Source organism: Marivirga aurantiaca (genome assembly GCF_016679925.1).
GTDB lineage: Bacteria > Bacteroidota > Bacteroidia > Cytophagales > Cyclobacteriaceae > Marivirga > Marivirga aurantiaca.
The window spans coordinates 1-109,777 of the sequence record NZ_JAEQBW010000014.1 but is presented as its reverse complement, the minus strand read 5'-3'; the positions used below and the strand labels follow the sequence as shown (position 1 = coordinate 109,777).

Annotated in this window: 98 protein-coding genes and 1 pseudogene; 50 read left to right on the top strand and 49 right to left on the bottom strand. The window is 37.3% G+C overall.

What is annotated here, in order from left to right; all coding sequences use genetic code 11:
* Window positions 1-196 precede the first annotated feature (196 nt).
* From JKA74_RS19135 to JKA74_RS19120, 4 genes are all read right to left on the bottom strand, one after another.
* Window positions 197-763, bottom strand: coding sequence for a Crp/Fnr family transcriptional regulator (locus JKA74_RS19135; protein WP_201432856.1), 567 nt, complete (start codon window positions 761-763; stop codon window positions 197-199).
* A 61-nt stretch (window positions 764-824) separates the two neighbouring features.
* Window positions 825-1,313 (bottom strand): OsmC family protein, encoded by a 489-nt coding sequence (locus JKA74_RS19130; protein WP_201432855.1) that lies wholly within the window; start codon window positions 1,311-1,313, stop codon window positions 825-827.
* 45 nt (window positions 1,314-1,358) lie between these two features.
* The gene (locus JKA74_RS19125; RefSeq protein WP_201432854.1) at window positions 1,359-2,330 is read right to left on the bottom strand and encodes an NAD(P)-dependent alcohol dehydrogenase; all 972 of its coding nucleotides are present in this window, start codon (window positions 2,328-2,330) and stop codon (window positions 1,359-1,361) included.
* 43 nt (window positions 2,331-2,373) lie between these two features.
* Window positions 2,374-2,721 (bottom strand): winged helix-turn-helix transcriptional regulator, encoded by a 348-nt coding sequence (locus JKA74_RS19120; protein WP_201432853.1) that lies wholly within the window; start codon window positions 2,719-2,721, stop codon window positions 2,374-2,376.
* Between the two features lie 127 nt (window positions 2,722-2,848).
* Here JKA74_RS19120 and JKA74_RS19115 point away from each other — a divergent pair, with 127 nt between their 5' ends.
* Window positions 2,849-3,850, top strand: a complete 1,002-nt coding sequence (locus JKA74_RS19115; RefSeq protein WP_201432852.1) for a zinc-dependent alcohol dehydrogenase family protein — start codon at window positions 2,849-2,851, stop codon at window positions 3,848-3,850.
* A gap of 50 nt (window positions 3,851-3,900) precedes the next feature.
* Here the strand turns inward: JKA74_RS19115 and JKA74_RS19110 are convergent, their stop codons facing one another.
* From JKA74_RS19110 to JKA74_RS19090, 5 genes are all read right to left on the bottom strand, one after another.
* The gene (locus JKA74_RS19110; RefSeq protein ID WP_201432851.1) at window positions 3,901-4,545 is read right to left on the bottom strand and encodes a hypothetical protein; all 645 of its coding nucleotides are present in this window, start codon (window positions 4,543-4,545) and stop codon (window positions 3,901-3,903) included.
* An 18-nt stretch (window positions 4,546-4,563) separates the two neighbouring features.
* Window positions 4,564-5,007, bottom strand: a complete 444-nt coding sequence (locus JKA74_RS19105) for a DUF1569 domain-containing protein (protein ID WP_201432850.1) — start codon at window positions 5,005-5,007, stop codon at window positions 4,564-4,566.
* A 116-nt stretch (window positions 5,008-5,123) separates the two neighbouring features.
* Complete coding sequence (locus JKA74_RS19100; RefSeq protein WP_201432849.1) at window positions 5,124-5,705, bottom strand: Crp/Fnr family transcriptional regulator; 582 nt, start codon at window positions 5,703-5,705, stop codon at window positions 5,124-5,126.
* Between the two features lie 49 nt (window positions 5,706-5,754).
* The gene (locus JKA74_RS19095; protein ID WP_201432848.1) at window positions 5,755-6,534 is read right to left on the bottom strand and encodes an ABC transporter permease; all 780 of its coding nucleotides are present in this window, start codon (window positions 6,532-6,534) and stop codon (window positions 5,755-5,757) included.
* Window positions 6,531-7,427, bottom strand: a complete 897-nt coding sequence (locus tag JKA74_RS19090; protein ID WP_201432847.1) for an ABC transporter ATP-binding protein — start codon at window positions 7,425-7,427, stop codon at window positions 6,531-6,533. Before JKA74_RS19090 ends, JKA74_RS19095 begins: the two co-directional genes overlap by 4 nt.
* Window positions 7,428-7,696: 269 nt before the next feature.
* Here JKA74_RS19090 and JKA74_RS19085 point away from each other — a divergent pair, with 269 nt between their 5' ends.
* Together JKA74_RS19085 and JKA74_RS19080 are read left to right on the top strand one after the other, a co-directional pair.
* Window positions 7,697-8,155, top strand: a complete 459-nt coding sequence (locus tag JKA74_RS19085; RefSeq protein WP_201432846.1) for a YciI family protein — start codon at window positions 7,697-7,699, stop codon at window positions 8,153-8,155.
* Window positions 8,156-8,205: 50 nt separating this feature from the next.
* Window positions 8,206-8,805, top strand: coding sequence for a trimeric intracellular cation channel family protein (locus JKA74_RS19080; RefSeq protein ID WP_201432845.1), 600 nt, complete (start codon window positions 8,206-8,208; stop codon window positions 8,803-8,805).
* A gap of 24 nt (window positions 8,806-8,829) precedes the next feature.
* On the opposite strand, the gene JKA74_RS19075 is transcribed toward JKA74_RS19080, so the two are convergent.
* From JKA74_RS19075 to JKA74_RS19020, 12 genes are all read right to left on the bottom strand, one after another.
* Window positions 8,830-9,942 carry a PQQ-dependent sugar dehydrogenase gene (locus JKA74_RS19075; protein ID WP_201432844.1) on the bottom strand — a complete coding sequence of 371 codons (1,113 nt, stop codon included), beginning with the start codon at window positions 9,940-9,942 and terminating at the stop codon, window positions 8,830-8,832.
* Between the two features lie 121 nt (window positions 9,943-10,063).
* Entirely contained in the window at window positions 10,064-11,827 is a 1,764-nt protein-coding gene (locus JKA74_RS19070) for an AMP-dependent synthetase/ligase (RefSeq protein WP_201432843.1), read from the bottom strand.
* Window positions 11,828-11,998: 171 nt separating this feature from the next.
* Window positions 11,999-13,819, bottom strand: a complete 1,821-nt coding sequence (locus tag JKA74_RS19065; RefSeq protein WP_201432842.1) for a tetratricopeptide repeat protein — start codon at window positions 13,817-13,819, stop codon at window positions 11,999-12,001.
* 382 nt (window positions 13,820-14,201) lie between these two features.
* Window positions 14,202-16,079, bottom strand: a complete 1,878-nt coding sequence (locus tag JKA74_RS19060) for an Ig-like domain-containing protein (RefSeq protein ID WP_201432841.1) — start codon at window positions 16,077-16,079, stop codon at window positions 14,202-14,204.
* Window positions 16,076-16,966 (bottom strand): class I SAM-dependent methyltransferase, encoded by an 891-nt coding sequence (locus tag JKA74_RS19055; protein WP_201432840.1) that lies wholly within the window; start codon window positions 16,964-16,966, stop codon window positions 16,076-16,078. Before JKA74_RS19055 ends, JKA74_RS19060 begins: the two co-directional genes overlap by 4 nt.
* 2 nt (window positions 16,967-16,968) lie before the next feature.
* Window positions 16,969-18,834 carry a tRNA uridine-5-carboxymethylaminomethyl(34) synthesis enzyme MnmG gene (mnmG, locus tag JKA74_RS19050; RefSeq protein ID WP_201432839.1) on the bottom strand — a complete coding sequence of 622 codons (1,866 nt, stop codon included), beginning with the start codon at window positions 18,832-18,834 and terminating at the stop codon, window positions 16,969-16,971.
* Between the two features lie 113 nt (window positions 18,835-18,947).
* Complete coding sequence (gene ybeY / locus JKA74_RS19045; protein ID WP_201432838.1) at window positions 18,948-19,430, bottom strand: rRNA maturation RNase YbeY; 483 nt, start codon at window positions 19,428-19,430, stop codon at window positions 18,948-18,950.
* Entirely contained in the window at window positions 19,430-19,831 is a 402-nt protein-coding gene (locus JKA74_RS19040) for an ATP-binding protein (RefSeq protein ID WP_201432837.1), read from the bottom strand. Before JKA74_RS19040 ends, ybeY begins: the two co-directional genes overlap by 1 nt.
* A complete protein-coding gene (locus JKA74_RS19035) occupies window positions 19,828-23,157 on the bottom strand; it encodes a DUF4175 family protein (protein ID WP_201432836.1) in 3,330 nt (1,109 codons plus the stop codon). Before JKA74_RS19035 ends, JKA74_RS19040 begins: the two co-directional genes overlap by 4 nt.
* Before the next feature lie 54 nt (window positions 23,158-23,211).
* Window positions 23,212-23,976 (bottom strand): exodeoxyribonuclease III, encoded by a 765-nt coding sequence (locus tag JKA74_RS19030; protein ID WP_201432835.1) that lies wholly within the window; start codon window positions 23,974-23,976, stop codon window positions 23,212-23,214.
* A 125-nt stretch (window positions 23,977-24,101) separates the two neighbouring features.
* Window positions 24,102-24,455, bottom strand: a complete 354-nt coding sequence (locus JKA74_RS19025; protein WP_201432834.1) for a hypothetical protein — start codon at window positions 24,453-24,455, stop codon at window positions 24,102-24,104.
* Window positions 24,452-24,802, bottom strand: coding sequence for a carboxymuconolactone decarboxylase family protein (locus JKA74_RS19020; protein WP_201432833.1), 351 nt, complete (start codon window positions 24,800-24,802; stop codon window positions 24,452-24,454). The genes JKA74_RS19025 and JKA74_RS19020 overlap by 4 nt, the downstream gene beginning before the upstream one ends.
* Window positions 24,803-25,022: 220 nt before the next feature.
* On the opposite strand from JKA74_RS19020, the gene JKA74_RS19015 reads away from it, so the two are divergent.
* Window positions 25,023-25,580, top strand: coding sequence for a ComF family protein (locus tag JKA74_RS19015; protein ID WP_201432832.1), 558 nt, complete (start codon window positions 25,023-25,025; stop codon window positions 25,578-25,580).
* A gap of 27 nt (window positions 25,581-25,607) precedes the next feature.
* Here JKA74_RS19015 and JKA74_RS19010 read toward each other — a convergent pair whose 3' ends face one another.
* The 3 genes from JKA74_RS19010 to JKA74_RS19000 are packed head-to-tail and all read right to left on the bottom strand — an operon-like array spanning window position 25,608 to window position 27,114.
* Entirely contained in the window at window positions 25,608-26,096 is a 489-nt protein-coding gene (locus JKA74_RS19010) for a VOC family protein (protein WP_201432831.1), read from the bottom strand.
* 20 nt (window positions 26,097-26,116) lie between these two features.
* Window positions 26,117-26,479, bottom strand: coding sequence for a hypothetical protein (locus tag JKA74_RS19005; RefSeq protein WP_201432830.1), 363 nt, complete (start codon window positions 26,477-26,479; stop codon window positions 26,117-26,119).
* Window positions 26,480-26,484: 5 nt separating this feature from the next.
* Entirely contained in the window at window positions 26,485-27,114 is a 630-nt protein-coding gene (locus JKA74_RS19000; protein ID WP_201432829.1) for a ParA family protein, read from the bottom strand.
* Window positions 27,115-27,192: 78 nt separating this feature from the next.
* On the opposite strand from JKA74_RS19000, the gene JKA74_RS18995 reads away from it, so the two are divergent.
* Both JKA74_RS18995 and JKA74_RS18990 read left to right on the top strand, forming a co-directional pair.
* A complete protein-coding gene (locus JKA74_RS18995) occupies window positions 27,193-27,792 on the top strand; it encodes a nitroreductase family protein (RefSeq protein ID WP_201432828.1) in 600 nt (199 codons plus the stop codon).
* Window positions 27,793-27,904: 112 nt separating this feature from the next.
* The gene (locus tag JKA74_RS18990; RefSeq protein ID WP_236587947.1) at window positions 27,905-28,963 is read left to right on the top strand and encodes an endonuclease/exonuclease/phosphatase family protein; all 1,059 of its coding nucleotides are present in this window, start codon (window positions 27,905-27,907) and stop codon (window positions 28,961-28,963) included.
* Window position 28,964: 1 nt separating this feature from the next.
* Here JKA74_RS18990 and JKA74_RS18985 read toward each other — a convergent pair whose 3' ends face one another.
* Both JKA74_RS18985 and JKA74_RS18980 read right to left on the bottom strand, forming a co-directional pair.
* Window positions 28,965-29,660: a methyltransferase domain-containing protein gene (locus JKA74_RS18985; protein WP_201432827.1), complete on the bottom strand. Its 696-nt coding sequence runs from the start codon at window positions 29,658-29,660 to the stop codon at window positions 28,965-28,967.
* A gap of 1 nt (window position 29,661) precedes the next feature.
* Entirely contained in the window at window positions 29,662-30,744 is a 1,083-nt protein-coding gene (locus tag JKA74_RS18980) for a type III polyketide synthase (RefSeq protein WP_201432826.1), read from the bottom strand.
* 179 nt (window positions 30,745-30,923) lie between these two features.
* Between JKA74_RS18980 and JKA74_RS18975 the strand changes: the two genes are divergently transcribed.
* The 10 genes from JKA74_RS18975 to JKA74_RS18930 all read left to right on the top strand — a co-directional run bounded on the left by JKA74_RS18975 (window position 30,924) and on the right by JKA74_RS18930 (window position 55,181).
* Window positions 30,924-31,817: a UbiA family prenyltransferase gene (locus tag JKA74_RS18975; protein ID WP_201432825.1), complete on the top strand. Its 894-nt coding sequence runs from the start codon at window positions 30,924-30,926 to the stop codon at window positions 31,815-31,817.
* Between the two features lie 56 nt (window positions 31,818-31,873).
* The gene (locus tag JKA74_RS18970; protein ID WP_201432824.1) at window positions 31,874-32,551 is read left to right on the top strand and encodes an SDR family oxidoreductase; all 678 of its coding nucleotides are present in this window, start codon (window positions 31,874-31,876) and stop codon (window positions 32,549-32,551) included.
* 216 nt (window positions 32,552-32,767) lie between these two features.
* Window positions 32,768-33,898, top strand: a complete 1,131-nt coding sequence (locus JKA74_RS18965) for a serine hydrolase domain-containing protein (RefSeq protein ID WP_201432823.1) — start codon at window positions 32,768-32,770, stop codon at window positions 33,896-33,898.
* A complete protein-coding gene (locus JKA74_RS18960) occupies window positions 33,895-34,086 on the top strand; it encodes a hypothetical protein (protein WP_201432822.1) in 192 nt (63 codons plus the stop codon). Before JKA74_RS18965 ends, JKA74_RS18960 begins: the two co-directional genes overlap by 4 nt.
* Window positions 34,087-34,298: 212 nt before the next feature.
* Window positions 34,299-37,442, top strand: a complete 3,144-nt coding sequence (locus tag JKA74_RS18955; RefSeq protein WP_201432821.1) for an MFS transporter — start codon at window positions 34,299-34,301, stop codon at window positions 37,440-37,442.
* Window positions 37,439-38,905: a DUF4062 domain-containing protein gene (locus JKA74_RS18950; protein WP_201432820.1), complete on the top strand. Its 1,467-nt coding sequence runs from the start codon at window positions 37,439-37,441 to the stop codon at window positions 38,903-38,905. Before JKA74_RS18955 ends, JKA74_RS18950 begins: the two co-directional genes overlap by 4 nt.
* A 7-nt stretch (window positions 38,906-38,912) precedes the next feature.
* A complete protein-coding gene (locus JKA74_RS18945) occupies window positions 38,913-42,047 on the top strand; it encodes an nSTAND1 domain-containing NTPase (protein WP_201432819.1) in 3,135 nt (1,044 codons plus the stop codon).
* Window positions 42,048-42,120: 73 nt separating this feature from the next.
* Window positions 42,121-43,065 (top strand): outer membrane beta-barrel protein, encoded by a 945-nt coding sequence (locus JKA74_RS18940; protein ID WP_201432818.1) that lies wholly within the window; start codon window positions 42,121-42,123, stop codon window positions 43,063-43,065.
* Window positions 43,062-44,231 (top strand): hypothetical protein, encoded by a 1,170-nt coding sequence (locus JKA74_RS18935; protein WP_201432817.1) that lies wholly within the window; start codon window positions 43,062-43,064, stop codon window positions 44,229-44,231. The genes JKA74_RS18940 and JKA74_RS18935 overlap by 4 nt, the downstream gene beginning before the upstream one ends.
* Before the next feature lie 12 nt (window positions 44,232-44,243).
* A complete protein-coding gene (locus tag JKA74_RS18930) occupies window positions 44,244-55,181 on the top strand; it encodes a fibronectin type III domain-containing protein (RefSeq protein ID WP_201432816.1) in 10,938 nt (3,645 codons plus the stop codon).
* Window positions 55,182-55,183: 2 nt separating this feature from the next.
* Here the strand turns inward: JKA74_RS18930 and JKA74_RS18925 are convergent, their stop codons facing one another.
* A complete protein-coding gene (locus tag JKA74_RS18925) occupies window positions 55,184-56,581 on the bottom strand; it encodes a hypothetical protein (protein WP_201432815.1) in 1,398 nt (465 codons plus the stop codon).
* Window positions 56,568-57,635 carry a peptide chain release factor 1 gene (gene prfA / locus JKA74_RS18920; protein ID WP_201432814.1) on the bottom strand — a complete coding sequence of 356 codons (1,068 nt, stop codon included), beginning with the start codon at window positions 57,633-57,635 and terminating at the stop codon, window positions 56,568-56,570. The genes JKA74_RS18925 and prfA overlap by 14 nt, the downstream gene beginning before the upstream one ends.
* Window positions 57,636-57,947: 312 nt before the next feature.
* On the opposite strand from prfA, the gene JKA74_RS18915 reads away from it, so the two are divergent.
* From JKA74_RS18915 to JKA74_RS18905, 3 genes are all read left to right on the top strand, one after another.
* Window positions 57,948-58,469: a YfiR family protein gene (locus JKA74_RS18915; protein ID WP_201432813.1), complete on the top strand. Its 522-nt coding sequence runs from the start codon at window positions 57,948-57,950 to the stop codon at window positions 58,467-58,469.
* 96 nt (window positions 58,470-58,565) lie between these two features.
* Window positions 58,566-60,485: a GAF domain-containing protein gene (locus JKA74_RS18910; protein ID WP_201432812.1), complete on the top strand. Its 1,920-nt coding sequence runs from the start codon at window positions 58,566-58,568 to the stop codon at window positions 60,483-60,485.
* A gap of 9 nt (window positions 60,486-60,494) precedes the next feature.
* Window positions 60,495-61,148: a Tll0287-like domain-containing protein gene (locus tag JKA74_RS18905; RefSeq protein WP_201432811.1), complete on the top strand. Its 654-nt coding sequence runs from the start codon at window positions 60,495-60,497 to the stop codon at window positions 61,146-61,148.
* A 7-nt stretch (window positions 61,149-61,155) separates the two neighbouring features.
* Here the strand turns inward: JKA74_RS18905 and JKA74_RS18900 are convergent, their stop codons facing one another.
* From JKA74_RS18900 to JKA74_RS18890, 3 genes are all read right to left on the bottom strand, one after another.
* Entirely contained in the window at window positions 61,156-61,980 is an 825-nt protein-coding gene (locus tag JKA74_RS18900; RefSeq protein WP_201432810.1) for an SDR family oxidoreductase, read from the bottom strand.
* A gap of 68 nt (window positions 61,981-62,048) precedes the next feature.
* Complete coding sequence (locus JKA74_RS18895; protein ID WP_201432809.1) at window positions 62,049-62,732, bottom strand: LytR/AlgR family response regulator transcription factor; 684 nt, start codon at window positions 62,730-62,732, stop codon at window positions 62,049-62,051.
* The gene (locus JKA74_RS18890; RefSeq protein ID WP_201432808.1) at window positions 62,719-63,738 is read right to left on the bottom strand and encodes a sensor histidine kinase; all 1,020 of its coding nucleotides are present in this window, start codon (window positions 63,736-63,738) and stop codon (window positions 62,719-62,721) included. Before JKA74_RS18890 ends, JKA74_RS18895 begins: the two co-directional genes overlap by 14 nt.
* Before the next feature lie 200 nt (window positions 63,739-63,938).
* Between JKA74_RS18890 and JKA74_RS18885 the strand changes: the two genes are divergently transcribed.
* A complete protein-coding gene (locus tag JKA74_RS18885) occupies window positions 63,939-64,295 on the top strand; it encodes a MotA/TolQ/ExbB proton channel family protein (protein WP_201432807.1) in 357 nt (118 codons plus the stop codon).
* A 5-nt stretch (window positions 64,296-64,300) separates the two neighbouring features.
* A complete protein-coding gene (locus JKA74_RS18880; protein ID WP_201432806.1) occupies window positions 64,301-64,531 on the top strand; it encodes a hypothetical protein in 231 nt (76 codons plus the stop codon).
* A 6-nt stretch (window positions 64,532-64,537) separates the two neighbouring features.
* Here JKA74_RS18880 and JKA74_RS18875 read toward each other — a convergent pair whose 3' ends face one another.
* The 3 genes from JKA74_RS18875 to JKA74_RS18865 form a co-directional block, all read right to left on the bottom strand.
* Window positions 64,538-65,164: a hypothetical protein gene (locus JKA74_RS18875; RefSeq protein ID WP_201432805.1), complete on the bottom strand. Its 627-nt coding sequence runs from the start codon at window positions 65,162-65,164 to the stop codon at window positions 64,538-64,540.
* A gap of 66 nt (window positions 65,165-65,230) precedes the next feature.
* Window positions 65,231-66,436 (bottom strand): gliding motility lipoprotein GldJ, encoded by a 1,206-nt coding sequence (gldJ, locus tag JKA74_RS18870; protein WP_201432804.1) that lies wholly within the window; start codon window positions 66,434-66,436, stop codon window positions 65,231-65,233.
* A gap of 207 nt (window positions 66,437-66,643) precedes the next feature.
* Window positions 66,644-67,666 carry a radical SAM/SPASM domain-containing protein gene (locus tag JKA74_RS18865; RefSeq protein ID WP_201432803.1) on the bottom strand — a complete coding sequence of 341 codons (1,023 nt, stop codon included), beginning with the start codon at window positions 67,664-67,666 and terminating at the stop codon, window positions 66,644-66,646.
* 80 nt (window positions 67,667-67,746) lie between these two features.
* Between JKA74_RS18865 and JKA74_RS18860 the strand changes: the two genes are divergently transcribed.
* Window positions 67,747-68,403, top strand: coding sequence for a DUF4230 domain-containing protein (locus tag JKA74_RS18860; RefSeq protein ID WP_201432802.1), 657 nt, complete (start codon window positions 67,747-67,749; stop codon window positions 68,401-68,403).
* Between the two features lie 139 nt (window positions 68,404-68,542).
* On the opposite strand, the pseudogene JKA74_RS18855 reads toward JKA74_RS18860, so the two are convergent.
* The 4 genes and pseudogenes from JKA74_RS18855 to JKA74_RS18840 form a co-directional block, all read right to left on the bottom strand.
* Window positions 68,543-68,857: pseudogene (locus JKA74_RS18855) on the bottom strand (GxxExxY protein); the annotation flags it as partial.
* A 304-nt stretch (window positions 68,858-69,161) separates the two neighbouring features.
* Window positions 69,162-69,629, bottom strand: coding sequence for a regulatory protein RecX (locus JKA74_RS18850; RefSeq protein WP_201432801.1), 468 nt, complete (start codon window positions 69,627-69,629; stop codon window positions 69,162-69,164).
* A 50-nt stretch (window positions 69,630-69,679) separates the two neighbouring features.
* Window positions 69,680-70,555, bottom strand: coding sequence for a cation diffusion facilitator family transporter (locus JKA74_RS18845; protein ID WP_201432800.1), 876 nt, complete (start codon window positions 70,553-70,555; stop codon window positions 69,680-69,682).
* A 251-nt stretch (window positions 70,556-70,806) separates the two neighbouring features.
* Window positions 70,807-71,520, bottom strand: a complete 714-nt coding sequence (locus tag JKA74_RS18840) for a pirin family protein (RefSeq protein ID WP_201432799.1) — start codon at window positions 71,518-71,520, stop codon at window positions 70,807-70,809.
* Window positions 71,521-71,747: 227 nt separating this feature from the next.
* Between JKA74_RS18840 and JKA74_RS18835 the strand changes: the two genes are divergently transcribed.
* From JKA74_RS18835 to JKA74_RS18825, 3 genes are all read left to right on the top strand, one after another.
* Window positions 71,748-72,629: a hypothetical protein gene (locus tag JKA74_RS18835; RefSeq protein ID WP_201432798.1), complete on the top strand. Its 882-nt coding sequence runs from the start codon at window positions 71,748-71,750 to the stop codon at window positions 72,627-72,629.
* 94 nt (window positions 72,630-72,723) lie between these two features.
* On the top strand, window positions 72,724-75,735 hold the full coding sequence (locus JKA74_RS18830) for an ATP-binding cassette domain-containing protein (protein ID WP_201432797.1): 3,012 nt from the start codon (window positions 72,724-72,726) through the stop codon (window positions 75,733-75,735).
* Between the two features lie 11 nt (window positions 75,736-75,746).
* Window positions 75,747-76,499: a hypothetical protein gene (locus JKA74_RS18825; RefSeq protein WP_201432796.1), complete on the top strand. Its 753-nt coding sequence runs from the start codon at window positions 75,747-75,749 to the stop codon at window positions 76,497-76,499.
* A gap of 35 nt (window positions 76,500-76,534) precedes the next feature.
* Here the strand turns inward: JKA74_RS18825 and JKA74_RS18820 are convergent, their stop codons facing one another.
* Window positions 76,535-77,548 carry a hypothetical protein gene (locus tag JKA74_RS18820; RefSeq protein WP_201432795.1) on the bottom strand — a complete coding sequence of 338 codons (1,014 nt, stop codon included), beginning with the start codon at window positions 77,546-77,548 and terminating at the stop codon, window positions 76,535-76,537.
* A 140-nt stretch (window positions 77,549-77,688) separates the two neighbouring features.
* Between JKA74_RS18820 and JKA74_RS18815 the strand changes: the two genes are divergently transcribed.
* The 3 genes from JKA74_RS18815 (at window position 77,689) to JKA74_RS18805 (ending at window position 82,252) form a co-directional block, all read left to right on the top strand.
* Entirely contained in the window at window positions 77,689-78,654 is a 966-nt protein-coding gene (locus tag JKA74_RS18815) for a M28 family peptidase (RefSeq protein ID WP_201432794.1), read from the top strand.
* A gap of 439 nt (window positions 78,655-79,093) precedes the next feature.
* On the top strand, window positions 79,094-81,262 hold the full coding sequence (locus JKA74_RS18810; protein WP_201432793.1) for a TonB-dependent receptor: 2,169 nt from the start codon (window positions 79,094-79,096) through the stop codon (window positions 81,260-81,262).
* Between the two features lie 270 nt (window positions 81,263-81,532).
* Window positions 81,533-82,252 carry a hypothetical protein gene (locus tag JKA74_RS18805; RefSeq protein WP_201432792.1) on the top strand — a complete coding sequence of 240 codons (720 nt, stop codon included), beginning with the start codon at window positions 81,533-81,535 and terminating at the stop codon, window positions 82,250-82,252.
* A 137-nt stretch (window positions 82,253-82,389) separates the two neighbouring features.
* Here JKA74_RS18805 and JKA74_RS18800 read toward each other — a convergent pair whose 3' ends face one another.
* The 5 genes from JKA74_RS18800 to JKA74_RS18780 all read right to left on the bottom strand — a co-directional run bounded on the left by JKA74_RS18800 (window position 82,390) and on the right by JKA74_RS18780 (window position 87,352).
* Window positions 82,390-84,207, bottom strand: coding sequence for a MutS-related protein (locus JKA74_RS18800; RefSeq protein WP_201432791.1), 1,818 nt, complete (start codon window positions 84,205-84,207; stop codon window positions 82,390-82,392).
* Window positions 84,208-84,269: 62 nt separating this feature from the next.
* Window positions 84,270-85,742: a potassium/proton antiporter gene (locus tag JKA74_RS18795; RefSeq protein WP_201432790.1), complete on the bottom strand. Its 1,473-nt coding sequence runs from the start codon at window positions 85,740-85,742 to the stop codon at window positions 84,270-84,272.
* 47 nt (window positions 85,743-85,789) lie between these two features.
* Window positions 85,790-86,386, bottom strand: coding sequence for a DNA-3-methyladenine glycosylase I (locus JKA74_RS18790; RefSeq protein WP_201432789.1), 597 nt, complete (start codon window positions 86,384-86,386; stop codon window positions 85,790-85,792).
* A complete protein-coding gene (locus tag JKA74_RS18785; protein ID WP_201432788.1) occupies window positions 86,376-87,140 on the bottom strand; it encodes an SDR family NAD(P)-dependent oxidoreductase in 765 nt (254 codons plus the stop codon). Before JKA74_RS18785 ends, JKA74_RS18790 begins: the two co-directional genes overlap by 11 nt.
* A 32-nt stretch (window positions 87,141-87,172) precedes the next feature.
* Window positions 87,173-87,352 (bottom strand): CPXCG motif-containing cysteine-rich protein, encoded by a 180-nt coding sequence (locus JKA74_RS18780; RefSeq protein WP_201432787.1) that lies wholly within the window; start codon window positions 87,350-87,352, stop codon window positions 87,173-87,175.
* Window positions 87,353-87,502: 150 nt separating this feature from the next.
* Between JKA74_RS18780 and JKA74_RS18775 the strand changes: the two genes are divergently transcribed.
* The 7 genes from JKA74_RS18775 to JKA74_RS18745 all read left to right on the top strand — a co-directional run bounded on the left by JKA74_RS18775 (window position 87,503) and on the right by JKA74_RS18745 (window position 94,594).
* Entirely contained in the window at window positions 87,503-88,054 is a 552-nt protein-coding gene (locus JKA74_RS18775) for a TlpA family protein disulfide reductase (protein WP_201432786.1), read from the top strand.
* A gap of 220 nt (window positions 88,055-88,274) precedes the next feature.
* Window positions 88,275-88,640: a hypothetical protein gene (locus JKA74_RS18770; RefSeq protein ID WP_201432785.1), complete on the top strand. Its 366-nt coding sequence runs from the start codon at window positions 88,275-88,277 to the stop codon at window positions 88,638-88,640.
* Between the two features lie 279 nt (window positions 88,641-88,919).
* Complete coding sequence (locus tag JKA74_RS18765) at window positions 88,920-89,549, top strand: DedA family protein (RefSeq protein ID WP_201432784.1); 630 nt, start codon at window positions 88,920-88,922, stop codon at window positions 89,547-89,549.
* Window positions 89,550-89,607: 58 nt separating this feature from the next.
* Complete coding sequence (locus JKA74_RS18760) at window positions 89,608-90,534, top strand: TerC family protein (RefSeq protein ID WP_201432783.1); 927 nt, start codon at window positions 89,608-89,610, stop codon at window positions 90,532-90,534.
* A complete protein-coding gene (locus JKA74_RS18755) occupies window positions 90,531-91,880 on the top strand; it encodes a dicarboxylate/amino acid:cation symporter (RefSeq protein WP_201432782.1) in 1,350 nt (449 codons plus the stop codon). Before JKA74_RS18760 ends, JKA74_RS18755 begins: the two co-directional genes overlap by 4 nt.
* Window positions 91,881-92,102: 222 nt before the next feature.
* Window positions 92,103-92,663 (top strand): helix-turn-helix domain-containing protein, encoded by a 561-nt coding sequence (locus tag JKA74_RS18750; protein WP_201432781.1) that lies wholly within the window; start codon window positions 92,103-92,105, stop codon window positions 92,661-92,663.
* Window positions 92,664-93,199: 536 nt separating this feature from the next.
* On the top strand, window positions 93,200-94,594 hold the full coding sequence (locus tag JKA74_RS18745; protein ID WP_201432780.1) for an ice-binding family protein: 1,395 nt from the start codon (window positions 93,200-93,202) through the stop codon (window positions 94,592-94,594).
* 81 nt (window positions 94,595-94,675) lie between these two features.
* Here JKA74_RS18745 and JKA74_RS18740 read toward each other — a convergent pair whose 3' ends face one another.
* Entirely contained in the window at window positions 94,676-94,885 is a 210-nt protein-coding gene (locus tag JKA74_RS18740; protein ID WP_201432779.1) for a hypothetical protein, read from the bottom strand.
* A 299-nt stretch (window positions 94,886-95,184) separates the two neighbouring features.
* Between JKA74_RS18740 and JKA74_RS18735 the strand changes: the two genes are divergently transcribed.
* Together JKA74_RS18735 and JKA74_RS18730 are read left to right on the top strand one after the other, a co-directional pair.
* The gene (locus JKA74_RS18735; RefSeq protein ID WP_201432778.1) at window positions 95,185-95,985 is read left to right on the top strand and encodes a DUF2971 domain-containing protein; all 801 of its coding nucleotides are present in this window, start codon (window positions 95,185-95,187) and stop codon (window positions 95,983-95,985) included.
* Window positions 95,986-96,247: 262 nt separating this feature from the next.
* A complete protein-coding gene (locus JKA74_RS18730) occupies window positions 96,248-96,916 on the top strand; it encodes a YcxB family protein (RefSeq protein WP_201432777.1) in 669 nt (222 codons plus the stop codon).
* A gap of 185 nt (window positions 96,917-97,101) precedes the next feature.
* Here JKA74_RS18730 and JKA74_RS18725 read toward each other — a convergent pair whose 3' ends face one another.
* Window positions 97,102-97,299: a YwbE family protein gene (locus JKA74_RS18725; protein ID WP_201432776.1), complete on the bottom strand. Its 198-nt coding sequence runs from the start codon at window positions 97,297-97,299 to the stop codon at window positions 97,102-97,104.
* A 217-nt stretch (window positions 97,300-97,516) separates the two neighbouring features.
* Between JKA74_RS18725 and JKA74_RS18720 the strand changes: the two genes are divergently transcribed.
* The 13 genes from JKA74_RS18720 to panB all read left to right on the top strand — a co-directional run bounded on the left by JKA74_RS18720 (window position 97,517) and on the right by panB (window position 107,143).
* On the top strand, window positions 97,517-98,314 hold the full coding sequence (locus JKA74_RS18720; protein WP_201432775.1) for a HipA family kinase: 798 nt from the start codon (window positions 97,517-97,519) through the stop codon (window positions 98,312-98,314).
* On the top strand, window positions 98,292-98,675 hold the full coding sequence (locus tag JKA74_RS18715; RefSeq protein ID WP_201432774.1) for a DUF3037 domain-containing protein: 384 nt from the start codon (window positions 98,292-98,294) through the stop codon (window positions 98,673-98,675). Before JKA74_RS18720 ends, JKA74_RS18715 begins: the two co-directional genes overlap by 23 nt.
* Before the next feature lie 152 nt (window positions 98,676-98,827).
* Window positions 98,828-99,448: a VOC family protein gene (locus JKA74_RS18710; RefSeq protein WP_201432773.1), complete on the top strand. Its 621-nt coding sequence runs from the start codon at window positions 98,828-98,830 to the stop codon at window positions 99,446-99,448.
* 238 nt (window positions 99,449-99,686) lie between these two features.
* On the top strand, window positions 99,687-100,115 hold the full coding sequence (locus tag JKA74_RS18705; RefSeq protein ID WP_201432772.1) for a helix-turn-helix domain-containing protein: 429 nt from the start codon (window positions 99,687-99,689) through the stop codon (window positions 100,113-100,115).
* A 72-nt stretch (window positions 100,116-100,187) separates the two neighbouring features.
* Window positions 100,188-100,622, top strand: a complete 435-nt coding sequence (locus tag JKA74_RS18700; protein ID WP_201432771.1) for a VOC family protein — start codon at window positions 100,188-100,190, stop codon at window positions 100,620-100,622.
* Complete coding sequence (locus JKA74_RS18695; protein ID WP_201432770.1) at window positions 100,606-101,058, top strand: DUF1569 domain-containing protein; 453 nt, start codon at window positions 100,606-100,608, stop codon at window positions 101,056-101,058. The genes JKA74_RS18700 and JKA74_RS18695 overlap by 17 nt, the downstream gene beginning before the upstream one ends.
* 252 nt (window positions 101,059-101,310) lie before the next feature.
* Window positions 101,311-102,396 carry a right-handed parallel beta-helix repeat-containing protein gene (locus JKA74_RS18690; protein WP_201432769.1) on the top strand — a complete coding sequence of 362 codons (1,086 nt, stop codon included), beginning with the start codon at window positions 101,311-101,313 and terminating at the stop codon, window positions 102,394-102,396.
* 351 nt (window positions 102,397-102,747) lie between these two features.
* A complete protein-coding gene (locus JKA74_RS18685) occupies window positions 102,748-103,722 on the top strand; it encodes a zinc-binding alcohol dehydrogenase family protein (RefSeq protein WP_201432768.1) in 975 nt (324 codons plus the stop codon).
* Between the two features lie 201 nt (window positions 103,723-103,923).
* Window positions 103,924-104,532, top strand: a complete 609-nt coding sequence (locus JKA74_RS18680; protein WP_201432767.1) for a Crp/Fnr family transcriptional regulator — start codon at window positions 103,924-103,926, stop codon at window positions 104,530-104,532.
* 101 nt (window positions 104,533-104,633) lie between these two features.
* Window positions 104,634-105,284 (top strand): NADPH-dependent F420 reductase, encoded by a 651-nt coding sequence (locus JKA74_RS18675; RefSeq protein WP_201432766.1) that lies wholly within the window; start codon window positions 104,634-104,636, stop codon window positions 105,282-105,284.
* Window positions 105,285-105,426: 142 nt separating this feature from the next.
* Window positions 105,427-105,879 carry a YybH family protein gene (locus JKA74_RS18670; RefSeq protein WP_201432764.1) on the top strand — a complete coding sequence of 151 codons (453 nt, stop codon included), beginning with the start codon at window positions 105,427-105,429 and terminating at the stop codon, window positions 105,877-105,879.
* Window positions 105,880-105,953: 74 nt separating this feature from the next.
* Window positions 105,954-106,310: a nuclear transport factor 2 family protein gene (locus tag JKA74_RS18665; protein ID WP_201432760.1), complete on the top strand. Its 357-nt coding sequence runs from the start codon at window positions 105,954-105,956 to the stop codon at window positions 106,308-106,310.
* Window positions 106,311-106,321: 11 nt separating this feature from the next.
* Window positions 106,322-107,143 (top strand): 3-methyl-2-oxobutanoate hydroxymethyltransferase, encoded by an 822-nt coding sequence (gene panB / locus JKA74_RS18660; RefSeq protein WP_201432759.1) that lies wholly within the window; start codon window positions 106,322-106,324, stop codon window positions 107,141-107,143.
* 232 nt (window positions 107,144-107,375) lie between these two features.
* On the opposite strand, the gene JKA74_RS18655 is transcribed toward panB, so the two are convergent.
* The 3 genes from JKA74_RS18655 to JKA74_RS18645 all read right to left on the bottom strand — a co-directional run bounded on the left by JKA74_RS18655 (window position 107,376) and on the right by JKA74_RS18645 (window position 109,603).
* On the bottom strand, window positions 107,376-108,272 hold the full coding sequence (locus tag JKA74_RS18655; RefSeq protein ID WP_201432758.1) for a PQQ-dependent sugar dehydrogenase: 897 nt from the start codon (window positions 108,270-108,272) through the stop codon (window positions 107,376-107,378).
* On the bottom strand, window positions 108,259-108,957 hold the full coding sequence (locus tag JKA74_RS18650) for a nuclear transport factor 2 family protein (RefSeq protein ID WP_201432757.1): 699 nt from the start codon (window positions 108,955-108,957) through the stop codon (window positions 108,259-108,261). The genes JKA74_RS18655 and JKA74_RS18650 overlap by 14 nt, the downstream gene beginning before the upstream one ends.
* Window positions 108,958-109,057: 100 nt before the next feature.
* Window positions 109,058-109,603 carry a helix-turn-helix domain-containing protein gene (locus JKA74_RS18645; RefSeq protein ID WP_201432756.1) on the bottom strand — a complete coding sequence of 182 codons (546 nt, stop codon included), beginning with the start codon at window positions 109,601-109,603 and terminating at the stop codon, window positions 109,058-109,060.
* Between the last annotated feature and the right edge of the window lie 174 nt (window positions 109,604-109,777).

The window sequence follows — 109,777 nt, the reverse complement described above, 5'->3', positions numbered from 1 at the left end:
TTCCAGTTGGTAAACCTTATTGCTGATAGGTTGCTCCTCAGCAGAGCCTACTTCCTCTTCAGATTTACAATCCTAAGATAATACAATTACTAGATAAAAATCACCAACTATTTTTGACATCATTACCAAAGAAAAAGCTTTGATTTAATTCAAAGGTCGGGAGATTCTGTAATAACAGTCTTGGTCTAAACCAATGTCAGAATTTTACATTGTTGTATAGCTTACTGAAATTGGTGGGGTCAATTCCTAAATAGGAAGCAATATATTTGTGGGGGACAAGCTGAAGTAAATGAGGGCTTCTTTGACAGAATTTTTTATACCTTTCTTCCATTTTTAATGAATGGAGCTCCACATGCCGGGTTAATACTCCTGCTAAAACCGCTTCTGTCATTTTTCTAAATAAACGTTCTATTTGATGTGACTGGTCAAATAATGTCTGTAAATCATCATATGATAAATATTCCATTTCACTGTCTGTTAAACAGCTGAGGTAATAGCTTGAGGGTCTTTGAAAGGAAAATGAATCAGGAATAGCGCACAAATTAGGAGAATAAGTAAAAGCTATGACATGTGTGTTTCTTTGGGTTTCAAAACAGGACATCTGAACCCCGCTTTTAACAAAAAAAAGCTCCTTCTGAATTTGTCCCGGAGCTGTTATTAGATCTCCTTTTTTGAAATTCCTGCTTTTTAGATTTTTGGTCAGCAAGCTGTAATCTTCTATACTGAGATCGTGAAAAAGTTTGAAAAACTCATATTGTTCCATAAAACATAGTTTCTGAAGTTTTCATCTAAGGCTACTTTATTTTTCGATATTTCGCATCCTCTTAAGAATTATTCATTCCGTTTTTCACCTTACATTCAGGCATGTGCCTCACAGGAAAGTTGCAGGAGTTAGCGATGAAACACATTTTGTTTGCTTCTTTATGTAGTTCATTTGCCTTATCTATTTGTGCCGGATCTGTAATAATTACAGTGGGTCGTAAAACAACTTCTGTAAAGTGCCCTCCACTTTCTTTTGTTTCTTCCATTGTCCCGCTTGCCTTGTCTGTATAATCCACCACTATTATTCCATTTACTGCGCATAAATGCAGGTACCATAGCATATGGCAGGCTGATAATGATGACACTAAAAGATCTTCAGGATTATGTCTGGAACTATCACCCAAAAATGCCGGGTCTGATGAAGCCAAAATATCTGGTTTATTGTCAATAGAAATGGTGTGGTTACGATCGAATGATCGATAGTCTTTTGTTCCGAGTCCTTTATTGCCGATCCAGACAATCGTGGCATTATAATGATGTGTTTTTGCCATACTTTTTTGGTCTTTAGGGTGGGTGTTTGTTCGTAAATGTGTTTTTTAATCGTTCAATACATTGATAACTAATTTTCCCCTGGCTTTTCCATTTCCGAGACAGGCCAGCGCATCAGGAACCTCTTCTAATGAATAACTTTTATCAATAATAGGTTTTACTTTTCCTTCTTCAAAAAGCTCCTTAATAAATGCTATGTCCTTGTTGGCTTCATGTATTAAAACACTTACTTTTTTATTTTGGCTCCCTGAAATTAATGAACCGAATATTGCTGTTTGAAGAAGTGTAGAAATACTGCCTCCAACAATCACACAAATGCCATTGGCCATTAATGATTTTTTATATTCAAAAACTGAACGAGATGCTACCACATCAATAATCAGATCATAACATTGCCCGTTTTTAGTAAAGTCTTCTTGTTTATAATCAATCACATGATTCGCTCCTAATGAGCTGAGCATTTCTAATTTTTCAGCACTGTCTACAGCGGTCACTTCTGCCCCAAATAATTTCGCCATTTGAACTGCAAAAGTACCAACGCCTCCACCAGCACCAATAATTAAAACCTTCTCCCCTTTTTTAAGCTGTTTTTTATCCCGAAGGCTTTGGAGGGCGAGTACAGCCGCATGCGGAGTGGCAGCAGCTTCCTCAAATTTCATACTTGCTGGTTTTAATGCTAATGTGTTTTCAGGAACACAAACATATTCAGCAAAGCCTCCCCAATATGTGGAGATATCACCAAATACCTCATCTCCCAATTTAAGTTGCTCCACTTTTTTGCCAACGTCCTCTACCCGTCCGGCAATATCACAGCCTAATATATTGTGTTTTGGTTTAAAAATCCCAAACAATAAGCGATACAAATAGGGTTTTCCGGTAAGAAGATCCCAGTCCCAGGAATTTACAGATGCAGTATGAATTTTTACCAAAACCTCGTTCTCTTTGGGAATCGGTTTATCTAGCTCTTTCAGATGAAGAACTCCTGGCGTGCCATATTTGGTGTAGACAATTGCTTTCATTTTCGATAAAGGATACTGAAGTTAAGAATAATCACATGCTAAATTAGCATTTTATTGACTCCATTTTCTCCTTTTCGATTTGCTTGTCACCCCAGATGCGTAAATAATTTATAAAAGGAATAAGTTCTGCTCCCGTTTCCGTTAGTGAATATTCCACTTTAGGTGGCACCTCGTGATATACTCTTCTATTAATGAGATTGTCGCTTTCCAATTCTCTTAGTGTTTGTGTCAGCATTTTAGGAGTAATATCTGTCAATGCTTTCCGAAGTTTACCATACCGCATTATCGTTTGATCATTTAAGTACCATAAAATTCTGCCTTTATATTTTCCTCCAATCCTTCTGAAAGCATAATCCACTGAACAAACAGCTTCGTTAACATATTTTTTCATTTTTTTTTACGGTTTTAGTATTGATAATCAGCAATAGTATGCTTTTAGATACTAGTATACAAAAAAGTGCATACTTGTTTGAAAGATAGTGATAAAATACTTTTGTCTTTCACTTAAAAATAAATGAATGAAATCAATAGTAATCAAAAATAGCTATGGTCTGGACAATGTGAGTACAGAAGAACAACCTATACCCACTATACAATCAAATGAGGTCCTGGTAAAAATTAAATCCATATCACTTAACCAATTGGATTTAATGATTGCCAAAGGTGCATTGGGTACAAAGCTTCCCCATGTGCTGGGATCAGATGCTGTAGGAGTTGTGGAAAAAACAGTTAACAGTATATCCAAATTTAAAGTTGGAGATGTCGTTTCAACCCATTTTATTCAATCGTGGCAGTCGGGAAATTTACAAGCCTCCAACCTCCTAAATAGGTTGGGTACGGATGTACCAGGTGTTTTTTCAGAATATATAGCTTTATCCGAAGATTCTCTGGTTAAAATTCCTGCGAATCTTACTACTGAAGAAGCTTCCACTTTACCTATTGCAGGACTTACTGCCTGGGAAGCCCTTTTTAATGTCGGTGGCTTAAAGGAAAAACAAACTGTTTTGTTACAAGGAACAGGTGGGGTGTCAATTTTTGCCTTGCAATTTGCCAAATCAATTGGGGCAAAAGTGATTATTATTTCAAGCTCCGATGAAAAGATTGAGAAAGCCAAATTATTAGGGGCTGATGAAGCTATTAATTATAAAACAAACCCTGATTGGCCTAAAAAGGTGTTGGAATTAACCAAAGGAGCCGGTGTGGATTTAGCTTTGGAAATGTCATGGGCGGAAATTGGCAAAACGACTACAGTAATGAGGTTTGGAGGAAAAATTGCTGTCGTTGGTTTGTTAGGCGGTGCCAATGTAAATTTATCAGTATTTGATATTAATCAAAAAAATCTCTCTATAATAGGCGTACAGGTTGGTTCAAAAGCTTCTTTTGAAGAAATGAACAAAAGAATCGAAACTCATGATATTAAGCCGGTAGTGGATAAATTTTTTCCGCTTTCCGAGCTTTCTGAGGCTTTAGATTATTTTGACAAAGGAAAACATTTTGGAAAAGTTGTCCTCACGTTTTAAAGTTTATACGCTATCCAGATAAAGGATAGCGTATTTTTACTGCTCTGAACTTACCTGTTCTCTTTCAAAATTAAAAGATGAGACAATAAAACAATGGGTACTACCACTGCAGGCAGCAAGGTAAAAGGAAACTCCAAAATGGCCACATTCGGCTGCTCATGTGCTAATTGTTGAATTGGTGATGGAAGTGACAGAATAGCTATCATGACAATTACAGTTAAAAACCCAATACCAAGAATATTCCAGATTCTCAACAATCGCTTATTGATATTTCTTTTGACAAAAGCCAAATAAAAAACCAACATGATAGCAGAAAGACCTATGACTATATCAAAGTTCCAGCCTTCATAGGTCATAATAACAGGAACCTTTCCATGGAGAAAAAGCTGGTAAAGGGTAATTTCCACAGGAAGTCTTACAATATGGATTGCCACCAACACATTCCGCTTTACTTTCGCGATTTCTATTTTTTTATAGAAATAAATGGTATAAAATATGGCCGGTACAATTACTAACAGCATTCTTGGCGGCAAAGTCTCTGTATTTAGAAAAAATCCGGAATATGAGAGTACTGCTATAAAAACTGCCCACAAACTAAAGAAAATCAAAACTTTTTTGTCTTTGCCTGTACCCAGAAAAAATAGTACAAGCGATAAAAGAGTAATTCCAATAAAAGCGAATTGTAGTGTTTTCATAACGATCCGGAGAGAGAATTAATGGTTAAACTGTCTCAAGTGGTGATCTGCATGTTTGTAAATATATTGTCCAATTTGATCATTGCTCATTTTACCAAAGAAAGGATGTACAAAATGAGGGTTTGAAAACCTGATGTATTCATTGAGCAATTCAATCCACTTGTTTTTTTCTGCTTCAAAATTACCTGAGCCTGTAATTTTTAGTTCCGGATGGGTTGGTCCATTCGGTTTCAACCTGCTTTCATCTTTAAGAATGCTTTTTAAGGCCATTTTACCAAAAAGTCTTCCAATGAAGAGTCTTTCATATTTCTTTCTTCCTAAAAACATTTCTTCACTTAAAGTACAATGTTTCAGCATTTGGTAAGCATCCATTTTACCCCATTGCGCTTTGCTCTGAGGAGTAAGTGAATTGATTCTATCAATCATTTCCACAACTGTGTTTTTGTCGAGTATAGATTTCATCTTTTTGTTTTGGATCAAATCTATCGCTTTAAGAATAAACTCCTCTTGCCATATGACAAGAAAGTCCGTTGAGGATTAATATTCCAAAAAAACTTAACTAGGGATAAATCTGAAATTTATTCACTAGCGATTTCTTTACGGATTCGACTAAGGGATGTATCAGTAACACCTAAATAAGTTGCCAATTGTTTTAAAGGTACATTTTGGACTATTTGAGGTTTTTCCTTTACCAGTTTTTTATACCTTTCTTTTGCCTGATCTGTAATCATGGAGATACTATTCTGCTTTAGGGCAAAATAACTTCCTACAAGCCGTGCCCGGCCATGCTCCCTAAAGGTTTCTATGCTGTGAAACAAGTGCTGAAAAGTTTCAAAATCCAGTTGCCAACAAATACAGTCCGTTAAAGCCTGAATGTTTTCTCTTGTTGAATTTCTTAAAAAGAAAGAGGGCCAGTCAATGACCACATCTCCCACAGAATAAAAATTAGTGCTAATGTCTTTCCCTTCAGGATCTGTTGCAAAAGAACGAACAAAGCCTTTTTCAATAAACCAGTATTGATTGGCTACTTTACCTTCATTGAGGAGAAAGTCATTTTTCAGAAAATCTACTTTTTTATATTTTGGGAGAATGATTTCCAATTCTTCTTTTTTGAATTGTTGGTCGTTGAAGATGTTTGTCAGAAAGTGCTTTTCGTTCATGATATTTCTTTGAAGGGTTGGGGGTTGCGAATAACTTGGATCTCTATTTTCACTTCTCCTGATCAGCATATCTCCAATAGGAAACAGTAGCGATATAGCCCAGTACACTTGTCAGGATTAAGATTAAGTAACTATATGTATCAAGTTGTTCTTTATATTCTCCTCCGGCACCACTAAAAAGTCCCGGAACCGACCAGGGAAAATAATAGCCAAAGCCTGTGGCGGCTATTATCTGAGAAAATACTAGGGCCAAAGCAACAAAACCTAAAGGCCCCAGATATCCTTTGCTCCAAATGGCCATAAATGCCACCGGGGTGCCTATTATAACAGTTAAAACTGTGGTAAGAAAATAATTTGTGGCATGTGCAGTGATCAGGTCAGTTGTAGGTGCGGGTAATTGTAAAAGTAAGCCAATAAGCGCCCCCACAACTAAGTTAGAAACCGTAAGGACAAAGCACCAAATTACATAAAGGCTATATTTCGCATTTAAAATTTTTATCCGTGAAGTGGGCAATGCTAATAAATCCTTGGCTGTATCATCAGAATATTCTCTTCCGAAAATCCAGCTGGCTACAAATCCGAATATTAAAACACCACCTACAGCTACTGCCTGTGTCAAAATTTCCAAATAGGAGTTCCAGTTAGCTGAAAAATTCATCATTTGTGCTTTAGCACTTAAAGCCCCGGCATTTTCTATGGCAACAGGATCATTGAGAATTAACATGAATACTCCTCCCATAATGGGTGCTAATGAAAAAGCAATAAAAGTGACCCACACAATTTTGGCGTGCCTGATCTTCAATAGCTCTGCTATAAATGCTTGTTTCATCTTATATTTCTCAAAAAATACATTTCTAAATCTTCGGTGAATAGATAGAGCTGCTTCGGAGGAAACCCCGCCTCTGTCAGTATCCTCGATAAATTTTCAGGTTGGAGAATGGCTTTCTTTTCATTCAACTCGATTTCATTTTCATCATTTATAACTGCCGCATAATTATTGCTTGATAAGTACTTAATGGCCGCTGTATTATCTGTAGTTTGTACCACTACTTTTTTGATAAGCTGTTCTGAAAGCTCCTGATTAGTAAGCTCTTTAATTAACTTTCCATTACGGATAATACCAATTCTGTTAGCAATTTTGGAGACCTCTCCTAAAATGTGACTTGAAAGAAAAATAGTAGATCCGTTCCTGGCTAGTTTCTTTAGCAATTCTCTTACTTCTACTATTCCTTCCGGATCCAATCCATTAATGGGCTCATCTAAAATTAATAATTGAGGTCTGTGCATAAGGGCTTTTGCCAGACCTAAACGTTGTTTATTTCCCAAAGACAAATGTTTGGCTTTTACATTTTTATATTTAACTAGCTTCAAATCCTGTATAATACTTTCTAGCAAGGAAAGATCATTCAGCTGACGCAGATGATAATAGACTTTCAGGTTTTCAACCACAGACAGATTGGGATAGGAGTTTGGTGTTTCTACCAGGTAGCCGACATTATTCCATAAGTTAAATCTCGGGTTCATCTTTTTTCCGAAAAGGCTAAGCTCTCCTTCATCAGGCTTAATCATTCCCAGCAACATCCTTATTAATGTGGTTTTTCCTGCACCATTGAGACCAATAAATCCATAGATTTCTCCCTCATTCACATGAATACTAATGTTATCCGAGGCGGGAGTAACTCCATAGAATTTTGAAAGGCTTTCGGTTTTAATTATTTCCAAAGGTTCAGTGATTTTTGCCTATAAAGCGCTACGATTATTAAATAAGAAGTTCGTTTACACTCTTCCATTTAAATATAATCATTTTATAAACAAAGATGCTTTTTTAAAACAGAAGGATCGGAAGTAGCATAAACAGAATAAATAAACAAGGGACAGCAAATATTCTTTTATTTGTTTAAATTAAGCATAAATTTAAACACTTAGTATTTTCAAAACTATGAAATAGCCTGCCCCAACTATCCTGGGGTAACCATTAAAAATCAAATAACATGAAAACGCTTATTCTCCTTCTCGCTTCCCTTTGCATGGCCAACATTGTTTGGGCACAAAATGAATCATCTTCCTATGATCAGGAATTGGCCGACTCCTTAGGCGCTGATGATTATGGCATGAAATTATATACATTGGTAATGCTAAAAACCGGAAAAGTAGTAATTGAGGACAAAAAAGTAGTAGATAGTTTATTTCGGGGCCACATGAATAATATTGGACGACTGGCTGAAACGGGTCAGCTAATTGTAGCAGGGCCATTAATGAAAAATGAAAAAACTTACCGCGGTATATTCATTCTTACAGTAAAAGAGGTTGAAGAAGCTAAAAAATTACTCGCCACAGATCCTGCGATCAGTGAGGGTTTGTTAGATTATGAATTGTATGGCTGGTACGGAGCTGCTGCTTTGCCCGTATATTTGGAAACCCAATCTAAAATCACAAAAATCAATCCTTAAGTTTTTAAGCTTTATCGGTTTCAGCCATTATCTTTAGGCAAATTGATGAGATGAACATCCAATACATACTTGAACTTATAGGAACTTTTACTTTTGCCATTTCCGGGGCATTGGCTGTGCAAGGAAAATCCGAGGATTGGTTTGGAGCAGGCTTTACCGGTTTTGTAACCGCTATAGGTGGCGGTACTTTACGTGATGTTTTACTAGGCAGTTATCCCCTTACCTGGATTACGGATATTTATATCATTTACACCATTTTGGTAGCCATTTTAATAGCTGGTTTTTTTAATAAAGTACTCCAAAAACTAAGAAGGACGCTGAGTATTTTTGATACTTTAGGAATTGCACTTTTTACCGTAGCGGGTGTAGAAAAAGCCTTATCATTGGGTGTTCGCTGGGAAATAGCTGCTATAATGGGTATGTTTTCTGCTGTTTTTGGCGGGGTAATCCGCGACACCTTAATTAATGAAACACCTGTTTTATTCAGAAAGGAGATTTACGCCAGTGCCTGCCTGGCAGGTGGATTGTTTTACGTTATGCTTAATTCTTTTGATATACCAAGAGACTGGAACTTTATCTGCTCCGCTTCATTTATTGTAACACTTCGGGTATTCGCTGTGAAATATCATATTAACTTTCCCCAGATTTAATCACTCAACAAACTATTTTAAAATTTAATCTTCAGGAACCAACTTCACTATTTTTCCACCATCCACTGCTACATAAATATAGCCATCCGGACTTTGAGCCACATCACGAACCCTACCAATTCCCTCCAAAAGCTTTGCCTCTTTTACATATTTGCCATTTTCAATTACTACTCTGCATAAATATTGAAATTTTAGTGCCCCCAGTAAAATGTTGTTTTTCCATTTGGGATAGCGATCACTATTTACAAATGTCATCCCACTGGGTGCAATGGATGGATCCCAATAATGGATAGGATCTTTTATGCCCGGTTTTGTTGTTTCATCAGAAATTACACCCCCGCCATAGTCTACTCCATAAGTGACTTCCGGCCATCCGTAATTTTCTCCTTTTTTCATAATGTTCAGTTCGTCCCCTCCTTGCGGCCCATGCTCATGGCTATAGAGCTCTCCGCTAGCGGGATGAAAAGCCATGCCTTGTATGTTTCTGTTTCCGTAAGTCCAAATGCTGTGAGATGCCTCCGGATCAGAAACAAAGGGATTGTCTTCCGGTACACGTCCATCATCATGTAATCTGTGAACTTTACCATAAGGGTTTTCTAATTTTTGAGCATTTTCTTTTTCTCCGCGTTCTCCTATTGAGAAAAAGATGAAACCTTTGTCATCAAAAACTATTCTGGAGCCAAAATGCACTCCGGACCTGGTTTTAGGAAAAGATTCGTATATTACTTCCTGGGAGACAAGTGCATTACCTTCTAATTTAGCACGCATTATAGCTGTACTTGCTCCTCCATCTCCAGGCTTGGAATAGCTAAAATAAATCCAGCCGTTATTTTCATAATCAGGATGTACCTGAACATCCAGCAATCCTCCCTGATTTTTATCATAAACTTCCGGCAAACCCGATAGCTCGCCAGTCTTTACATCATTTTCAATGACTAAAACTTTGCCACTTCTTTCTGTTACCAACATTCTTCCATCCGGTAACCAATCCATTCCCCACGGTACATCAAGACCATCAACAATGGTGACTACTTTAAATTCTGTTGTTGGATCTTCTTCTGTGGTTTGATTAGTTGAACATGCGATATGGGTTTGTAGAAAAACCAATAAGACGCATAAATATACAGGCTTCTTCATTATTGTTATTTTGGTCAATTAAGTTTCCTCACAAATACTTATACCCAAAAGGCAGCAGAATGTTCTATTCAATGAAATATTTAAAAATACTGAATTTTTAACTTTAAGAGAACCTTACCGGTTATTCCTGATAAAGAGCATCAATCTCTTTTTTATAGTTTTTCTCGATGATCTTTCTTTTCAAACTCAGTTTAGCGGTAAGCTCACCGGCTTCTACAGTCCATTGAATTGGTATAAGTTGTGTTCTTTTAATTTTTTCCCATTGTGCAAATTGATCATTTGCTTTTTGTATCTCCTTATCAAGCTTTTGTAGTACCTGGCTGTCCTTTACCATTTCTGCATCAGTAGAATATTTGATTCCTTTATGCTTACACCAATCTTTTAATGTTTCAAAGTTGGGAACCAATAAAGCTCCGGGAAATTTTTGTCCATCGCCCACTACCATTGCTTGCTCAATAAAGGTTGATTCCTTTAATTTATTTTCAATCAGTTGTGGAGCTATATATTTTCCACCGGAAGTTTTGAACATTTCTTTTTTGCGATCAGTAATTTTAAGAAACCTTCCTTCGACCATTTCTCCTATATCCCCCGTATGGAACCAACCCTCTGCATCAATTACCTCAGCTGTTTTTTCCGGCTGATTGTAGTAACCCTTCATAATGTTGGGTCCCTTTGCCAGAATCTCTCCATCCTCAGCAATTTTTATTTGAACTCCCGGCATAGCTGGCCCAACCGTGCCAATTCTTAAATCTTCATTATTGTATCGATTGAAAGAAATACCGGGAGAAGTTTCTGTTAAGCCGTAGGCTTCCAATATCGGTATTTGCGCTGCCCAAAAAATGGTGGCGAGGCGCGGTTGCAAAGCAGCTCCACCCGAAGCGATGAGCACAATATTTCCGCCAACGGCTTCTCTCCATTTGCTAAAAATTATTTTGTTGGCCATTTTCAATTGAAAATTATACCAAAAGCCCTGATCTTTTTGCTTATCCAACTTATGCCCCAAATTCAAAGCCCAAAAGAACAATTGTTTTTTTATACCTGACAATTCAGTTCCTTTAGCTACTATTTTATCATAAATTTTTTCCAGCAAACGTGGAACAGTCGTAAACATTTCTGGTTTAACTTCTTTTAAATTGTCCCCTATTTTATCAATGTTTTCCGCATAGTAAATAGAAATTCCCCGATAGAAATAAAAATAAGTAGTTGTTCTTTCAAAAATATGGCAGAGTGGCAAAAAACTTAAACCTGTTTTAATTCCTTTATCTTTCGGAAGGTTCTCCCCTACTGAAATGGCATTGCTCAAAATATTATGGTGTGTAAGCATTACACCCTTTGGGTTTCCTGTAGTGCCAGAGGTATAAATAAGGGTAACCAGGTCTTCCGGAAGAACAGCCGATTTATAAGATGCCAAATCAGTTGAGCTGCTTTCTCCTAATTTTTTTACTTCCGTCCAATGAGCCACATTAGGCAAATCATCGAATGAATAAATTCCCTTAACTGTTTCCAATCCTTCAGCAGCATTTTTTACTTTTTGGTATAATGCCGCATCAGAAACAAAAACATACTTCAGCTCTGAGTCCTCAAAAATATATCTATAGTCTTTTTCTGTAATTGTGGGATACATTGGTACACTAACGGCACCTATTTGCTGAAGTGCCAAATCAACAAAATTCCATTCGGGACGATTATTGGAAACTATTCCAACTTTACTATCTTTTTTTAAGCCTAATTCTATGAAGCCTTTTGAGAGTTCATTGACTATGTCAATTAATTCTTCTGTACTGTATTTCTTCCAGCTACCATCTACTTTACTTGCTAAGGCATCGTTAATGGGATAATTTTTGTGTTGATATTCAAGTAAGTCAAATAATCTGCTCGGCTCCATCTATAATTTTTTTCTAAAATTTACATAAAAAATACTTAATCCACATGCTATTGGCTTAAAAATCCATTGATTTTGATTCAATGCTAATTTTTTGAGGAAGGAAGTAACGATAAAGTAAATTTTATTAAACAGGGAGGAATTGCAAACTGCGAGACGAGAGGGTTTGTTTTTTTAATTAACAAAATCTCCCCTCATACTTCTGAATCTTTTCCTGGCTTCTGCAACATAAATACTACCGGGAAAATCGGTCAGTAATTTCTGATAAAGCTCTTTGGCTTTTTGTGTATCATTAATTAGCGTTTCATAAATAGTAGCCATTTCAAATAAGGCATCATCTGTGAGTATATCATAGGGTAAATCTTCAACAATTTGATTTAATTTCTGAATGGCTTCCTCATAGTTTCCACTCTCCTTGTCTATTCTGGCCAGCAGCCAAAGCACATCGTCTTTAATGGGATGTTCTTCATGTTCCACCAACATCCTATTTAGCCTTTCTACTGCTTCTCTTTGTTGATTTTGATAAAGTAAAAGATCAATAGCAGCATATTCCCTTAAAGCTTTTTGAGTAGAATCAAGTATCGTATTGTTTTTGATAAGGATACTCAAATCCATTGCGTCATTTGCAATTTCCCTTCTTGTAGCTTTTTTCAAAATATCCAAATGTTCCTGAGCAAGAGTAAAATCACCTTTAAAATATGATAGCTTAGCATTCTTTAATTTAGCAGCTTCACCTAATTGCGTATTCTTATGTGATTTTTCCACCTGATAATAGAGCAATACAGACTCCCATGGTTGTTCCAAAATGATAAAAATATCTCCAAGATCCAGTTTAGCCTGAGCTACTATTTCCTGATCTGTATTGTTGAAGCTGATTATCTCCTGTAGAATTTTTGATGCTTTTTCCGGTTCCTGAAGATAAAAAGCATGCAATAAAGCCTTTTGACGATATGCTTCTAGTGTAAATTGCGATAATCCGGTTTCTTCTATCAACTGATCATACGATTTGACCAAAGACCTGATAGCAACAGTATCAATAGGAAAATGATGTTTGATAATATTTTCCTTACTTCTGATAAGCATTTGCTTGGCATAAATGTAATTTCTTGATTCCGGGTAAGTATTCACAATATATTGAAAAATGGTCTCGGCTACCTCAAATGCTTCATTTTCAAAAGCTATTTGCCCAATTTCTATAGAGTTATCACCTTTTAATCCAGCTCTTCGGTCTATTGCTTTAGCTTGAACAAATGCCCCAAAAAAATTATTTATCTGCAAGTTCGCCCAGATGAGCAAATCACTATAAATTTCATTATCTGCATCGGTTTGAATATTAACCATTAAATATTCAATAAATGACTCCAGGTCTTCCTCTTCTGTTAGAGATAACTGAAGCATATTTTTCACATACCGTAAATTATTGGGCCGTTCTTCCGCATAGGTCATATACTCGCGGACCATTTTATCTTTTTCATTAGTGTAACGGTATAATGTAGCAAGCTGAACACTAAAAGCTGTGGGATCTTTTAACCTTTGTCTCGCAGCTAAATATAATTTTTCCGCAAACTGGTTATGTTGTTTATTCACCAGGTATTGTGCTGCAGATTGCATAAGACTTGGCTGATTAATAATTTTCTTTTCCAGTTCCTGATAATATTTTTCAGCTTTTGAGCTATCATTGGAGTAAACAAAAAAATCAATGATATCCACATCGAAGCGTATGTTAGAAGGGAACTGAGATCTTACTTTCTTTAAATATTTCTCTGTCTCCTTGTTGCGTTGCTTAATTTCCAGCAGTTCCAGGTAATTATTGTGGATATAGGCAATATTCTGGGGTTTTTCGGCCAATTTATTATATAGATCAATCGCTTTATCCACATCCCCTTGCCTATAATACTCATTAGCTAATTCTACTTCACTACTTATTTGACCAAAAGCATTTGTGCAAAAAGTAAGTAGGATCATTGCCAGAATAAAAAAAGTATGCCTCATCATATTTTTATGTTTACAAAAAGTAAAAATCAAGAATTCTCTTTATCCACAGAATCCACACCCTTATATTTTATATGTTATATATTTATTAAATTATTATTCACTATTAAAGCTGTGGATATGTTGAAAAGTTATTTGAAAATATCTAGTTATTTAAGAATGTTAATTAAGTAATAGTTCATCCTAATTTTACCCACATATAATTTACAGATTTTGAGTTAATTAACATTTCGTTTAAGAAATGTTAATAAGATTTTAGTCATTATCTTTAGATTTTGTTCTGTGGGTAACCTAAAAATTAACTTCTTTTTTCCACCGGTTATTTCCCTTTTAGTTTAAAATTATCAATTAGTTGGTTTGGGTTGTTAATGACTGTGTATAACTCTTAGTTTCCTTGGTTGTTATCCACATTGTTTTGCGGTGTTAATACAAGGATTTTGTCTATCACTTCCCAATTGGCTTTCACTGTAATCTTTTCATCAAGGTAAACAATTTCTTCTTCCGGAATTAACAATAAAGGATTTCCTGCATCCCATTTGTTATTATTGTTACGATCAATTATGGCTCTTAGATAATAATCACCTGGTTTTACATAATTAAAGGTAAACTCCTCTTTGTTGCTCACACTATCTACTTTTTCATGTTTACTATCGACCAGTTCAACAATAAAGTTTTGAGAAGCATTTTGTACACTGCCTTTAATAGTGCCGTAGTTTTCGCTTTCCATAAACTGAAAGGTTGAATTATTAGAAGCTGTCGAGTCATTTTCAATACCGATAAATGCTCCTTTTCCTAAGTATAGATGCAGGCCTTTGATTTGTGGTGTTGTATTTTTAGATGATGTAGTGGCTGGTATACCCTGTTGTTTTGCCCCTTTGGATCCTAAATTTATTTTGTTTGGCTTTTCAGTTTTATTTGATGTTTGGTTGTCATCAACTTCCACTTCTTCACCCTGATCATTTAAAACACTATCGCTCTGTTGTTGTCTGACTGACTGAATACTGTCATTTATCTTTTTGTAATAAGCATCTATACTATCTATTTTACTTTTTAACAGGGGGATAGTTATATTAACTTTTTTTCTATTCTTAGAGAAAGCCAGCTGATTGTCGGCTACCTCGTACAACAGGAGGGAATCATATTTGATAAAGATGGAATCCGTATTGTATTTATTGATGGGTTTATTAAAAGCTATTTCTAATTTCTGCAGACCTGACAATATTTCTTTGGTTGGCATTTGGGTAATTTTTAGTTCTTCTGATTGTATTCTGCTTTCTCTAAACTTTGCATAAACAGTATCTTTCAATGACATTTGAATGGAATCTGTTACAGTTATGTATAGGGCTATAGAATCTTCCTCATAAGCTAAGTCTGGGAAATTTTCTTTGTATATCCTTAAATTCTTAGCAGATTCTTCATCGTTTACATAAATGAATTGAGATGTATCTTTGGAATTTTCTACCTGGTAATTTTTGATGCCTTTATTAAAGTTGATCACAAAATCTTTTCCTGAAGGAGAGGCTTTTTTTATGGTGAGTGTATCTTCATTATTTTGATAGGCTTCAAGATTAATGGGTGGTATTGAATCCTGAAGTTCAATTATCTCCCCATGAAATGCGTAGGCTTCGCTGGAGGATTCATTTTTTAAATTATCATTTGAATCATTAAAAGCATATAGACGATATTTCCCGGGTCTTATATTTTGTAATAAGTATTTACCCTCTTTATCTGTGGTTGTAAAATAAACGGGCTCCCCTTGCCTTAAATTAGCTGTATCGTATATGGCGTCATAGAGACCTACGGTAAATTCTTCTGCTGGTGAATTAGTCATTAAGTGTATTACTTCTCCGTGTACTTCCAGAGAGTCTAAGTAGCTCCCGGTACTAAATGCTATTACCGGATCTTCCCATAAATTGCCTTCCGTTATATCTTTCAAGGCTTTTCTGAAATTGAAGGTATAGGTGGTCGAATCTTTTAATGGTTTTTTGAAAGTAAGAGTAAACTCTTGTTTTTTTAGTGTATGTTCATACTCCACGTTTGTTCGGGGAGTGATAATCAATTCCTTGTTCAGATTGTCAACCTCCATCCACTCATTAAAATATAACGTGATCTTGTTCCCTTTAAAATTAGTGCTTTGATCGCCTGGATTCGATTCATACAATTCCGGTGGCTTGGTATCCTTTTCGCCTCCAACTGGGGATTGTACCGTTGCGCAAGCATATATAATTAAGATTATTAATAGGGATGGAATTAATTTGTTCATTTTTTAATTTCGTAAATGAGACTTGAGTAATTATTGTTATTATTTACAGCATAACTATTTGATTTATAGCCATTTATGAAAGATTTAAGATAGTTGGAGTTGCCGGTTCTGTACCTTTCGCTAAGTAAGCTTATATAATAGGCATCTAATTTCATCGGATAGATGTTTTTAACCTTAAGACCATGCTTCAGCATTAAAGTTTTCATTGAATCCGGATTAAAGTGGTACAAATGTCTTGGGACATCATATGCTGCCCATTGTTCTTTGTAAACAGCATTGTCCAGGCTATTAATATTGGGGACAGCAATTATAATTTTTCCTTTCTCTTTTAACAATGTTTTTAATAGAGCAATTGTATCATTGATATGATGAATATGTTCCAGTACATGCCATAATGTGATTACATTAAACTTTTTATTTTTTATATCAAGGGATTTTATATCGGCACATATTTCTTCTTTTGTTTCTTCAATGGCAATTGCTCTTGCCTGCTCATTAGGTTCTATTCCGGCTATTTGCCAGCCTTTGTTTTTCATGGTAGTAAGGAAATACCCTGTTCCACAACCGAAATCAAGAATTCTCCCTTTTTTTTCCTTGCTGATATTATTGATCAGCTGGTATTTGCTTTTAATGGCAAATTGTCTTGCCAACTTATAAAGCATATTTATTGGGGAGTTTCCTTTGTTCGTATGTGAGATATAATCGTCAGATTGGTAATACTTTCCAATTTCTTCTTCTGTCGGACGAGGATTAGTAAATTGAAATTGACATCCTTTACATATACAGATAACAAAGCTTTCTTTGCTGACAGAATGGTCAATTACCACTTTATGATTTTCTATGTTATTACCGCCACACACCGGGCATTCGGTTAATTTCTCGTACATAATTATCTTCCTAGATAAACCATTAATATGGATACATCAGCTGGACTTACTCCACTTATTCTTGAAGCTTGTCCCAGGGTTTTAGGTTTAATTTTCCTAAACTTTTCTTTTGCTTCAGCAGACAAAGCTGGAATGAGGCTAAAATCAATAGAATCTTTTATTTTCAAATCCTCCAGACTATTCATCTTTATTGCTAATTGATGTTCCTTCTCTATATAACTTTCGTATTTGATACTTATTTCTGACGCTTCCAGAATAGATTGATCATACTGCGATATGTAGTTTCCTAAGCCTTTTTCTAGTTCTCTTAATTCTTTGAAGGATATTTCAGGCCTTTTAAGAATATTATAAGCAGAAGTAGTTTCCTTAATTTGAGCTGACTTAAATCTTGATAATTCTTCATTTATATCTTTAGGTTTAACCTTTAAAACCTTAAGATCGCTCACAATCTGATCTATGTTTTTTTGTTTGTTTTCAGCTTTAATCACACGCTCTTCTTTTGCTAAACCAATGGCAAAACCTAAAGGGCTCAAACGAATATCCGCATTGTCCTGTCTTAGAAGTATTCTATGTTCAGCCCTTGAAGTAAACATCCTGTAAGGTTCTTCTGTTCCTTTGTTAATTAGGTCATCAATAAGCACGCCAATATATGCTTGAGATCTACTTAAAATAAACGGATCTTTTTCATTGATTTTCAAATGAGCATTAATCCCCGCCATTAACCCTTGGCAAGCAGCTTCTTCATAACCCGTTGTCCCGTTTATTTGTCCGGCAAAATACAAGTTTTCAATCAACTTAGTCTCTAAAGTAACATTAAGTTGAGTGGGTGGGAAAAAGTCATATTCAATGGCATATCCAGGACGGAACATTTTGACATTTTCAAAACCTTTAATTTCTTTAAGAGCTTTATATTGAATTTCTTCAGGGAGAGAAGTTGAGAAGCCATTTACATAGATCTCTACTGTGTTCCAACCTTCCGGTTCAACAAATATCTGATGTCTATCACGCTCAGCAAATCTATTGATTTTATCTTCAATAGATGGACAATATCTTGGGCCTAATCCTTTGATCCTTCCATTGAACATAGGAGATTGACTAAAGCCAGTTTCCAACACTTCATGAACTGTAGGATTTGTATAGGTGATATAACAGCTTCTTTGTTCTTTAAGTACAGTAGTCTGATCTGAGAAGGAAAACTTTTCCGGCAGATCATCCCCTTTTTGTTCCTCCATTTTGGTATAGTCAAGGGACCTTCCATCTACCCTTGGAGGCGTTCCGGTTTTCATTCTACCTGCTTCGAAACCTAGCGAAACGAGTTGTTCAGTAATTCCTTTTGAGGCTTTTTCTGCGGATCGCCCACCCCCAAATTGTTTTTCTCCTATATGAATAAGGCCATTCAGAAAGGTGCCATTTGTTAAAACTACAGCTTTTGATTTAATTTTAATCCCCATGCCCGTTTCAATCCCTACCACCTTATTGTTTTCCACTAATAGCCCATTGACCATTTCCTGCCAAAAATCCAGGTTTGGAATGCTTTCCAGTTGTAATCTCCACTCTTCCGCAAAACGCATTCGGTCATTTTGGCTTCTTGGGCTCCACATAGCAGGACCTTTCGATTTATTAAGCATCCTGAACTGGATCATGGATTTATCGGATATTATCCCTGAATAACCCCCTAGCGCATCTATTTCTCTAACTATTTGTCCTTTGGCCACTCCCCCCATGGCTGGGTTGCATGACATTTGCGCAATAGTATTCATGTTCATTGTTGCCAATAAAACTTTTGATCCCATATTAGCTGCTGCGGCTGCAGCTTCACAACCGGCATGACCTCCGCCCACTACTATTACATCGTATTCTTGAAACATTGTTAATTCTTTAAAGTGTTCCACGTGGAACACCAATATTTATAATTTAGTTTTATTATTATTAATCCACCTTTTGTATAGGATTGATTCCTATTAAAAGAAAATGTTTTATATCAAACTTTACCAAAAGCTGAAGATTTTTGTACTGTTCCACGTGGAACAGTAGCTCCAGGTAAAAACTCTAAAGCCTCCGATTCCATCTCACGCATTCTCTCTTTTTCTTGCATGGTCTTATCCTTAAATCCAATAAGATGTAAAAGACCATGAATCATAACACGTGCCAATTCCTGCTTAAAAGAAGTAGAAAGTTGTTTAGAGTTTTCTTTCACTCTCTCAATGCTTATGAAAATGTCAGCTTCAATAGGTGTTTGTTGGTTTTCTTCCCTTAAATCGAAAGTAATAATGTCTGTATAAGTGTCATGATTCAAGTAATCGACATTCATTGTGTGGAGTAATTTGTCACTACAGAAAATATAATTAATGGTTTCAATAGACTCATTATGATGCGCTGCTGTATTAGTGATCCAGTTTCGGAATCCTTTAAGCATTCTTAAATCAATTTCTATATCTTCTTTGAAAAAATTGATTTCCGGCATTAGTCCACGTAGAAGCTTAGTTTTACTTTCCTTCCCTCTTCCTGAAACTGAAGTTCATCACAAAGTGCCTTCATTAAAAATATCCCTCTGCCGCCAGGCTTATCTATGTTTTCCGGAGCTGTAGGGTCGGGAAGAGAGTTGTAATCAAATCCAGAGCCTTCATCTGTTACATAGAAAACAACAACATTGTCTTCTATTGCACAACTTAATTTTACGTTTTTGCTCTTGTCGGCCGCATTCCCGTGGATAATGGCATTATTGACAGACTCTGTTATAGCTATCATAATGTTGCCATAGATGTCATCATTGATCTGTAATTTTTCCTTAGCATTATCAATAAAGCTTTCTACTATTCTGATATTCTCAGTTAGCGAAGGAATACTTATGGTAATCTCATTCATAATGATTTGTTTTCTGTGGATTTAAGGCGTTTATAATATTTATTAATTTCGTTTCTGTAATAAGGTGTAAAGCTTGGAGAGACACTTTGTAACAGTTCAATTTCTTTTTCCTTCTGTTTCAAGTACTCTTCAAAGGCATTAGGTAAACGTTCTTTTTCATAGTCAGTTGCTGTTTCTCCTTTTCTTTCGTCATCTTCTTCCTGCTCTTGTTTAGCTTTTTCCGCCTCTAGTAATCTAGTCACTATTTTTTCTTGTCGCTCAATCAATTGATTGTTGATTCTTTTGTTGACGATTTCTTCTTCTATTTTTTCCATTTCTTCTATCGTCTCACCAAGGCCACCCCCACCTTCTTTTCCATCCTTGTCATTGGATTGTTCTTGCATCTCCTTCAGCATTTTCCGTAACCTGGCTTGTTCAGCAGCTAATTCTCCTAATTTTTCTGATAACTCTCTCCCACTCTTTTGGCCTTCCGATAACTCCTTCGTTTCCTGGTTAAGGGCTTTCTGCATTTCACTAATGCCTGGCTGCTGCTGATTACCTTGTTGAGGTTTACTGTCCATGCCCATAGAGGCTTGCATTTGCATCTGCATTTGTTGCAATACATCATCCAGCATTAAAGCTAAATTGTTCATTGATGTCATGGCAAACTGTTGTTCTCCAACAGCCTTGTTTTTATCTCTTTCTTTTAAGGCATCCAGACTACTTTGCATAGAAGTATTCATGGTTGACATTTCCTTAGTAATAAAGGTTTTTAACTGGAATACTCGCTCAGCCAAAGCATTTAGACTGTCTTCAACAATTATTGCGTCTTCTTTCATGTTAAGCTGCTTTTCAGAAAGAGTGATGAATCTGGGGTCACTAGCATTGACATCCCGGAAATCTTTCATCAACGCTTCCTGGCGAAAGGAAAGTTTAAGCAGGTTATCCACGATATCCCTTAAATCGTCTATATTCTCTTGCAGTGCTTCCATTTCCATACTGGATTGCATCTGTGCCATCATTTTGGCCATTTTTTTCATTTCCTCAGCGGCTTTCTTCTGACTTTTAGAGGCTCCTTTTTGGTTGTTCTGCTCAAGTTGCTCAGAACTCTCCTGCTGTGATTGATCTATTTGATTTTCGTGCTCTTTGGTATCATCTATCGGACTTGGTTGTTTTAAAGACTGATTCCTTTCTTTAATATCCTCTAATGATTCTTTAATTTCCTCAAACTCTTCGTTAAGCTTCTCTTGTTGTTCGAGTGCTTTTTCCTTGTTGGATTCGTCAGCTTGTTCTGTTTTCTCGCCTAGTTCTTTTTGTTCCTCAGCTATTTTTTCCAAATCTTCCCCCACTTTATTCATGTCATACTGGATTTCAAGGCGTTTGAAAAGTTCCATAAGCCTTTCCATTTCTTTCAACTTGTTGCTTTCTTTCTTTTTTAGCTCTTGTACGGACTCCCTGAATTCATCTGATTGGTTTTCTTTTTCAAGCAATTCCTTGATTTTTTCCAGAAGCTCGTCATTTTTGTCCTTTAGCATTTCTTCCATCAAGCTTTCTAGTTGCTCAGACTTTTCCTTGAGATCAGGGTTTTGTTGCTCATATTTTTCCCTTTTCTCGCGGTTTTGTTCCATTTCCTGCTTTATCTTTTCCAGTTCTTTTTCCAACAACTCTTTTTCCTCCACTATTTCTTCCAGTAACTTTTTGTCTTCCCAATTTAAGTTTCTTTTTGTCTTGAGAATTTTTTCCAAATCCTCCAGATTTTGATTGAGCTTCCTTGATTTTTGAATGTTCTTATCTAGTTGGTTTTCAGACACTTGAGCACTATTTTTGATGGATTTCTCTATTTCTTCTTTATCAGGTCTTTTAAAGGTATGCACAGTGCTTCTTGTGCTTTTTGCTCCGTTAATGGCGTCATTGTCGTATATTTCAAGATAATACTGAACGATATCACCTTCTTCCTGAACAAGAGAATCAATGCTCCATAATTGAAAGTATTTCTGGTTCAAAATATCTTTCTTGAAAGGAAGCGGTTTTGTTCCCTTCTTTTTTTGTGAGCCATTGTTAGTTATTGAGTAGACTAAATGGAACTTTGTAAAACCATAATCATCACTAATTTCCCCGGCCAGGGCCACTTGACTAAATAAACTACTATCGTTAACAGACTCCAGGGTGATTTCCGGTGACTTATCCTTTATTACTTCTATTGAATAACTAGCTTTATTTTCTCCCACCGCATTTTGGTTGAAAAGCTCTAGCTGATAAGATTGAGAGTTTAGCAAGGTTTTTTCCAGGTGGAAAGTTTTATCCCCTGTTTTTTCAAATAGAGTTTCTGAGCTATCTGACTTTGAGGAAAAGACTACTTCATCAGTTGCTTTACTTTGGAGCCACCACTCGGCCATTGTACCTTCCGGAACAATTAAATTGCCTGAATTTTCTATTCTTTCTCTTCGAGTACCAGTATATGCTGGGTAAACTAATTCGATAGCCATATTTTGAACGGCTGGTCTTTCATAAACCTTAAGAATATAATTCTTAGAGGAAAAGCCAGCTCCTTCGAAATGAAAATTGATATCTTCCTGAGGACTGTTAATTATATATTCAAAAGTTTTATGATCTTGCTTTTGAAGTTTTTGCTTTATTCCATCTTTATTTATGAAAACCTCAGCCGGAAGTTCTGTTCCTGATAGTTTCAGATGGATTTGGAACGGCTCTCCCTTATAAGCTTTCAGCGTTTCTGTTTCCACGTGGAACATGAAGGGAGCTTTTGGAATGAACTCCTCATTAAACTTGATTATTCTGTAGCTTCCTTCAGTAACCATATAAGGAGCGAACATCAATATAATAGCTAGCAGAATGACAGGTACGATTACGTAGGGAAAATATTTTTTATTACTTTTCTGAATCTTTATACTTTCACTGAAATTAAAAGGACTCAAACCTTGAGATTTTTGCTCTATACTTGCTTGGACCAAGGAATTTTCACGACTTGTTAAATCATTTAACTGTATGAAATTCAGCAACTTATCGTTTATTTCCGGGAAATATTTACCTATTTGGATAGCAGCTTCTTTGTTGCTTAAATGTTTGCCATTTCCTAATAAGTAAAAGGATGGAATGGCTATATATCTGATAAGAAAGTAAAGTCCACTTGCACTAAATAATATGGCTATCAGACTTCTAAAGGAAGAATTTAAATGAAGTTGGTATTCCAGAAAGCTAACTCCTATGAAAGCCATTAACAGATAGGCAAGCGAAATCAACACTCCCTTAAACAACTTGTTCAGATAGTACTTTCTTTTGTACTTCTGTAGTTTTTTAAGAATGTCTGCGATATGTCCTGAATTATTCACTCCCTTAGTAACGATAAATTTATCACAATGATTTCCAAAGCTTTAATGATTCTACTATTGTTCCAAAATAATTTTCACAGGGCAATGGTCAGAATGATGTACATCCGGCAATATTGCTGCATGACTTAACTTTTCCAGCAGGGATTCTGTTATCATATGATAATCAATCCTCCAGCCTTTATTCCTTGCTCTGGCTCCTGCACGGTAACTCCACCAGCTGTAATTGTCTTTTCCTTTATTCAAGTGACGAAATGAATCCACAAATCCATCACTCAGGAAATTACTCATCCACTCCCGCTCTTCGGGCAGAAACCCTGAACTGTTTTTATTTCTTACAGGATCATGAATATCTATAGCTTCATGGCAAATATTATAATCACCACAAATGAGTAAACTAGGATACCTTTCCTTTAATTCTTCTGCGTATTTTCTGAAATCAGACAACCATTGCATTTTGAATGCTTGTCTTAGTTCACCACTTGAGCCACTTGGCATATAAGTGTTCAATACAGAGAAATCTTCAAAATCTGCTCTGATTACCCTGCCTTCACAATCGTAAAGGGGCATATTACAACCAATTTCAACACAATTAGGTTTTATTTTGGAAAAAATTGCTACCCCGCTATAACCTTTTTTCTCTGCGGAGTGCCAGTAAATGTGGTAGCCGAGTTCTTTATAAATATTCAGATCGACCTGATCTTCGTTAGCTTTTAGTTCTTGCAAACATAAAATATCCGGGTTTTCATTGTGCAACCAATCACTTAAGCCTTTCTTTTCTGCTGCCCGAATTCCGTTTACATTATAAGAGATGATATTCATTAACAACTATTATGTTAAAACTTATTTTTGATTCTATATCAACTTACTACTAATAGAATCTATAAATCCACTTCTTTTTAAGGAAATGGATGTAAACAAAGCTACTGATCTGATAGTTTTTTGCACTATAGATCAATTTCCTGTTCAAAATATTCAATCACATGCATTTTAAGCAATTTTTCTTGTTCTAAAATATCAAAATGCGGTAATTGTTTTACTAATTTCCAATGAGGCCAGCCTTGTTCATCCAATCCCTCCAGTTCATAAAACCCCGATAGACTTAAAACCTTGCAAATGGCAATGTGCAATAAATCTTGTTTTTCTTCCTTGCTAAAACTATGCGGACCCTTTCCCAACTCTTGCACCCCTATCATAAAAAGCACGGCATTCATGTCTTTCGGTTTTCTGCCGATAGCTTCTTTCAACTTTAATCTTAAAGCCTGCCATTTTCTTTCGAGCTCAAGGTCTTTTTGTATCATTTACCTTCTTGTTCTTTTAATTCTTCCCAAAACTCAACAGCTCTTCGTAAATGCGGAATTACTATTGTACCACCAATCAGATTGGCAATGGAGAAGATTTCAAATATCTGTTCATCATTAACTCCTAATTCATAGCACTTTCCTAAATGATACCGTACACAATCATCGCAACGTAACACCATTGAGCTGGAAAGGCCAATCATTTCTTTGGTTTTTTTATCAATACTTCCCTCAGCGAATGCATTAGTGTCCAAATTAAAAATCCTTTTTAGGATTTTATTATTGGAACCAACAATTTTATCATTCATTTTAGAACGATATTCATTGAATTCTTCTACTTTATTCATATATTAATTGAGAAAATTTTAAAGCTTGCGCCAATAAGCGCTTGCTAATTAACCTGTAAAGTTAGCCCTTGTCATGCTATCTACCCAATCCTTTTCGTTAATTGTATCAGATTTTCTTTCTTTATTTTTCCCTGACTATTGTTGTGCTTGCTATTTGACACTTACAAAGTCGGAAGAGTTCATTTGTACCCATTGCCATTCGGCCTTAAACATGACACAAATGCACAAAAGCCAACCTAATATTTTGCATACAAAGTTTTTTGAAATCCCCAACCTTCAATATGCAATGGCGTTTTGCTGGTTTCAAAAAGGAAGCGTAATACAAAAACTCCTACATGAATTGAAATATGGAGGAAATGAGGAGTTGGGCGTTTATTTGGGGGAAATGTATGGTAAGGAATTGAGAGAATATGGTTTTCATGAAAAATTTGATATTATTACTTCGGTTCCGTTGCATTTTATTAAATACAGGAAACGTGGATTTAACCAGAGTGATAAAATTGCTGAAGGGTTGAGTTTGGCTTTAGAGGTACCCTTTAAAAAACTGCTTAAAAAGGAAGTTCATGGAAAAAGCCAAACCAAAAAGCACCGTTTAGAGCGGTTTGCTAATGTGGAATCTACTTTTTCATTATTGGCTACTAAAAGCAATATCAAAGAAAAAAATATTTTGGTAATAGATGATGTATTAACTACCGGGGCAACTATTCAAGCTGCTTGTCAACCATTGATTGAAAAGGGAGCAAAAATTTCGATTTTAACAATTGCGGTAACCAAGTAGGCAACCAATAAACCTATTGAATAGAAATTAATCTAATTCCCTCAACAAGTCTTCCATATCCAGGGATTTGGTGTACATTTCTATAGAGCCATCTGCTTTTTGAGGCCATTGCTCTTTTGGCCTGTCCCAGTAAAGCTCTACTCCATTTTTATCCGGGTCATCCAGATACAAAGCTTCAGACACGCCATGATCTGCTGCTCCCGTAAAGGGATAACCAGCCTTTTGTATTCTAACAAATATTTCCGCCAGATTCTTTCTTGTGGGATATAAAATGGCTGTGTGAAAGAGTCCCGGACTATTTTTAGGTGAAGGAGGGCCATTTTTACTTTGCCAGGTATTCAATCCAATATGGTGGTGGTAACCTCCTGCTGAAATGAAGGCAGCATCTTCTCCTAAGGTAGTGGTAATTTCAAAGCCCAATAAACCACAATAAAAGTCCAATGAGCGTTGCAGGTCGGATACTTTCAGGTGGACATGGCCTATACGGGTTTGGGCAGGGATTTGATAATTCTCCATCTTTTAAAGCCTAATAGAACTTACTTTAATTTTTCCACTAATAGATCATTCTGTTTGATATAAAGAATTGTGTTTAACAACATAATATCAGAACTATCACTTTCCTCTTGCATATCTAAAGTCCTTTCACATAGTCGGAATAAAACCTGCCTGGGACTTAATTGTTGAGCAGAAGCTATTTTATGAATGAAACCTGCCAATAAATCTTCGTTTAAAGCACCGTCAGGTAACTCATCTAATTTTTTAAGATCGGATTTAAGTCGCTCTACCTCCGCCAGACTTGTAGGCTTTTTCTCTAAATAAGATTCATCCCCATCCTTCTGTGATGGCTGGTTTTTCATGAACTCATTCAAATCCTTGAGGGTGTCTTTTTTCTTGGCCATTGTGATTAGTTTTTATGAATGTGTGATAAAATTGCTTTGGCAACGGGTAAAAATTCTTTTTCCGGCAAAATGGTACTGAAGTTGGCGAAAACATTTTTGGCAGGAATTTTAACTTCTAGTATAGTAGCGTCCAGCTCCGATAGGGACTCTTTTACCGTATCTATTTTGGTGGCACTATGTACCCGGTTAGGTAAAACCAATATTTTCAAATTTTTATTAATATCCTTTGCAGGCTTAATATCTTCCACTGTTTGATAGGTGACCAAAAGATCATTGGGCGTTAAACTGGTAGGCACTATCACCAAATCGCTGGCGATACTAAGTTTTTTAATATGTTCGTCTGTGGTTTTTCCGGCACTATCTACTAAAATGAAATCAAAGCCATCTTTCTTAAGCTGTTCAATGTCTTTTATCACCTCCTGATCAACCGAAGCAATAATATTAAAAACAGCATTTTCTTTGGCCCCTGTTTTATACATTTCCATTTTTCTCAATGTATTCAATGTGTAGTTGTTGTCGGTTTCCAACATTACAACAGAATGACCTAAACTTTGCAACATCGTAGCTAAATGAATGGCACTTGTGGTTTTGCCTGTTCCGCCTTTACGGGAAATAAACGAGATAATTTTTGTCATAATGGAAAATGCTTATCAATAAAAATAGGTATAGCGAAGACTATTTCCAAATGAGTGTTAATTTTACAAAAAAAGAACATGATTAAACCATTTGATATATCGGAAATCAACCGCTTGATAAAAAGCAGAAGATCTATTTTCCCTGCTCAATATTCAGGAGAAAAAGTGCCTGACGAAATAGTGGAACAAATGCTGGAAAATGCAAAATGGGCCCCTACTCACAAACATACTGAGCCATGGCAATTCACCGTTTTTACGGGTGAAGGATTAAGAAAATTAGGTGAGTTCCAGTCACAGATTTATAAAGAACATGCTGAAAAGCAGGACAATTTCTCGGAAGAAAAATTTTTAACCTTACAAAACAAACCTTTACAGGCATCACATATCATAGCAATAGCCATGAAAAGGGATGAAAAAGGAACTGTGCCTGAAATAGAAGAAATTGAATCAGTGGCCTGTGCCGTTCAGAACATGTACCTTACTGCTACTGCCTACGGAATAGGTTGTTATTGGGGCTCCGGAGGAATTACCTATCTGGAATCAGCAAAAGAAAGTTTTGGTTTATCTTCAAAAGACAAACTTTTAGGCTTTTTATATTTAGGGATGCCAAAAGATGGGTTTTGGCCTGAAGGAAAACGAACTTCCATGGAGGATAAAGTCCATTGGGTAAAGGATTAAGAGAATATTCGTTTGTCGGTATCAATAAGGAATAGCTCGAAATATTTTTTTGAAAATCATTCCAGTTATTTTTTTAACTTGGATACTTAAGCACAATTAAACAGTCAATTCATTGCAAGAGATCATCGAAGTCACTTTTTATATATTATCAGGAGTAATTATCCTTTTCACCCTTATTCCATTAATTCGGCATGATCACTGGACTTTCAGGGTTTTCGAATTTCCCCGTGCCCAAAAATGGGTGCTTAACCTGTTAATTATGTTGGGGTATATTCTCCTGATAGGAATATCCTATCCCATTGATTTTATATTTGTAGGCTTGCTTGCAGTGAATTTAATTTATTTATCGTACCAAATTTATCCTTTTTTACCATTTTCCCCCAAGCAAATACAGTCGACAGGGAAGAATCAGAAAGCAGATATTAAATTATTAATATCAAATGTATATCAATATAACAGGAAATTCGAAAAGCTGGATCAGTTGATACATGAAAATGATGCTGATTTGGTTTTAATGGTAGAAACTGACAAGTGGTGGAAAGAAAAAAGCGTGGAGAGTTTTGGTGAAAAATATCCGTATCAGGTGCTAATAGACCAGGAAAACACCTACGGGATGCTGATTTTTTCAAAGTTTGAGTTGCAGAATACTGAAGTTCGTCATTTAGTCAAAAAAGAAGTTCCTTCCGTAGTGACAGAAATTGTCATTAAAAACAAGAATAAAATTAAGCTCTTTGCTCTTCATCCTGAGCCTCCTGTTCCTGGGGAAAATCTATATTCCACCGCCCGTGATGCTGAAATTTTAATGGTAGGCAAAGAAGTAGCCAATGAAATTCTACCGGTAATTGTGGCGGGTGATCTGAATGATGTTGCCTGGAGCTACACCACCACTTTGTTTCAAAGAATCAGCAGGTTATTAGACCCCAGGAGGGGAAGAGGCTTTTTTAGTACTTTCCATGCCAAATATCCATTATTTAGGTGGCCTCTGGATCACGTATTTTGTTCCGGGCATTTTAGAGTAGATAAAATGAAGAGGTTGAAAGGCATTGGTTCAGATCATTTTCCAATTTTACTTGATTTATATTTGTCACATATTGAAGACAATAGTGAGCAACTGGAAGTAGATAAGGATGATAGGGAAACAGCAGAAGAGAAAATCCAGGCTAAGGAATAAATCAATAAACCAACTTCCACCTAAAGGCCCATCGCCAATTAAGGGTGTAATCTTTAATATTTGCTTCTTTTAAAATGTTTTTCCAATCCTTCTTTTTGAAAGCACGCCAAACGGAAAGGCAGGCATCATTTTGTACCATTGGAGATTTACTGAAAGCTTTTGTAATCCATAAAATGGAGTAGTAGGCAAGCCAATGTCTGTGCAAATCATTGATAATGGTTACTTTGGCTTGTTCTTTAAATTGAGCCAGTAAATTGATAAGCTGATTTTCTTTGAAGTGATGTAAAAATAGAGTGCAGAGCAACAGGTCAAATTTCCGTGACTGAAATTCCTTTTCCAGAATGTTTTCTGCGTAAAAGCTGATTTCCGGAAAATTTGCACAATGTTTTTTGGCATATTCAACCACATGGGGGTTGGCATCAAAACCTATTAAGGTCACTTTAATATTGTTGTTTCTGCACCAGAGGGCAATTCTTCGTAGCATTTCTCCACTTCCACAACCTAAGTCGGCTATAGTAAATTGGTGAGTGGGGTTTTTTATTAGCTCTTTTTTCACCGCATTTAATGTTACGGCATTCCCTCCCAGCCATTTATTGATGATATCCAGCTCCTTGAGTGCGCGGTGCAAACTGGCACTATTATCAGATAAATCATCCATGATTTCCTTTTCCTCAGAACGATAGCTAAGATTTACCATTTTAAACACTTTTTAGCAACATACTTTCCATTGTAAGACCGGGACCAAAGGCAAAACTCAACACTTTTTTACCCGGGTTAATCCTCTCCCCTAATTTATCCAACACAAAAAGAACAGTAGGTGATGACATATTACCAAAATTTTCCAACACCTCATTGGCTATGTCATTTACACTTTTTGGTAAACCCAATCCTTTTTCCACGGCAGCCAATATCCGCTTTCCTCCCGGATGAATAGCATAATAGTCGATATCCTCCAATAATAGCTGAAACTTCTTCATCAAACGCTCACTCAACCAGGCAATATTTTTCTCAATTACATCAGGAACATAAGAGCTTAGTTTCATCTCAAACCCTAAATTACCAATATGCCAAGCCATTTCTTGTTCAGAATCACCATCTACCACACTTTGGAAACCCTCAATAGAATATGGAGCTCCAGCTGCATCATTGGAAACCACAACGGCTGCTGCACCATCACCAAAAAGCGTGTTGGCCAACAAATTATCTTCATTAAAAGTGGATTGGAAATGAAGAGTGCATAATTCTACGCATAATATTAAAACTTTGGAATGTGGCTCAGATCTGCAAATATGATAAGCAGATTTTAAAGCATTGAAGGCAGCAAAACAGCCCATAAACTGGATGCTGGTTCTTTCTATATCTTTATTTAAACCTAGTTTTTTAATAAGTTGAATGTCTAGTCCGGGAGCAAACATTCCCGTACAACTTACGGTAATCAGGTGGGTGAATGAATCCGATGTATGGGAGTTAAGTATAGGATTAATGGCTTTTTCCGCCAAAGGCATGGCAAATTTTTCAAATAAGTGCATTCTTTGCTCTGTACCTGGCTGTATGGCTGTTTCAGAAAGTTTAGGATAAAAAGTCCACTCCTGGTCATTATTGTGTAGGTAATCCTGAATAACAGTATGTCTTTTTTTTATTCCGGACATTCTAAAAACAGCCTTTAATTTGCGACTTTCTTCCGTATTTAGCCGCATGGCTTTTTCCATAAAACCAGCAATTTGGCTCTGAGGAATGGCTGTTGCCGGGTTAGAAGTAGAAATCAGGTTGATGTAAGGCATAAATTCAGGTTCAAATGCCTATATTAAGCAAAAATGTGGACAAGTTGTTCAGGGGACAAGTGCTTATTTTCAATATCATAGAGTGTTTTTTAAGTTATAGAAATTATCCTTAGATTTTTAATACGGATATTTTTACATTGAGTAGCAACTTCAACACACAAAAACTATAATTTTAACCAATGAAATCAGTCATTAATATCATAAAACATCTTCGGATTCCTTTCTCATTTTTTCTGTTGCCCGTTTTTCTATTTGCTTTGGGGATAAGTCCGAATTTAGTGGAAGACAGGATTATACTGGTGTTTGTCATATTGCATTTCCTTATTTATCCGGCCAGTAATGCATATAACAGTTATTTCGATAAGGATGAGGGAAGTATAGGTTTACTGAAGACACCTCCGCCAGTTACCATTGGTCTTTATTATACCAGTTTAGCACTTGATTTTATAGGCATAGCCCTGGCGTGGTTGATCAGCATGGAATTTGCCGTTTTGGTGTTTGTCTACGGCCTGGCTTCAAAAGCATATAGCCATCCCGGAATACGTTTGAAAAAATACCCGTGGTTAGGATGGTTAGTTGCCGGCTTTTTTCAAGGGGTCTTTACTTTTTATATGGCTTATGTAGGTATTAATGATTTTTCATATCAAATAGCATTTTCATGGAAAGTGATATTTCCCGGCTTGCTTACGTCTTTGTTTTTATGGGGCTCCTATCCAATGACTCAAGTGTATCAACATAAAGAAGACTCTAAAAGAGGAGATCGTACATTATCGCTGGTGTTGGGAATTAAAGGGACTTTCCTTTTCACTTTAGTAGCTTTTCTTTTGGCTACGTTAGGGTTTGAATACTATTTTATCACTTTTTACTCGCAAAAAATAGCGATAGCATTTTTGTTGTTTATGCTACCTACTATAGTGTTCTTCTTTGTTTGGTTTTACCTGGTAAACAGAAATAAAACTAAAGCTAACTATGGCTGGACAATGGGGCTCAATTTTTTGTCAGCCATATGCCTAAATGCTTTTTTCATCTATTTCTTTATCCAATCTTCCCATTTGTATCAGCTGGACTTATAGGTAAAACATCCTCTGTAAATTACGTTTATAACCAAAGAACCAAAAAAATCTTTGATATGAATATTTTAGTAATAGGAGCCAATGGACAGATTGGCCAAAAGATAGTCCATAAGATTCATAATAATACTCCCCATGATGCCATTGCCATGGTAAGAAAGGAGTCGCAGCGTGAACAATTTGAAAAAAAAGGAATTAAAACAGTGCTTGCTGATTTGGAAGGTGATTTTAGCCATGCCTACGAGGGAAATAATGCAGTTATATTTACAGCAGGTAGTGGCGGACATACAGGTGCTGATAAAACCGAGGCTGTTGATAAGTTGGCTGCCATTAAGGCCATTGATTTGGCATTAAAGCACAGGTATATTCGTTTTATTGAAATAAGTGCTTTCGGAGCTGATTTTGACCCAAAGCAATGGCCGGAAAAAATGAGCCATTATTACAGTGCTAAATCAGCTGCAGATGATTATCTGCAACAAACAAGGTTGAACTATACTATTATTAAGCCAGGTATGTTAACAAATGATGAGCCAACAGGAAAGGTAGATTATGGTGAGAGAACAGAAGAGAGAAAAGGCTCTGTTCCGCGAGCAGATGTGGCTGAAGTGGTGGTAAAAAGTTTGGAAGCCAGAAATACTTATCGTAAGTCCCTGGAACTTTTATCCGGCCCAAATACTATTGAAAAGGCAATTGAAAAAATTGGCGAGCCCGTGCCTGAGACGAGTTTTATTAACTGATTTAGAAATTGTAAAAGAAGCTTTACCATTCAACGAGGTAAAGCTTCTTTTACTGTTTTTGTATCCTAACTATAAATATAGAGGGTACAAAAACCACCTCATTATTAGGAGATATCCTCATAAGAACAAAAAAGATGTTTCAAAAGCGGAACTAACTTAATCATTTGATCAATATTTCTGCCGATTTTCTAACTTTGGAGTTAAAAATTGGCTCACATGATCAAAAAGACACTTCGAATATGCCTGTTCCTGATTATTTTCTTAGGAATCATTTACATTTTATTGCCCAAGCATGCCCAAAGAGCATTTCTTTATTTAACCGCTAATATTGATGATTACGAAATTTTTGAAAACAGAACCGTAGCCGCAAGCAATCCGGAACCTTGGAAAAAAGCCAGGGAATATAATAAATATGAGTTGGGAGATATTTATCAGGAAACGCTTGATAGGTATGAAACCACCGCGTTTTTGATTATAAAGGACACGGCCATTTTATTTGAAAAGTATTATTTGGGCTATTCTGAGGAAGACATTTCCAATTCCTTTTCTGCTGCCAAAAGTATCATTGGCTTATTGGTAGGTGTTGCCATACAGGAAGGAAAAATTGAAAGTGTATTTCAGCCGGTAGCTGATTTTTTACCTTCCTTTGAAAAAGAGGGAAAAGAAAAAATAGTCATTCGTGATTTGCTTACTATGAGTTCCGGCTTAGAATGGAAAGAAGCCTACATGAACCCATTTTCTGTTACCACTGAGGCCTACTATGGTTCTGATCTAAAATCCATGGTCGAAAATTTGAGAATGGATGGAAAACCGGCAGAGGAATTTTCTTACCAAAGCATTAACACGCAAGTGCTGGCAGAAGTATTGGAAATAGCTACTGGCCAGTCGGTGAGTGATTATGCCACCAATAGGTTATGGAGGAAAATCGGTGCAGAAACAGATGCATTGTGGAGTCTTGACAAAAGTGGCGGAATGGAAAAAGCGTTCTGTTGCTTTAATGCCACAGCCCGGGATTTTGCACGGATTGGACAATTGGTTTTGAACAAAGGACAATGGAACGGCAAACATGTGGTGCCGGCTGATTATATTGAAGTAGCTACAAGTCCGGCCACCTTTATTGGCTCTGATAAGAAAGTAGACCACTATGGCTATCAATGGTGGATTTTGGATTGGAATGGAAAGCAAATTCCGTATGCAAGAGGAATTTTGGGGCAATATATTTTTGTCCTTCGTGATAAAAATGCTGTGGTTGTAAGATTGGGCAAGCAACGCGATAAAATTTACCAGGGACAACATCCTCAGGACGTTCTGAATTATGTGGAAGCCGCTTATGCCTTATTGAAATGAGAAATACTAAAATTTTACGAATAGTTTATTGGGTACTATGGACAATAGTTGTACTGGTATTTTACTATAGTTTACGTTATGCAGGAGAGCAAGCCATGGAATATACTTTGGCGGCCCTCTTTTTTTGGGCTTTAACGTTTGGGCTGAACAAATACATTAAGAAAATTGAGGAAGAAAAAAAAGAGTAACTCAACTTGGTGGGGAATGGTGGTGGCTATTTACAGTTCTCTTATAGCAGGACCAACAATAAAGAGGACACATTCTATTTACTTTAGCGTTCAAAAAATCTATCGTTTATTATTGGCGAATCATCGAAAAAACCCATGTTATTACACAAGAAAATATTACTATTCAATTATTTTTCATAAATTACCGCCTAATTTTATAAAGTTTTTTGTTTTTGAAAAAGCTGGTGCTCAATATTTTAAATGCTGAGGCAGTTGAGTCGAAAAGAGTGTTTCTACTTCTACTCATGGGATTCTTCATGGGGTTTTTTATTTCCGGACTTTCAGTAGGTGCAGAATCCCTGTTTCTTAACAACTTCCGAGAGGAGTCCGACTTGCCCCTGGCGATATTAATAGCCGGTTTATTTGGGGTGATTGCCACAGCTATATTTAATTATTTCCAGTCTAAAGTTTCTTTCCAAAGGTTGGCAACCGGAACTTTTTTAATAATATTCGGCATACTTGCCAGTGTAGAAGTGGCCTACATTTACTTACCGGATGTAAAACCTCTTTACTTCTTAACTTTTACTATTGTATTACCCTTCACTTACCTAATCCTTCTTATTTTTTGGGGAGCCTTTAGTCGTTTATTCGATTTAAGGCAATCAAAAAGAATTATTGGAGGGATAGATACGGGACAACTTTCCGCTTCCATCATAGCCTTGTTATTGGTAATCCCTTTTATGCTCAATTCTGCAGGCTTTACTGAAAAGGATTTGATAACGCTTAGCATGGTAAGTATTGGAGGTATGTTTTTGGCTTTTACCTGGTTAATGAACAGTTGCAGGCAGCATCTGAGAAGAGCCACAGGAAATAGTTTTGTGCCCTATAAAAAAGTGTTTTCGGATAAATATATGCGCTTAATGATTTCATTTGTAGTGATTTCTATGATAGCTGTAAATTTTATAGATTACTCTTTCCTAAGTGTAACCAGTGCTCAATTTACTGAGTCTAACCTTGCCCTGTTCCTTACCTATTTCAATGGAACGGTTATTATTTTTAGTTTCCTTTTTCAAACCTTTGCTACAGATAAAATTATAGCGCTTTATGGTTTAAGGGTATCCCTGCTCATTAATCCCATTCTTATTCTACTAATAACAGCAGCAGCATGCTTTATAGGAGCAGGCTTCGGCTATACACCAGCAAATCCAACTTTTATATTTTTCTTTGTAATTATTGCAGTAAGCAAGCTTTTCGTTACTTCTTTGAAAGACGCCCTTGATGAACCAGCTTTCAAATTATACTTTTTGCCATTGGAGGAAGAGAGTAGGTTTGATATACAAACAAAAATTCAGGGAGTAATAACAGCTTTTGCAGGGTTAATTGCCGGTGCTGTCATTTTGCTCTTGAACAATATTGAAATATTTAATTTACTGACTATCTCTGTTGCTGTAATTCCATTGCTTTTGATTTGGTATTACGTGACCCGGCAAATGCATTCAGGATATAAATCCACACTGAAAAACACATTGGCTAAAAATAAAGAAAAGTCCATAAGTAAAGCCTCCAATGAATATTCTGTCAGCCGCCTGCTTTTAAAACAGTTGGAAAGTGAGGATGAAACCAAGAAGCTCTATAGCTTAAAGCTGATGGAAAAATTAGAGCCACAACATTTTGAAGCCTATAAGAAAAACTTCAAAGGAAAAGCAAGCCTTGCTATGGCAGATTATCTGGGAAATGACAAATCAGGAAATCCTGAGCTATCAAACCATATCCTTAAAAAATTAGCAGACAAAGCAATGAATGAAAGCAGGTCAAAAGATGTAGCCCCACTTTCTTTTGATGAATTAAGCCTTCTTTGCAGGGCTTTGGAGCCTCAAAAGAGGCAATATGCGGCAAAGCTTTTTAACCAATATGCGGATGCAAAAAATATTTTCCTCTTAATTGATTTGTTAAAGGATGCCAATTTATCAGTGAGAATGGAAGCCATTCATACGGCTCGTTTACTAAAAAGGCGAGAAACATGGAATGTTTTAATTGACATGCTTGACTCGGTAAAGTTTGGGCATGCTGCATCGGCAGCACTAATAGCCGCAGGAGAGCCGGTTTTACAAAGTTTGGAGTCTGCTTTTCACAAATCAGGACAGTCAGACAAAATAATGATTGCTGTAATAAGAATAATGTCCAAAATTGGTGGAGAAGAGGCGAAAACATTGCTTTTGAAAAAGATAGATTATCCGGATAAAAGAATTGTACACCAAATGTTGACCGGATTTGGCTATACGGATTTTAATGCGGAGGGCAACCAGGCTCAAATCATTTTGCAATTAATAGATGAAGAGATTGGTAAGGCGGCCTGGAATTTAGCAGCGCGCATAGAACTTCCCAAAGAGGAAAAATATGCTTTATTGAAACAGGCTTTTAAGGAAGAGATCAATAAAAACTATGAGCAGATTTTTATGTTGCTTTCATTAGTCTATGATACTCAGTCGGTAAGCCTTGTAAAAGAAAACATACTTTCTGAAACATCAGACGGTATTGCTTATGGTTTGGAGTTGTTGGATATGTTCGTAAGTCCGGATTTGAAGCCTAAGCTATTTCCATTGGCCGATGATATCAGTATTACTGAAAAATTGAATTTACTGGAAAACTACTATCCAAGGGAACGGTTTGAACCCCTTGAATTATTAAACAACATCCTCAACAGGGACTATAACCAGTTATCACGCTGGGTGAAAGCATGTGCTCTTTATAACCTGGCCTCTCAGGAAGATTATCAAACCCAATTTGCTGTAATAGGCCACCTTTTTAATAAAGATAAATTATTGCAGGAAGTAGCGGCATGGCTTGTTTATCACAGAAACCCGGAACAATTTGCCCAAATATTTAAGCGGTTACCTGAAGCGGAAAGAGAAGAATTAGTAGAAAACATCTCCAGAAATAAATTGGATGATGGCCTTAGTGATGGCCATTTCCTATTAGTGGAAATAGTGATGTTCCTTAAACAACTGAATGTCTTTAGCCAAATCAACGGTTCTGAACTTTGTGATTTAGCTGACAACACCAAGTTAGTTATGCTTGCCGAAGGAGAAACCATTAATTTGACACTTCCTGAAAACAATGCCATTTATGTAGTAGCAAAAGGAAAAGTATTGATTAAAAGTGCAGAAGATGAAGACTATATCCTGGAAAAAGGAAGTGTATTTGGAGAGTTGTTTGTACCGGAAAAAAAATTGGCAGCAGAAGAGTTATTGACAATTGAACAGGCCGTTCTTTTCCAATTAAACATCAACAACTTTTATACATTGATGGCCCAAAGTGGTGAATTTACCAAACAAATATTTACAGCTATTACCGAAACACAAACAGTAGAAATATGAGCAAAAAATTATCCATACATATTTTGTTTGCAGAGTTGGACAATCAACCTATTTTGAAAAATCGTGGCTGGGTCAGTTTTTTCGAGAAGTTTTTGTACATGATGCTTAGGCAAACCACAGATCAGCCATTCCAAATCCATTTGATTTCTGATCAGGAGGAAGCCAGCTCAGTGGCCCCTGATATTCTCATTCCGCTATTATCACCTGACTTTGTGTTGTCAGGAATTTGTTTGGACAGGCTGGAACAATATTTCCTCGACAATTCAACTTTAAAAGAAGACGTATTGGATAGTAGAATTTTTACAGTTTTTAAAGCCCCTCTGGATTATGTGGATATTCCTCCAAGGTTGAAGCCTTATACTACCTATAACCTCTTTCTTAATGAAGATGATGATAAAAGAGAGTTTTCAGAGTTTTTTAGTGAAGAGGCAGAGAAAAACTACTGGATGAAAATGGTAGATTTAAGTTTTGATATTTATGAGGCAATGATTCAAATTACCTCAGAGGAAATGCCGAAGAAGAAAAGCTCCTATAAGAGGAAAGCGGTTTATTTATCAGATACAGGACAAGATTTATCAGGCGCCAGGAACATCATTAAAAGGGAGTTGCTACGTCATGGCTATGAAGTATATCCCAAGGCTAATCTTCCTCATAAAATTACGGCTTTAAAAGAATCGATTGGACAAGACCTTACTAAGTGTCAATATTCCCTTCACTTGATTGGAGGTTCATATGGCCCTATTCCCAACGGATCAGAAATGTCTGTTATGGATTTGCAAAATGAAATGGCAGCAGAAAGGTCAAGAAATTTCCCCGCTAAACTTAGTAGGTTGATTTGGATTTCCCCTTCACTAAAATATGCAAGCGAAAAGCAAAAGGCTTTTATACATAACCTGAAAAGAGACTCCCATGCTTCCATAGGAGCAGAAGTTTTACAAACATCTTTGGAAGATTTTAAAAACACCCTTTGGGAGGAATTAATTGATGGAGGACTCAATAAGAAACTCCGGTTAACTGTATCAGATCTGGAAGAAAAGCAGCCGGTTTTGTACCTGCTTTATGATCCAGTAGATGAAGAGAAATTAAAGCCAGTTATAAAAAAATTAGAAAAAAGCACTATCAAAGTCATTACCCCACCTAGAAAAGGGGAACTAATGGAGTTAAGAAACCAACATATTGATGCCCTAAAGCAAATGGATGCTGCTATTGTTTTTCAAAATGCAGTAAACGATCAGTGGGTACATATGAAGTTATTGGACCTGCTAAAAGCACCAGGCTTTGGAAGGTCAAAGCCGATTATCGACAAATTATTTCTCACCAATAAATCCAAAGATATTGAGAAGGAGTATGCTAGCAGGTATGAAGTAAAAGTGGATAATTCAGCAGACTATAAGAAATTGGATAATTTTATAAAGCTGATTGAAAGCAACTTTCAAAAGAATTATGAATCAATAAAGCAATGATGATCGAATGAAGGATCAAACAAAACATACTGCCACAGAAGTTTCACTTGCAAAACCGGGAAAGCAACTTAATCCATTTCCAGGCCTTCGCCCCTTTAAAATAGAAGAAAGCCATTTATTTTTTGGCAGGGAGGGTCAAAGCGATGAAGTTTTATTAAAGCTTTCCAAACATCGGTTTGTAGGAGTAATTGGGCCCTCAGGGAGTGGTAAATCTTCTTTTATTTATTGCGGAGTTTTACCCATTTTGTATGGTGGGTTTCTTACCGGCAAAAGTACCGATTGGGAAGTGGTGGTGACCAGACCAGGTGCGGCTCCTATTGATAACCTTGCCCAGGCACTTATTAACACGCAGCATTCGGCTCAGGAAGTTACAGAGGAGGATAAAAAGATTAAAAAAACTATTGTGTCTTCCATGTTGCGCAGCTCTTCTTTAGGCTTGGTGGAAACCATCATGCAAATGAAGAGAAGTTCAGATATCAATTATTTGATATTAGTGGACCAGTTTGAAGAACTTTTCAGGTTCAAAGACCCCTCCAATTTACAATCCATAAATGAAACGCTGGCATTTATCAATTTGCTTATGGAGGCCATCAATTATGCCGATGCCCCAATTTATGTAGCCATTACCATGCGTTCTGATTTTATAGGTGAGTGTTCACAATTCCCTGAACTTACACGTCAGATCAATGATAGCCAATATCTTATTCCCCAGATGACGCGCGAGCAGAAACGCAGGGCAATTACAGGTCCGGTAGCGGTAGGAAATGCGGAAATAGCTCCTCGTTTGGTGCAGCAATTATTAAATGATTTGGGTGACAACCCCGATCAGTTGCCGATTTTGCAACATGCTTTGATGAGGACCTGGGATTATTGGGGACACTTTAAAGATTACAAGGAAGAGCCACTGGACATCAAGCATTATGAGGCCATTGGTACCATGTCGGAAGCACTTTCCATGCATGCCAATGAGGCTTTTGATGAATTAAATGATGAACAGCAACGTATTTGCGAATATTTATTTAAAGCCATTACGGAAAAACGTGGGGGTAGCTATGGTATTAGAAGGCCTACCCAACTATCGGAAATTGCGGCCATAGCCGATGCTTCGGAAGAAAACATTATAGAGGTAATTGAGAAATTCAGAGACCCGAGCAGATCCTTATTAACGCCCCAATTTGGGGTGCCGCTCTCCAGCGATTCAATTATAGATATTTCGCATGAAAGTATTATGCGGATCTGGAGCCGATTGAAAAACTGGGTGAATGATGAAGCGGATGCCGTTAACATGTATAAGCGTTTGGCCGATGCCGCGGAAATGTATCAACAAGGTAAAACCAGCTTATGGAGACCGCCAGATCTACAATTAGCTGTAAACTGGAGGGAAAAGCATAATCCGACTCTCATTTGGGGACAGCGGTATCATCCTGCTTATGAAAGAACAGTGTCTTTTTTGGAACATTCCGAAGAAGAGTTTGCTATTGAACAACGTGCCAAAGAACTACAACAAAAGCGAAGGCTAAGAACAGCCAGGGTTACGGCACTTATTATGGGAGCGGCTACTGTAATTTGCTTTTTGTTTTTGATTTATGCCTTTTATCAGCAAACGGAAGCCAAAAGGGCGGAACTTTTAGCCCGACAGCAAGAACAAATAGCTATTGAAAATGCTGAGTTGGCTGAGAAGGAAAAGGAAAGGGCCAATGTACAAAGAAGCCTGGCAGATGAACGCAAAGAGGAAGCGGAAAAGGCCTATATGGAAGCACAAAGGGAAAGGGACAATGCAGAAAAAGCAGCATTACTTGCCGAAGAACGAAGGATTTTTGCCGAAGAGCAAGAAGGAAAGGCCAGTCAGTCTGCAATAGATGCCCGTAAAGCGGAAGAAAAAGCTAAGCTTCAGCAAAAATATGCTGAAGACGAAAAAGCGAGGGCCGATCAGCTAAGGTATTTGGCCATAGCAAACGCCATTGCTGTAAAGTCAGTGCAACTAAATGATAAGGAATTAAAAGGGCTTTTGGCTCAGCAAGCGTATATTTTTGATAAGAGATACAACAATTACAGGTTTGATGCAGAGATTTATGATGGATTGTACTATGCTTTAAAAAGCTTTGAGCATCCTTTAACCGCAAAGCTTCAAGGGCATGAAAAATCAGCTAAAGTAGTGATAGCAGGACCTACCGATGAAGCATTTTTCTCTGCGGGATCTAAGGGCAGTATATTGAAATGGAGTAAACAAGCAGAGGTTTGGGTTGCAGATACCATTGCCGGAAAAAGAACTCGCAGGGTAGTGAAATCACTTATTTATGATGAACAAAACAATATTCTGTATGCGGCTGGCCAATTTGTTAAAGAAAACGGGACATCAATAATTGAAAAATACAATTTAAATAATAAAAATCCGAAACCGGAAGAAATTGCCGGGGTAAGTGGCTCTTTTGTCAAAATGAGAATGGGAAACAATAGTTTGCTGGTCTTGGATGAAGCAGGTCTTTCGATCAAGAAAATCACAAAAAACCAGCCTCAGGAAATTTATAAGTCCCCAATCAAAATAAATGACTTTGATTATGATGCATCTAAAAATGTCATTTGGATGGGCACAGAAACCGGCCAACTGGTACAGGTTAATTTAGTAAATGGAACAGACTCTGTATTCTTTAAAAATCCAGTAGCCATAAGTGCTGTTGAATTGAAATATAGTTTTATTGGTGTTGGTGATATCCGTGGTTCTTTAAAACTGTTTTCGGATAATGAATTTAGAGATTATAATGAATTGACCGGGCATGAGGGAGGTATTGATAAAATTAAAATCAGCGAGGATGCTGCTTTTATGCTTTCCTCAGGAAAGGATAAAACCACAAGGGTCTGGAATTTATCGGAAATTACCAGACAGCCGATTGTTTTAGCTGACCACAAGGATTGGGTATGGTCCACAGACTTTAGCAAAAACATGGAATATATCTTCTCTGCATCAGAAGATGGGGAAATCCATATCTGGCCTTTTTCCATAGATCAAATGGGCGCTCAACTTTGTAATGAGTTAGAGAGAAATATGACTAACATAGAATGGGCGACTTTTGTGGCCTCCGATTTAGTGTATGAAAAAACCTGTAGCGATTCACACATATCACAAAGAACAGATGATAAATAAGAGGCTAATCATATTATTAATCCTGGGGTTATTTCCGGCACTCCTCAGCGCTCAGGAAAGCTGCACCCAAAAATTGCGTAATGCAAGAAACTACTATGAAGAAGGCAGGTTACAACTTTTGCCCCAATTGCTAAATGAATGTATTGATAATGGCTTTAGCAAAGAGGAAAAAATTGAAGCATTGAGATTAGTGACTCTTTCTCATCTTTTTAGTGAAGAAGAAAGCAGGGCTGAAAAATCATTCCTAAAATTACTTAGGTTAGACCCTGAATACAAAGTCAATAAAGAGGCAGACCCGACAGAGTTAATCCTGCTTTCGGAGAGATTTGATACTGCACCTAAGTTCTTTTGGGGGATAAATGGGGGAGCCGCTTACAACCTTGTGCAGGTAATGGATTATCAAACAATAAACATTGATCTGAAACCTGGAACTTATGAGTTTACCACTTCATTAGGTGGAGGGCTTTTCTTTCAATATCCTATCAACGATAAATTTTCAGCCAATATAGAGGCTCACTACGTTTTTAGACAAACGATATTAGATAGGGAAGGTACTGAAGGCGCAGCCCAGTCTGAGCAGCAATCTGTTACAGAGAGACATACGTGGGTAGAATTTCCCTTACTAATTAATTATAAATTACCTGTTAACAACTTCTTGCTGGAAGCTACTGCAGGCCCCTCCTTTCATTACCTACAGGATGCTACATTTTCCCTTGAAGGAAGAGGTGAGAATATCAACAATAAAGACATTTTGGATAACAGGAATGTGTTTAATATGAGTGCACTTGCAGGAGCGAGGGCAAACTTTAAGGTTTTCGGGCCTAATTATTTTACTGTGGCCTTGCTTTTTCAATATAGGTTGTTTGATGAAGTCAGTCAATCAACAGGTCCGGCCTTCACTAATGATGAACAGAACACCTTACTTCTAAGTGGGTATAAAGACGGAAACTATAAAGGACATGCCCTATGGCTGAAAGTAGGTTTTCGATTTCCTTACTTTAATCCTAAGCTAAAATGATAAAGCATTTCAAATATATCGCATTTTTGCTTTTGCTAAACATGAGTGCCTGCAATACTGAAGAGGGCGTTACCCCGTCAAGCACCGAAGCCTTCTTAAAAATAATTCCGGGGGCAGGCTTTGACGAGCCGGTTTCAATTGATGTGCTCTCCAATGGGGATTTACTAATTGTGAGTAACAACACTTCCTTTAATCAGGGGGAAACAGGTACCACTACAAAAATAAGAGTGGTTCGATTGACGCAATCAGGAAACAAGGTTTTTGATAAATACTATCCTGAAAGTTTAAGTGAAAGCTGGGAAGCAAAACAAACCGTATTTTACACAGATGATAAAATAATCATTGGTGCAAATATTGATGAAGGAAATGGGTTAGTCCTTTTTCAAACCAATGCAAGTGGGGACTCAGTAACTTCGAGCCAAATTACCTACGAAGGTGAGAACCTCAATTTGATTGGTGCCGAAAAAGAATCTGAAGAAGATTTGCTTTTATTGTCCTCACTATCCGGAAATCCGGCTTATGATGTGAGAGTAAATAAATTGAATACCATAAGCATGTCCTCCACAGAAGAGCGAAGTGAGTTACTAAATAGTGTGCCCTCTTCCAATGCTGTTCAAACAGGAAATAATACTTTTGCTTTGGGGTTAGGACCTGTTATTTTTTATATAAATGATGATAATGATGCCGCCCTTACTTCAGTTCCCTCCCAGAATTTTACGATTAAGCATTTAACCAATTATCAGGAAACATCTAAAACAATTGCTTTTGGAGAGGTGCAGCAGAACAATCAAACACACCTGTTTTCCTACTGGACAAGCCCGGGTCAGGCTAGTACAAATGCCCAACCGCTTGTGTTTAATAGGGGCTCCGATTCAGATTTTCTGAAGGGAGTGAAAGCAACTTCAGAAGGAGTGTTATTGTCTGGATCTACAGAAAGAGGAGTGAATAATACTGCCTCAAAGCAAGCCGATTTTTTATTGCTCAAAACAGACATAAATGGTAATCTTCTGTTTACCAGTACATTCGGAAGCGAAGGAAATGATGACACCTTATTTGATGCTGTAGAATTAAACAATGGAATTTACGCAGTAGGTACTACTAATTTTGCCGGATCGCTTACTATGGTGTTTGTAAAATTAAATAACAAAGGGCTGTTAATAAATTAGAGAATAAACAAAATGAGGTTCTATTTAAAATATATTATTCTTTTTGCAGTAGGCCTTTTGGCCAATGAAAAAGTGTTGGCACAATTGGCTGTTACCACAGGGAGTGCCACAGATATTTCCACATCAACGGCCACCCTGAATGGGGATGTTACTGTGGATGGCACGAATTCCACCAATTATTACTTTGAGTATGGAACTAGTCCGACACTCACTGTGCCATTGCCAAGCACAACTACTCCAGTCAACACCCTTTCCAACACAACAGCTTCAAGCCCTGTTTCATCATTAAGTCCGGCAACTAATTATTTCTTTCGTCTTAGGGCAGAGGAAGAGTTTCCTGAAGATGGTATAGCTGATGGTGATATCGTTGATTTTTGGACCTATTCCAATGTTACCTCAACAGCAGTGGCTAGCTTTCAAAGGCAGGCTGCTACTACTACCAGTATCACTTTGGAATGGACAGCTCAAGCCACTGATATAGCTGGGTACTTAATAGTATATACTACGGGAGGTACAGCCCCCGATGAAACGGATTTGGAGCAAGGAATTGCTCCGTCTGCTCTTTCATATACTAATAAGGTAATAATAGCGGATGCTTCTGCTACATCAACTACTATCACGGGCTTATCTGCTAATTCACAATATTCTTTCAGGATTATACCCTATAATGTTGGCTCGGATCCGGCCACCACCAACTATAAATTAACAGGCAATAGTACTTTAAGTGCCTATACTTTAGCAGTGGTTACTTCAGATGCCATTGCCAATTTTGATGTGGCAACTAAGGGAACTACCAATATTGAACTGGAATGGACTGCCGAAACCACCGATAACGATGGTTATTTAATATTGTGGGCAACGGGATCAACGGCTCCGGATCCTGCAACGGAAGTCGAGTTGGGAATTCCCCCGGCTTCACAGGCATTTAGTAATAAAATAGTAAAAACAGGCTCCTCAAGTACCAGTCAGGATATTACCACCGGCCTGGTGGCGGGAACAGAATATTCTTTTGTCATTATTCCTTATAATGAAGGAGCAGATCCGTCTACCACTAATTATAATGTAACGGCTAATAGTGAAGTATCAACTTTTACTTTGGCAGAAGTGCCAAGTGATAATGCAAGCTCTCCGGTTTTTATCAGTAGTACCTCTACAAGCATTACTATAGAGTTTGCAAAATCTGACGGAGCCATAAAAGCGGATGGTTATTTCATTACCTATCGTTCAGGTACCAGTGCACCTGGCAATCCGGGTGCTATAGATGGTACCGATGGCTCTTCAGAATTGGCAGAAGCAGATGTTGATGGAACTTTCACGCTATTTAGCACATTTGCTACCATTTCGGCCACTATCACGGGTCTTACACCAAAAACGGAATACAGTTTTCGAATAATTGCTTTTAGCAGTGATGCCACCAACAATCCCTCTTCTTTTAATTTCAAAACTAATGGGATCACTTTTCAAAACAACAATAATTTCACATTGGCAACAGAACCGGCTTCTGCAGTTTCCAATTTTGCCAAGACCTCTGCCACTGAAACGGCTATTAATTTTTCATTTGATGGTTATACGTTTGCCGATAATGGAGGCTTTGTTTTATATTACCAGTCAGGAAGTACTGTTCCGGATCTCAATGCACTTGAAGATGGGTTTGAACCACCAAACCAGGCAGGGTTAACGCTTGACTATGGTCTTCAAGTTACGGATGATGCTACCACAATTAGTACAGATGGAAATATAAACCCAGGTTCTGAATATAGTGTGATAATAGTGCCTTATAATTATGATGGTTCTAATGTAGAAACATTTAACTATAGAAAATCGGATGCTGTCAGCCTTTCAAGTGTATGGTCATTATCAGTAGCGGCTAGTGGAGGCGCGGTGGCCAATGCAGGATATACAGTTGATAACGCCACTTCAAATTCACTGGATGTAACTTACACAGCAGTCACTAATGCAGATGGATATTTGATTCTTTATAGTGCCGGAAATTCAACTTTCGATATTTCAGATGTGATAGATGGCCAGTCACCGGCTCAAATTGAGTCCGCATTACCAGGTGGAGTCGACTTGGTGGATAATGGAGCGGCCTTAACTGAAACAATAGGAGGCTTAGATGGCGATACAGAATATGCATTTTATGTAATCCCTTATACTTATACAGATGATGGTGGCCCTGTTTCTGAAACATATAACTACAATACTGCAAGCCCGGTACTAAAAAGTGGAACTACTCTTTGTAGTACCGGTCCATCAGTAGGCTCTGCTTCTATAGGTAATGATGCAGGTTCTCTTACTTCAACCTCTATTAAAACAGATCTTTCCAATGTTCCTGTTGATGCAGAAAACCTGATAGTTGCGAGGCTTGCTGCTGATGCTCTTGTAGCCCCTAATGATGGTGATACTTATACTGCAAATGCTGTTTTTGGCTCAGGTACACAAACAGGAACTGGAAATGACGTGGTGTTAGCAGGTACGGGCACTTCTGTAACCACCACTAGTTTATCTCCATTTACCGAATATGCTTTTGATTATTATGTTTATAATCCCAACGGACATTGTTATAGTTTTGTAGAAACGATTGTAGTTACTACCAACTGTGAGCCAGCAACAGATATAGTAACGGCCGCATCTGTAACGAATGTTAACACAAATGATGTTTCTCTCTCGTGGTCAATAACAGGAGCGGGCAATAATGTTTTGGTGGTTGCTCGATTAACAGAAACAACATCAGCCGTTGCTCCAGCAACAGGAACAGATTATATAGAAGATGCTGTATATGGTGATGGTGAAACAACGGGAACAGGGAATTTCACAGTTTATGATGGTTCGGGTACCTCCGTCAATGTAACAAACCTTGATGCCTTAACGGATTATTCTTTTGACATATACGAATACAATCCTGATGGTTTCTGTTATAATACAGCTCCGGTTACGGTTGAAGCCACTACAATATGTGTTTCCCCGAGTACTCAGGCTGATTTTGACACCTTTACACCCGGTACTGACCAAACAGCTACAACAGCCACGATTAGCTGGCCGACTGTAGCTAGTGCCGATAGATATTTAATATTGGCCAAAGAAGCTGGGACAGTTGCTTTTACTCCGTCCAATGGTAGTAATTATGAGGCTGAGGACGATCTGGATTTCTTATTAGCAACAGATAAAGGAGGTGGTGATAAAGTAATTTATGCAGGGTCTCATCCTGCTTCTGCTGTAACAATTACAAATTTATTGCCTTCTACTGAATATAACTTTGTTATTTATGCTTATAATAGCTTGAACGACTGCTATAGTTTTGATACTCCCGGCAGTTTGGTTCTTACCACGAATACTCCTTCAGCCAATAATACCTTGAGTATTGTTAGTGAGGCAGCTACTATTAACTCTGTTAGCAATGACGTATCCAACAGCTTTGTAACAGCTTTGAGTTTTGATATGACAGATGGAGGGGTGGATAATGCCAATACTAAAATGACTGGCTTTACAATTAATGCCGGAACCGGGGATTATTTTGCCGGTAACACTATTCATTGGTCAGATGTCATTGCTTCAGCACAATTTGTTAATACTACATCAAATAAAACAATAGCGGGGAGTATATCCGGCACAGGTAATACTATTTCTGTAAGTATAGGGCCAAGTGAAAACAATAATTCCACTCACTTCGGTTTTATTGGTGATGGGGAAACCATCAATATGGAACTTCAAATAAAGCTCAGGGATGATATTTCAGGAATTTCGGTGGATAACAAGAATTTTTCCTTTGAGCTTGATCCGTCAGATATAACCTATGCTAGTAACTCAAGTACCTTTAGTGTAGCCCCTGGCTCCATAATCACTTCGGATCCCGCTAATAATGAAGTAGTGGTTGAAGCCTCTAAGTTTACTTTCACTACCCAACCGCCAGCCAGCATTAATGCAGGAACAGATATGATACCTGTGCCTGTTTTTGAGGCAAGGGATGCCAATGACAATATAGATTTGGATTTTTCATCAGCTTTTGTGGTGAGTAATGCAGGCGGTATTTCCATGAGCAATGCTCCTACTACCGGATTCACAAATGGTGTCCATACTTTTCCTGTAAATTTTAACTATCAGGGAAGTGGTAACGGAACGATTACTATTACTTCAGGAGCCATAAGCGGATCTTCAAATACAGTAACAGTGGTACCTACGGCTACTTTTGCAGAATTAACCACTGGTTTAAATGCCGGCACATTACAAAGTGGAACGACTAATCAGGCGGTTCTTGGTTTTAGCATTGCTGTGCTTGGAAGTAGTTCGGTTGATCAGCTTGTTGTAGGTATTGATGAACCACTTACTAGCAAAATAAGTAATGTACGTCTAGTTAGATCGGTCAACAACCAATATGACGGTATTGCTTCAGAAACCTTAATAACAAGTACAATAACAGTTGATAACGGTGGTGGAACTATCACTATTAGCGATATTTCGGAAGCTTTCAGCTCAGAAACAAAAAATTATTTTTTAATAGCAGATGTGGATAATGCCGTGAATGAGTTTACAACAAACCCATTGACTTTCAGCCTTGGGCAGACTGGAATTTCATTTACTTCTACAGTAAATAAAGGCACATTAAATGCCTCAAAAACATATGACTTTGAGGATATTATTAAACCGAGTATTACAACTATTTCAGCAACTCCGGATATAATTTCTGATAGTGAAGTTGGAAGCATGGCTATTGCCTTCACACTTAATTTTAATGAAGAAATGGATCCTGCAACAAACCCGGCCATTACTTTTCCAACCATAGGGGAAGTTCCGGGAAGCTCTTTGGTTTATGATGCGGGCAATAGTGGATGGTCAAGTGGTAACACTGTTTTTACAGCCGTTTATTCGCTTGTTGATAATGGAATTGATATGGAAGATATTGATGTGAGGGTAAGTGGAGCTGTTGATAAATCCGGCAATGTACAGAATATATATGATGAAAGTGATGTGTTTAGCATTGATACGGAAAACCCTACAGTGGGTATAGTATTAAATTCCTCCTTGCTTACCATAGCGGATGAAACTTTGACTTTAACCGCTACTTTTAGCGAAGCCATGTCCACAGGTGTTACGCCATCTTTTACAGTAAACGGTTCATCCAATATCAATACTAACGGAGCTGGGGTTTGGTCTGCAGGCAATACCGTGTATACCCAAAGCTTTATTCATGATCTCAGTGAAGAAGAATTAACAAACGTAAATATCACCGTATCTGCGGCACAGGATGTCAATGGCAACATCTCGGTTTCGGAAAATTCAGCCAATTTTGCAGTGGATACTCAAAAGCCTCGAATTACTGAAATTACCTCTTCCAGTTCTAATGGGCTTTATAAGCCGGGAGATGTCATTAATATTTCGGTTGCATTTGATGAAGACATTGCAGTTACTGGAACACCTTTCCTTTCTTTAAATACCGGGGGTAGTGGAACCGCTACTTTTCAAAGCGTAGCAGGTAATATTGCAATATTTTCCTACGCTGTCGGGTCAGTTGGGTCAGGACAAAACACTTTGGATTTGGATGTTGCAGGCATATCATTAGATGGGGGCACTATTAAGGATTTAAATGAAAACGATGCAGAACTAACATTACCCCTCTCCCCTGATCGTTTACAGGATAATGCGGCAATTGTGATAGATACCGATCCGGCAACCATTACCAATGTAACAGCCACTACTGCCAATGGATTCTACAATGCCAGTGAAACAATCAATATTACGGTAACATTTGATGAGCCCGTAACTGTAACAGGTATTCCTGTGTTGGCACTAAACTCAGGAGGGTCGGCTACCTATCTGAGTGGTTCAACCACTTCTACACTCACTTTTGAGTATACGGTACAGGCGGGACATAATGCAGCAGATTTAAATTATACTGCTACCACCAGCCTGACCATTTCAGGGGCAAGTATAAAAGACAATGCAGAGATTAACGCAACACTAACCTTGCCTGCAACAGGAGCGGCCAATTCTCTGGGGGGCAATAAGAACATTACAATTGATACGGTTGATCCCATCCTTTCAGGGGCGCCTTTTAGTCCTGAAACCGAAAGCTTAAATGTTTCTCAGACTTTCGCTTTTACGATCAGCTTAAATGAAGCGGTGTCTGGGGCGGGAACAAATAATATTAGGATTAAAGAGTTGGAAACAGGAGACTTGGTTACGACTCTGGATGGCTCTTCTGCTTTTCTTAATAATACTAACTCAACGCTTAACTTTATTAACCTGGATGGTCATATTGAGGATTCAACAGCTTATTTTTTCGAATTTGATGCGGGCGCTATAGTAGACAGGGCAGGAAACCCATATGCTGGATTTTCCGGAAGTTCTGATTGGAACTTTACAAGTGCAGGGCCGGCAAGAATATCCACTTTTTCTACAGGGGCATGTGTAGGGGAAGAATTTACCATTGGAGGGAAATATTTTACCGGGGTTACCCAAATTGTGACAGGCAATAATGGTGATTCAACCTATTACAATATTGCAGGCAGTGATTTTGACATACTTGATGATGAGAATATCAGTTTTAACGTTAAAATTGAAACCTATTCCGGTAAAATTGTACTTAAGAAAAATGTTGGCCAAAGTGGAAACACAAGAGAGTTTATCAGTATTTCATCCGATGATATAATAGTCGGGCCAAGTTCTGCCCAATTTGAAATTGTTAATAATGAGTTTGTTTGCGATGTAAGCACAGGTGGATCACAAGATAAAGCGGAATTGAGAATCAATGTAGTGGGAGGTTCCGGAGTATTCAAAATAGTCTATAACAATGGAGTGGAAGATGTTGAAATTGCTGAATATACAAATGGCAGTGATTTTTTGGTAAATCCTCCTCAAGTAGGGATCAACGAATATACACTGGTTTCCGTAACTGATACCGACCCGAATTTATTAACCTGCTCAGCTCCTAATCTGGGCACATCAGTGAATGTAGAGGAGTTTGAGAGAGCAGTTGTAGAAGCAGGAGGAGGAAGTACTGATCCTGAATTGAATATAGGCCTGATCCAGATTTGTGCGGCTGATACAGAGATTGTAGATTTTTCTAATCCTACAATTGTGGGAACAGTTGCCAGTATTACGGGTAGTGAAACATCCGGTACATGGACTATTGTCGGAGGAAATGCAAGTTCCGGGGGTTTTAATGCCAGCAAAACGCTTAAAACTACCACCAATATTCAACCTACTTATTATATTAGTTTGGATGATGCCATTAGAGGATATGTTATTCTTCAACTAACATCTGATGATCCCGGAGGAAACAACCCCTGTACTGCGGCATCAGACAGGGTAGTGATTAGATTTGTTAATTCTTTACAGGCCAATCCTGCAGAATCAAGTGTTTCAATATGTAAAACATTTGAAAACACTGAAGAATTGGCAATTACACAATTGGATGCGGTTTTAGCAGATGGAACAACGGACATTGAATGGAGTAGAGATGATTTGTATAGTGAAGAAGATGGAAGCTATGACAATACATGGGGTTTTGCTGATACAGAGGATGCAGGCACTTTTACTTTAACCACTACTAACCCGGAGGCTTTTTATAAAGCCAGCCCAATGGAGCTCGCTAATAATTTTGCAAGGCTTCAGTTATTGGCTACAGATGGATTTTGTGGAGTGGCGGGTGATCCGGTTAATATGGAAATTACTATAAACGATGTGCCTGCACCAGTTAAATCAACCTTGGCAAATGTTAATCCACAAGATGTATGTTCAGGTGCTGAAAATATCATTTTCAAAATGAACTCCTCTTCAAGTAATGCTAAATTCATTTGGGAACTTTCAAATTCAGGAGTTGGGTCAGTTACTGAAAGTGATATAAGTAGTATTAGCTCCCCAACTGTAGAGGATGGTATTTACCTCTCTACTATTGAAATTGATTTTAGGGAAGTAAGTGAATTTACAAGTGATACATTGGTAGTAAGGGAAATCAGGAATGGTTGTATTAGCGAACCGGACACTTTCTTTATCTCCATTTCACCAACACCACAAGCCGAGATTTTAACAGGCCCTTCTGCAAGCATCAACAACACAACTACAAAATTGCTGCTTACCGGACAAGGCGGTTTCGTATCCTCTTTGGAAGTAGGAGGTGTTTTTGAAGGGAAAGGAGTTTTTCAGGGAAGTAATGGAGATTTCTTCCTTAATACAACGGAATTATTGCCTACTGACATTACCAACCCTGAAGACAACTATACTTTAACTTATACTTATACTACAGAATTGGGTTGTTCAGCTTCTACAAGTATAGAATATGATGTTTTTAATGCCGACAATATTTTTCCTGAACTACTTGCCCAATATTGTGAATTAGACACATTGATAGAGATAACTGTAAACAACATCATACTTCCTGATGACTTTATAGTTACAGATATATTCGGCCCGGGCATTACAAATTTTGAAGTAGAAGAAATAAGAACAGATACTTCCTATAATATCTATAAAGCATTATTTAACCCTAAAGCAGCATTGGATCTAGGAGAAAATCTTACTTTAACAAATGTTTCTATAGGCTACGCAACGCGGGATACAATTAACGATATAACAAATGAAGAAGCAGGTCTTCAAGGTGTAACCGTTTATGCATTACCGGAAACCAGTCCAACGGGTCTGTCATCATCCTATTGTGCTACCGATGGCGATGCTCAATTATCCAAGGGGATTTCCAATCCTAATTCTGAATTTAGTTATTCAATTATTACTGAAGGGCTTCCTCACAATTTGCTTCAATTAAACCCTGGCAATGGTAATTATGTGTTTTCCCCTTCGGTACTCTACGATAGTTTGTTTGATAACAATATCAATTCAGTAGAGATAGAACTTTTATATACCTATAAAGATTTAAATGGCTGTACTAACTACCAAACTTTATCCACAGTAGTAAATAGACAGCCTGCCCAGCCAACGTTTGATAACACTAATTTTTGTATTCTTAATGGAGTAATTGCAGAAGCAGTTGTAAATAATCCAACGGCCTCTTCAGGGGAGGTTTTATGGTTTGCAAATGAAAATTTAGTAGGCGAACCATTGGCAAGTGGTAATAGCTATATCCCATCAGCAACAGTTGTTCAGAATAATACTACGGAACTTTTTGTAGTAAGAAGTGCTGAAAACTGTATTAGCGAAGTAACCACTATTACTTTCAGAAGACAAACAGACCCTTCGTTTAGTTGGGATAAATCTGTCAATAATGAAGAGGGAATTACATTTACAGGGGTTAATACACAAGCAGATATAAGTTTTGTAAACTGGACAATAAAGAGAAAAGATAATGCAACGATACTAGTAGACAGCACGATAGAATCTTCTAATTTGACCTTCAATCAGGATTTTAATATTTATGGCGCAGGTGTTTATGAAGTAACTTTTGAAATTGAAAGCCAATTTGGTTGTGTAACTTCTAAAACCAATGATGTTACTGTTTTATTGGAAGCCCCAAAAGCCACCACCTATATTTATGACTTCAATGAAACTAATAATAATTGGATTACCAGTGGAGAAAATAGTTCATGGGAGTTGGCTGAGCCTGAGATTGGCTTTGATAATGAATCAGCATTTTGGGTTACCAATGCCACAGGAAATTATAATCCAAATGAAGACTCTTATGTCTACTCGCCTGAAATTGATTTGACTGATGTAGATAAGCCCGTAGTTAGTTTTGACTTATGGCTAAATACAGTTAGTTCAGATGGTTTGGTGATAGAGTATTCAACTGATGAATTTAAAGTGGAAGATGCTGAAAAAACCTGGACAAAGTTAGGTAAAGAGGGCTCCGGTTTAAACTGGTATAACACTAATAATTTAAGTAGTATTGCCTTTTTTGAAGGCTGGTCGGGTATTTTTAACCTCGACAATAGTAGTATAAAATTAAATTCCAAGCATATACTAGACCCAGTTCTAAAAGATAATGAAAGCAATAAAGTAATTTTTAGATTTCACTTCAAGTCAATTAACTCTAGTCCTACAGATGGCGTTGCCTTTGATAACTTCCACATTGAAAGCTTAAATAGAACGCTATTGGTTGAGTATTTTGGAGATTTTGCTACACCCGATGTTGACAATGCAGAAATGGAAAGCCTCAACAAGCAGTTTGAAGAATCACAAAACATGGCATGGATAAACTACAGGGTAAATGAGACAGATCCACTTTATGGAGAGGTGGCTTCAGCTATATCCACCAGAGCATTTTATTATAGCGCTTTTGAGGCAGAAAACAACTTTGCTTTAGATGGTGTATATTCAAGTCAGGCCCGCTTTTCCGATAGTAGAAGTGATTTTGACAGGAGGGCATTGATACCTTCTATCTTCGGGCTGGCGCTTAATGTGGCTGAAGAAAATGGAAGTTTAAAGATAACGGCTGATGTTTCTTTAATAGATGATAATACCATACCAGATAATATGCGACTCATGGTAGCCGTACTTAATAGGGAAGTTGATAATAAATACTTTAATGTATTACAGGCATTTTTACCTAATGCCCAGGGTGTTCCAATAATTAATACAGGCAGTTACGAATTCACTTACAATCCTACTACAGAGTTGGGGGCGTCTAAGCTGATGGTTGTTGCCTTCTTGCAAAAAATTGACGATGATGGAGACAAAATGATTTATCAATCTGCTTTCAATAACGATGTTCCGGATTTAAACTTTTCAATTACTGCTATTAATGAAAGTGTTTTAAATCGTGTAAGATTGTTTCCTAATCCTGCGGATGATAAAGTAACCATAAATGTGGGTTTTCACACAAATGATTTACGTATTCGGCTAATCGATATAGCCGGAAAGCTAGTAGAAGAATTCAGTTTAAAGTCTACTGAAGTTTCGAAGGAAATAGAAACCAGTTATCTAAGAGCAGGAATGTACACCCTTATGATTTCAGATCAACAAGGAAATAACAAAGCAATGAAGGTGGCAATCCGGCACTAAGTTTAATTGCCGTCTTCATTTTCAACTGTAAATTCATAAGCTCCTATGTCGGGATTTTGATCACGGGGAGTATTAATGACATCAATAATCACACCTGAAGTTAGAGCCTTCCCAATTGCTGGGGAATCTTCTGTGAGCCTGAAATCATCATTGTTGGGCTCTTCGAACAAAGGATTTTCATTCCTGATGGAATTATTCTGACTCAGCAGATTTTGGCTGCTACGGAACAAGCTGTTGGTAAAGGAAAGAGTAAGGTTGTTTTCCACTTCTTCATAAAAAAGAATTTCCTCCTCATTTCTTCCATAAACAATTGTATTCTGGAGATCCACCACTATCGGATGAATAATTTCATTTTCATTATTATCAATGGCAAAGTCAGAGAAGAATGCCGCTGGTTGATCTCGTGAGATATTAAAGTAATTAGCAATGGTGCAATGCCGGTAAAGAGCAGAACCACCACCCAAATGTGAGACTGTACCTGATGCTGTATTATAAAAAACAGAATTTATAGCTTCAAAATCACTATTTAAAGATAGTACGGCACTAAAAGCCATATTGCCCACAAATGAATTTTCCATTCTGACATCAGGTTTGCCATCCTGGTCAAATACGTTAAGGTTTAAGCCTACTATAGCGTTTTTGATGGTTACATACTTAAAAGAATTATTGTTGCTCCCCTCTAAAAACACGATTCCACCCCATTGGCCGGGAGCACTTGCAAAAGGCTCATCAAGCCTGTCATTCATAAAAAGGATGGGGTTATCAATATTTCCTTCAGCCTGTAAGGTGCCGGCCACAAGTATAAAGGAGTCATTGGCACTATAGATTCTGGTGCCAGGATCTATAATTAGGCTGCATGCTGAGTCAATTAGAATGTTGTTTGATAATACATAGGGCTTATCAGCTGTCCATCGTGCATTACATACGAGTACCGAATCCTTTAAGTAATTGGCATTTTGTCCCCAGGCTTCTAAAATTACAGATTGCTCATTCCCCTGATTCACGAAATCAAGGTTATTTCTTATCACAAAAGGATTGTTTTCGTCTGTCTGGTCAATTTTAGCTTCAATTAGGATTAATAAGCTGTCATTTCCCAAAAGTAACTGATTATTAAATTGCCTACCTGCTATTCCATTTAATATCAGGTTGAAGTCATCGGATTGTTCCTTTAAACGTATTTGGTCTAATGAAACAGCCTTGCCCGAAGTGTTCTTTACTAACAATCTCTTTGTAATACTCTTTCTTTCTGCAAAAAGAGTATCAAATTGTACGGTATCAGTGGAAAAGGACAACTCAATGGCTTGTTCATTAATTTCCGGCTCGTAAGAGCAGGCAGAAAGGCTAACCCAAACAATCCATAAGATTAGGATAAAATCAATCCCGATTTTAAGTGGCTTCATTAAGTTTGTTCGCGTTTTCTGCAATTTGTAAATGCTCAATAATGTCTTCAATTTCACCACTCATGATGGCAGGTAAATTGTGAACTGTATAGCCAATTCTGTGATCGGTCACCCTGCCTTGCGGATAGTTATAGGTCCTTATTTTTTCTGATCGGTCTCCACTGCGCACCATTGTTTTTCTCTGTGCACCAATTTCATCCATTTGTTTGGCTAATTCTATTTCATACAAACGTGAGCGGAGTACTTTTAGTGCTTTATCAAAGTTCTTCAGTTGCGATTTTTCATCCTGACAAGTTACCACCATACCTGTTGGCAAGTGAGTTAAACGTACCGCAGAATAAGTGGTGTTTACCGACTGACCGCCTGGTCCGGAAGAACAATAGGTGTCTTTACGGATTTCATTCATATCAATTTCCACTTCCACCTCATCCACTTCCGGCAAAACGGCTACAGTGGCAGCAGAAGTGTGCACCCGTCCTTGTGTTTCAGTGGCAGGAACCCTTTGTACCCTGTGCACCCCTGACTCATATTTTAAGGTGCCGTACGGATCCTTTCCTGTCACCGTACCAATAATTTCTTTGTAACCGCCTGATGTGCCTTCTGTTAAATCGAGTACGTTGATTTTAAGTCCGTTTTTCTCAGAGAACCTTTGATACATTCTGAACAAATTCCCGGCAAAAATGGCCGCTTCATCCCCACCTGTTCCTGCTCTAATCTCCAAAACCGCATTTTTCTCATCTTTAGGGTCTTTCGGAACCAACATTCTTTTAAGAATTTCTTCCAGCTCTTCTTTTCGTGGGTTTAGTTCTTCCAGCTCAAGTTTCGCCATTTCCCTGAAGCCAGGATCTTTCTCTGTTTCTAATATGACTTTGGCTTGCTTTAATCCATCCAGAATTTTTAAATACCGTTCATATTCTTTCACCACCTTTTCCAGGTCAGAATATTCCTTGCTCAGCTGAGTAAATTTTTTCATGTCAGCCATGGCGTCTGGTTGTACCATCAATTGACCCACTTCCTCAAATCTATCTTTAATATGTTTTAGTCTGTCAAGCATATTTGTTTTCTAATCAATATGCAAAGCTAATAAATAATTAGGTCATTGGGAGGATAGGCTTTTATCGGAATGGCCAAATTGTGTATTAATTATTCATAAATATAGCAGAGTGGAAATAACAGGCCTTATGATACTATTTATAATATTTTGTCGCAATTAAAATAGTGTATCAAGAGCCCACAAAAGCAGTGTTATGTTTGCTATATGACAAGAAAATATCTTTTAGTTGGCAATAAGTATGTGTTGGTAGATTAATGCTTCTTTTTTTAGATAAAAATGGCTACTTTTTGCCTCTAAACTGAGAGTACCATAATGAGAAACATTAAAATTTCTGCCATATTCATTTTTTTCTTCCTGTGTATAACTTATTCCGGGGTTTCACAAGGAAAGGATTATCGATTTCATAAAGTTTTTTTCTATAGCTTCACTAAATATATACAATGGCCTGAAAACTATCAGGGGGGTGACTTTATTATTGCTGTATTGGGGGACTCTGAAATAACCCCACTGCTTAAGGAAATGGCAGAAATTAAAAAAGCAGGAAATAATGCTATTAAAATAATTACAATTAATGAGAATGGACTTAACCAGAAAATTAACATGCTGTTTATACCTGACAGTGAATCCGGTAATTTTAACAACGTAAAAAGTAAGCTGGTTAATAAGCCAACTTTACTGATTACAGAATCAGCCGGGTTAGCCAGTCGCGGGGCTATGATTAACTTTAAAGATGTTGAAGGCAAATTAAAGTTTGAGGTAAACACCACAAATCTGGAACGATCCGGATTAAAAGTAGCACAAGAGTTAATTCGTTTTGGTGAAGAAGTTAAATAAACAGTACACTTATAAATTGGTATGCTCCACAGAAGGTGCCCAATTATCAAATTATTTTATTAAGTTTAACAATACATTTTTAGCAATTATCATAAAATGAAGAACTTTAGATTTACCATCGGTAATAAAATATTGGGGGGTTTCATCACCCTTATTTTGATTTTTGTAATATATGCCGGCATCACAATTTTCACGGTTAGCAAAAACAGCAATCTTACTGAGAAAAACTCCAATGTTATAAAACCCTCGGTTACTGCAATCAAAGATTTTAATTTGTTGGTTATTCGTTCCAAGATGCTCGTTACCAACTGGGTTTATCTTCAAAGCAATGAGGCGGATAAGGAGAGTCTTAAAATCCTTCATGAAGAAGAGTATCCGGCTATGGAAGAGAAAATAGTGGGACTTATGGAGAAGTGGGAAGAAGAGGAGCAGGTTCATGTAATGGATAGTGTTTTTATGGAGTTTGAGACATTGCTGGGTTTCCAAAAGGAGATAATGGAAAGCCTTATTACTTTTGAAGACTATGAAGATGCCATTGTAAAGTTCATGGCATCAGAGTCTATCGAAAGAGAGATTTTGCCCCGTACGGATAGCATTATGTCGAAATTGAATGTGGTGCTTGACCAGAAACAGGAGGAATCTGATTTATATGAAGCGGAGGTCTTAGAAACTTCAAATACTTTAAGAAACACTTCCATTATTCTGGCTATTATATTTGTTGTTCTAGGATTAATTGGTGCTTTCTGGCTTGCCTCATCTATTACCAAACCAGTAAATTATATTAAAGATTTGGTAGTAAAACTAGGGAAGGGGATTTTACCTGATAGTAGTACCAAACGTTTTGGCAATGATGAAATTGGAGAAATGGCGGAAGCGGTGGACAAACTGGTATACGGCCTAAAAGACACCTCTTATTTCGCTGAAAATATAGGAAATGGCAAATATGATTCAGATTATGAACCGCTTAGTGAAAATGATGTATTGGGAAATGCTTTGATCAATATGAGAGGAAACCTCAAGCGTGTAGCCGAAGAGGACAAAAAGCGGAACTGGACAACAGAAGGGCTGGCCATGTTTGGAGATATCCTTAGAAGAAACAACGATAATATTTCCAGGCTTTCTGACGAAATAATCTCTAGCCTTGTCAAGTACACAAAATCCAATCAGGGAGGTTTGTTTATTATTAACAGGGAAAATGAGGAAGACGCTTTCCTTGAGCTGACAGCTTGTTACGCCTGGGATAAAAAGAAATACCTGGAGCAAAAAATCTATGAAGGGGAAGGCTTAACAGGGCAAGCCTGGCTGGAATCAGAAACTATTTACATGACGGAGGTTCCTCAGGATTATGTAATGATTACTTCAGGACTTGGAGAAGCCAATCCGAATAGTTTATTGATAGTACCTTTGAAAGTAAATGAAGAAACTTATGGAGTAATAGAGCTTGCCTCTTTCAATGAATATGAAGAACACGAAAGAGAATTTGTAGAGAAAATTGCTGAAAACATTGCTTCTACTATTTCTTCGGTAAAAATTAACGAAAGAACGTCCAAACTCCTTAATGAATCCCGCGAAATGACTGAACAAATGCGATCTCAGGAAGAAGAGATGAGGCAGAATATGGAAGAACTTCAGGCAACGCAGGAAGAGATGGAAAGGTCTCAGCGTGACAGGGATGATAAAGAAAAGATCATCAATTATACCAATATGATGATAGAGCTAGACGATAAATTCCAGGTCACCAGCCTCAATAATATTACCTCTGAAAAACTCAAATATAATTTTAATGATTTAAACGGCACATCCTTTGAAAAAATCGTTGCCTCTAAAGAAGGGTTTCAGTCAATGAAAAAGGCTCTTTCAGATGGGAGAACCTGGTCAGGAGCCATTACATTAAAAAACAAATCCAATGAACCTGTGAATGTTCTTTTCTCATCAGGAGTATTGAACAACCAGGATTCAGGTTCGAGCAGTTATATGTTAATCGGTGCGGTAGTAGAAAGTGAGCAACTAACTTAAGTATGTGGTATGTTTAGAAAACTTTTTGTCCTACTTCTAACACTCTTAATGATTGGGTGTGGTTTTTCCACGGAGAAGCGAAGGCCAAAAGCTATTGAAGAAACCCAGTCTGAGCGGAGTGTCAGAAAGATTTCAGAGGCAGACATATTGAATAAAGTAAAAAAACTGGGAGATTCAATTTCCATGCAAGCCCAACAGCTTTTTATGAAGAGAATTTCTGAGCAGTATGCTAAGGGAGGATTTGTTGAAGCAGCAGCATATTGTAATATGGAGGCATATTCCATTACCGATAGTTTGGCAAAAAGCTACAGCATTTATTTAAAAAGAGTGAGCACTCAAAATCGAAGCCCGCAAAATGCTCCCTCCGAAATGGAAAAGGAATTGCTGGAGGCTTATGAATATTCCCATCAGGAGGGGATTGACCTAAATCCGAATGTGCAATTTATACAGCCCGGGGATACAATTTTATATAATAAGCCCATTTTTATAGCTTCAGAACTTTGTCTTAATTGCCATGGTACTAAGGATGATATTTCAGAGGAGGTTCAGGCCCTTCTAAAAGAACGATATCCAAATGATCAGGCGACAGGCTATGAGTTGGGTGATTTTAGAGGAATGTGGAGTCTAAAGTTCCTTAAAAAGGATATTGTTAAAAATTTATAGATTACTCCTAACTATTTGAGCCAAGCTTTTCTGTGACCAATTTCTCACTTATCTCCCACAGCTTGTCTTGTATTGCTGTGTTTCTGGAATCCACCGATGACCGAAACGGTTTCCGGTTCTTGAAGTAGACTCCATTCTGTTCCTTTGGCAGCTCATTGAGAGCAAGGTAAATACTGGTAGAGGCTCCCTGCCGAGGGCTTTTCATAAAGGGTTTGCCGAGTTTCCACATTAATCTGAATAGACCAGATAAATTATTCCCAAAACCCGAATCAATTACTCCTGGATGCAAAGAATAACTGGTAAAACCTTTTCTTGCCAATGACTTGGTGAAAAGTACATTGCACAGTTTTGCATTTCCGTAGGCCTTTAAAGTTGAGTATTTATTTTTTAAATGAATGTCATTAAAATCCAACTTTCCTGCTTTATGAGCTTCTGAACTCAGGTTAATGATTTTAGTATGACTTTTTTTTAATAAAGGTATTAGTTCCTTCACTAGGAGAAAATGGCCTAAATGATTAATGGCAAAGTGAAGTTCCAGGCCATCTTTGCTCTCAAGGCGCTTTTCAAAAGTGCCCCCTGCATTATTAATGAGCACATCTAAATGATCATTGGTTTTCAAAAGTTCTTCCGCAGCTTTTTTAACAGAACTTAATTCAGCAAGGTCACAGGAAATTATTTGCACATTTTCAGCATTAGGCATGCTGGCCAGCATTTGTTTGCCCTTCTTGATATCCCGTATTAAAAATATCAGATGGTTTCCTTTTTCCAGAAGCGCTTTTGCAGTTTCTAAACCAATGCCTGAGGTAGCTCCGGTAATAGCTATTTTTTTCATATCTTTTTTCTCTAGTGAGAGAACGAACTAACAGGGTTTTTGTTAACGGGATTTAATTCAGCCAACTTTTATAACTCGAGCTGATCCTTATAAGAGCGGGAAATTTTTAGCCACTCTTTTCCAACCCTTACTTTTTCTTGAGTATAGGCTTTTATGTGGGCTTTATTAATGATAAAAGATCGGTGAATTTGTACAAATGAGCCAGATGGAATTTGCTCAATACAATCTTTCAATTTCATTTTGGAGATTAACGGCCTGTCCTGAGCAGTATAAAATTTCACATAATCGCCCATAGCCTCAATGTAAAATATTTGATCAAAAGGAACCTTTACCATCTGTCTGTCTATTGAAATAAACAAGTGATCAGTTTTCACTGGGGTTTCCGATATATTGATTGACCTTGGAGGGAAGTTATTAACAGCCTTAAGGAAGCGTTCAAAAGATACAGGCTTTAGTAAGTAATCCAATGCTTTCACCTCAAAAGCTTCCACGGCATAATCCCGATGTGCTGTTATAAATATTACTTCAGGAGGGGCGGGAAGTGTTTTGATAAATGTCAGCCCATCCAATCCGGGCATTTCAATATCCAATAAAAGTAAATCTGGTTTTTCCACTGACAAGTATTCCTGAACTTCCCATGCATTTTTGAAAACCCCTTCTAACTTTAAATAAGGTGTTTTTTCTACATAAGACACCATCAACTGTCTTGCTAAAGGCTCATCGTCTGCTATGATACAATTAATCTGTTGCATGAATGGGAATGCTTAAATGGAGATTGAATAAGTTTCCTGATTTCTCTACCTGCAATATATAGTTCTTGCCATAAAGATAGTTCAGTTGTTTTTGAATATTGTTTAGCCCTATTCCTGTAGGTAAAGAGGTAGACTTAGTAAAAAATCTATTACTGCTTTTAATTAGAAGCATTTTATCCTTTACACTCATATTAAATTCTATTACTACTTTGCCCCAATTATTCATGGCGCCATGCTTAAAACAGTTTTCCATAATAGTAACCAATATAAGTGGAGGTATTTTAATGCTCAACTCTACCGGGACATCTATTTTTTTGTTTAAAGTCAATCGGTCTTCGTACCGGAGGGTTTCCAAATATATAAAATCATTCATTACTTCAATTTCCTCAGATAAATCCACCAGCTTATTTTTTCCGGAAGCAAGAATGTAGTCCAACAAACTGCTTAGCTTCAAAACTAATTCCGGGGCTTTGTCAGATTTTTCCAGAGCAAGTACATATAGATTATTGAGCGTATTGAAAAGAAAATGTGGGTGCAATTGTGTTTTAAGAAATCGTAATTCAGATTCAGAAGCATTTCTTAATGCCAGTTCTTTTTCCTGATAGACTATACTCCATTGTCGGATACTTTGAGTAGCTACAAATAATATCACAAGTAAAAATAGTGTGACAAAAAGAGTAAGTAAATCCTGAGTGGCAGGAGGCATTAAGTTGAATTGATATTCCGCAATAAATATAAAGATTGCAGTGTTGAAAAGTAGCAATAAAAAGAATGAAACAATGAGGATATAGGCTATATAAAGAAAGAACCTTAAATACCTGCGTTTTATTAAATATTCGTGCAAAAGAAAATGGGTGATTAAATAGGCACTTCCAATGGGAATAGGGCTGAAAACTAGTGTGAGAAAGATGGCTTCTTGCCAGTTGCTCCTGTAGGCTATTAGGAAGGCGCCTAGTAAAAGAGCAAATGCCCAGTAGGTAATATGGAATAATATCTTTTTTAACATTGCAAGGCTAAATATACTCATTCAAAAAATCTAATTATCTTAAAGTCGATAGTTTGAAGGTTTAGAGTGTTGAAATACATTTTTGCGCTTTAACCACTACATTCGGTGATCCATCTTTAACTATAAGTAAAATAACGAGTATTAATTCTGTGATCGATGAATAGTACTAGAATTGTAGCATCACCAAACAAATAGCACTTATGAAACTTATTGAAATTCATATTGAAGGTGGAATAGAGTTTATGTCTGTTTTGCTTATTTTATTGATTGTTACTATATGGATGGGAGTAATGGCCATTCTTAAAAGAAAAGAGCCTGTAGAAAAAGAGAGGTGGATAAGAAGATGTATAGACATTTCACTTTTCGCATTAGTTTGGGGGATATTGGGACAGGCTATTGGCTTGTTTAGTGCTTTCCAGGCTATTGAAGAAATGGGAAGTGTCCCACAGGATATTTTGGCAGGGGGATTGGCGGTTTCTTCCTATACAACCATGTATGGGTTGATCATTTTCTTAATTGGACGTTTGTTCAAAATATTTGTCAATTTTTCTGAATAGATTTAGTGAAAATTAGTAAGGGTTTGGGCTTTGTTCAAACCCTTTTTTTGGTAATTCTCGTTACAAGTAACATGAGTGAAGAGGAAAGTAAAAAATTATCCAAAAAACAAAAGGAGATCGAAAGGAAAAGGAAAGAGCAGCAAAAGAAGGAGGAAGAAGCCGGAGATGATGAAGAAAGACGTGGCATTTTTCCTGATGGCCGGGATTTCAAAAAATCTATGGGCTGCGGAGGATAAGCTAAACTATTTCTTAGCAGACAGAAGTTTTCGAATTTTATCTTTGTCAAACTCTGATCCTGATATTTCTATTAATTCAATATCAGAGAGTTTTCGGCCATCATTGCTGACAGCCGTTACTTTATAAACTATGTGGTAGTTGTCAGGCCGGAAAATTGAATTTTTCCCCCTATAAATCTCTGCAATATCCTGAAAGTTTAGAGGTATCATAATATTTTTGAGATAATAAAGCTCAGTAGTACTTGAGAAGGGTCTCCTACTTTCGAATACCGTAAAATGTATCAGTTCATTATTCTGTATGACGGTATCATTTCTTTGTATTACTTCCCGCGCAAACCCTAAAATTTCAGGATAAATAATCTCTAACTTTTCAGAGGTTACATAGTAATTATAGAGAGTTTTCTCACTGATGTCTCCAATTTGAATTACTTCTTCACCAAATAGGCGTTCTGTAAGCTCTCCTACAGTTTGCCTAATGAAGTAATCTTCAAAAAAATCGTATGTATGTTGATCTACATCTTTAGTAAGGCCATCATTATAGATTAGACTAAATTGAGTAGTGTCGGACAACTTCAGTTGAGCATGCCCCTTGTAGGAGAGCATCAGAGAGAACACAATCAAGAGAAACTTCATAGGAAATGGAAATAAAAAAAGCCCTGAAAACTCAGGGCTTTAGTGTTTAATATAAACGTTAATTTTTTATTTATTTCCACCAGCTCGGATCATAGCGCAACGGAACCCGATTGTTGATGTGGATGAATCTTGCTCAATAAATCTTCTGGTACCTGGAGATAACCAATAAGCTACATCTGCCCATGAACCACCTTTGTAAACACGAATCTCATCAGAAATAAGTGAGTTAACAACATTCGGATCATTTGCACCATTGTCATAATTTCCTGCCGGATCTAAAGTTCCATCTCTACGAACAGGGTTTAGGTCTTCAAAATCCTGGAATGAAAGTGGACGGTATAAATCCCAAACCCACTCGTTCACGTTTCCGGCCATATTATACAAGCCGTAATCATTAGGAGGATAGTTATAAATATAATCTGTCACGAAAGCGCCATCATTTAACTTACCGGCAATACCACCGTAATCCCCACGACCTCTTTTAAAGTTAGCTAAGAAATAACCCATTTCTTTTCCATATGGGTTTCTTAAAGAGTGTCCATCCCATGGATAAATTCTTTTGTAAAGTTGTACTTCATCTACCCACTGAGTACCAATCAAGGCCGTAGCGGCATATTCCCATTCTGCTTCAGTTGGTAATCTGTAATCAGGTAAAACCACACCGGTTTCCAAAGGAATTCGGCCACCAGTTTCTGCAGGGACTTCAATTCCTGATTCTTCTGCTAATTTAAGGTTTACAGTAATAGTTCTCCATTTGGCATATTCGTTGGCCTGTAGCCATGAAACACCTACAACCGGGTGGTATCTAAAGCCAGGGTATCTTAAATAATGATCAACATAAGGATCATTATAAGCCAGGTTTTTCGCCCATACAGTGGTGTCAGGCAATGCTGCTTGATAATAATCTCTTGAAGAGTCTAATTTAATATAATGAAGAAACTCTAGCCAGTGAATGTTGGCCACTTCAGTTTCATCCATATAAAAAGAAGAAACAGTAACTGTTCTTTCAATATTATCTCTGGTGTGTAAAATATCTTCTTCGAATGAACCTAATACTGTTCTACCACCTTCGATGTAAACCAAATTTGGTCCGTCCGGTTGTCCTCTGAATTCTGCTACCTGGAAACCTTCATCACTATTGTACTCAAGCCCTGTTGCGGTACTCAGTACTCCCGGACTGTTTGCTGTAGGCTTACCTCCCCCACATGCAAATAGGAAAGATACCATGGCAACCAGACAGGCATTTTGAAATCTAAACACAAACTTTTTCATATCCTGTTATTGTATTCGTTTAATAAACACTGTTTAATCACTTATATATCAACGCAATATATAAAATTCCTGGTAAAGATAACTTTACCAAGCACTAAAATCAACTATTAAAATCAAATTTTAAAGTATTTTAATACAAATTCGATTAAGATGTAAGAATTTTAATTTAGTTGCAGAAAAACGACTATGGGTTTGGGTTTATTGTAATCATTCTTCCGTCCATATTTTGGTGCCTTCCGTACAGTTAGTGCAAATATCAATTTCTTCTCTTGATTTTAATAATTTAGAGCGAAATTTATTATAGGCTTTCCCCTGCCAAATATCAGCAAACTTACTTTCTTTTAATTTTCCCAACTGATGCTGTGCATCTTTGTCGAAACAACAGGGCACTACCCTCCCATCCCAGGTAATTACGCAGCTATGCCACATTTTCCAACATTGGTTGAGCATTTTGTTTTTGATTCTGTACAAGCCGTTTGCCAGCCTTCTATATCGGCTGTATTTGGGGTTGTCAGGTATTAATGGTGAACCATTCTCATAGTCGTAGATTTGGGCTGTTTTTAGTTTTACTTCATCTACGCCTAGCCTTTTTGCCAATTGGTAGATTTCCGGGATATCACCTTCATTAGGTTTAACTACCAAAAATTGAAATATTACGTGTGGAGTGGAAGAGTTAAGTTTTTTCTTCCAACGAATTATATTTTCTGTGCCTTCAATTACCTTTTCCAGTTTGCCGCCTATCCGGTATTGTTCATAAGTGGATTGCGAAGTGCCATCAATAGAAATGATCAATCGGTCAAGCCCGCTTTCCACTGTTTTTTTGGCGGTTGCATCATCTAAATAATGTGCATTGGTTGAAGTGGCAGTATATATATTATGCTCGTGAGCAATTTTCACCAAATCCAGAAACTGTCTGTTCAAATAGGGCTCCCCCTGAAAGTAGAATAACATATAAATCAAACTTTCCTGTAATTGAACCAACATCTCTGTAAAAGTCTCCGGAACAAGCATTCCTATCGGACGGCTAAAGGAGCGCAATCCACTGGGGCATTCCGGGCAACGCAGGTTACAGGAAGTAGTCGGCTCAATTGATACAGACATAGGCATGCCTTTCATCCAGGCTTTCTGGCTGTTTTTGGAAACATGATAACTGTACCATAGCCAAAAGGCATTACGGAGCTTAAAAGCATTTAGCTTGCTTAAAATGTTTAGGTTATCCTTCCAATTCATATAAACCTCCTTTCAAAAAGGAATTTTGTATCTTTAATTTTATTATTTGCTTCTTCAGAATACGAACTTAATTAATACCCATGAACTTTAAGCTGATTTTTAAATTTATTCCCTGGGCAATAGCCTTGCTTTTGTTGGTTTTTTTATGGTTCAGGCGTATGTCTGATTTTACTACTCCTGAACGACTCACAGTTGAAAACACTACTATTTTACAGGAAATAGAAGCGCTGGGTAAACTTGAGTTGGTAAAATATCGATTTAAGGAGGTGGTTGAAGAGAAGAAAGTGGCTAAAAAATGGATTAAATATATTCCTTCTGGCCCTGATATGACAGCTATATTAATAGCAAGTGGGGAGGCGGTTGCTTGTATTGATTTGGGCAAAATAGAAAAACAAGACATTCGTTTTGAAAATGATACTATTTATATAGAGTTACCGAATCCAGAATTGTGCTATTTTAAAATTGATTTGCAAAACAGCAAAATATATGATTTAAAGGCTACAAACAGCATCTATAAGTATTTTGATGATGAGAATAAAGCTGCGGAATTTATACAAGAAATGTATGCCAAAGCTGAAATTCAAATTAAAGAAGCAGCCTTAAAGTCAGGTATTATGGAAGATGCTGAAAAATTAGGAAGTACTATTTTGAGACCCTTTTTATCAAATATAACAAACAAGGTAATTGTGTTAAAATTTAAACAGAGGCCGGATGCTACAATGATATTTCCTGATTGAGCATATGAATTTTCCCACAAAGCCTCAAAGAACATGAAGAAAAACCTTGGTGGGCTTCGTGTCTTAGTGGGATATAGGAAGGCAGCTATTGCTTCAACATATCAGGTTTCCCACAAAACCCTCTTACACCAGAATGAAATCAGTATAATTGTCCCTGTATTTTTCGATGAATTCCGTCCTTTATTAAGTTTACATTAAAATTTATCAACAGTGCAAGCTTAATTCCAGTGAGTCTCAAATAGGTTAAAACTATTTTGTGATGGACTTTCTCAATTCTTTCCACTGATTTGAGTTCAACAATTAACTTATTATCGAGAATTATGTCAGTTCTAAATCCTACACCCAAATCGTATCCTTCGTAAATAGCAGGAATTCCTTGCTGCTGTTTAAATGGGATGTTTAATTTCCGAAGTTCTAGAACAAAAGCGGCTTCATATACGGTTTCTAATAATCCAGGTCCTAAAGTTTAGTGTATTTTAAAAGCAATATTAACAGCTATCTTAGCTAATTCATTTTCAGCCATGTGGTTGATATTTGCTAATGACCAAATAAATTTAAATAAAGATTAAAAACTTGGTGATCTTCGGGTCTTCCGTATCTGGGACAAGTATTAGGAGATAAGAGGCATTTATAGCTCCAGCATTTAATTAAACATTTCAAGTTTCCCACAACATGTCCCGGGCTAAACGGGAAGCCTCAAAGGCCACAAAGAAAAAAATCCTTAGTTTCTTAGTGGGAGAAAAGGAGAAAGACTGGCTTCATAATTCCTCCGTAGCCGCCCAAACCAAATCCGCCTCATAGCCTTTTTGCAATAAGTATTTTACAGCTTTTTGCTTTCTAATATATAGATTGCTATCCCGTATAGATTGATATTTTTTTGATAACAGTTCATTCAATGTTTCCTGATATTCAACTGAATCAATTTCTTCCAATCCTTTCTTTATACAGTAGGTAGAGAGTTTCTTTTGTTCCAACCCTTGCTTGATTTTGATTCTCCCCCATTTTTTCATTCTGAAGTGACCTGAAGCATAAGTTTTGGCAAAACGTTCTTCGTTCAGGAAATTCTCAGTAATCAAATAGCCAATCACCTCTTCCACTTCATCTCCATAAAGCCCCCAATCATACAGTTTATCACGAACCTGTTGCTGAGTCCTTTCCTGGTAAGCACAGAATTTCATGGCTTTCGTTTTACCTTCTTTGATTGTATATACTTTCTTAGCAGACATATAATTAATGTATTGTCCTCAAGATTAGAGGAATGCATTTAAAATCGAATTTATTGAATCAGTGTTTTTGGTTCATCCAGTCCATGTTCAAACTGTAATGTAATGTGGCCAATAGAAAAATGGCTTTGCAACAGAATTTCTATTTTTTGCTGGATTTCATGGGTGTTGCTGACCTGAAGATCATCCTTTAAATCAACATGCGCTTCAAAATGGATTGTATGTTCGTCAAGTTGCCATACATGTACATGATGGATATTTTTTATCTCCGATATTTTTTCTACTTCATCTACAATTTTCGGAATATTGATTCCTTTAGGCACAAATTGTAATAACACATGCATACTGTCCATTAGTAACTTCCAACTACTGAAAATAAGATATAGGCCGATTATGATTGATAAAATACCATCCACCCAAGTTATACTATAGTATTTCATGGCTAAGCCTCCCCCCAGAACAGCCACAGAAAACAAGGTGTCAGACAGTAAATGCATGAAAGCCGACTTCATGTTCATGCTGTCCTTGATTTGAGAAGCTAAAATCACCACGCTTAATCCATTGCCAATAATGGCCACAAAGGCCAGCCAGATAATGATATCCGTGTTTATTTGCAGGCTGGAATTTTCTGTAAGTCTTTGTGAACTTTCAATGATAATATAAACTGCCACGGCTATAATCACAGCAGAATTAACAAAGGCAGCCAACACTTCTGCCCGCTTATAGCCAAACGATTTACTGTAAGTGGCTTTTCTCTTGGCCAATATTATAGCAACTAAGCTAATGATCAAAGCAGCCACATCACTAAAATTGTGCATGGCATCAGAAATCAGTGCCAGACTATTAGCAAAAATACCACCGATAATTTGGGAGATAGTAATAACAATGTTGAGTCCAATGACCCAGCGCAAACGACTTTCCCTATTCATAGAAGTAAAATTAGAAAATTGCTTTGGATTGCACTAATGGAATTAGTGCTCTTTCAAAACCTTTACTAAATAGGCTCTCCTGATAGCAAAGAGTCCAGAAGAGAGGGAGAAAAAGGGAGGTGAAAACGCGTTTTTTCATGGCCAGGAAGTAGCTATATAACCCAAAGACGCAATTATCCTCTCGATAATTGAACAATGAAAGGATTCGAAACTATTGTTTTGGGCCAAGCCGAATAGCTACCTCCTGGGGCCTACCATTCCATTGGCACTTCCATTAAAAGGAGCTTTGATGCTTCATTAGCTTTAACCTCTATGCTTTCCAGTTCCGTCAAGCCAATAGCATCTCTTGTATTAAGTTTTTCTCCGGCAACTTCCAGACTCCCACTTAATAGAAACAGAAAAAGCCCATTCCCCTCCTTTTGGAGAGTATACTCCTTAGAAAAACCTTTGTCCAAATCGGCAAGATAAAACCAGGCATCCTGATGAATCCAGGTATTCAGTTCTTCAGGGTTAGGAGAAACGATCATTTGAAAATTGTTTTTTCTTTCCAGGGAACTAAAGCTTTTCTGGCCATATCTGGGCTCTACATTTTGTTTATTAGGGAATAACCAAATTTGTAAAAACGCTGTTTTTTTGTCTTTGTTAGGATTAAATTCAGAATGAACAATTCCTGTACCCGCTGACATCACCTGAACATCATTTTCCTTTATGACAGAATTATTGCCCATGCTGTCTTGATGGGCCAGATCCCCAAATAATGGGATTGAAATAATTTCCATATTATCGTGAGGGTGCTTTCCAAAACCCATTCCTGCATCCACTTTATCATCGTTTAAAACACGTAAAGCTCCAAAATGAACTCTTTCCTGATCGTAATAAGAGGCAAAGCTAAAAGTATGATAGGATTCTAACCATCCGTGATTGGCATGGCCCCTTGTATCTGCTTTGTAAATTGTTTTTTTCATTTTTAAACCAAAACTTAAATGTATCTACATACAATAACGGAAAGCGCTTACTTTTGTGTTCGTTTTTTTGGGAGAAAAAAATATGTATTTAAACAGAGTGCATAAACATATATGGTTTAGTTCAAAAAATATAAAAAACTGATAATAAACTCGGAATTTTTTGTAAAATAGCAATATAGATTAAAATAAATTTATACTTTTATTGTCTTATAAAACAAATCATACTTATGAAATTGAATTTTAAATTAGGAATGCTGGCTATCATGTTGATAGTCAACGCATGTAACCCGGAAAAGAAAGAAGAGAAAACGGCATCAGAAGCTTTTGAGAAAGCTCAAAAAGAAACGGAGGAGCAAATTAAAAAAGTAGTGAATGAACTCCCTGCTCCATCAGAAATTCCATTTTTACTTATGCAGACCGGGGTAGAGTTTAATAAGAGTTTGACACATGACCTTTCTCAGGTAAGTAGTTATACAGGTAACAACACAAAGGCGGCACTTAATTTAGGCATTTATGCCACAGATGTTACTTATTTGAGTGCTTACGAAAAATCTCAGGAAGCGCTAAATTATATTGCAGCCATTAGGCCATTAGCAGATCAACTGTCTCTTTCCAGTTCATTTGATCCCCAAACTGTTGAGAGATTTGAAAAGAATTTGTCCAACACTGATTCAATGGCTGCCATCGTGAATATGGCGGTTGCTAATGCTGAGCGACATTTGAAGGCTACGGATAGACCAAAGGTAGCAGCATTACTTTTGGCAGGGTCATTTATTGAAGGGCTTTATATTGCGACTGCTTTAATTGAAAATTATCCAAGCGATATTTTACCGGAAGATACCAGGAATCTGATACTTATTCCATTAGTGAAAGTCATTATTGATCAGGAAGAGCCTTTAAAGGATTTGATAGAATTACTTAAAAGCGTTGAAAAAGATGATATGGTTCAGAAACTACTGGTGGAACTTGAATTATTGAAAGGCCAGTATAAAAAACTGAACGTAAAAGAATTAATGGATCAAGGTAAAGGAGATCAATTGTTGAAAGATGAAGCCCTTGACAACATCACTAATCAAGCAGGAAGAACACGCGATTTACTGACTTCATAAAACCACTTCAATTCATTAAAGGGGAGCTCCTTGGCTGTTAGGCTTCGGGAGTTCCTTTTTTTTCTAAAATAGTTAACGCCCTCATCAACAGACCATGAGTGAAAATTTGCTAAATGCCTTACTGGAATTATTTGCCATTATCGCTAAAAAAGATACTGTTACAGAAGACGAGAGACAGAACATTAAACGCTTTTTGGAAGAACACCTAAATGAGGAATCTGCCAATCGGCATTTACTTATTTTTGATGAGTTTGCTAATAACAGCAGCACCGAGGAACAAACGATAAAAGAGAGCATCAATCGGATATGTAAGAATATTAATCAGGAATTTACCACTGCCCAGAAAATCATCCTGTCTTTACAATTAATTGAACTTATACTGGCAGATGGTACAATATCTGAAGAGGAGGCTGAAATTTTAAACTATGTAAGTGATCAAATAAAAATTCCTCAGGAGAATATTGAAGAGATTAAAAAATTTGCTGTTGGAAAATTTTCCAATGAGTTTTCAACCCATAATTGCTTAATAATCTCCGATAATTCGGAACACATCACAGCATCAACCAATTTTCTTTTTGAAGCGAATCTGAGTGGCTTTATAGCAGTGCTAAAGTTGCCCGATAGTGAAATGTATTTTATTAAATATATTGGAAATGCCCAGCTAAATATAAATGGCCATCCTCTCCGAAATAGCTTGATTACACTTTTTCCTCCGGGAAGCACTATCAAAGGAGATAAATCCCAAACTGTGTTTTACAGTGATGTGGTTAGCAAGTTCAAAACCGATGCAGACACTCCCAATATTTCCTTTGTGGCTAAAGATATTAGCTTCACTTTTCCTAACGGTCATACCGGCTTACAAAAATTAAATATTGCGGAGGACACAGGCAGGTTAATAGGATTGATGGGTGCCTCGGGATCAGGAAAATCCACTTTACTAAATGTACTTAATGGGAATGACTCTCCTACCGAGGGAAAGGTTTTGATTAACGGGATTGATCTGCACAGAAACCCTGAAGCAATAAAAGGAATTATTGGTTACGTGCCACAGGATGATCTCCTGATAGAAGAATTAACTGTCCATCAAAATCTTTATTTTGCGGCCAAATTATGCTTTAGTGACCGTACAGACCATGAAATAGAAGAATTAGTGACAACCACTTTGACTTCACTTGGCTTGAGTGAAACCAAAAACCTTAAAGTAGGATCCCCTTTAGAAAAAACCATTAGCGGAGGACAGAGGAAAAGATTGAATATAGGGCTAGAGTTGTTGCGTGAACCTGCCGTTTTATTTGTTGATGAACCCACTTCCGGGCTTTCTTCCCGCGATTCGGAAAACATCATGGACTTACTAAAGGAGCTTAGTCTTAAAGGAAAAATGGTGTTTGTGGTGATCCACCAACCTTCTTCTGATATATTCCGAATGTTTGACAAATTGATAATATTGGATGTGGGAGGGTACCAGATTTACTACGGAAACCCGGTGGAAGCAATTACTTATTTTAAAAACCAGGTCAACACCATTGATAAAAACAAAGGTTCATGCCTGGAATGCGGAAATGTTAACCCGGAACAAATATTCAATATTATTGAAACCAAAGTGGTGAATGAATATGGGAAAGCCACAGAAAAACGGAAAATTTCCCCACAAAAGTGGTATAGATTATTCAATGAAAACATTAAGGTGCCCACAGTAGATCAAACAGATGATTTGCCGAAACCTGAATTGCGTATTCCCGGTTGGGCTCAGCAGATCAAGCTATTTTTCAGAAGGGATTTGAAATCCAAACTATCCAACAGACAATACCTATTAATTAACCTACTGGAAGCGCCTATTTTAGCCCTTCTTTTAGCTTATATTATCCGGTATTACCCTGACAATGGAAAAAACGAGTATCTTTTTGTGGATAACCTTAACATTCCGGCCTTCTTTTTCATGAGTATTATTGTGGCCTTGTTTATGGGGCTCACAGTCAGTGCAGAGGAAATTATTAAAGATAGAAAGATACTCAAAAGAGAGTCCTTTCTTCACTTGAGCCGCAGTAGCTATTTAGTGTCCAAAATTGGAATTTTGTTTATGTTTTCGGCCATTCAAACATTTACCTATGTGATTATTGGAGACGTAATTCTTGAAATTGACGGCATGAGTTTTATTTATTGGGCTATTTTATTCAGTACCGCCTGTTTTGCCAATTTGTTGGGGTTAAATATTTCCTCTGCATTTAATTCAGCAATTACCATTTATATTTTAATTCCTATTTTACTGATTCCTCAATTGATTTTGAGTGGTGTGGTGGTGAAATTCGACAATCTTAATCAACAGATTACTACTCCGGACAAGGTGCCATTTGTGGGTGAAATAATGGCCTCGCGCTGGGCTTTTGAAGCCTCTATGGTTGCACAATATAGGTACAACGACTTTAATCAGGCATTTTATACCCTGGATAAGCAAATGGCACAGTCAGAATATAAAACCGTATACTATATTCCAAAACTGGAATCCAAATTGGAGCTGTTAATCAACCAGCTTGACAATAGGGAAACTAAAGAATTTAGGGAGGCAATAAGTTTACTCAGGAATGAAATTGCCCTGGAACTGGAACTGGTTGGGAAAAAACAATTCGAGGCCTTCAAACAGCTGAACGAAAAAGATTTTAATATGGACACCGCAGAGAAAACAAAATCATTTCTCACAGCTCTTAAAAGGTTTTATAATAATGTTTATAATGAGGCAAGCTCCAGAAAAGAAAAGGCTATTTACATTTTAACTTCTACTCCCGAGAAAAAGGAGAGGTTCGAATATTTACGGGCTAATTATTACAATCACTCTGTTGCTACCCTGGTAAAAAACACTAATGACCCGGATAGAATAATGGAGTATAATGGGCAATTGATTCAAAAGATTTTCCCCATTTATATGGATCCTCAACCCAATCATCTATTCGATTTCAGAACCCAATTCTACTCAGGAAAAAAATACTTTGTTGGCTATTATTTTGATACCCTGGCTTTTAATCTGACCATTATCTGGTTAATGAGCCTCCTTTTATATGTTACCCTATATTATGATCTGTTGAGAAAAATTGTGAACTTTAGACAAAGATAAAAAGCACCTAAATGAAAGCGATTTTACCAATTCTGATGGTTTCATTCTTCCTGATTTCTTGTCAGGAGCAAAAACAAAAAGAACAGACAGTTATTCAGGACAATGCTGTGTTTGAACCGGGCAATTCAGATTCTCAGGCAATAGTATTGGCGGATAAAGTGATTGAAGCACACGGGGGAATGGAAAAGTGGAATAAAATACGCTATGTTTCCTGGAATTTTCTTGGAGCCAGGGACCTGGTGTGGGATAAGTATACTGGTCTGGTCCGTATTGATTTTCCGGGAGCAGAAAGCCAATTCATCATTAATATCAATGAAGACACTGGCCAAGTGAGGGTTAAAAACAAGCTTATAAAAGAGCCCGATTCATTGAAAAACCTAATCGACAGAGGGAAGCAAATTTGGGTAAACGATTCTTATTGGTTGATTTTCCCCTTTAAGTTGAAAGACCCGGGTGTAAGGCTTGACTACATAGGAAAAGACACAACACTTGCAGGAGAAAGTGCCGAAGTGATTTCTTTACAATTTGATAGCGTGGGCTATACCCCCAAAAATAAATACAAGGCATATATCAACCCTGAGACCTACCTTATTATGCAGTGGGATTATTTTAAAAATACAAATGACAGTACGGCTTCTTTTAGTAACCTTTGGTCAGATTATAAAGATTTTGAAGGTATAAAGTTAGCAGCGGGTCGTGACGAAAGAAGGTTGGACAACATTCAACTAAGTAATGAATTGGATACTGCTGTTTTTGAATTTTAAGGACTGTCGTTATCGCAGTTAAATGGCCAAAATCCTTATTGATCTTTTAAAGCATTTTTGATGTTTTCAGTATGGTTAATTAGTGCTTCCTGCCATGTGGTATCAGCATCCCATTCTTCTCCCAAATAAATATCTTTCGTATAAAGTTGCTGTATATAATATTTATGAACTTTATCCCCTTTTGTAAATTTGGATACTTGTGATAAGGGTCCTTTTCTCACCGAAATATAGAGCGTTTCGTCATCTGAAGTGTTATAACCAAGCATCCTTTTGAGGCTTTCTCCATTGTTTTCCAGCTTTCTCAACACCATCAGGTAACCCTGGGCAATCATTTCTTCATCCGAAATATTAGCATTGACAAGCCCATACCTAAAAGGGTAATGTGTCTGCATCAAGGAGTCCAATGTTTCGTTGGCCTCACCAATGTCTTCAGTCATCATCACATTTTTTTCAAATTTAGGAACAGCCAATTTGTCAATTCTTAGATCAGCATTATAATCGGCTAGCCTTCTGGATTTAATTACATGAGTGCGTTTAAAAGTTTCGGGAACATCTATGATAAGAAAATTGCTTCTGCTTAATGAAGCCTGCTCGGTTTTTGTCAGTAATGACTTACCCAGCTCTTCCAGTGTTTTGGCTTTTAGTTCATAAACAAGCATGCTCTCCGTAAAAAATGTTCCACCTTTCGGAATATCAGAAATATACAATGAATAAGCATTGTCTGTTTGATGAACAATGATCATATTTTCTATACTTCTGCTGGTGATGTCATTATAAAAGCTGTTGCTGGCATCATGGCCTGATAAAATATCCGAAAGTGAATAATAGGCGACTGCATCTACACCGGTTTCAGCAAAATATTGATGAATTTTTCTGGCTTGTTCATCCCAGTTCAGATTTTTCACGTTCATGAAAACGACAGATCGTTCATTCAGTAAGTCCTTCGGGATTTTATCACTTTCTTCAAAAAAGGGAAAAGCATCCTGTGAGAAAGCGTTCTGTATTCCGGTAAGGGTTAAGAAAATATAGAGAATAAGTATTAGGCGCATCTTGTTTTTAATGAAAATGAAAGCAGGAAATTAAATCTTTTCTTATTAACGTCTTAATCTTATCCACATTATATATAAATTTATAATCAAAATTTATAAACCTTTGTAAGCAAAATAACTTTTATCCTAAAAACAACCCGATGGCCTCTACTTTTAATCAATTAAGATTGCTGCTTATATTTATTTTGCCATTCTTTTACTTTAGTTCGAATGCTCAGGAAGAACAAGAAATTATTTTTCCGGACTCACTAAAGGTAATGACGGATTTATATGCTTTGTCTGCGGATTCCATGCAGGGAAGACAGACAAATACTAAAGGTAGTGAGATGGCGCGTCAGTATATTTTGAACGAGTTGCAAGCCATAGGGGTGCCTGCTTATGTACCCAATTATACTCAGGAGTTTGAGTTTTCCATCAAAGGGAAAGAAGAGGAACTCATCAAGGGAGTAAACATACTTGCCTATGTGGAAGGTTTTAGCAACGAAGAAACCATAGTTGTTTCTGCTCATTATGACCACGTGGGGATGAAAGACAGTACGGAGATATTTAATGGAGCAGATGACAATGCCAGTGGAACTGCAACACTTTTGGCTCTTTCAAGATACTTTACACTCAATCAACCTGACAATAGTTTGTTGTTTGCTTTTTTTGACGCTGAAGAAATGGGTTTGCAAGGAGCGAAGTATTTTATGCAGTCGGTTGTGGCTGACAGCAGCATGATCAAGCTCAATATTAATTTGGACATGGTAGGTCGGGGAGATAAAAATGAAATATATGCGGTGGGCACTTATTTTCATCCGGAATTAAAGCCATTTGTTGAAGAAGCCGCTAAAGATAAAAGCATTAAGGTGCTTTTTGGCAGGGATCAACCAAAGAAAAAGCCCAATTGGGTAGAGTCTTCGGACCATGCTCCTTTTCATAAAGCAGGTATTCCATTTATCTACTTTGGAGTGGATGACCATGCCGATTATCATAAACCTACTGATACAGCGGATAAGATCAACCCTGATTTTTACCTGGAAACCATATTGATGATCAAAGATGTAGTACAAAATTGTGATGCTAACCTAAGAGATATTAATGTAGCGAAAAGCGTTGGTAAATAGTTGGAAATTCCATTAAAGCGTCTTTCCTAACTTTTGTTTATATTTGCAGTCGTGAAAGTCTTCTGTCTCATATTATCTGTTTTTGTTCTTGCCTTGTCTACTTTCCCCGATTGCATGGAAAACCATCATTCGGAAGAGGAGCTAAGAGAACAGGCTGGAGAACGAGAAGATAATTGTTCGGACTGTTCCCCCTTTTTAACATGTGGTACTTGTACAGGCTTTACATTTACCTATCTTGAATTTACCTTTCAGGAAATTTCTATTATCAATAACAAAAAGAGCCTTCCATTTCAGCAGTCTTTTTCAGACTACTGCTTCAAAAACATTTGGCAACCGCCAAAAATTGGCTAATAACACCTGGTGAGGGACTTCCCTTTATTTTTTGACTGGTAATTACCAGTTACCTTATCTATTTTTCCCATTAATTAATTATTGAAAAATGAAGTATATTATTTTGTCAGTACTGACATTATTGTGCCTATCCCCTGTTTTAGGCCAGCATAATTTTGAAGCAAAAATAACAGATAGCAAAACCAACGAGCCACTTATTGGTGCCACAGCCATTATTCAAGGTACTAATAAAGGAGCGACAGCCGATGTGGCCGGGCTTGTCGAAATAAAAGACTTGCCTGAAGGAAATCATATCATTGAATTTCGCTTTGTAGGCTATTTACCTAAAATGGATACATTCTATTTGCCCCAGGCATCCGATGAAGTGATCAATATTTCCCTTGAAGAAGATCACGAAGAGATGGAGGAGGTGATCATTACAGCAACACGCTCCAGCAGGACCATTGCCGATAGCCCTACCCGGGTTGAAGCTATTTCAGGGGAAGAATTGGAAGAAAAAGGAAATATGAAGCCAGGGGATATTCGGATGATGCTTAATGAAAGCACAGGTATCCAGACACAACAAACATCTGCAACCTCTTATAATTCCAGCATTCGTATCCAGGGGCTGGATGGGAAATATACCCAGATTCTTCGTGATGGACTTCCATTATATGCCGGATTCTCCGGAGGCCTAAGTTTATTGCAAATAGCACCACTTGACTTAAGGCAGGTAGAGGTGATCAAGGGCGCATCTTCTACTCTTTATGGAGGAGGAGCAATTGCAGGACTGGTTAACCTGGTATCCAAAACACCTGGCCAGGAAAGAGACCTCGACTTTATGATCAATGGAACTTCGGCATTGGGCTTGGATGTAAGCACTTTCTACTCGGAAAGATTTGGCAAGTTAGGGGCAACAGTTTTTGCTTCTTATAATATGGGATCAGCATATGACCCCTCCAATACAGGCTTAACGGCTATTCCTGAATTTGAACGTTTTACTTTAAACCCCAGGCTATTTGTATACCTCAATGATAAAACCAGCTTTAACCTTGGCTTTAATGCTACGGTAGAAGAACGCATAGGTGGTGATATGCGGTATTTTGAAGACAATGCCGCAACAAATCTCTACTATGAGAAAAATGAAACTGACAGATTAAGTACTCAATTTATTTTAGAGCACAAGTTACAGGAAAATGCCAAAATCACTGTAAAAAATAGTGTTAGCTACTATGACAGAAGAATTGAAATCCCGGATTACCAGTTTTCAGGATTACAGCTGTCTTCATTTAGTGAGGCTGCTTATACCCTCAAAAAAGAAAGATCCGAATGGGTGGGAGGTTTGAACTTGTGGACTGATGAATTTAAACAGGAAAATATCGCTCAGGAAGAAGCTGTGGATTACCAGCTTATCACTTTTGGTGCTTTTGCACAAAATACCTGGGATATATCCGATCAGTTTGTGTTGGAATCCGGTATAAGAACCGATTACCAAAATGAGTATGGGTTCTTTGTGCTTCCCCGGATTTCTGCGCTATATAAAATAAATAAGAATATTACTACAAGGCTTGGTGGAGGCCTGGGGTACAAAACGCCTAATGTATTTACAGAAGATGCTGAACGGCTTCAGTTTAGGAATGTTCTTCCTGTGAATGCTTCCGCTACCGAAGCAGAAAGATCAGCAGGAGCCAACTTTGATATTAATTACCGAACAGAGCTTTCAGAAAAATCAACATTTAGCCTCAATACCTTGTTTTTTTATACTCAAATCAATAATCCAATCGTATTGGAGTCGCTATCAAATGGTTACTATCAATATCAACAACCGGAAGGTTATATAGACACCAAAGGAATTGAAACGAATGCTAAAATCACCTACAGTGACTTTAAACTTTTTGTCGGCTATACCCTGGCTGATGTCAAAGAGCATTATAATGATGAGGTTACAGAGTTTCCATTAGTAGCTAAGCACCGGTTAAATAATGTGTTAATGTATGAAGTGGAGGAGTCGGTGAAAATTGGTCTTGAAGCCTATTATTTTGGCCCACAAAAGTTAAATGATGGTGCTATAGGACAAGAATATTGGATTTTCGGTTTAATGACAGAGAAGCTTTGGGAAAATTTTTCCATTTTCCTGAATTTTGAAAATTTCCTGGACGCCAGGCAAACCAGATTTGATACCATTTATACCGGCTCAATTGAAGATCCGTCCTTTAGGGATATCTATGCGCCTGTTGATGGCTTTGTGGTCAATGGAGGAATAAAAATAAAATTGTAAAGTGTAATATTTGTTTTTAGATAGAAAATGAGTTATGTTAATTTAATTAATCAATTGTCAAACTAAAATCACCACCAACATAGATTATGGGAATTAAACCAGGACCTAAAAGAATAGCCAAATCAACAGGCAAACCAGATAAACGCCAACATGATAACAAAAACACACCTGGCAATACTCCATCTCTTAAACCACACAAACATAAGAAAGGAGATTAATACAAATTCTCAGTTATTCTTATCTAATAATTAAAATACTTGCACAACTATAATGAATAAAATAGACTGGTCAGTTTCAGTAGTATTGATAGGTGTTGTATTAGGTTGGCTGCTAAATCAAATTAGCGGTTGGACTCAAAATCGGAAAGATGATCGGAAAATTAAAAAATTAGTTTTGTATAATCTTCTAGGGGTTAATCTCATCTTAAATCAACTAAATAATGAAGAAGAAATTGATATAATTAGTACAAAAGTCCTGCTAAAGTATCCTGCTAAAGACCAAACAGAAGAACTTAAGGAGTCTTTATTCAAATTCTACCAAAGCTTTTATAATGACTTTATACGCAACATAGTTATTAAAAAGCTGGCGGATATTAAATTAACATATTCAACCTCAATTGAAAAACTAGCAAGTATTAAGCCCGTGATTGCATATAGACTTCATGGAAAAACAGAAATTATTGAAACTTTAGATTCAATTGAAAGCTATTATGGAAATTTTTTGGAGAAATCCACAGAAAGTTCTGAAGAAACAGAAGATATTATTAGTTTTTTTAAAAGCAATGTAATCTCCGAAGTGATAGCAAATACAATAAGTGATCTTGAGAGAGAAATTCGATTGATTGCTTTCTCCGTTGGGTTTGTGACGTGGTTTAAGATATTCTTATCATTTAGATCCGACAAAAATAGAATCCGGTCAGAAAGGATTAAGAGAATAGATCAATTATTTGAGAAAGCTAATAAAGAACTTTTTCCAAACGCAAACAAGTAATTTTTTATTGAAGAATTCTATCTTACTAATCCGTAGAGCCCTTCGGAACTCTACGGATAGGTTTCTATCCGTAGTTTTACCGTAGCGAACTACGGATTGCTTAATAAAGTTAAGTCTTTGACTCAATGGAGGTGTTTTCAAACAATTTCAATCCCCATTTTTTTCATCAATGGCACTGCATTGAATGTATGGCAAGGGCCTTCGTTTAGCTTATAGTCAAAGAGAATTTGATCACCGGAAACATCACTGTTAAAGCTGTAATTCTGGAAATTTTCAAGTTCTTTCTCCAACTTTGCCAACGAAAGGTCATGCGTGCTGATCAAACCCATGCTATTGGTTTTCATCAGTTGCCGAATCAAACTTTCCGCTCCAATATTCCTGTCTTCGGAATTGGTTCCTTTCAAAATTTCATCCAGCAAGTAAAAAATGGAAGTTTGTCTCGCTTCCTGAGTTAGATCCACTAACTGCTTTAGCCTTTTCAGTTCTGCATAAAAAGAGGAAGTGTTTTCTTCCAGGTTATCTTGCGTACGCATGCTGGTGAATATTTGCAACGGGCTTAATTGTATACTTTCTGCACAACAAACGGCACCCATTTGCGCTAAAACTAAATTGACTCCCAAAGACCTTTCAAAGGTGCTTTTTCCACTCATATTGGCTCCGGTAATTAAGGTGACGGAACCTTTTCCATCCATTAAAAAATCATTGTTTACCCTATCCTGATGCGGAAGTAAAGGATGGCCTATTGCTCTGCCATCAAGTGTGCATTGGACATCGATGATTTGTGCTTTTACATAATTCGGATGAGCAAATGAATAAGCCGACAAACTTAAAATAGCCTCCCACTCTCCTATCGCCACAAACCATTTTCTGAGGTACTTTCCATAACTCACCTTCCATTTAATGCTGTTGTTGGCAATCCAATAATCTGAGAGTATAAAAGGGTTGATGATCCAGTACATCATACCATGCCGGCTATGAAGCCAGCTCAATAAATTGGACAATGTTTTAATTTTTTCAGAGGCGGAAGGGTTTTTAAATACTTTACTGATCTCTTGTAAATATTCATTCTCCAATGGCTTTTCCTCGGCCATTTTGAATAAGTTTCTATGCTGTTGCAGTATTTCCGAGACTTTTTCAGTACTGCGCTGAACCTCAATGATCTTTTTTTGCACCGGCAATAAAAGCAACACATTGATGAATAAACCCAAGCCTAAAAAACTCCAGGGAAGTATACCCATAGCTGCAAGCACACCAAAGCCAATTAACTGGGCTATGCCTATAACAGGAATAATTTTTAGAAACTGATTGCTTTTAGCATTTTCATCATTTTCAAACCAATCAAACAGTTTGTTTTGAGAGGGATGCTCGTCTGAAGCTTTTAATCTGCTTTCCGCAAACCATTCCAGCCTCCATTCATTGTCATTTTTTAATACGTCTACTGCTTCCTGTCTTGCATGAACAAGCGCTTTAGAGGCCGGGGAAAGAAACCATTGAGCCAATGTATTACGGCCAAAGTTTAACGCACTTCTGTTGATAAGGGCAAAGAGGGAATGTCTTCCAAAAACATCTAAATCAGGCGTGTAAGGATGAGCATAATCAATAAACTCATTGCCCCCGTCCATCTTGCTTAAGGATAAATCTAAACGGCTCAATTCTTCCTCAAGATATTTTATTTTATTCAGCGCTACGTTGAGCTGCCGTTTATGCTTGCTGTGGCGGTTGACCAGCCAGCCAAAAATAAAAGGAAAGGGAAGAAGTATCATGGCTGTTGCGCTGCCATCTCTTTCATTGATGAAATAAATACTTACTACTAAAGTGATGACAAAATAGATCACTCTAAAGAAGCCAAAGCGATTAGTAAGCTGCTTATATTTTTCCTGCGATTGTTTGACTAAAATGATTTGATCAGAGAAAAATTGTTTTTTCTCTGCTATTCCGTTGGCCGGATTTTCCATAAATTTCGGTGTTTTCCTAATTTTTAAAGGTCAAATGCTGACTACTCTGCTCTCAAAGATACTCAAATGCGCATGTCCATTTCTAAACTTTCATAAACTTTATTCATTGCCTCATTGGAATCTGATAATACAATTAAAGTATCATTTGCCTTTATTTCCGTAGATCCATTGGGTGTTATAAAATTATTATCACGATTAATCATGGCTATAATAGCAGTTTTAGGAAACTGAAGGTCAATTATTTTCTTGTCAACCGGATAGGAATTTTCCTTAATTTCAATTTCTGCCATGGCAGTTTTTACTCTGTCGGATAAGAATAAGTCTACAGGAGATTTAGGTTTAGCCTTATCCGGGAGGGCAACGTGTAACCATTTCGCAATTATAGAAAGCGTAGTTCCCTGAATTAAAATAGAGGTAACGGAAATGAAAAAAACTATATTGAAAATCATATTGGCTTTTTCAATTCCTGCTAACAATGGATAAGTGGCAAACACGATGGGGACTGCACCTCTCAAACCTACCCATGAAATATAAAAGCGTCTTCTGATTTTCATCCGGAAGAAAATCAAACCTAAAAAAACACTGATAGGGCGAGCGATAAAAATCAAAAATAACGAAATCAGAATTCCTATGCCCATTACTGGCACTATTTCCGATGGAAAAACCAACAGTCCTAAAGTGAGAAATAGCACTATCTGCATGAGCCAGGCTAAACCATCGAACATTTTCATGATGGTCTTTTTATGAATGAGTTCCTGGTTGCCTAAATAAACAGCACATAAATAGATCGCTAAAAAACCGTTACCACCTAGAAAATCGGCCAGGGAAAAAGTGATAAACATTAAGGCAATGACCAAAACAGGATAAAGTCCTTCAAAATCAAGGCTAATCCTGTTAATAATTAATTTGCTAAGCTTGCCCAGTAACAAACCTATTACACCACCTACAATCATTTGCTGCAGAAAAAGAGGAATGATAGATGTCCAGCCCGCATCCTGATTGATGACCAATCCTAAAAATGCAATAGTTAATACGTAGGCCATCGGATCGTTACTACCACTTTCCAGTTCAAGAGTAGGCCTTAAATTCGATTTCAGGCCCAAACTTTTGGCTCTTAAAATGGAGAAAACAGCTGCAGCATCTGTGGAAGAGACTATGGCTCCCAAGAGTAAGCCTTCATAAATTGTAAAATCGGTAATTAGCCAAACAAATGTTCCCAGAGAGACGGCCGTTAACAGAACTCCTACAGTGGATAATGTAATTCCCTGCCATAAAATAGGCTTGATGGAGCTCCAGTTGGTATCTAAACCACCGGAAAAGAGGATAAAGTTTAAAGCAACTATACCTATAAACTGCGCTAGCTGAGGGTCGTCAAAATTAATTTTACCTATGCCTTCAGATCCCGCTAACATACCAATTATTAGGAATAGAATTAATGTAGGAACCCCAAACTTATAAGAAGTTTTACCAGCAATAATACTAATTAATAAAAGCAGAGAGCCAATTAATAAAATGTTCTCAATAGTTAAATCCATTACTCTACTTAAAAGTTGGTGGAAAAAATTAGGAATTAATAGGTGTGTTATTTCGACAGTGCCTTTACGGGCAAATATCTGTAACAATTCACAAAATGGTCATTAACTAAGCCACAGGCTTGCATATGTGCATACATGATAGTACTGCCAACAAACTTAAATCCTCTTTTTTTCAAGTCCTTGCTCAAGGCATCGGATTCAGGAGAAGTGGCTGGCACTTCCTTCATGCTTACCCATTCATTCTGGATAGGTTTATTACCTACAAAAGACCAAATGTAAGCATTAAAACTACCAAACCCTTTTTGAACCTCCATGAACTTTTGAGCATTGGTAACGGCCGACCTTATCTTCAATTGATTTCTTACAATATTGGTATCCTGCATTAGTTGCTGAATATCATCTTCCGTAAAGCGGGCTACCTTTTTATAGTCGAAATTGGCAAAGGCCTTTCGGTATCCTTCTCTTTTTTTCAATATAGTGGACCAGCTTAATCCGGCCTGGGCACCTTCCAGGATCAGGAACTCAAAATGTGTTTTGTCATTATTGACAGGCACGCCCCACTCTTCATCATGGTATTTTATATAATCTTCAAAGCCCAGACACCATGGACAGCGTTCTTTAGTGTTTTCAGTTTTAATGGACATAACTTCCTGCATTAATATCAATAGTAGTTCCTGTGGCATGATCCATTAAACCGGAAAGTAAAATAGCAATGGTAGGGGCAATATCTTCAGGCTCAGTTAGCTTTTTAAGGGCAATATCATTGAGGGCAAAATCTTCTCCGTATTGATTAATAAATTTCCTGGCCATATCTGTTCTGGTAAATCCCGGGGCCACTACAAAAGCTTTGATTTCATCCTTACCAAAAGCACGGGCAATTGACTTGGTGAGGGAAACAACTGCTCCTTTAGAAGTGGCATAAGCCAGGTATTCAGCGGTGTCTCCCCTGAAAGCTGCCCTGGAGGAGATATTAACGATCCTGCCACCGTTTTCCTGTTTTTGAAATTGTACTATACTGCGCTTGCAAAGCAAACCTACTGCATTCACATTTACATCCATAGTTTTGAGCCAGTCATCTGTCCAGTCCACCGCATTTTTATGGATGTCTGATGAAATGGCGATTCCTGCATTGTTAACAATACCATCAAGCCTGCCATTGAAATAAGAAATGGTTTCACTGAATAATCGGGCGACTTCCATGGCTCCTGACAAATCAGCCTTGAGGAGGTGCATTGAGTTGTTCAATTCCTTTTTGAGTTTTAATGCAGCCTCTTCATTTTCATTGTAATGGGCAATTACTGTAGCACCACATTTAACGAGCGCTTTACTGATGGCGGCTCCTATTCCACGGGTGCCCCCGGTGACTAAAATATGTTGGTTGGACAAGTCAATTTTCATGCTTTAAGGTTTTTAATGACAATATACAAAAATCATTGGGCAGGAGAGACATCAAAATAAATGATTTCATTTTGTTCCAGCCCTATCGTAACAAGGAGAGGATTGCAACAAACTTCGCAATCTTCTACATACTTCTGTTTTTGGATGCTACTATCTACCAGAATGCTTATTTTCTGGAAACAATGGGGGCAGGTAAAGAAATGTTCGATCATATTTTGTAGCTTTGGTTAAAGAGTATTTCCAGGTATTGGCTAACATCTTTTTTGAAATAGTGAACACATTTAAAAATATTAAAATCATTTTAGAGTTCTCTTCTATGCAAATATATGAACTGATATTTTCATTAAAACGTTATTAAAATCATGCAAAAGCTAACTCCCATTTTCGCCTTTATCTTTTTCTCCACTTTTATTGCCCAGGCTCAGGTGGGAGACCCTTTTCCTGAAATGAGTGGAATTACATTAACTGATCAACAGCTTTCGGTACCGACAGATACAGAGGGTAAATTTACCTTGATAGGACTGGCTTACAGCAAGAAGGCTGAAGATGATTTAAAATCCTGGTTTCAACCAATTTATAATGAATATGTGAGAGAATCTGATCCCGGAGGATTAATTCCGGATATGGGAGCGGATGTAAATGTGGTGTTTGTCCCTATGTTTACTGGCATTAAGCAAGGCGCTTCTAAAGCTGCCACCAAAAAAATGAAAAAGGGCATTGATGAAAAATTACATCCGCATGTGCTGGTTTACAGTGGTAAATTGGGAGATTATAAAGAAGCCCTTGACTTTGAAAAAAAAGATACCCCATACTTTTTTGTCATTGATAAAAGTGGAAAGATTGTTTATGCTACCTCCGGTAAATTTTCTGTCAAAAAGCTGAATGAGATAGATGAGTTGGTAGGTGGATATTAATTATAATAGGAGAGTTTAGAAACCACATCATAATGCTCCGAATCACCTTCTTTTTATTCCGGGACAGATATTTCTACGGTAGAAAAAAGAAAATCCAATTAAGGCAGAACTAATTATACTCAAAAAGCGTAATGGCGGAATACCTTGAATGTTATTTTATGCTAAATAAAATTTTATTGGTGTACAACTAACAATGAAAAACGGTATATTTCAGACATAAATGAAAAACATTACAACTTTTAAAATGCGTCAGTATATTGGCAACTTTTTAGTGGGTGTTACATTAATTATTTCATTTATTTCCCATCCTTCTAATTTTAATTCCCCGAACCATACAATAATAGATTATTCTTTCTCAACTGAATGGGGAACGGTTGACGCGTCTGATTTTAATCTTTTTGAATTTCCTACAGCTAAACTATCCGGAAACGGTTTAAAGGCTCAGCCTCATTCCGAAATCTTTGAAAAATTAGCGGTTAAACCACTTACAATTACACGGATATTCTTTCCGTTTCCCGGATCATTAGCGGTAAATACATTTTCAAGAAATGTGTTTTACGTTTTCATTTCTTCAAAAGCCCCTTAAACAGGATCTGATTTTCTTGACATGGCAGTATTGAGTATGTAAAACATCTATGTTTCATAGATTCATTAGCCATTTAATGTTCATTCATATTATCAGATTTATAAATCGTGCAAAACATAGTATTTAATTCCATTATTATTCATTTCTGTGGAAAATCAAGAGCCGAATTTCCTACAGTTATTGATTTAGAAATTACCTGGCATAGATCAACCCCACAAGAAGAAGTTTACAGGACAATAATTTCAGAAGAAGCTCATACAGTTATAAAAGTCTTATAAAATGGGGACCATCATTTTAATGGCATTTGATTGGCTGCAAGCCGATAGCCTGTTAGCTTTTGGAGGGATTTCCCTGCTTTTATTAGTTGTTTTTATAGAAAATGGATTATTCTTCGGTTTCTTTCTGCCGGGGGATTCTTTATTGTTTACCGCTGGCCTTTTGTGCGGAACGATCTATTTACCTTTGAGCTTGTTCAGCTTAATTTCTACATTAATACTTTCAGCAAGCCTGGGATCATGGTTGGGCTATTGGTTCGGAAGAAAATCAGGCACCTGGATTAAAGGCCTTCCCGATGGGAGGATTTATAAAAGAAAATATTTTCAAATCACAGAGGACTATTATCGATTAAAAGGGCCAATGGCTTTTATACTTGGCCGTTTTCTCCCGGTAATTAGAACTTTTGTGCCGATTTTAGCGGGAATTGTCAAGATGCCTCAAAAAAGATTTATGTTGTTGAACATAACCGGGGTAACTATTTGGGTAATAGTAGTGGTATTTGCCGGTAATTTCATTGGCAAAGCTTTTCCGGGGATTATCCATCACCTGGAGTGGGTAATTTTAGTAATAGTGCTGCTTTCACTTCTTCCTATTGCTAAAACATGGTACAACAGTTCTTTCAAGACCTCATGAAAAGAGATTTAAGATTTTTCTTACTACAACTACAAAATCAACTTCTAATTTTTAAAAAATGAATAGCTCAGTCTGGATTTTATTTAATGTTTTAATTCTTTCGCTACTTGCCCTGGATTTATTCTGGTTCAACCGGAAAGCGCATGTCGTAAGCGTGAAAGAAGCACTGGGCTGGTCTGCATTCTGGATCGGCCTGGCGGCAATTTTCAATGTTGTAATCTATTATTGGTTAGGCTCAAAATTGGCCTTAGAGTTTACAGCCGGTTATCTGATAGAAAAATCATTAAGTGTAGATAACCTCTTTGTGTTCCTGATGCTGTTTGCCTATTTTAAAGTGCCTGCCATTTATCAACATAAAGTGCTCTTCTGGGGAATATTAGGCGCTATTGTTTTCAGGGCTATTTTTATTTTTGCGGGCATTGAGCTTTTGAATAGGTTTAGCTTTATGGTTTATATTTTAGGCGCATTTTTGATTTTTGCCGGCATAAAAATGTTTTTCGCAAAGGAAAAGCCTTTAAACCCGGAAAAAAATGTTGTCCTGGCAATTCTCCGATTGTTTATACCTGTCACTAATGAATATCATGAGGCTAATTTTTGGGTGAAAATTAAAGGAATACTGCATGCCACGCCATTGTTTGTGGTTTTGATCATTGTGGAAACTACCGATATTGTTTTTGCAATAGATAGCGTTCCGGCAGTATTGGCTATTTCCAAAGACCCTTTTATAGTGTATAGCTCCAATATTTTTGCCCTTTTAGGTTTAAGGTCCCTTTTCTTTGCCCTGGCAGGCGTGATGGAGCTTTTTCATTACCTTAAATATGGATTGGCTTTAATTTTAGCTTTTGTGGGCAGTAAAATTGTCATCAGTCATTGGTACCATTTGGACATTGTTTTAGCACTGGGCATAGTAGGCTTTATCCTGATTGCTTCAGTTGTATTATCTCTTTCATTTCCTAAAAAACCTCAGGTAGGTGTGCCTCAATGAAAAAAGTAAAAATTGCTCTTTTAATTATGGGTTCTCTTACCCTGCTCTTTGGCTTTTTACAATTAGAACAAATACTTGTACTTCCGGAAGTGGTTTTTACTTCTTTGCGGATGTTGTTATGGGCTGTTTTTTTCTATTATGCGTGCATAAGAAAATCCCTTACTACCTGGATTTTAGTGAGTATGTTGATTGGGGCAGAAGTGGGGCACAGCTTTCCGGAATTCTCCAATAATTTGCAGGTATTAAGTCAGGCTTTTCTAAAACTGATCAAAGTAATTATTGCGCCATTATTGTTTGGAACTTTGGTAGTAGGTATTGCCGGACATTCCAATTTAAAGCAGGTAGGCAGCATGGGGTGGAAAGCCTTGCTTTATTTTGAAATTGTGACAACACTGGCACTTTTTATTGGCCTGATTGCTATTAATTTAACTGAAGCCGGCAAAGGAATAGATTTATCTGCTGTGATAGTGAGCAATGAAATCCCACAAATCAAGAGTCAGGGTTGGCAGGATATCATCCTTCATATTTTCCCTGAGAACATAGCTAAGTCCATTTACGAAGGACAAATCCTGCAAATAGTGGTATTCAGTATTTTGTTTGGGCTGGGGCTTGCTATGGTGAAAGATGAACAAAAAAGGAGACCTATGATCAGCTTTGCTGAAAGCTTGTCTGAAGCGATGTTCAAATTTACCAATATAGTGATGTATTTTGCTCCTTTTGGGGTTGGTGCGGCTATTGCTTATACCGTATCGCATATGGGGCTGGGTATTTTGGTAAATTTGTTTTACTTATTGGCAACTCTTTATGGAGCCCTCTTGGCTTTCTTATTATTTATTCTATTGCCAATCGCTTTAGTGTTTAAAGTAAACCTTAGAAAATTTATTCAGGCTATTTCAGAGCCTGTTTCTATTGCTTTTGCTACCACAAGCTCCGAAGCAGCCTTGCCGAAAGCCATGGAGAACCTGGAGAAACTGGGCGTATCACGTAGAATTGTAGCCTTTGTTATGCCTACAGGCTACAGTTTTAATTTGGATGGCACCACACTTTATCTCTCTTTGGCCACTGTTTTTGTAGCCCAGGCAGCAGGTATCACCCTAAGCTGGGGCGAGCAACTGTTAATTGTTTTCACCCTGATGCTTACCAGTAAAGGCGTTGCAGGTGTGCCAAGGGCTTCATTGGTGATACTTTTAGGCACAGCAGCTACTTTCGGCCTTCCGGTAGAGCCCATCTTTATTATTCTGGGAATAGATGAGTTAATGGATATGGCTCGCACCTCTGTAAACGTAATAGGCAACTGCCTGGCAACAGTTTTAGTGGGTAAATGGGAAGGAGAGTTTACAGGCTAAAGGTAACTATAGAGGTGTTTATTAAATATAAGAGAGAGGGATAATAATTGCTTACTGAAGTAAAAACAGAAGCTTTGAAACAGTAATTAGTCAAGATATTTAACGAGAATAATTGCTCAGACCGGGTGTAACTCTATCGATTTTTTGTACTTTGCATATCCCTCTATTGAACGAGTGTGGAGGCTTAAATATCTTTTTTGTTAATAATCCCCGGTTGTACCAATGAAGTTATACATCAAGTTTATGGTGAGCCTGCGATGTAAAATGATCGTTAAAGAGGAGCTGTTAAAATTGGGTTTAAAGTACGTAGCCTTAGACCTGGGAGTAGTGGAGGTGTTGCAGGACATTCGCCCGGAACAACAGGCTCAACTCAAGTCCAACTTAATGAAATCCGGTCTGGAGCTATTGGATGATAAGAGAAGCATCCTGATTGATAAAATAAAAAATGTGATCATTGAGATGATCCATTACTCAGACGAACTACCCAAGGTGAACTATTCGGATTACATCAGTGAAAAGTTGGGGTATGACTATACCTATCTTTCTAATATCTTTTCGGAGGTGAAGGGCATGACTATCCAGAACTTTATCATTCTCCATAAAATAGAGAAAGTGAAAGAGTTGCTCCTCTATAATGAATTAAACCTTACCGAAATCTCCTATAAACTTCACTATAGCAGTGTAGCCCACCTCTCCAATCAATTTAAGAAAGTAACCGGACTTTCGCCATCCTTCTATAAACGGCTCAGGGAAAAGCGGATGAGCAATCTTGAGCACCTTTGAGCTGTCTCAACTGAGTGAGATAAAGTAGCTTCACTTTAAATAGGCCCCTCATAAAAAATAAAATTTACCCAGAAAATGGATATCCTTGCTTTTATTAGTGTTTATAAAATTTGAATTTAAATTAAATACACAACCTCAAATACAGGGATTTCATTTAATATTGAGGATTGACTTAAATTTCCAATATTTTAAGACCAAATTTTATTCCTTTATCTTTTTGCTTGATCAAAAAGATACAAAAAATCAAGACAAAAAGATGCTTCCACGCTGCAATTCAACGCGCTCCCCGCCTTTTTGTCGACCCCCCGCTCATTCTAGCAAATTTTATTTGGTTTTCAGGCATGGTAGTATTTATCAAGAGTTTCCTCAATAACACCTTTTAAGCCAGAATAAAGCCCTTTTGGGGATCAATACGTAGGGGTTTCTTCAGGTAATCAGTGATATCTGTAACTAACACTTTTTCCTGTGTAACTATATTGGGGGCAAAAGGAACCACCTTTGTCTTTATAATAAATTACACTTTTTAAACAAATACTATGAAGTTTCAAAAAATAATGCTGGCAATCATGTTGCTACCTATTTTGATTTTTACCAATTGCAACAATGACGATGAAAACAACCCCAACCCTGATGCCACCTTGGTATCATCCAGCACACCAACACAGGATGCTGAGGAAGTAAATATAAACACAACTATAGAATTCATGTTTAACCAGGACATGGATCCAACCACTATTAATGCAACCTCTATTATATTATTGGCAGGAACAATCCCTATCACAGGAGAGGTTTCCTATTCCAATAAAGTAGCTACATTCACCCCTTCTGCTGATCTTGCATTTAGTACGGTATATACCGCTAATGTTTTGATAGCAGCTAAGAGTGCATCAGGAGTTGCAATGGAAACGGCTTATGTATTAAGCTTTACTACAGAGGCTGAAGTGGATGGCTCGGCACCATCTATCAATACTACTGACCCATTGAATAATGCGACCGATGTTATCCTTAATAAGACGATATCCATATTATTTAATGAACCAATGAATCCTACTACCATTAATGCAACCACATTTATGGTGAAAGACGGAACAACAGGCGTTTCAGGTAGCATAAATTTTGCGGGAACCACTGCAACCTTTACTCCGGCTGTTAACTTTGAGGCAAATACTGACTATACAGTTACGCTTACAACAGGAGCGAAAGATTTGGCAGGTAATGCGTTGGAAGAAAATACCACAGTGGATTTTACTACGGGAGCAACTGCCGCAGTATTACCTATAGTAGATTTGGGTACAGCAGCTAACTATGTAATTCTTGCTAAAACAGCTATCAACAATAGCTCAACTTCAGCCATTGTAGGCGACCTTGCTTTGAGTCCTGCAGCTACTTCGTACATTACAGGTTTAGCCCTCACTGACGCAACAGGTTATGCTACTTCAGCACAGGTTACAGGGAAAGTATATGCCTCTGACATGGCCGATCCTACCCCGGTTACCCTTACAACTGCCGTGGAGAACATGATTACTGCTTATGATGACGCGGCCGGAAGACCAACTCCGGATTTTGTGGAATTGGCGACAGGGAATATTGGAGGCCTTACCCTTACCCAGGGTTTGTATAAGTGGACCAATACAGTTACTATAGCTACTGATATAACTATAACAGGAACTGCTGATGATGTTTGGATTTTCCAAATCGATGGTGACCTTACCCAAGCTGCTGCCGTTAATATCATCTTGAGCGGTGGTGCGCAAGCTAAAAACATCTTTTGGCAAGTGGCCGGGGAAACAACTATAGGAACTACTTCACATTTCGAAGGAAACATCCTTTGCATGACAGGTATTACTTATTTAACAGGTGCTACTATGAACGGACGTGCACTTGCTCAAACAGCTGTGATCCTGGATGCTAATACCATTACAGAATTGTAAGAAACCTAAGTTTCACAATCATTTTAAAGGCCACTCTAACTCTGTTAGGGTGGCTTTTTTGATTACACCTCATTTCGATTTTTAAATCAGATAAGGGACAATAATTCCCCATAAAATCTTTTTTGCATGGCTGTAAGGAGGCTTTGCATCAATGTAAGATGTCCATGCATGACTGTAAGATGCCATTGTTTCAATGTAAGAAGGCCTTGTTGTGCTGTAAGATGGCTTTGTTTGACTGTAAGCACTCATTGTTTCATTGTAAGAGGAGCTTGTTTGAGTGTAAGATGTCATTGTTTGAGTGTAAGAAGGCTTTGCTTTACTGCAAGGGGGCATTGTTGTTCAGTTTACACCCTTTAAGCCCCTGTTTTTCTATCATTTCTGCTTTTCTCGTACTTTTTTGCCAACACGACTACCTATATATAGGTATTTTGCATCGCCTTTCGATGAATAATTTGGATTTGAAAGAGGGAGGGGGTAGGTTGTAAACTTTAAAATAGTGACACATTAGTGTTACTATATCTTAATATAGGGAGTATAGTGACAACTTTTGTGTTACTACCCGATTGTTATCTACAAAGTTGTTTTTCAACATGAATAAAAAAACACCGGACATTCTGTACAAATATCGTAACTGGACTGCAGAATTTGAAAAAAGGACAATTACACATCGTGAATTTTACTTAGCAAATCCCAATTCTTTCACAGACGAATATGATTGCAGTATTCCACTGGACTTCGAATCTGTTACCACAGAACAAATTCAGAAAAGGTATTTCGAATTCTCAAAAAAGAATAATCCTGACTACAGTAGAGCAAAACACCGAGCCTTTGCCAGATCTTGGACAAAAAAAGGGCTATTGAAGAACAAGAATAGAGTTAAGGAAATCGAATCAGAGTATTTTGAAATATTTGACAAACTATCTGGTGTTCTTAGTTTGACAGGTTTCCCAAATTTAATGAGAATGTGGGAAGAATATGCATCTGACCATCAAGGTTTTTGCATCGGAATTAAATCAAAATATATGCTTGAAAATTCTGATATCTTTGGATCGTGTGGACCAGTGATTTACGATGAAAAACTTCCTTCTATATCACCATTATATGATCCTAATCAAAAAATTAAATCGTTTACAGACCAAGTCTTCCGTAAATTAACAAAGTGGGACTTTGAAAATGAATATCGCTTTTTCAAAATTAGAAAATATGGACTTTCTAATCAAGAAAGAAAAATTATGGTTGATCCAGAAGCTATTTCTGAAATAATACTTGGATCAAATATGATAGACACACATAAAGAGGAAATACGAAATATTGCCAAAAAAGAATTACCGTTTACAAGCATTTTTCAAGCTGAAATAAATAATGACAGAATACAGTTTAAAGACTTGTGAACAAAAGTAGATAACAACATATAAAACCCATTTGCTAACCACCCTGTAGCAAAGTGTCTGATAATTAGCCCGTAATTTATGCTTGCTTTTCATAGCTGGCAACCAAAGATATTGCGCTGGTCAAGTTTGGTGCCTAATTATTTTGAGATTTTGCAATTAATGAAGTGTATCAGTTTGCGGAGAAAGCATAAATTACTACTTTCAGTATTTCATAGCCTAGTATAGCAAACGGGTTTTATACAGGCGTTGTGTGGCATAAAAAATGACAGGCAGATATTTTAAATCAGAATTCGACTCGATAATAAAGGAAGTAATCACACCGAATTTTAAGGCAAAAGGCTTTAAGCAATCGCTATCATCAACCATTACAATGAAATATAATTTCTCACTTGACGAATCAGACTTACTAACTCACCAACTTTTCCTGGTCTCCACTTCAAAACCAGCTATTTGGAGACGAAGAAAAACCTGGTTATTTACAACGATCACGTTTCTAGCCTTAGCAGGTCTATTCTATCAGCTTTCGAATAAATTTCTAACAAACTATTTTATAGGAATTGGGATTATATGCCTACTTTTTTATCCGCTTTACTCTCGTTGGAAATATAAAAAGCATTATTTGAGACATATTAAGGAACATATGTCAGGTTCAATCGATAAACTAACAACGTTGGAATTTCAGGAGGATTTTGTCTATGGAATAGATGAGACTAACTCAGAATCAAAGATAAATTATTCCACAATTGAATCATTTAATGAACTCCCTCAACATTTTTTGCTGCGGTTAAAAGGCGGACAAGCACTCATTTTACCAAAGCACAAAATAGTAGAGAAGGAACAACTTCGCTCAGAGATATTGGAAGTAACAAAGAAATTAGGGGTGGAGTTAAAAAATTATACAAATTGGAAATGGAGGGGAAGCTTAAAATAATACGTTCACCATTTTAAAGTCAATTTTAATTCAAGCTACAAATAACAACGATCATTTAAACTGCTCTGATCAACGAATATCATTACAACAAATGTGATAAATAAGAACTTTGCAAGTGCTGAATTTCCTTAAAATCCACAGTTTATCAAAATAAGATCAATGAGTTGATCTTATTTTATATCGCCCTACTCCAAAATTTCTTTTACCCTGCCAACCTCTCCGGTCTCCAGCATTACTTTTATTCCATGTGGGTGAAAAGCAGATTTCGTGAGAATCTTTTTAACGATTCCATTGGTTAATTCCCCCGTTCTCTGGTCTTGTTTCTGAACAATTTCCACTTCCAGACCTATTTTTATCTCGTCTTGATTTCTTCCATCAGGCATATACTAACAATTTGGTTTGTTTAAGAGACGCAATTTAAACCATTTTCATCCTAAAAGTCATCATTTAAGCTAAAACAAGCCTCCAAAGGTTCAACTGTTATTACCGACAATGGCAATGAGATAAAAAATACTTAAATTTCGATCACAGTTGTGATTCAAGTGCTTTCTGTTCAACCAACATAATGAAAGGCAGAAGCTTCTGACAATAATAGAATTAATGAGTAGCAATAAAATAGAATTAAGAACTGTCAACGTAACGCGCTATGTTACCCCACTGCGAGAAGGCGGTTCTATGCCTGCCATAGTGGAGGCAGATGACGGCTTTTTATATGTGATTAAATTTCGTGGAGCCGGCCAGGGTACCAATGCATTAATCGCTGACCTGATAGGTGGGGAACTGGCACGTGCCATTGGTATGCAGGTGCCGGAATTAGTTTTTATGAATCTGGCAGAAGGTTTTGGCCGCAGTGAAGGCGATGAAGAAATTCAGGATCTTTTAAAATTTAGCGTAGGTTTAAACTTAGGAGTACATTATTTATCCGGAGCAATTACTTTTGACCCGGCAGTAACGACCCTTGATCCTTTGACAGCTTCAAAAATACTTTGGCTGGATTGCCTACTGACAAATATTGACCGCACCCACCGCAACACCAATATGCTGATCTGGAACAAAGAGCTTTGGTTGATTGATCCGGGCGCCTCACTTTATTTCCATCATAACTGGAGCAACTGGAAAGCACATATTATGACTCCTTTTTCTTTGGTGAAAAATCATGTTTTACTCAAACAGGCTACGCAACTTGAGGAAGCAGATAAAATTTGCAAGGAGCTGTTGACAAAGGATTTACTGGAAACCATTGTTGGTTTAATCCCTGTAGAGTGGTTAAATGAGGAAAGCCTTTTTGATACCAAAGAGGAGCAACGAAATGCTTACACCATCTTTTTAAGTACGCGGATACAACATTCAGATATTTTCATAAAAGAAGCACAAAATGCACGGAAAGAACTTATTTGATTATGCAGTGATTCGCCTTGTACCGAGGGTAGAGCGTGAAGAGTTCCTGAATGTTGGAGTAATAGTATATTGCAAAGCAGAGCAGTTTTTACAAGCTAAATATGTATTGGATGCTCAACGCTTGCTTACTTTATTTCCTGAGATAGACCTTGAGGTAGTAAGTGCCAATTTAAAGGCAATGGAGCAAATTTGCATGGGCAGTAAAGCAGGTGGCGCTATTGCAGCTTTGGATAAAGCATCCCGCTTTCGTTGGCTGACAGCAACAAGAAGCACAATTATTCAGTTTTCAAAAGTACATCCCGGCTATACGGATAATGCCTCTCAAACATTAGAAAAATTATTTGCAGAATTGGTTTTGTAAGGAGTCATCTGTGGTATTCAGTTAAGTGTGCTGTGGAGATTTAGAAGCCGAGAAATTAAAATGGACTTCGAATCAGGCCATACCCTCATCAATACAAGATAAAAACCAAAACCCTTGGCTGGACAGGTCGTTTTTAAACAAAAGCCTGCATTATGAAAAAATCAGCCTCCATCCTATTGCTTTCCCTCTTTTTCTGGATCACCGGCTGTGGAGGAGAGCGTTCATCTGAGTCAGCTACTAAGCATGAAAATGATTCCCTTCAAATGGAAGAGCGATCTGCCGGTGTACAACAAAACAATAGCCCGAAAATAAAACCCGGTCACATTGTGATGATGGTGAGCGATTTGGATCAGTCTCAGCAGTTTTATGAAGAACACCTGGATTTTCACACCAATGAGGAAGTGGTTTATGAGGGGCTTAGAAGAATATTTATGAGTGCTTCCGACAGTCATCATGAGTTGGTTTTGCTGGAGTCAAGAGTGGCAGAATTTCCCCATAAAGATGAACGACAACTGCAGCAAGTGGCATTTGAACTTTCCAGCCACGATGTACTTGTAGATTATTACCAACATATCAAAGAAACGGATATTCCTTATGTGATAAAAGACAACCAGGTGAGCCTGTCTCTCTACTTCCCCGATCCTGATGGGGTAACCGTAGAACTTTATTGGGATATTACGGAAGAGCCATTCGGGGAGAAAAAGTGGGGAGGTAATCAGGAGGATATATCAGAAGCAGCCTTTCTGAATCCTTATGAGGAGATGGAGAAATGATTTTCTCTCTGGGCTTTCCTTTCATAATGAATGACATTTAGCTTTAAATAAGTCTTCAGTTCCTCTTCTATATTTTGATTACTTGCCTCCATAAAAAATGAATAATTCGCTAAACCTCAAAGTTTTTGTATTTTTAAAATGGTAACTTATACTATGACGGACAAATTTGAGCGTTTTTTGTACACTACTGCCATACCAGAAACTATTGGAAGTGATTGGATAAGATGAATTTGAAAATATGGTAACAGAACAATATCCTAAAGTTTATTTGTACAGACGAATAGTTCAGGCAAAACTTTTCATCGACAAAAACTATGCTGACAAAATAGACCTTAGCAACATTTCGGATGAAGCTTATTTTTCTAAATTTCATTTTATTCGTCTCTTTAAATCCATTTATGGGAAAACCCCACATCAATATTTGAAATATGTGAGGATTGAAAAAGCGAAGGAACTCTTGAATAATGAAGCATCTGTTACTGAAGTTTGTTATTCAGTTGGCTTTGATAGCGTTTCATCATTTAGCGGGCTTTTTTCAAAAATAGTAGGCATATCGCCTTCAATGTATTTAGCTCAAAAAAAGCAAACAAAAGAGAAAATAACCAAAAACCCTCTTTCGTTTGTGCCCGGCTGTTATGCCTACCAACATGGCTGGTATGAAAAATAGCAATTTTGAAGAAGCCGGTATTAGAATCATTGTTGAAGTTTACAGTGAGTTTAACATAAAACAGAAACAACAATGATTACTAAAATGACTGTTACCAACATTCATGTTATAGACCAGGACAGCGCCTATGACTTTTATGTAAACAAATTAGGCTTCAAAGTGGTAGATGATATTCCTATGGGACCGGACTCACGTTGGCTTACTGTCTCGCCACCGGAACAACCTGACTTGCAATTAGTGCTTTTTCCTGTAAAGGTGAGCAAAATGTTTCCCAAAGAAACCGCTGAAACATTAATTGACCTAATCAAAAAAGGAATATTTGGCTGTGGCGTATTAACCTGTAACGACATTTTTGCCACTTATGAAGAGCTGAAAGCCAAAGGGGTAGAATTTATAAAACCGCCCAAAAAAGAATTCTACGGAACAGAAGCATTGTTCAAAGATGACTCAGGAAACTATTTTTCATTGCAACCTCTAACCAATTTTGACAATGAAAACGATATTTGACAACCAGCTTAGGGAAGAATTGATTGTACGAATCAACTCATTAAACAATGACCATACAGCTCGGTGGGGGAAAATGAATCTTTTTCAAATGGTAAAGCATAACACCTATTGGAATGGATGGATTTTGGGGAAAGACAATCATACCTATAAGCAGGCTTTTATGGGTAAAATATTCGGGAAAATGGCCCTGAAGAGAATGATAAAGAATGAAAAACCATTGGATAAAAATATTCCTACATCCTCTCAATTCAAGGTGCAAGAAACGAATGGAGATTTGGAAGCAGAAAAATCAAAATGGATTTCGTTGACAAAAGCATATGAACAATATGATAACCCAGACTTTATTCATGATTTTTTTGGAAAAATGACCAAGGAACAAATCGGCATTCTAGCATACAAGCATTCTGATCATCATTTGAGGCAATTTGGAGTGTAAAAAACATAGATGGCTGGCATGAAAAATGGCAATTTTGAAGAAGTCAGCATTAGAATCATTGTTGAAGTTTACAATGAGTTTAACATAAAACAGAAACAACAATGATTACTAAAATGACTGTTACCAACATTCACGTTATAGACTGCAAATGGGATAGTTTTAGAAAATACGCTACCTTAATTTCTTAAGATAGATCAAGGGTCTGTTGGCAATAATTAGTAGAACTTTGTAATTAAACTTAAAACCTAAACAATGAAAAGGATATTATTGGTAGCTGCATTCTTCACTTTTATTATTTTAAGCTCAAATGCACAAATAGATAGCGGGTCATTATTTATTGATCCTGAAAAGGGAAAGAACACGAATATCGGCACAGAAGAATCCCCCATTCAATCGTTGTTTGAAGCAAGTGAAAGGCTAAACAAAGCCAATGGAAGAGGTGCTGTTACAATTTATCTTTCTCCTGGTATCTACGGATTAGATGCCACAGTCACTTTCCATCCAGTAAACTGGCATTTCACAAGAGAAGAAAGATTGACCATTCGCTCCACAGTAAACCCCGATGATGAGGATTGGAATCCAGGAAAAATGCCGGTTATTGTTTCTACCATGCCACTCAATTTCAAACCATATGGAAAGCCAGACCCGATTGGAGGTGCGTCTTATGGCATTCAGATTGAAACTAGCCATGTCACCATTCAGGGCTTAAGGATTCTGGGTTCACCCGTACATGAAACCCCTGAAGAAGGATTAGTTCGTAGAAATTATCCGATAGTGCGTGAAGGCGAGCATCTGGACGACCTAAGAATCACTCAATGTTTATTTATTGGTGACAGACATGCTATACCCAATCATGTGGGGGTGCTGGCAAGCGGCCAGGGCATTGTGGTGGATCATTGTATATTTTACAAAGTAAAAGATGCGGTTGTTTTTTGGCAATCAGAAGAACCAGCAAAAGATAGTGAAATGCATCATAACCTGATCATTAGTAATTACGGAGCAGCCGTTTGGTCATGGACGCTTGACGAAGATTTTAAGTATTATAACAATGTGGTAACAGGTGCCAACATTTTTTGGATTCTGGATAAAGATGAAAAAAACACCTTCACTATTTCTAACTCAATGGTGGTGGGATATGATCAACTGGTAAATAAAGGTGGTGGAGCTAGTGGTTTTGGTGAAAAAGGCAACCAGAAAAAATTAAAGCTTTCAAAAGATGTGATAATAAAAAAGGAGGGGACTCTCCAGATTGTTGAAGATCTCACGAGCAAGTATTATTTACATATTAAACCAGGCACAGAAGGCTCAAATTTGAAAGCAGGATTATTTACCAAATAGCCCATTATGGAATATAAAGGGTACTCTTGATAAATACCTTGAACTCTCTAAACCAATAAAATTTGCTCGGAGAGGGCGGGTAGGAGGACAAAAAGGCGGGGAGGGTGTTGGATTGTAGCGTGGAAGCATCTTTTTGTCTTGACTTTTTGTTTCTTTTTTGTCAAGAAAAAAGAAAGTGAAATTTAGAAACGAAATACGAAAAACGAAATACCACTTTATTACGAAGGATATATTTTTTGAGGTTTTTAATTGCTAAAGAATTTTAATGAAATGTTATCTAGGAACCATAAGGAAGTATTTAAATGCAAAATAAATTATCATGAGAAGCCTATTTAATATAATATTGTGAAAATGAAGGCAGTTGTACTCTACCAGCCCGGGAATCCGGAAAACTTAATTATTGAAGACCGACAAGTTCCTGAACCTGAAAAGGATCAGGTTTTGGTAAAAGTAAGGGCATTTGGCCTAAATCGTTCTGAAATAATGACACGTAAAGGCTATTCTCCATCAGTGAAATTCCCCAGAGTCTTAGGAATTGAGTGCGTTGGAGAAATAGAAAAAGACCCTACCGGTAAATTTCAGAAAGGTCAAAAAGTAATGGCTTTTATGGGGGAAATGGGTCGGGCATATGACGGAGGCTATGCAGAATTCACTGTACTTCCCGGAAGTATAATTTATCCAATTCAAAGCACTTTACCCTGGGATATTTTGGGTGCCATTCCTGAAATGTTTCAGACCGTACATGGCTCTTTGTTTCCAGCATTAAACATTCAAAAAGGTGAAACCCTACTCATTAGAGGAGGCACCTCTTCAGTTGGTTTTTTGGCCATACAGGTTGCCCAAAAACAAGGACTCAAAGTAATTGTAACTACTCGGAACCCCAATAAAAGAAAAATGCTTTTAGAAGCCGGAGCTTCTGAGGTACTGATTGATGAAGGTAAACTACAAGATCAAATCAGATCAATTTATCCTGAGGGAGTGGATAAGGTGATGGAATTAGTTGGGGCAAAAACCTTACAGGATTCTGTGCAATGCGTAAAACCAGGCGGTACGGTCTGCATGACTGGCATGCTTTCTGAAAGTTGGTCTATTCCGGATTTTGCGCCAATGGAATTTATCCCAGCAACTGTTCGGTTAACCATTTATGACAGTGGACAGATTAAGAGTCCAGTTAAGGATTTTCAAACCTTTATTGATTCCTTAGAGGCTGAGGAGTATCAACTGAAGATTGGTAAAGTATTTAAAACGGATCAAATAGCGGAGGCTCACAGGCTTATGGAAGCAAATATGGCTAACGGTAAAATTGTAATTGTCACTCAGCATTAGGAATCAAATCTCGTTTTTAACAGATTCTAATGCACTTTCGATTAGCTAAGACAATATGCTCATAAGAAAGATTTAGAAATCATGTATTTAAATTCTTTTATGTGGAAAGAGCTTATGTAACTGCTTTTAAATTCACATTTTTGTTTATCTTAAACTTTAAGAGATTTACCGGGTATCATTACCCAAAAGCTGAATTCATACATGGACAAAAACGATTTAATCTTTACACAAATACAACCTCTGCTTAATTATTTTACGGAACTTATTCCTTTAAACGCAGAGGAGCAACATTTGGTGATTGAGTTGTTCAAACCAAGGCTTTATAGAAAAAGGCAGTATGCTTTGCAAGAAGGAGATATCTGCAATCAGTTTAACTTTGTGGTGCGTGGCTGCCTCCGCATGTACAAGGTGGACGATAAAGGCAATACACATATCTTGCAATTTGCTTCTGAAAATTGGTGGATTAGTAACATTGGAAGTTTTCATGAGCGTAAACCTTCGGGGCTGAATATTGATGCGCTTGAAGACACCATGGTATTGCAAATAAGTCATGAAAATTTACTTGCCCTTTACACCCAGGCCCCTAAGTTTGATCGTATTTTCCGTGTGTTGATTGAAAATAATTTCGTCTCACTTCAAAAGCGATTGCTACAAAACATAAGTTCTACTGCAGAAGAAAGGTATTTATCATTTCTGGAAAATTATTCACATCTCTCCAACCGCCTCCCACAAACCCAAATTGCTTCATTTTTGGGCATCACGCCAGAGTTTTTAAGTCGCTTAAGAAACAAGCAGGCTAAAAATTCTTAAACTACATCAATACTATTTCTTGATGCAGTTCATTGTAATAAGGCTCCATTCCGATGAACCTTTGCATTATCAATTTATAAATAAATTCAATAAGAAATAGTATGACAACAAAATCAAAAGTAGCGGTTATTGGCTTAGGAAATATAGGCAAAGTAGTCGCCCAAAATTTAGTAAAAGGTAATCAACCTGTAATTGTGGCTGGCAGAAAACATGAGAATGCTAAATTACTGGCACAGGAACTGGGAAGCCTTGCAACTTCCGCTGAAACTGCCGAAGCCATTAAGACAGCTGATATCATTATTCTATCAGTTTGGTTCAATACCATACAAGACCTGTTTAAACAGTACGCTACTGAACTGCAAGGAAAAATCATTATTGACCCTTCTAACCCTATTGCACCGGACGAAAATGGTGGCTTTAAAAAAATCATTGGTGAAAAAGAATCCGCTGGACAATTGAACGCTGCAATATTGCCCAAAGGAGCCATTTTGGTAAAAGCATTTGGCACATTGGGAGCAGCTTCTTTAGCCAGCGCAGCATATCAATCACCAGAGAAATCTGTATTGTTTTATGCTTCTGATGACGCAACTGTTGATGCAAAAGTGGAACAACTGATACAAGACAGTGGCTTTGATGCAGTGAAAGTAGGTGGTTTAAATCAATCAATTCGCATTGAAGTATTTGGTGACTTGCATGAATTTGGGGCTTTAGGAAAAGCCGTAAACGCAACCGAAGCAAAATCAAAAATTTAATTCAATTACATAACCCAATGTCGATTAGTTAAGACATACTTCCTTCTCCAATCGGAGAAGGATTAAGGATGAGGCATTAACAAATGCTTAACTAAACGACATTGTCAAATAATCAATTTTAACAATTTAAATAATAATAAAAATGAAAAAATCAGTAACTAGCTTTTTAGCTACCGTATCAATATTGTTGTTGGGAACTACTGCCTATGCACAATCAAAGGAAAAAGTTGCAGTAGAAGAATTGATTCATACTTATTTTGATGCATTAAATTCAGGCGATGCAGAAAAAGTAACATCTTTATTTACAAAAACAGGCGTATTACTTGCGCAGGGAGCACCTACTGCTACAGGGAGTGAACAAGTAAACGGAACCTTTCAATATGTTTTTGATAATTTTAGTTACGACTTAAAAGTGAGTATTGGAGAAGTAATCGTGCAAGGTAAATATGCAATTGTAAGTTCCACTTCAACAGGATCATTTGTGATTAAAGCGTCAAAAGAAAATGTACCAGCAGACTTTCGTGAAACCTTTATTCTGCAAAAAGAAAAGGGTGATTGGAAAATCGCAAGCTATATGTACAATCAACCGAAATAAAATTATTGAACCACTCAACAAAGTATTCCTATTTGATATAGGAATACTTTGTTTTTTTAAAAGAATTAAAAATTATGAACGAATTGGAAATAACAACTAAAGAAGTATTAATGCATCATTTAAATGCATTTGGCAGCAATAATTTGGATGAAATCATGCTGGATTATACAGAAAATTCAACCCTGTTGACAGAGAACGGACCGCTAAAAGGACTAGGTAAAATCCGAGGATTTTTTGAGGAAATCTTTAAGTTGATACCTACAGGTGCTGAATTTCAAATGAAACAGCTAACGGTAACAGAAAATGTGGCGCACATCATTTGGGCTAGCAAATCAGATTTAGCTGAAATCCCTATGGGTTCGGATTCCTTCTTTTTTGAAAACGATAAAATTAAGTTTCATACCGTTGCCACTTTTATTAGCAATAAATAATACAAAGCACTATGTCAGCAGCAACAGAGAATAATAAAAGAAAAGTTACCACGCACCGTTTGAAAGAAATGAAAAGTAGGGGTGAGAAAATCTCCATGCTTACTGCTTACGATTATTCAATGGCTTCCATAATTGACCAGGCCGGCATGGACGCTATTTTAGTGGGTGACTCTGCTTCAAACGTAATGGCAGGAAATGTGACTACCTTACCGATGACACTTGATCAAATGATTTATCACGGCAGTTCGGTAGTGAAAGCAGTAAAGCGTGCTTTGGTGGTGGTAGACATGCCATTTGGAACCTGTTCGGGCAATCCGGAACTTTCATTGCAAGCTGCCATCAGGATTATGAAAGAAACAGGGGCAGACACCTTAAAAATTGAAGGTGGGGAAGAAATCATTGAAGACATCAGGAAAATTGTGGATGCAGGCATTCCTGTAATGGGGCATTTGGGTTTGATGCCTCAATCCATCAACAAATACGGCACCTATACTGTAAGAGCTAAAGAAAAAGCAGAGGCTGAAAAGCTAATCAATGATGCTTTGCTATTAGAGAAAGCAGGTTGCTATGCAGTTACTTTAGAAAAGATTCCGGCAAAATTAGCAGCAGAAATTACCGACAAATTATCTATCCCCACAATTGGGATTGGCGCTGGTGCTTTCACAGACGGACAAGTATTGGTAATGCATGATATGTTGGGCATTAACAAAGATTTTTCGCCCAAGTTTTTGAGACGATATTCAGACTTACATGCAACTATAACCAATGCCGTTCAAAACTATATTGAAGATGTAAAGAGTCAGGATTTTCCCAATGAAAACGAGTCTTATTAAGGTAGGTTTGCTTATTTTAGGGTGGAAAGTAACCCAAGGTAAATAAATAAGCAGGTATTCCTCAATATATGATATAACACAAATAAATATAGGAACCGATGACTTGAAATTGAGTAAGGAACTCATTTTTGAGGTTTTTGAACCGATAAAATTCAATTAACGGCTTTTCAAACGAATAAAAAATCAGGTATTAAAAGCGAAGCCGGCCTCTACTCCGGCTTCACTACTTTTACTATTCTTTTGCCTTATTAACTACCTTCAGCAATTTACCATCTTCTTCATCTGTCAGCAGATATAGCTGACCATCCGGGGAAATTACGGCTTTTCTTAGCCGGACTCGGTCATTAATAAATAGCTCCTCAGCGGCAATTAGCTCTTTATTTTCTATTATTAAACGCCATAAATTCCCTTTGCTAAGGCCGGGAACAATAAGGTTACCCTGCCATTGGGGGAATTCTCTTCCCTGGTAAAATGTGAGCCCTGTTGGCGCTATAGTATGATCCCATGAATAGACCGGTTCTTTGAAAATAAGATCATTAGGTACCTCCGGCTTATAATCTTTAGTGCGATATCCTCCTGTAGTTTTATAAGGCCAACCATAATTTGCTCCCTTCTCAAGCAGGTTCAATTCATCCCCCTGAAAAGTTCCATGCTCAGTAAACCATAAATCCCCCGTTGCAGGGTCCTGAATAATGCCTTGAGCAGCACGTATACCAACAGCAAACAATCCTGGAGCAGCATTTTTACCAAAGTCAGGATTATCTTTTGGGATAGAGCCATCCGGATTCAATCTTATAACTTTCCCCCTTTTGTCACTTACATCCTGAGCGGTGGGTAAAGCAGGATTTAAATGCTCGTAAAAATTTCGCTCTCCGGTGGTGATGTACAATTTTCCATCCGCACCAAAAACCATCCCTCCCCCATAATGGAATAATCCATGAGAGTAAGGCCCTGCTAAATATAAAGTCTCCACCTCAGTTAATTTATTCCCTGTCAATTTGCCTCTTACTATTTTCAGCGCACTTTCCTTCGCTTTATTTTCTGCCGCGTAAGAAATATATAAATAAGAATTATCCTTAAAATCAGGATCAAGCAATATCTGGAACCATCCGGCATTAAAGCTGTGCATTTTCCCATGCGCCCGGAAAGGGAAAATACCATTCGGATGTTTTTACAGTATCAATTTTAATAGCTCTGGCCACATCATGAGGTAAGCCGGAAATGGGTAATCTGTTACCCGATTGAAGGTTTACTCTTAAAAGAGCTCCATCCTTTTCAGCGATAATCGCTTCCTCGGCAGACAGGAAGGCAATGCTCCAGGGACGGTTCAACCCCTCCAATACTACTTCTTTTGCAGGCTTTGGCACCATCTCGGCAGGGCTTTTCGGAATAGGCGCTGCAGAAGTACATTTGGAAACAATTTTCCATTCTCCCCTGATTTTTTTCAGCAACAGAAGATCGTTGTACCGATTGCCGAAGAAAGGAACATCTACCTGCAATTGGGCAAATGCCGCATCTTCCACAATGTGAATATTAACAATTTTATTAATCCTGTTATTCTTAGTACCTGGTTCGCGCCTACTGTATAAGGATGCATAATATTCCGAAGTCATATGAAAGGCCGTATCTGTGCCATTGTAAAGAAACATGCGGGTATCAGGAAAGAAAGCAGCATTGATGGAATCAGGATAATTATAGGTAGTGCCTACAATGAATTTCTGAATAGTCTGAGTGATTTGCTCATGATCAGTTTGTGCAAAAGCTGAGGTTTTTGCCAATAGTAAAAGCAATAGGGTAAGTTTTAGAATCTTCATAGTATAAGTTTTTTTATACAAGCTTACAGCAAAAGGATGGGGATGTCTTAAATGCAGGCTTTTGAGTCCTTCGGAATGATCAATCCGAAGTTGTTTAGGATTAAACAGCCTTTTGAAGCCTGTTTTTGTAGTCTGCTGGTGTGCAGTTTTCTATTTTTTTAAAAGCTTCATAAAAAGAAGAGTTTGAGCGAAAACCGGCTTCGTAACCTACTCCTTCCATTGATAGTTCAGGGCGGTTCTCAATCAATTTCTTAGCTTCATTAATTCTATACTCTCTCAGGAACTGAGTAAAGCCATGCTTATGGTGCTTGTTTAGTAATTGAGAAAGCGTTTGACGATTCACTGACAAAGTAGTGGCCAAATCTTCCAACTTTAAATCCCGTTTAACAAAGGGCTTATTTATCTTCATATGAAGATGCAAACGTTCCAAAAGTTGATCTCCTCCCTTCACCTTGCTGTTCTTTAATTGCAAAGTAAAATTACCCGAGGAAAGTAATATGCTGCCTAGCAGGTAATAAAGCACTAATGAAAAAATGAGTGCTCCCCATATATAGGTAAACACTCCAAATAATGCAATCTGATAGGTAATAGTAATAGAGAGAATGGCAATAGTCATTACAGTAAGATAATGTTGTTCTTTAGACATCCGACTGACTGAAAAGCCGGATTGCCTGAGAACCTTAACATATTGCACCTGTTTTGTGCAACGCGTGACCCAAAATTAAATTTTCATATTCAATAGCCATTCCTGCTCCTGAGTGGGCTTCAGGATTTTGGTTTTTATCTCTTTAGATTTGGGGAGAGTGTATTTTAGTTGCTT

Excerpts from the sequence above, each read along its gene's own strand:
- JKA74_RS19115 (WP_201432852.1), top strand. The coding sequence starts at position 2,849 with ATGAAATCAATAGTAATCAAAAATAGCTATGGTCTGGACAATGTGAGT.
- JKA74_RS18745 (WP_201432780.1), top strand. The coding sequence starts at position 93,200 with ATGAAGTTTCAAAAAATAATGCTGGCAATCATGTTGCTACCTATTTTG.
- JKA74_RS18830 (WP_201432797.1), top strand. The coding sequence starts at position 72,724 with ATGAGTGAAAATTTGCTAAATGCCTTACTGGAATTATTTGCCATTATC.
- JKA74_RS18885 (WP_201432807.1), top strand. The coding sequence starts at position 63,939 with ATGAAACTTATTGAAATTCATATTGAAGGTGGAATAGAGTTTATGTCT.
- JKA74_RS18715 (WP_201432774.1), top strand. The coding sequence starts at position 98,292 with ATGCACGGAAAGAACTTATTTGATTATGCAGTGATTCGCCTTGTACCG.
- JKA74_RS18680 (WP_201432767.1), top strand. The coding sequence starts at position 103,924 with ATGGACAAAAACGATTTAATCTTTACACAAATACAACCTCTGCTTAAT.
- JKA74_RS19085 (WP_201432846.1), top strand. The coding sequence starts at position 7,697 with ATGAAAACGCTTATTCTCCTTCTCGCTTCCCTTTGCATGGCCAACATT.
- JKA74_RS19005 (WP_201432830.1), bottom strand. The coding sequence starts at position 26,479 with ATGGCCAAGAAAAAAGACACCCTCAAGGATTTGAATGAGTTCATGAAA.
- ybeY (WP_201432838.1), bottom strand. The coding sequence starts at position 19,430 with ATGCCGGAAATCAATTTTTTCAAAGAAGATATAGAAATTGATTTAAGA.
- JKA74_RS18690 (WP_201432769.1), top strand. The coding sequence starts at position 101,311 with ATGAAAAGGATATTATTGGTAGCTGCATTCTTCACTTTTATTATTTTA.
- JKA74_RS18875 (WP_201432805.1), bottom strand. The coding sequence starts at position 65,164 with ATGAAGTTTCTCTTGATTGTGTTCTCTCTGATGCTCTCCTACAAGGGG.
- JKA74_RS18860 (WP_201432802.1), top strand. The coding sequence starts at position 67,747 with ATGAACTTTAAGCTGATTTTTAAATTTATTCCCTGGGCAATAGCCTTG.
- JKA74_RS18910 (WP_201432812.1), top strand. The coding sequence starts at position 58,566 with ATGAAGAACTTTAGATTTACCATCGGTAATAAAATATTGGGGGGTTTC.
- JKA74_RS18925 (WP_201432815.1), bottom strand. The coding sequence starts at position 56,581 with ATGAAGCCACTTAAAATCGGGATTGATTTTATCCTAATCTTATGGATT.
- JKA74_RS19110 (WP_201432851.1), bottom strand. The coding sequence starts at position 4,545 with ATGAAAACACTACAATTCGCTTTTATTGGAATTACTCTTTTATCGCTT.
- panB (WP_201432759.1), top strand. The coding sequence starts at position 106,322 with ATGTCAGCAGCAACAGAGAATAATAAAAGAAAAGTTACCACGCACCGT.
- JKA74_RS18815 (WP_201432794.1), top strand. The coding sequence starts at position 77,689 with ATGGCCTCTACTTTTAATCAATTAAGATTGCTGCTTATATTTATTTTG.
- JKA74_RS19125 (WP_201432854.1), bottom strand. The coding sequence starts at position 2,330 with ATGAAAGCAATTGTCTACACCAAATATGGCACGCCAGGAGTTCTTCAT.
- JKA74_RS18975 (WP_201432825.1), top strand. The coding sequence starts at position 30,924 with ATGAAATCAGTCATTAATATCATAAAACATCTTCGGATTCCTTTCTCA.
- JKA74_RS18750 (WP_201432781.1), top strand. The coding sequence starts at position 92,103 with ATGAAGTTATACATCAAGTTTATGGTGAGCCTGCGATGTAAAATGATC.
- JKA74_RS18775 (WP_201432786.1), top strand. The coding sequence starts at position 87,503 with ATGCAAAAGCTAACTCCCATTTTCGCCTTTATCTTTTTCTCCACTTTT.
- JKA74_RS19070 (WP_201432843.1), bottom strand. The coding sequence starts at position 11,827 with ATGGAGCCGAGCAGATTATTTGACTTACTTGAATATCAACACAAAAAT.
- JKA74_RS18945 (WP_201432819.1), top strand. The coding sequence starts at position 38,913 with ATGAAGGATCAAACAAAACATACTGCCACAGAAGTTTCACTTGCAAAA.
- JKA74_RS18845 (WP_201432800.1), bottom strand. The coding sequence starts at position 70,555 with ATGAATAGGGAAAGTCGTTTGCGCTGGGTCATTGGACTCAACATTGTT.
- JKA74_RS18725 (WP_201432776.1), bottom strand. The coding sequence starts at position 97,299 with ATGCCTGATGGAAGAAATCAAGACGAGATAAAAATAGGTCTGGAAGTG.
- JKA74_RS18820 (WP_201432795.1), bottom strand. The coding sequence starts at position 77,548 with ATGCGCCTAATACTTATTCTCTATATTTTCTTAACCCTTACCGGAATA.
- JKA74_RS18740 (WP_201432779.1), bottom strand. The coding sequence starts at position 94,885 with ATGACATCTTACACTCAAACAAGCTCCTCTTACAATGAAACAATGAGT.
- JKA74_RS18850 (WP_201432801.1), bottom strand. The coding sequence starts at position 69,629 with ATGTCTGCTAAGAAAGTATATACAATCAAAGAAGGTAAAACGAAAGCC.
- JKA74_RS18995 (WP_201432828.1), top strand. The coding sequence starts at position 27,193 with ATGATTAAACCATTTGATATATCGGAAATCAACCGCTTGATAAAAAGC.
- JKA74_RS18720 (WP_201432775.1), top strand. The coding sequence starts at position 97,517 with ATGAGTAGCAATAAAATAGAATTAAGAACTGTCAACGTAACGCGCTAT.
- JKA74_RS18675 (WP_201432766.1), top strand. The coding sequence starts at position 104,634 with ATGACAACAAAATCAAAAGTAGCGGTTATTGGCTTAGGAAATATAGGC.
- JKA74_RS18825 (WP_201432796.1), top strand. The coding sequence starts at position 75,747 with ATGAAAGCGATTTTACCAATTCTGATGGTTTCATTCTTCCTGATTTCT.
- JKA74_RS19080 (WP_201432845.1), top strand. The coding sequence starts at position 8,206 with ATGAACATCCAATACATACTTGAACTTATAGGAACTTTTACTTTTGCC.
- JKA74_RS18790 (WP_201432789.1), bottom strand. The coding sequence starts at position 86,386 with ATGTCCATTAAAACTGAAAACACTAAAGAACGCTGTCCATGGTGTCTG.
- JKA74_RS18980 (WP_201432826.1), bottom strand. The coding sequence starts at position 30,744 with ATGCCTTACATCAACCTGATTTCTACTTCTAACCCGGCAACAGCCATT.
- JKA74_RS18935 (WP_201432817.1), top strand. The coding sequence starts at position 43,062 with ATGATAAAGCATTTCAAATATATCGCATTTTTGCTTTTGCTAAACATG.
- JKA74_RS19105 (WP_201432850.1), bottom strand. The coding sequence starts at position 5,007 with ATGAAATCTATACTCGACAAAAACACAGTTGTGGAAATGATTGATAGA.
- JKA74_RS19025 (WP_201432834.1), bottom strand. The coding sequence starts at position 24,455 with ATGATACAAAAAGACCTTGAGCTCGAAAGAAAATGGCAGGCTTTAAGA.
- JKA74_RS18685 (WP_201432768.1), top strand. The coding sequence starts at position 102,748 with ATGAAGGCAGTTGTACTCTACCAGCCCGGGAATCCGGAAAACTTAATT.
- JKA74_RS18665 (WP_201432760.1), top strand. The coding sequence starts at position 105,954 with ATGAACGAATTGGAAATAACAACTAAAGAAGTATTAATGCATCATTTA.
- JKA74_RS18770 (WP_201432785.1), top strand. The coding sequence starts at position 88,275 with ATGAAAAACATTACAACTTTTAAAATGCGTCAGTATATTGGCAACTTT.
- JKA74_RS18805 (WP_201432792.1), top strand. The coding sequence starts at position 81,533 with ATGAATAAAATAGACTGGTCAGTTTCAGTAGTATTGATAGGTGTTGTA.
- JKA74_RS18965 (WP_201432823.1), top strand. The coding sequence starts at position 32,768 with ATGATCAAAAAGACACTTCGAATATGCCTGTTCCTGATTATTTTCTTA.
- JKA74_RS18645 (WP_201432756.1), bottom strand. The coding sequence starts at position 109,603 with ATGTCTAAAGAACAACATTATCTTACTGTAATGACTATTGCCATTCTC.
- JKA74_RS18960 (WP_201432822.1), top strand. The coding sequence starts at position 33,895 with ATGAGAAATACTAAAATTTTACGAATAGTTTATTGGGTACTATGGACA.
- prfA (WP_201432814.1), bottom strand. The coding sequence starts at position 57,635 with ATGCTTGACAGACTAAAACATATTAAAGATAGATTTGAGGAAGTGGGT.
- JKA74_RS18650 (WP_201432757.1), bottom strand. The coding sequence starts at position 108,957 with ATGAAGATTCTAAAACTTACCCTATTGCTTTTACTATTGGCAAAAACC.
- JKA74_RS18840 (WP_201432799.1), bottom strand. The coding sequence starts at position 71,520 with ATGAAAAAAACAATTTACAAAGCAGATACAAGGGGCCATGCCAATCAC.
- JKA74_RS18810 (WP_201432793.1), top strand. The coding sequence starts at position 79,094 with ATGAAGTATATTATTTTGTCAGTACTGACATTATTGTGCCTATCCCCT.
- JKA74_RS18900 (WP_201432810.1), bottom strand. The coding sequence starts at position 61,980 with ATGAAAAAAATAGCTATTACCGGAGCTACCTCAGGCATTGGTTTAGAA.
- JKA74_RS19055 (WP_201432840.1), bottom strand. The coding sequence starts at position 16,966 with ATGTACGAGAAATTAACCGAATGCCCGGTGTGTGGCGGTAATAACATA.
- JKA74_RS18905 (WP_201432811.1), top strand. The coding sequence starts at position 60,495 with ATGTTTAGAAAACTTTTTGTCCTACTTCTAACACTCTTAATGATTGGG.
- JKA74_RS18865 (WP_201432803.1), bottom strand. The coding sequence starts at position 67,666 with ATGAATTGGAAGGATAACCTAAACATTTTAAGCAAGCTAAATGCTTTT.
- JKA74_RS19000 (WP_201432829.1), bottom strand. The coding sequence starts at position 27,114 with ATGACAAAAATTATCTCGTTTATTTCCCGTAAAGGCGGAACAGGCAAA.
- JKA74_RS18895 (WP_201432809.1), bottom strand. The coding sequence starts at position 62,732 with ATGCAACAGATTAATTGTATCATAGCAGACGATGAGCCTTTAGCAAGA.
- JKA74_RS18785 (WP_201432788.1), bottom strand. The coding sequence starts at position 87,140 with ATGAAAATTGACTTGTCCAACCAACATATTTTAGTCACCGGGGGCACC.
- JKA74_RS18700 (WP_201432771.1), top strand. The coding sequence starts at position 100,188 with ATGATTACTAAAATGACTGTTACCAACATTCATGTTATAGACCAGGAC.
- JKA74_RS18930 (WP_201432816.1), top strand. The coding sequence starts at position 44,244 with ATGAGGTTCTATTTAAAATATATTATTCTTTTTGCAGTAGGCCTTTTG.
- JKA74_RS18890 (WP_201432808.1), bottom strand. The coding sequence starts at position 63,738 with ATGTTAAAAAAGATATTATTCCATATTACCTACTGGGCATTTGCTCTT.
- JKA74_RS18970 (WP_201432824.1), top strand. The coding sequence starts at position 31,874 with ATGAATATTTTAGTAATAGGAGCCAATGGACAGATTGGCCAAAAGATA.
- JKA74_RS19020 (WP_201432833.1), bottom strand. The coding sequence starts at position 24,802 with ATGAATAAAGTAGAAGAATTCAATGAATATCGTTCTAAAATGAATGAT.
- JKA74_RS18730 (WP_201432777.1), top strand. The coding sequence starts at position 96,248 with ATGACAGGCAGATATTTTAAATCAGAATTCGACTCGATAATAAAGGAA.
- JKA74_RS19040 (WP_201432837.1), bottom strand. The coding sequence starts at position 19,831 with ATGAATGAGATTACCATAAGTATTCCTTCGCTAACTGAGAATATCAGA.
- JKA74_RS18735 (WP_201432778.1), top strand. The coding sequence starts at position 95,185 with ATGAATAAAAAAACACCGGACATTCTGTACAAATATCGTAACTGGACT.
- JKA74_RS18755 (WP_201432782.1), top strand. The coding sequence starts at position 90,531 with ATGAAAAAAGTAAAAATTGCTCTTTTAATTATGGGTTCTCTTACCCTG.
- JKA74_RS18950 (WP_201432820.1), top strand. The coding sequence starts at position 37,439 with ATGAGCAAAAAATTATCCATACATATTTTGTTTGCAGAGTTGGACAAT.
- JKA74_RS19030 (WP_201432835.1), bottom strand. The coding sequence starts at position 23,976 with ATGAATATCATCTCTTATAATGTAAACGGAATTCGGGCAGCAGAAAAG.
- gldJ (WP_201432804.1), bottom strand. The coding sequence starts at position 66,436 with ATGAAAAAGTTTGTGTTTAGATTTCAAAATGCCTGTCTGGTTGCCATG.
- JKA74_RS18780 (WP_201432787.1), bottom strand. The coding sequence starts at position 87,352 with ATGATCGAACATTTCTTTACCTGCCCCCATTGTTTCCAGAAAATAAGC.
- JKA74_RS18800 (WP_201432791.1), bottom strand. The coding sequence starts at position 84,207 with ATGGAAAATCCGGCCAACGGAATAGCAGAGAAAAAACAATTTTTCTCT.
- JKA74_RS19015 (WP_201432832.1), top strand. The coding sequence starts at position 25,023 with ATGCACAAAAGCCAACCTAATATTTTGCATACAAAGTTTTTTGAAATC.
- JKA74_RS18670 (WP_201432764.1), top strand. The coding sequence starts at position 105,427 with ATGAAAAAATCAGTAACTAGCTTTTTAGCTACCGTATCAATATTGTTG.
- JKA74_RS18915 (WP_201432813.1), top strand. The coding sequence starts at position 57,948 with ATGAGAAACATTAAAATTTCTGCCATATTCATTTTTTTCTTCCTGTGT.
- JKA74_RS18835 (WP_201432798.1), top strand. The coding sequence starts at position 71,748 with ATGAAATTGAATTTTAAATTAGGAATGCTGGCTATCATGTTGATAGTC.
- JKA74_RS19060 (WP_201432841.1), bottom strand. The coding sequence starts at position 16,079 with ATGAACAAATTAATTCCATCCCTATTAATAATCTTAATTATATATGCT.
- JKA74_RS18710 (WP_201432773.1), top strand. The coding sequence starts at position 98,828 with ATGAAAAAATCAGCCTCCATCCTATTGCTTTCCCTCTTTTTCTGGATC.
- JKA74_RS18760 (WP_201432783.1), top strand. The coding sequence starts at position 89,608 with ATGAATAGCTCAGTCTGGATTTTATTTAATGTTTTAATTCTTTCGCTA.
- JKA74_RS18705 (WP_201432772.1), top strand. The coding sequence starts at position 99,687 with ATGGTAACAGAACAATATCCTAAAGTTTATTTGTACAGACGAATAGTT.
- JKA74_RS19130 (WP_201432855.1), bottom strand. The coding sequence starts at position 1,313 with ATGGCAAAAACACATCATTATAATGCCACGATTGTCTGGATCGGCAAT.
- JKA74_RS18695 (WP_201432770.1), top strand. The coding sequence starts at position 100,606 with ATGAAAACGATATTTGACAACCAGCTTAGGGAAGAATTGATTGTACGA.
- JKA74_RS19065 (WP_201432842.1), bottom strand. The coding sequence starts at position 13,819 with ATGATGAGGCATACTTTTTTTATTCTGGCAATGATCCTACTTACTTTT.
- JKA74_RS18765 (WP_201432784.1), top strand. The coding sequence starts at position 88,920 with ATGGGGACCATCATTTTAATGGCATTTGATTGGCTGCAAGCCGATAGC.
- mnmG (WP_201432839.1), bottom strand. The coding sequence starts at position 18,834 with ATGTTTCAAGAATACGATGTAATAGTAGTGGGCGGAGGTCATGCCGGT.
- JKA74_RS19100 (WP_201432849.1), bottom strand. The coding sequence starts at position 5,705 with ATGAACGAAAAGCACTTTCTGACAAACATCTTCAACGACCAACAATTC.
- JKA74_RS18795 (WP_201432790.1), bottom strand. The coding sequence starts at position 85,742 with ATGGATTTAACTATTGAGAACATTTTATTAATTGGCTCTCTGCTTTTA.
- JKA74_RS19075 (WP_201432844.1), bottom strand. The coding sequence starts at position 9,942 with ATGAAGAAGCCTGTATATTTATGCGTCTTATTGGTTTTTCTACAAACC.
- JKA74_RS19095 (WP_201432848.1), bottom strand. The coding sequence starts at position 6,534 with ATGAAACAAGCATTTATAGCAGAGCTATTGAAGATCAGGCACGCCAAA.
- JKA74_RS18985 (WP_201432827.1), bottom strand. The coding sequence starts at position 29,660 with ATGGTAAATCTTAGCTATCGTTCTGAGGAAAAGGAAATCATGGATGAT.
- JKA74_RS18655 (WP_201432758.1), bottom strand. The coding sequence starts at position 108,272 with ATGCACAGCTTTAATGCCGGATGGTTCCAGATATTGCTTGATCCTGAT.
- JKA74_RS19135 (WP_201432856.1), bottom strand. The coding sequence starts at position 763 with ATGGAACAATATGAGTTTTTCAAACTTTTTCACGATCTCAGTATAGAA.
- JKA74_RS19010 (WP_201432831.1), bottom strand. The coding sequence starts at position 26,096 with ATGGAGAATTATCAAATCCCTGCCCAAACCCGTATAGGCCATGTCCAC.
- JKA74_RS19120 (WP_201432853.1), bottom strand. The coding sequence starts at position 2,721 with ATGAAAAAATATGTTAACGAAGCTGTTTGTTCAGTGGATTATGCTTTC.